A 115,343-nucleotide genomic window follows, 5' to 3' on the forward strand; every position below is an offset into this window, starting at 1 on the left:
ACAACGATAAGGAACGCAACGAAAAAAGCTATCGGGCCGGAACCCCGACGTTTGACGCGCTTCTTGGCGCTGTCGGTTTTTTCTTTGTTTCTTGTGGTTCCCATAAGACACGAAAATACCCGTCACATTCGACTTACACAAGCGAATGTGACGGGTAGAAGCTCACAGTGCAACAGCACTGCGATGACTTTAGTTGAAGTTACTTGATGTACTTCTTGCAGGCCTTGAAAGCGGAATAGCCGGCATACTCAGCAGCGGAGCCAAGCTCTTCCTCGATCTCGAGCAGACGGTTGTACTTCGCGATGCGCTCGCCACGGGCAGGAGCACCGGTCTTAATCTGACGGGTGTTCTTGGCGACGGCGAGGTCGGCGATGGTGGTGTCCGAGGTCTCACCGGAACGGTGGGAGACCATGGAGGTGAAGCCGTTGGCCGTGGCGAGCTCGATGGCGTCGAGCGTCTCGGTGACGGTGCCGATCTGATTGAGCTTAACCAGCAGGCTGTTGGCGGCCTTGAGATCGATGCCCTTCTGCAGACGCTTCGGGTTGGTCACCAGCAGATCGTCGCCGACGAACTGGAGCTTGTCGCCCATTTCGGCGGTGATCTTCTGCCATGCAGGCCAATCCTCTTCGGCGAACGGATCCTCGATGGAGACCAGCGGATACTTGGAGACGAGCTCCTTGTAGTAATCTAGCATGTAGTCGGCATCGCGATCGGCGCCGTCGAAGTGATACTTGTTGGTTTCCTTGTTGTAGAATTCGGAGGAAGCCACGTCAAGGCACAGGCCGATCTGGCGGCCAGGCTCATAGCCGGCGGCCTCAATGGCCTTCACGACGTACTTGAGGGAATCCTCGTTGGTCTTCATCTTCGGGGCGAAGCCGCCTTCGTCGCCGAGACCCGTGTCGTGGCCATCCTTCTTGAGGATGCCCTTGAGGGTGTGATAGACCTCGACGCCGGCACGCAGCGCATCGCTGTAGGTGTCGAAGCCGTACGGGGAAATCATGTATTCCTGAATGTCGGTGGCGAAATCAGCATGCGCACCGCCGTTCATGATGTTCATGTTCGGAACTGGCAGAATGTGGCCGTTGGTGCCGCCGATGTAGCGGTAGAGCGGCAGTTCCGCGGATTCCGCGGCGGCATAGAGGGCCGCGAGGGAAACGCCGAGGATGGCGTTGGCGCCGAGCTTGCCCTTGTTGGGGGTGCCGTCGAGCTCGATCATGGTCTCATCGAGGGCGCGCTGGTCGGTGGCATCCATGCCGATGACCTTGGGCGCGATGGTCTCGTTGACGGCCTTGACCGCGTCGAGAACACCCTTGCCGTTGTAACGGGACTTATCGCCATCGCGACGCTCCCAAGCTTCGGCTTCGCCGGTCGAAGCGCCGGAAGGAACCAAGCCGATACCTTCGGCGCCATCAACGGTGTCGAGGACTACCTTCACGGTCGGGTTTCCACGGGAATCGAGAATCTCGCTGGCATATACGCTTTCAATTGCTGCCACAATTACTCCTTAAAGATGGACTTACATTACCACTTCTAAGGTTAATGCTTTTGATGGACGTAGACCAGTGAAGATAGAGACATAATTGTGAACGTTCACATGTCAGAATAGAAAAAATGTTCTCCTACCCGCTCGATAAGAGACGTGTGAATACCAAAGTTCCGATTGCTTGCAAACCCATCCCTCGCAATTCGATAGAGGTCATCCATCTACCATTGCCGCTATTGCCCTCAAACTGCATCCGCACCGAATATAATGGTCCTTAAATTATTAGGGAATGGAGTTTTATGTTCGAATCGCACTACCTTGACACTCCATATGGGGACTTCCATTATTGCATTTGCAATACCCACGAAGCACAAAGAACCATGGTCGCCTTTACCTGCATGGGAATCAACAGTGCGGAATACGACTTCTACGGTCTGGCCAATGCAATTTCGCCCACAACACGTCTGATATTGGTCGATCTGCTGGGGTCCGGGAAAAGCGGACAACCCAAAAACGCGGAACGAAACCTGGAAAACATACGAGCCGAAATAGCCGGTTTCCTTAATGGCCTGCATCTTGATAGATACTATCTGTGCACCCACAGTTTCACTGCCATCTATCTGCTCAAGTGCCTGTCCGTCCCCTCGATCAGATCCTCCGTCACGGGGTTTATCGCCATCGATCCGTCGATTCCCGCCATGATGTGCTCCCATACCGATGATTTCACAAGCAATCTTGAAGAGGCTGAGGCCAACAGGAAAAGACACGCATCGGGTATGGCCATAGCAATGCCCGATGCGGATATCAACCCTTTGCTACCCGATACGGCAAGAAAAGACTGCTTTGAGTTGTACTGCAACCTTTCAGGCAATCCTTCGGAAATTTCGGAATTGCATGAGGCAACGGCGACAGCGGAAAAGACCCAAAACCTGAAATTGGATGACGATATCCCTTCTTTGTCCTTTCTTTCGACACTGAATCTGCCTCATTTTCTTGAATTCGGGAACCCTTATTTCAACTCGAACCAGAAATCGGCGGAAGTTGTACTGCAAGGCCATCATTTTCTACATTGGCTGCATCCCGATATGATGGGCAGAATCATCAATGGCTTCATTGATGAAACAGCTGCTGTCGAGTCTGAAGAATCCGATAACTAGAAAACGTCATCGGATTCTTCAGAAATCAGTGGTTTGCCGGTTTAGGGCCACCGGTCCACGCAAGGTCTTCGAGCAACTGGTCGGTCCAGCCCATCACTTCGGGGCTGGTCATCGGTTTGCCGCCAAGAGAACCACCGAACGGCGCGGGAATCAGGAGTGTATGCGTCACCGGACGATATTGAGCGCCGCGATAGATGCGCGAGATGCGCATTTGCAGAGATTCAGGCGGATCAATCTTGGCGATGCGCACACGGCTGCCCTGCGTGACGATCTCCGAGATGCCAAGCGCACGGGCTTTGCTACGAAGGCGGGCGACGTCAAAGAGCGTGTCGAATTCCTCAGGGAGCGGGCCATAGCGGTCCGTAAGTTCCTCGCGCAAGTCGGTAAGGTCCTGCTCGGTTCGTGCGCTGGCCAGCTTGCGGTAGGCCTCAAGGCGCAGCTTGTCGGAATCGATGTAATCGACCGGGATGGAAGCCTCGATGGGCAGATCGATGGTGACGGAAACGGATTCCTTGCGCTCCGGTTCCTTGTATTTTTCCACGGCATCGGAGACCATACGCACGTAGAGGTCGAAGCCGACGCCTTCGATGTGGCCGCTCTGTTCGCCACCGAGAAGATTGCCGGTGCCGCGCAGCTCAAGGTCCTTCATGGCCACGTCGAAGCCGGAACCCAGCGCCGTGTTCTGCGCGATGGTGGCGAGCCGGTCGTGCGACTGCTGGGTCATGGGCTTGGACGGATCGTAGAGGAAGTAGGCGTATGCACGTTCGCGGCCACGGCCGACGCGGCCTCGCAGCTGGTGAAGCTGGCTCAAGCCAAAGCGGTCGGCATGGTCGACGATCAGTGTGTTCGCGTTGGTGATATCGAGGCCGGTTTCAATGATGGTGGTACACACGAGCACGTCGATGTCACGGTGCCAGAAGTCCTGGATGATGTTGTCGAGCTGCTTCTCCCCCATCTTGCCATGGGCGATGCCTATTTTTGCCTCGGGCACCAATTCATGGATTTTCGCAGCTGTCTTGTCGATGTCGTTGACGCGGTTGTGCACGTAGAAGACCTGTCCGCCGCGCAAAAGCTCGCGCCGTATCGCGGCGGTGACCTGCGCATCCTCGTAGGCACCGACATAGGTGAGTACCGGCAGACGGTCTTCGGGAGGCGTGGCAAGCGTCGACATCTCGCGGATGCCGGTGACCGCCATCTCAAGCGTTCTGGGGATAGGCGTCGCCGAAAGGGAAAGCACATCGATATTGGTGCGCAGCGCCTTCAGCGTCTCCTTGTGTTCGACGCCGAAACGCTGTTCCTCGTCAATAATCAGCAAGCCCAAATCCCTGAACTTGATTTTCGGATTCAAGAGCTTGTGGGTACCGATGACGACATCGACCTTGCCGGATTCCAGACCCTTAAGCGTTTCGTCGATCTCCTTTTTGCTCTGGAATCGGCTCATCGCCGCCACTGTGACCGGGAAATTTTCATACCTCTCGGTGAACGTCTCATAATGCTGTTGCACCAGAAGCGTGGTCGGTGCCAAAATGGCGACCTGTTTGCCATCCTGCACGGCCTTGAAAGCGGCACGCACGGCGATCTCGGTCTTACCGAAACCAACATCGCCGCAGATCAGGCGATCCATCGGCACGGGCTTTTCCATGTCGGCCTTGACCTCGTCGATGGTGGTGAGTTGGTCGGCCGTTTCCTGGTACGGGAAAGAATCCTCCAGCTCCTTCTGCCAAGGGGTGTCGGGGCTGAAGGCGAAACCTTTGGCCTGCTGGCGGGCGGAATAGAGCTTGACCAGGTCGTCGGCGATCTCGTGGACGTGTTTGCGGGCCTTGGCCTTGGTCTGGGCCCAGTCGGAGCCACCGAGCTTGTTGAGCTTGGGTTTGTCGGCACCGATGTATTTGGAGACCTGATCGAGCTGATCGGTGGGAATGAAAAGCTTGTCCGGCGGCGCGTTGCGCTTGGACGGGGCGTATTCGATGACCAGATATTCACGGGTGGCACGATTGGCGCCGACACCGGTGGTGCGCTGACGCATCTCTACGAACTTGCCGATGCCGTGCTGCTCGTGGACAATGTAATCGCCGGCCTTGAGTTCCATCAGGTCGATGGCCTTGTGGCGTCGACGGGACGTCTTCTGCTGAGCGACGGCACTGGTCTTGCCTGTCAGATCACGTTCGGTGAGCAAGGCGAATTTGGCGGACGAATCGATGAAGCCGTCCATGGCCTGCGAGCGCACGGTGTCGAATCTGGTTACACCGGTCTGGCCCAACGCACGCTTGAGCCTTGACAACGTACCGTTGGCCGCAGCCGTGATGGTCACTTCGAAACCGTCGTCAATCAGACCTTCGACGCCAGTGGTTGCGCGTTTTTCGTCGCCGCGATACTCCTCGGGAACCTTCGCGTCAAGCTGGACATGACCGGCCAAAGCCTTGTCCACACCAAAACTAGTAAGCCTCCACACGTCGTGGTTGGAAAATTCCAGCGAACGGATGGTCTCATCGAAGTCAAGGAAACTCGCCTGATCAAAGCTGATTGGTGCACCGGCCCCGTGACCGCTGGCGGCCACATGCCAGCTCGCGGCGAGGAATTCGTTGGCGGTTTTGGCCAGATCGGCTGCGGCGCGACGCAGCTTTTCGGGGTCGGAAAGCATGATGACCGCGTCACGGGGCAGCATCGTGGCCACCGGCTGCATGTCGTCGATCAGTGCGGGAATCAGCGATTCCATGCCTTCCACGGGAATGGAGTCGGCGATGGATTGCAACATGTCGTCGGCGTTGGGAATCCTGCCGATCAAGGATTTTGCACGTGCCCGCACCTTGTCGGTCAGCTGAAGCTCGCGGCATGGCGTAGCCCAAACGGTCTCGATGCCGTCGCCGTACGTGCGCTGGTCGGAGGCATGGAACTCCTTGATGGTGTCGATTTCATCGCCGAAGAATTCGATACGCACCGGGTGCGGAAGCGTCGGCGGAAAGACGTCGACAATGCCGCCACGCACCGCGAACTCGCCACGGTTGACGACCAGATCGACGCGTGTATAGGCGTTCTCGACCAGACGTATGGAAACCTCATCCAGCGGAATCTCACTGCCAGTCTTGAACACCAACGGTTCCACGTCACCCAGGCCAGCCACCACAGGCTGAATGAGCGAGCGCACCGGCATCACGAGAATGCGAATGGGACCAAACATCTCGCTGTGGACTTGTGGATGGCAAAGCCTTCGGAAGACGGCCATACGGCTGGCCACGGTATCGGCACGCGGCGAAAGGCGCTCGTGTGGAAGCGTTTCCCAAGCCTCAAGCTGACTCACCTCATTGGGGTCTCCCCCGTACCAAGAACGTATGGAATTGACGGTTTCCTCGGCCTCGCGGCTTGAAGACACCACCATCACCACGGAAGAATATTGTGCTCTTGCAGCCGCAAGTGCAGATCGAATACCTTCAGGCGCACCGACGGTCAATGCCTGATCGGCGTCACCTTCCGGGGCTTCGATCTGATCGGCAAGCAGGTCACGGAATGCCCCGTCATCATCAAGTCTGGGTAGAAAACCCGCGAGCGAACCGGACGTATCCCATGCAGCGCGGTCATCGGCACTATTTGCAGCCTGACTCTGCTGCTTTACCGGTGGAACATTTGTATGGGCATCGGAACCCTCGGTAGACGAAGCCGGTTTTACTGATTTTGCCGATTCTGACGTATTACCACGTCGTTGCGAACTTTTGGCATTACCTTTTGTTGTTTTCAAATCTGACGTATTGACTTCGCTCTTAACTGATGGCTTTGTTCCACCAAGACGGTCTTTACCCCTGCTACGGCCATGACCCTTCGCTTCAGCGGCCATTGAAGCGCTCCTGAGCCTCGCTCATGCCTTCGAACATGATGGTTTCCACCGCGTCGGCACCGTCGGCGAGAAATTCAGGAAGTTCCTTGCGCTGCTGGGCCGAGAAACCGCCAAGTACCCAATTGACCGTGTTCTCATGGGCATGCGGACCACGGGCGGCATGACCGGTGCCCATGCGCACGCGCGAATATTTGTTTGTTCCCAGCGACTTGTCGATCGAACGGATACCGTTGTGCCCGCCTGCCGAGCCACCGGTCTTGACCTTGATGCGTCCGAAATCAAGGTCCATATCGTCATGAATGGCAATGACACGGCTGGGGTCGATGTCGTAATACTCTGAGATCGACGAGACGGCATCGCCGGAATCGTTCATATACGTCAAGGGTTTGGCCAAGAAGAACTTCATGCTTTTGCCACTAAGGTTCATCACGCCTTTACCCAGCTCAGCCAGCCCCTTGTGATCGCTCAGAGACACCGACCAGCGTTCCGCCAATACATCGGCTACCATGAACCCCATGTTGTGGCGGGTACCTTCGTATTTCTTGCCTGGATTTCCCAGCCCAGCAATCAGCCAGAATTGTGATGCCATAAATTCTCTTCCCAACATACTTCATTCATTCGGCAAGCTGCCGTCTGCATTCGCTTCATACCGTAGTCAATCTGCATTCAGGCATGACAAAACATGTCGAAACACGGCTATCCGGTACATTATGATACCGGAATCAACAGACTCGCGACTTGCGCCTTGCGTAAAAGCGCCAACTTAGCTTCAAATGTTAATTCTGATTCACAAATCCAAGTACCAATAAGACATATCCAAATAACCATGACCGTTCCAACAGGCTTGCGGAAGGAAGCCGTAACGGGTGAAACCAAAATGGTGCATCAGGGCGATGGAACCGGAGTTGCTGGCGAAAATCAGGCCGATGGCCTTGCGATTGCCAAGTTCCCTGGCTTTGGCAAGCAACCACGAGACAATCTGGGTACCGTAACCCTGATGCTGGGCGGAAGTGGCGACATAATAGCTCAGCTCCACCACCCCGTCGTAACCGATTCGTGGATGGAAACGCGACAATGAACCAAAGCCGACCACGTTGCCGGTTTCGTCTTCCATGACCACCACAGGAAAATCATGGCGAGGCTTATGCTCGGCCACCCACTCGTGCCTCTGCTCAAGGGTGCGAGGGGTGAGGTCAGCCGTCGAGCCACCCGCGATGACGGCCTCGTTGTATATATCGGTGATTGCTTGCAAATCTTCATCGGAAGCCGATCGAATCATTGTTGCCCCTGTTCAACACGTTAAGAAAACTATCTACATATAGTAACGGCGTTATATGAACACAAAACTAAATGCTATTGTTCATATAACGCCATTATCGTTGTCTACCGACTTATTGGTGTTGGTCTTCCAACTGCAGCGCGCGGTTCAGCTGGTCGTTGAGCTGCTGCTGAGCTTGGCCATAGGCCGTCCAGTCGCCCTTCTTCATGGCGGCATCAGAGTCCTTCATGGCCTGACCCGCCTTGTTCAAGGCGTCTTTGAGCTCAGGATTGTTGGAAGTCGCCCCGGACGTGCCGGTGGTCCCGTTCTTGTCATTGGCCTTGCCGGAATTGTCGCCTTGGGCAGCGGTACCGCCGGACGAATTGTCGCTGGCTGCAGCACTATTCTTGTTTTCGGCGTCGCCTGCGGACGCACCGGAATCACCGCCAAAGACCTGATCGAGCGCCTCGTCCAACGTATCGGCAAAGCCGACCTGATCGCCAAAGGCGACAAGGACCTTCTTCAGCAGCGGGAAGCTGGTAGCACCGCTCGATTTGACATAAACCGGCTCGACGTAGACCAAGCCACCGCCCAAGGGCAAGGTGAGCAGGTTGCCACGTACCACCTTCGTGGATCCGGATTCCAGAAGGTTCAGTTCCTTGGAAACGTCGGCGTTCGAGTTGAAGTTGTTCTGTGCCTGACCGGGACCCGGCACGTTGGCATCCTTGGGCAGCTCCTGCAATCGCAAGGTGCCGTAGTTCGGCCCGATCTTGCCCTTTGTGTTCCCCGCGTCGGAATCGACGGAAAGAAAACCGGTCAGGATCTCACGGGTCGAGTTCGGGTCGCCTGCGGGGATGAAGGTCGACGTCAGCGAGAAAAGCGGACGTTGGGATCCGCCGGTCTTCAACGTCAGGTAGTACGGAGGCTGGAGCACGTCATGGTTTTGGGCGTCCTTGGACTCAGTCGGGTCGACCGGTGTCTGCCAGAAATCCTCGCCTGAGAAGAACTGGCCTGGGCTGGTGACGTGGTACTTGGTCAAAAGCTGACGTTGCACCTTGAAGAGGCTTTCCGGGTAACGCAAATGGCTCATCAGCTGGCCCGAGATGTCGGAAATCGGATGATACTGCCCCGGGAAGATCTTCTGCCAGGCTTTGATGACCGGATCCTTCGTGTCCCAGGTGTAGAGATTCACCGACCCGTCATAGGCATCGACCGTGGCCTTGACTGAATTACGAATGTAGTTGGCCGGCTGGGAGTTCAAGCCTTGAATGGTGTTCGAGGAAACCGTGGTGGAATCCTGCGTGGCCACGCCCAGATCGGTGGTCTGCGAATACGGATAGGCGTTGGAGGTAGTGTAACCGTCAACGATCCACTTCACTCTGCCATCGATGACAGCAGGATAGACGCGGCCATCGAGCGTCAGATACGGGGCGACTTTGGCGACCCGGTCACGCGGGCTGCGATCGTAAAGAATCTGAGAATCGGGGGTGACACGGTCGGAGAAGAAAATCTGATCGCTGCCGAAACGGATTGCGTACAGCAAGCGGGTCAGCATATTGCCAACCTTCGGACCGCCGTTGCCTTCAAAGGTGTTGGAAGCGCCGGTGGAACCCTTCGGGTAATCGAACTCCCATGATGAGGTGCCCTTGGGCGCGCCCACAATGGAATATTCCGGCGAGTTCGGCGAGAAGTAAATACGAGGCTCATAGTGCTGGGTATCGGTGAGCTTGCCCTGGGTGGGAATGCCGGATTCAAAGAATTCCGGGTTGCCATCACTGGTCACCTTGTTGCCGTAAGCCGCCACCACGCCATAACCATGGGTATACACCGTGTGGTCATTGACCCAGTTGCGATTGTCGTTGCCGTCGAGGTTAAGCTCGCGTGCGGCGATGACCGTGTCCTGGCTCTTGCCGTCAATATCATACTTATCGACAGCCAGCGAATCGGCAAATGTGTAATACTGCTTGGACTGCTGCAGCTGCTTGAATGTGGGAGATGTGATCAGCGGATCAAGCAGACGAATCTGCGCAGTGGTTTCCGGATCGCTGGCAAGCGCACCGGACTGGCCATGAGTTGTGGCGTTGTAGCCGCCCACCTTGACCTTGTCAAGGCCGTAAGCCTGCTGGGTCGCCTTGATATTGCGGGCGATATAGGCCGATTCCATTTCCTGCTCATTGGGGCTGACCTTGAAGCGCTGCAACAGCATCGGCCAAAGCATGCCAAGCACAATGGCCACCACCACTACAGCGGCGACGGCGATCATGGGCACACGCCACGCCTTCACAGCCGCGACCACGCGCACATCCGGCGAGGCAGGCCCGTCAAAGGAATGGGAACGCATAAGCCAGATGCCGAGCAACAAGCCGAGAATCGCGGTCAGCGCGGCAAGAATGAAGGTTACCGGCACATTGGCGTGGACGGTGGTGTAATCGGCACCGGTGAAACGGTCACCGGTCTGGGTCAACGTGTTAAAGACACCGATGACCTGGCGAACCGACCAAGCAAGCATATTGAGAATGAACCAGACGCTGATCTGGCGACGCGCGTACTTGGTCATTGTCATGATGCCATGGCCATCGACCGGCATGGTGATGCGGATGCCCCCCATGGCGAAGTGCGTGACGATCGAGAAGAGCAGACCGAAGAAGAGGAGCATCCTCAGCGCGGAAAGCATGAGGTTGACACCGGGAAGGATGAAGACATAGAAGCCGTTGTCGATGCCGAATTGGGGATCGGTGACGCCGAACGGCTGAGCATGGAACATCAAGAGGACTTCGGACCAGTTTGAATTGAACTGTGCGCCGAAGATCAGGCCGACGATCAGCGAGACCACCACGGCGACGCGTCGAGCCGATTTGGAACTGACGGACTTGCCGACCTCGACAACGTCACCCTTGATGCGAATCTTGGAACCGTCGGCGGAATCCGGACGTTTGCGAATGGCCATGGTAGCAGCGAAGTAGCTGACCAGCGCCATCAAAACCGCGAATGCAACCCACAGGCCGATCTTGGTCCACAACTGTGTCCAAACCACCGATTGGAAACCGAGCTGGCCGTACCACATCAAATCGGTGACAAAATGGTCAAGACCAAACAACAGGGCCAACACGACCGCTACAACTGCAACCACACCAATGAAGACCTTCGTCCCCTTTGAGGAACCTTGTGGCTTCTTGCTCGGCCGACGGGTCAGACGCGGATTGCCGTTACGCGGCGGCCAGAAGTTGTTGCCTGAGAAACCAGAGGTGCCATGACCTGCATTGGAGTCATCATCGCCATCCGTGTGGATATGAAGGACTCTCGGATCATCGTCATCGTCTTGCTGACGGTATCGGTTAGCGCCGTTTCGCGGATCCGGGAATCCGCCAAAAAAGTCAAAAAAGGACATACCTCAATCGTAGCGAAAGGTGTCGCCCGTCACCTTTCGGCGATAAAGCACATTGAATCGAACCAGCAATCCAAATCAATTTATATATATACATATGTCTCTATTCTGACTGGAAAACACCATATAATCAGCGGTTTTTCGATGATTTATTATCACATGCCTTAAGGCTAAACCCTACGGAAACGTTCAGCCGTCCCTTGATATATAGTGAGCGTCGTCAAAGCACATCATGCCGATGACCAATCATGTTAAGAAGTATTGAGGAGCAAACATGTTGCAAAAAGCAACCCGTGACATCGCGCCACAAGCAGACGATGGAACGCAGCAGACACCGCGACAGGCGAAACCGATGAGGCTTTCGGGCAAACACCGGCTGATTACCGCGTTTACTTTCTTCTCCATGTTTTTTGGGGCCGGAAACCTCATCTTTCCGCCGCTGATGGGCGCGCAGGCGCAAACCGCGGCACTGCCGGCCACCATCGGGTTCATCGTCTCGGCCGTGGGTCTGCCGATCCTGGGCGTGCTGGCCGTGGCTTCGGCCGGCGGTTTCGAACATCTCGCCTCACGCGTCTCACCCAAGTTCGCGGCGGTTCTGGCATTCGTCATCATCATGGCCATCGGCCCCTGCTTCGCGATTCCACGCACGGCAACGACCTCATATGAAATGGCGATCGCCCCGTTTGCCGGGGAGAACAACCGATTGGCGCTGCTGCTGTACTCCATCGTCTTCTTCACATTGTCGTTCATCCTGAGCCAGCACCCGGAAAAGCTTTCGAAATCGCTGGGACGATTCATGGGACCGTTGTTGCTTGTGCTGATCGTCGTCATGTTCGTGGCCTGCATCTTCATCAGCCACGCCCCGCTCGGCAAGCCATTCGGCGAGTATGCGCACGGTTCGCTGATTTACGGATTCATCAATGGCTACCAAACCATGGACCTTCTAGCCGCCCTATATTTCGGTATCGTCATCTCCGCCAACATCTCTGAGTTCGGCGTCACCGATACCAAGGCCAACCGCCGCGAAACCGGCATCGCCGGTACCGGCGCCGGCATACTGCTTATCCTCATCTACGCCGCGCTTTCCTTCATCGGCGCGGTGAGCGGTTCCATCAAATCCGCCAATGGCAAGGACGATACCGGAGCCACCGTGCTGACCAACCTCACCACCTCGGCTTTTGGTTCCATCGGAACCGCCTTCGTCGGCCTGATCTTCGTACTTGCCTGCTTCAACGTGTGCACCGGCCTCATCTCGACCTGCGCTACGTATTTTGAAGACACTTTCCCCACCGTTTTCGGCCATACGGTAAAATACCGCGTCTGGAGCGTCGTCTTCGCCGTCTTCAGCTTCATCGTTTCCAACGCCGGTCTGAGCGCCATCATCACCGTCTCGCTGCCGGTGCTGGGAGCCCTCTACCCCATCGCCATCGTGCTGGTGCTGCTGAACCTCGTTCAAAAGCCGTTCTCGTCGAAGTTTCCGCGAGTCTATTTCTGGACCGTTCTGCTGGTAGCCTTCTTCGCCATCTTCGACTGCATCGTCAAACTGCTCGCCGTGTTCGGGCTTTCGGTTACCGTACTGAGCAACGCCTTGGCAGCCCTGCCGCTTTATGGCGCCCAGCTTACCTGGCTCATCCCCGCTGCGGCCGGTCTGGTCATCGGCGTCATCGATAGCCTGATTCGTCGCCGGAACTGAACGCATAATCAATCAGAAAAGTTATGGGCGTGTAATCCATTAACGGTCGCACGCCCACAATCATGCAAGATCCCTTTGCTGCGGCAAAAGTGCAAAAACTCAGGAATTCATCGCTTCAACCATTGCTCCACAGCATCTGCGGCGGCTGCCTCGACCTGTTCGGGCAAGGCATCGATGGAAACGTCGACCCCACCTTCGTCGGACTGCAAAGGCTCAAGATCTGCGAACTGGCTGGGAAGCAAGGAAACCGGCATGTAGTGCCCCTTGCGCTGCTTCATTCTTGAGCCGATCAGGTCTTCGCTACCTACAAGATGGATGAAAAGAACGTCGAGATCCTTACGCAGCACGTCACGATATACACGTTTCAATGCCGAGCAGGAAACGACGGTGGACACACCTTTGGCATCCTTGTCGCGCATCCATTCGTTGATGGTCTTAAGCCAGGGCCAGCGATCCTCGTCGTTGAGCGGGATGCCGTGGCTCATCTTGTCGACATTGGCCTGGGGATGAAAATCATCGCCTTCTGCCATCTCAAAACCGAATTTTTTGGCAAGGGCCTGCGCCACTGTGGTTTTCCCGCATCCCGAAACGCCCATGACGATGATATGTGTGCTCATGGCCAATCCTCCTGTTTGTCCTGCCGCCAACTGTAGAAACGGGCGGCCGACGAGTCAATGAGATGTCACTATTTGCCATGATGCCAACACCCTATCGAACCGTTTCGCTCTTGTTTCAGGAAGGTCGGTTACCTATCGGATTTTTCAATACCACAATCCACAAGCCGCCTTCGAAGCCGGTATTCAATTGTCTAGATCAGTAATTCAGATACAGGAAAGGGTCCAGCCGAAAATCGACCGGACCCTTTTCGTATAGTGCCGAGAGCAGTAAAAATCAGCCCTTGACAGCACCGGAGGTGACACCCTCGACCACATAACGCTGCAGGAAGAGGTAGAGCACCAGGATCGGCAGCATCGCAAGCAGCAAAGCCGCCATGACCAGGCCGATATCGGTGGAATACGTGCCGTAGAAGATCTGCGTAGCGATAGGAATCGTGTAGAGCTCCCTGCGCCCGAGCACCAGGGACGGCAGCAGGTAGTCGTTCCAGAACGCCATGGCCTCGATGATGGTCACCGTGGCTGTGGTGGGCTTCAAGAGCGGGAAGACGACCGTCCAGAAGGTGCGCCACTTGCTGCATCCATCAAGCTCCGAGGCTTCCTCAAGCTCAAGCGGAATGTTGGTCTTGATCGCGCCGTGGAACATGAACGTCGCCAACGACACGGAGAAGCCGGTGTGCATCAGGATCAGCGTGATACGGCTGTTGAGCACATGCAGGATGCCACCGTAGACGGAAACCAACGGGACCATGACCACCTGGAAGGGGATGACCATGGAGGCGACCATCAGCGTGAAGAAGATGGCGCTGGCCTTCCATTTCGGGTTGCGCACGAGCACATAAGCGGCCATCGCGGAGAACAGCACCGTGAGGATAGTGGCGCATACCGTGACCATCAGCGAATTGCCGAAGACGGTCCAGAAGTCCATGGCATCCATCGCATTGGGGAAGTTATCCAGCGTGAAGCCATGCTTGCCGACCAGCGAAAGCGGGTTGCTGGTAATGTCGGCCTTGGTCTTGAAGACGTTGATGATCACCAGGATGAACGGGGCCAGGAAGGCGAGCAAAAGCAGGATCAGCAGCACCCAGACAAGGGCGTGACCTACCCTCTGAAGCGGAGTAATACGTTTGGCGGATTCAGTCATCAGGCTTCCACCTCACCTTTCTTGCCGAAGTAGACCTGCAACAGGCCGATCACGGCGCACACGATGAACAGCACCAGCGCCTCGGCCTGACCCGTGCCATAGTCCTTGTAGACGAACGCCTGGTTGTAGACATGCATGGCGGCCATGACCGATGAGTTGAACGGCTCGCCGTTGGTCAGCGAAAGGTTGACGTCATAGACCATGAAGCAGCGGGTCGTGCTCAGGAAGATGCACTGCACGAACGAGGAACGCATCAGCGGGATGACCACATGGAACGTGGCCTGCGTGGTGGAGCAGCCGTCGATGAGCGCCGCCTCCTTGAGCGAATTGTCGACGCCCATGAAACCGGCCACGTAGATCAGCATCATATAGCCCGCATACTGCCACACCGACACCAGAATCAGACAGAACATGGCCCCGTTCGGCGTGGAAAGCAACGACGGTATGTCGTGATGGGTCAGGAATGTGCCGATGGCGACGAAGGCGCGGTTGAAGACGAACTTCCAGACGTAGCCCAGAACGATGCCGCCGATGAGATTGGGGATGAAGAACGCGGCGCGGAAGAAATTCTGGCCTTTGATGCCGCTGGTGACGAGGTACGCCAGCAGGAATGCGACGATATTGACCAAGATCACCGAGATGATCGAGTAGACGAACGTGCGCCCGAGCGACTGCCAGTAGGCGGTATCGGCGAACGCCTTCTTGTAGTTGGCAAGACCGACGAACGGCTTCGTCGCCGAAACGCCGTCCCAACTGGTGAATGTCAGGTAGAGGCCATAGACGAACGGGACGGCGACCACGGCGGTGAACAGAATCGCCGCCGGCCCTGCAAACATCGTGAACTGGCCCAACTTGTAGGAAAACTTGTTATGTTTCATTGTTGGCAAGACCTTTCATCTTCAAGGGCGATGACGCCCGGCCGCAAGGATTTCAGTATCCAGGCGACCGGACGCCATGCTTTTGAAGAGACGTTACTTGGCGACCGGTTGGGTGATCTTCGCACCCTTCCAATAGGTCTGAACGTCGTTGGCGAAGGTCTGGCGGTCTTCCTGGCCGGCGAGGTACTTCTGGAACTTGGCACCCACCACGGAGAGGTGGTCGTCAGGAAGGAAGCTGTAGTTGGGGATGAGCTTGCTGTCGGCCGCGTACTTCTGGACGGACTGGCCGAGAGGATCCTTGACCGGAAGCTTGTTGTTGCTGAACGGGGAGACGAGCGAGCAGTCGTTGACGATGAAGGACTGGCCCTCCTTGGAGCTGACGAGCCAGTTGAGGAAGTCCTTGGCCGCCTTGCGCTGGGCGTCGGAGGTGTTCTTCGAGGAGTCGATGAAGATGAACTTCGAGCCGCCGCCGACAAGCTTCTGGTTGCTGCCGTCCGTGGTGTCCTGGGGCACCGGCATCTCGCCGATGTTCTTGGTGTAGTCATAGGCGTTCATGACCGACCAATCCCAGTTGCCGCCGAACATGAAGGCGATCTTGCCTTCGGCGAGCTTCTGCTCGGTCACCTCGCGCTCGGCGGAGATGGCCGAGTTCTTGGCGTAGTTGTTATCCTTCAGGACATCGAACGTGTTCATCAGCGAGGTGAACTTGGCGTCCTTGTCGAGGTCGACCTTGCCATCGTGCAGATCGTTGATGAACTGGGCGGGGTCTTTCTGCTCTTCATAGACCTGGGCCATATAGTGGGCCGCGAGCGACCAGTCTTCCTTGATGACACCGGTGGGCTGTGCCATACCGCCGGCCTTGAGCTGATTGATGAGCGCCTTGAAGGAATCCAGGGTCTGATAGTCTGCGGGGTTGAAGGTCTTTCCGGTGATCTTCTTGATGGCGTCGCCGTTGTAGATCAGTCCGCGGGCTTCCACGGAAACCGGGAAGCCATAGGTCTTGCCGCCCATGGTGAGGGCGTACTTGGTGTCCTTGGTCCAGGCCTGGTCGCTCAGGTCGATGGCATGCTGCTTGCCGAGCGTGTAGACGTCCTTGTCGTCCACCATGGAGAGGGTGTACGGATCGTTGGAAGCATATTTCGTGGCCAGGTGCGAGGAGACGGTATCGGTCGAGCTGTAGACCTCAAGGTCGACGCCCTTCTCCTTCGAATACTGCTTGGCCATCTTCTCCATTTGCTTTTCAATCTCGGACTTCGAGTTGAACAGCGTGATCTTCACTCCGCTTTTGCTGGCCGAACCGCTTGACGAGCCGCAGGCGCCCAGCATGCTCAGCGACAATACCGAGGCGAGCGCTACAGCACCGACCCGCTTCCATGTATGTTTTGTTGTTCCGTTACGCATGATTACCTTCCTTGTTCCTTCCGCGGCGAACTGCACAACTTGGCAGCCCAGCCGCTACGAGGCCGATGATCCGTCAGCACTGAAGGCGCTAACATCGAACCGGTTTAGTACGAGACAAACAATGTCTCTAACCGGTTCGATAATAACGCGCTGTTTTCTACTTGTCAATTTGGAGTAAGTTTATGGTCATTTATAATAAAAACGTATAATTAACGGAGTTATAATTATTCAATTGATATAAAATTACTTTATTTTAAGATCATTATGTCGAATCAACTATGCAATCAATAAAGAATCATATAATTGTCTATCCGACCATGAACGCCGCATTGACTGTTCGATGAATAAAAAAAGATGGAGCATTTCCGGCTTGAGTCGGAAATGCTCCATCTTTCACAATTTTTCCGATTTTCAACAGCAAGGCCACCAGTTTACGATGAACCGGCAATCAATGGCAGCAAGACTTATATCTCAGACATCTAATTTTTTGAAAATCGGGTTATAGAGCCACGCGCAACAATACTGCGGCAAGGAAAAACCGAGCAACACGAACAGCGGGAACGCATAGACGACATAGCGCAACAGCACCAGCGCAAAGGCGACGAGAATAACCAGCATGGCGATCGTCCTTGGGAAAAACGCGACCGCACACCTGACGGCATTCGCAAGCTGGATTTTTGTGGGGTTGTCATAACGGGAAAGAAGAATGAAAAAATACTGCCCTATCACCGCAGCGACCACCGCAACAAGCGCCACAAGCGTTTCAATGGCGTATCTGAGGCTTGATGAAAGCCCCAAGGCGTACCTTATATCGAACACCACGATCAGCGCGACCAATAGCAACACAAGCCACACCGGCGTGGCCTGCTTCCAGTTGCGTTTGAAGGAATCGAGGAATTGGCGCCACACATAGGTTTCTTCACCTCGAACCATGTGCCAAAGCACCGAATGCATCGCCGTGAAAGCAGCGCCTGCCGTGACCACTGGCAGGCAAAAAATCAATGTGATCAGGTTGAGCACGATCAGGTCGCCCAAAATGCCCATGAAACGAAAGAACAGATTGTCCTGATTGAAAAGATTCGACACGATGTTCCTTTCGGTTCGAGGTCTGGACTTCGCCCATGACAATCCACGTGCAAAGCCCAAACCCCACTCAGACCATTATCGGTAAAGGCATTTTCAGCCCAGATCACACACTCGCAACGGGAGGATTGGACAGCAGATCCTCGGTAGCGTGCTCCCCTGCCGCGTCTCTCCAGACGAGCTTGACGACGGACTTGTCGCTGTCGGCCTGCGGGGCGCGACCCGGCGCAAAATCGAGCGTAGCCTCGCTGCCCTCGCCCTTCCACTGAAGCGAGATCAGTTTGCCGTTCTTGCCCGACTTCTCGTCGTTACGGACTTCGTAGGAGAATTTGCCATTGAACGCATCCAGCGTGTTGCGCAGGCGGCAGAGCGCATTGAGTGCCTTGACCACCGGACGCTGAAGATTTTCGTCGATTTCCTTGGTCGAGTAATAATGACGGTTGATGTCACGGCCGTTGTTGGTGCGGTGCAACAACTCCATATCGTTCTTTCCAGCCAATGCCCCGACGTAATAGACCTGCGGCACGCCTGGCAGGAAGAACTGGACGGCGCGGGCGGCCAGATAATGTTGGTCGTTGCAGCCGAGAGCCGCGTAATACGTGGAGTTGATCTGGTAAAGATCAAGGTTGCTCGCCGCCGCCCCGGTGGCGGCCTTGGCCTCGCCATGGGTGTTGCGGTCGATGGTCTCGACCAGCGCATCCACGGCCTCGTCGCTTACCAGACCCTTGAGGCTATGGTCGAGCTGGTCGCTGCCGATGTCGATGACGCCGATGCCGTCGTGCGTGTCGAGCACAGTGACCGCGTTGTTGGGCCGGATCTGCGTCCAATGCGCCAGCGATTCGACGTCGCCGGTGGAAAGTGCGTGCAGCAGCAGCGGCGGCAAGGCGAAATCGTAGACACGATCGACCTTGGAAGCGATTTCAACCTGCTTCTTGTAATAGGAATGGACCTCAATCAGCGTCTCCAATCCACGGGAGGCTGCTTCGGCCTTGATGCGGCCGATAAGGTCGAAGGTCTTCGGCGTCATGAAGCAGCTAGTATCGGCCTGCTTGGCGCCGTATCCGACGGCATCGAGACGGATGAACTTGACATGGCTTTGCGCAAGCCGGTCGAGGATCGAGGTGAGATAGCCCCAGCCCTCAGGCGAATCCGTGTTGATGTCGACCTGCTGGGGGGTGAACGTCGTCCAGACCAGACGTGTCTTGCCGCCCCAATCGTAGTGGGTGAACGGCAGACCTGGCCGAGGGCGATAAATGCCGGCGAGCTCTTCTTCGGTGGCCCCATCCGGGAACACCGAAGACATCGTCAGGAACATCCCGTAATAGGGGCTCTTTTCGCCGCGTGCCATGACATCCTGGAACTGCTTGGATTTCCACGACATGTGGTTGACGATGGTGTCGACCATGATGTCATGAGTGCGACTCAAGTCGGTGATGTCATTCCAGGTGCCAAGCCTGGGATCGACCTGCGTATGATCGATGGGGTCGAAACCGGCATCCGCTCCGTCGAAGGGAGTGAAGAACGGGAGAATATGAACGCCCGTATAGACGCCGTCAAACCGTGTGCGCAGTACCTCGGTCATCGAGGCAAGCGTACCTTCACCGAGCCTGTCGGCATATGTGATGAGCTGGACCGTGTTGTCCATGGAACCTCCCTGCTGTTTCCGTGTTGCCGTGTTCATTGCCGGCATTGTTGTCGCCTGAACGCTTCGACTTCGAGCGTTCTGTGGCGTCGGGGACATCGCACCTGCGGTGTGGCTGCCCCTTCGAGCCCAACGGCATACCGAACAATTACTAAAACCGGTTCGATACTATCACACGTTTATACGACAGGCTTGTCGAAACCGGAATTTATCTGAAAAAATGAAAACGATAGCATCTCGTTGTCCGTCTCTCTGTGGCACAAACAGCAATCAAGACCGCTCAATTACCGGGAGAGAGAAAGACTAACGGCGTTGAATTAAAACTAGCGTCCACTTGCTTTACGGCATTTTCAACCAATTAGCCGCCAATCATCCGGTTCTATCGCGTCGTTTCGGCCACACGCAAGGTGATGGGAACAACATCGCCGACATCATGCGGATACATACGCAGTTTATCCGCCGTCGTCGCATCTTGAACCGTTTTACGAAGCGTCGAGGCCGCAGCGGACCGCTTCTCGCTCTGCTTGGTTTTCTTGCTGTCCTCATCCTCGACACTTGCGTCAAGTGCGATCGAATCGAGCAGCCGCTTCACCAGCAGGTTCGCGATGCCATCGAAGTTTTGGCAAACAGCGGTCATCCTCATGCCAGCCACATTGGCCAGGTACGTCCCGTCATAGGCGATGATCTGCAGGTCGTGCGGCACGTCGATGCCGCGTCTGATGGCCTCCTGCACACATTCCGCCGCTTCAAGATCAGAGCCGACAATGGCATCGACGTCATCGAACCGGTCAAAGACCGACCGCGCCGCCTGCAACGAACTTTGCATATCCGCGACATCTCCGGCTTCCACATAATCAAACCTGACGTTATGCTTGCCAAGCTCCTCTTCAAGTCGCAGATAATAGCGAATGGTAGGGAATGTGGTGTCGGCATCGCCGCTGTCAAGACGAAAGGCGGTTGAATTCTTCGTCTTCTTGTCGCTCCCGCTTTCATCGCTTTGCCGATACCGAGCCAAATCATGGAACTGCGTCTGCGGGCCACCGATCATGACGACATGACGGGCTTTGGTCTTAAGAAGGATTTTGGCGATCTGAGCGCCACCTTCCTCATGGTCGGAGAACACAGCCGGTACACCGGGCCCCAGGTAACGGTCGAAAGCGACAACCGGCCGTTCGATGGAACTCCAATAATCAAGGTCGTGCACGGTGTGGGCGGCCATGATGATGCCGTCCATGATGTGCCGGCGCAGCATGTCAACATATTCGGCTTCACCGGTGTCCGCATCGACCGCAGAGCAGAGAAGCACCTGGTAGCCGCGCTCGGCCAGCTCGTGCTGTACCGAAGCCGTGAGACGGGCAAAGAAGGGATGGCGTATGGTGGGCACGATCATGCCAATCATGTGGGTGCTGTCGTTGTGAAAATTACGCGCAAGCTCATTGGGCACATAATCCAACGCCTTCATCGCCGCCTCGACTTTGGTGCGCATCTTTTTGGATACGTAACCGGTGTGGTTGACGACCAACGAGACCGTACTCAGCGAGACTTTCGCCTTCTTCGCGACATCGCGCATTCCGACCATTGTTCAGCTTCCATCCTTCCGCCATACTATGGCGATAATGTATCCTTGCATTTGTTTGCGGAGCCCCGAATCGTACTGGGGTTCCCACTGTCCTTGCAATCGTATTCAGACGTAATTGCGATCAATGCGGATATCCGAAACGGTGAGATTCTCCTCGTACACCAGGTTGCGAAGAATCACTGCGGCCAACTCGCCGGCATCCATGAAGGAATGCTGCTTGTCGACCGACACGTAATCGTGACTTTCCTTGTAAAAATCAGTGTCGATACCGCCGGGATAAACGCCGACGACTTTGACGCTGGAGCCTTTGTACGCCGCTTTGAGGCTTTCTGTGTACCCCTTCTCCCCCCATTTCGCGGCACAATAGACGGATTCATTGGCATTGCCACGCGTTGCGGCGGTGCTCATGACATTGGCGATCTTGAGATGTTCTTCGCCGTCGGCCTTCAGCGCCGCGACGCAGCACAGCACCATGCCTTTAAGCCCTTTAAGACACTTGTCGACATCGGCCCCGACATAGGCGGTCGGGACTTTGAAGGAAGGTTGGCCGGCATTATTGATCAAAAGATCAATATGACCGGTGGCACCAATTGACGAGAAAGCCTGGTCGATAAAAGTTTCGTCGGTGATGTCGCCCACGTAGCCCTTGTAGGAACCAGCATCAAAACGGTTGTCGAGCTCAGCCATCCGCTTGTCGTCAAAATCGATGGTATTGACCATCCATCCCTGTTCAATCAGTCCGCGGACCAACTCAAAACCAAGTCCTGCCGCCCCGCCGGTGACCACTGCGATTTTCTTGCCCATACTCGGAGTCCCTTCGCCTGTGACAAGTTACTTATACGAAGTGTATGGGTTGGTTACGACTCCATCAAACTGTTCGATATTACAACTCTGATTTTCAAACACGAATTGCGCACTTTCCCGGACCTATAAAATAAAATACATTTCGATAATCGATGTTGCCTGACGAAAAGAAAAACCGGGTGACGAATTGTCATCACCCGGCACACATCGCCAATATCGTTTTATGGCGATTTTGGCTCAAATCAAACGCTCAGTCGTCTTCATCCTTGGGGATGGCACCGGTGGCGTGGCCGATGGCACGCAGACCATGGTACATCACGAGCACCGCGACGGTGCCGATGGCGATGCCGTTGAACTTGACACCGGAGATGGCGAAGCCGAAATCAGCGATGCCGATGATCATCGTCACGGCGGCGGTCATGTTGTTCAGGGGCTTGCCGAAATCGACGTGGTTGTCGACCCAGATGCGCACGCCGACCATGCCGATCATGCCGTAAAGCAGGGTGGTCACGCCGCCGAGCACGCCGGCGGGAATCGTGTTGATGATGGCTCCGAACTTCGGGCACAGGCTCAAGATCAGCGCGAAGGCGGCGGCGCACCAGTAGGCGGCGGTTGAGTAGACGCGGGTGGCAGCCATCACGCCGATGTTCTCGCCGTAGGTGGTGGTGCCGGAGCCGCCGCCGAAGCCGGCGATGGTGGTCCCCAGGCCGTCGGCGAAGAGGGCGGTGCCGATGTGGTCGTCATAGTTGCGGCCGGTCATCTGCGCGACGGACTTGACATGACCGACGTTCTCGGCAATCAGGACCATGACCACCGGGATGAACATGGGCAGCACGGAGAAGTCGACCTGCGGCAGATGGAAATGCGGGAAGCCGATCCATGCGGCCCTGCCCACGGCGGCGAAATCGACCTGACCGCGGAAGCAGGCGTAGGCGTAGCCGACCAGCACACCGAGCAGAATGTTGAGGCGGCCGAGCAGGCCTTTGAAGAGGACCGCGATCAACAGAACGGCGACCAGCGTAACCGCAGCGGTATCGGGGGCCTTCTGGAAGTTGTTCCACACCGATGGGGCGAGGTTGAAACCGATGATGGCGACGATGGCACCGTTGACCACCGGCGGCATGATGATGTCAATCCATTTCGCGCCGGCGAAGTGGACGAGGATGCCGATGAGTGCCAGCAGCATGCCGGTGACCATGATGCCGAAGCTGGCCACCGCTATGCCCTTATGCGCAGTGGTGACCGCGACGATCGGGGCTATAAAACCAAATGAGCTACCCAAATAACTGGGGAGCTCATTTTTATTGATCAACAGGAACAACGCCGTCGACATCGCCGTGAAGAACAATGTCGTGGACGGATCGAAGCCCGTCAGAATCGGAACGAGGAACGTCGCGCCGAACATCGCGATCACGTGCTGAGCACCAATGCCCGCCGTACGGCCCCACGTCATGCGTTCGTCGGGGTCGACCACCTCTCCGGGGTTCAACGTCTTGCCGTCACCATGCAGTTTCCAGGTGAACATGTTGCTCATCCTTGACTCTCCTTTTGGGCATACTTTGGCCACTACTAGAAAATAGGGGATTCACCGCGCGGCCTTGCTTTTACTTTGCTTTCGTCGTGCGCCTTGGGACATTTTAGCGGCCCCTTTGACATTGGCGTGTCGGACATCGTATATCCCAGCCCCAAACACGTCAGTAAAATTAACATCACAGATGCGGGGTGACGGACTGGACCACGTCTACCAGGTCACCGTTGGAGAGCAGGGGGCGCTGGAACTCGCGCCACGGGTCGACCTTCACCGTCCAACGGCCGGTGTCTTTGTCGTAGACGGGACGGGCGGTCTGCTCGTAGCGGATGCGCTCGTCGGTACGGCCGGTGTTGGGGTCGCGGCGCGAATAGTGCAGGCAGGTGCAGTTGGTGATCTTCCAGTTGTCGCTGTCGGCGCGGCGCAGGAATTCCTCGTCGGAAAGGTCCTCAAGCGTCAGCATCAGCGAAAGCATGAAATCGCCGTGGGTGACCGCGATGACGGATTGAGCTTCGGCGCGACGGTTCAGTGACGTCAGCAGGTTATGGGCGCGGTTCTCGGCAACGTCGGCAATGGATTCTCCGGCCGGCGGACGCCAGTAGAGCGGGTCGGTTTTCTTGAACATCCAGTTGCGCTCGTAGTTGTTCTTGAACATGTCCTGGGTCACCGTGCTAATCTCACCCCACGAACGTTCACGCAAGACGCGGGTCTCCTCCCATTTGGCCTTGGGCAGCGCCATGGTCGCCGCAGTCTCACGCGTGCGTACGTAGGGCGAAACCAAATAGCGATCAAACAGCTGCTGCTGCTCGACCAACCAGCGGCCGATGCAATAGGCCTGCTTGCGCCCTGTCGCTGTCAGTCTCCACGAGCGATCGGGAACCGTGACGTTATCCTGTGTAAAAAGCGAATTGTCGCCGTGCTCCCCCGCCTTGACGATGACGTTCGCCTCCGACTCCCCATGTCGGATCACATACAAATCCAATGGCATACCCATAAACGCTTACCTCTGCTTTCTCACACACTCTTCATCAACAAATACTGTTATCAATCATAAACCCATAGTAAATGGCCACACGAAAACATAGGCCATTGCCGATCATTTACACCGCAGAAAAAACTACGATACTTTTCAAAATGTACGATTCAACCCCAAACGTGAGTTACACTACTTATGAAGCCTTGATAAAAGGCCATAAACAACGCCGCTAATCTCACGTTCATCTATCCGCTGAAGATACCTTTTAAAGCCTCGTACAGCAACAACGAAGTCGTTAAAGTTGAGAGAACACAACTTAGTACTAAAAATCCAAGAGAGAAAAGGTCGTCTACATGTCCACTAGAAAAACCCTCAAAACCGCCATCGCAGGCTTGGCACTGATTCTCAGTGCGTCCATGGCTTTGGCCGGTTGCGGCGGATCGACCGGTGGCGCAAAACAGACCGGGGCCTCATCCGAATCAGGCCAGCCGGTCGTGGTCAACAACGTCGAACCCGCAGTAGGCCTCGTCCCCTCCAATACCGATGACACCGCCGGTTGGAAAGTCGTCACCCAACTGTTCGAGGGCCTGGTGACTTTCGGCAAGGACGGAAAAGCGGTCAACGCCGGAGCGCAATCGATCACGCCCAACGACGACGCCTCCCAATACACCATCACTTTGAAGCCGGGACTCACCTTCTCCACCGGCGAGCGTATCACCGCCGAAACCTATGCCAAATCTTGGTCATTCGCTGCGAACGCCGCCAACGGCATGATGGGCGCCTCCATCTTCTCCACCATCGCCGGCTACGATGCGCTGCAGAACGAAAAAGGCGACCCCAAGGCCCAGCTTTCCGGCCTTCACGCCGTCGATGACAATACGCTCAAGGTTGATATCAATGGACACGATTCCTCATTCGGCTACAAAGTCGGCGATGTAGCGTTCCTGCCGATGCCTTCTAACGCATACGCCGACATCAAGGCTTTCGGAGAACATCCAATCGGCAACGGCCCTTACAAACTCGCGTCCTGGACCCATGACCGCGAGATACGACTTGTGCCAAATAAGTCATACAACGGACCGCGGAAACCAGCCAACAAGGGCCTTATCTTCAAGCTTTATACAAACGTCGATTCGGCATATTCGGATCTGGAAGGCGGCAATCTCGATGTACTCGACGCCATTCCCAACTCCGCGCTGACCACGTTTAGAAACGACAAGGACATCACCCCCTACGTCAAGCCTGGCCCGGCCTTCAAATCATTTACCATTCCTCAGAACCTCAAGCATTTCACCGGCGAGGAAGGCCGTCTGCGCCGCGAGGCGATTTCGCTTTCCATCGATCGCAAAGACATCACGACCAAGGTGCTGCATGGCACCGCCACGGTAGCCACGGACTTCACCGCACCGACTATCGCCGGCCACAGTGCCAAACTCGCCGGAGGCGACGCCATCGGCTACAACCAGAAAGAAGCACAGGAACTTTGGAAGAAGGCCGATACCATCGCCCCCTTTGATGGACAGTTCCGCCTGGCTTACAGCGCCGACAGCGGCTTCAAGCCATGGGTAGAGGCCATCATCAATTCCATCAAGAACACGCTGGAAATCGATGCAGCTCCTTATGCACTACCCACCCAGAAGGAATTCAGCGGTGCCGTGCACAACAGGACCATCAACGCCGCCTTCGTGCAAGGGCTTCAGTCGGATTATCCCCACCCGGAAGGCTACCTCGTGCAAGCCTACGATTCTTCGGCAGCCGACGGCAAGGGGCTCAACAACGGCGATTACAAGAGCAAGGAATTTGATGGCCTGATTGACAAAGCCGCGGCGCAACCTGAATTGTCGGACTCGATTACGACCTATCAGCAGGCCGAAGAGACGCTGCTGCACGATCTGCCGGTGATACCACTCTGGTATGCAAACGTCGCCGCCGGCAGTTCGAAAAACGTCGAACACGTCGATTTCAACTATATGGGACTTCCTGAATACGAGAAAATTACCAAGTGATACATATTAATTTAAGAATAAATAAAGAATGTTTGGGTCTGTAAATAAATTCATATCGGCCCAAACGTCAAAATGCCGCCGTGCCAAGCAGAACTTCGAGAAAAACTATTCTTTCTATCCTGCCGGCACGACGGCATCGGCATTCCGCCGGACGCTGGTTTCAAACGGATATCAATCCGTATATCCCCACTGTCCGCAATCGGTCAATCAGCCTTCAATGGCGATCTGATGCTTCGGTTCGACCTTCGGCAGCGGCTGCGGCTTTGCAATTTCAAGGCTGAGCGTGCCATCCTTGTAGCTGGCATGCACGTCAGGTTCCTTGACATCGTCGCCGACGTAGAAGCTACGCGAGCAGGTGCCGGCGTAACGTTCGCGACGAAGCCACTTGCCCTCATCGTTCTTCTCGTCATGATGCTCATCGCGCTTGGCGGAGACGGTCAGATAGCCGTCATGCAGTTCAAGGGAGATATCGTCCTTCTTGAAGCCAGGCATATCGATGGAGACATCATAGCCCTTGTCGGTCTCACGAACATCGGTCTTCATCATGTTGGCCGAAGAAATCGGATTGCCCATGCGGCTGCTCGAATCTCCCCAACCGGCGAAGAACGGATCGTCGAACATATCAGAGAACGCATCATGCATCAAAGCCGGAAACATAGCCATAATCAATACTCCTAAGTATCTGAGGCAAGCCGTGACGCCCACGGCCGGAAGCCGAACCGGCCGAGTGACGAGACGCTCCGGAACCTTACGACTCCAAGTCTTTATCTTGTCACTATGTCCAACCGTTATTCCCGCTTTGGCTTCCCAAATTTAACCTGCAGTGAACAAAACTTGAGTCTACCTGACTCAAGTTTTGAAAATTGGCTTGATTGCTACGAATAGTCAAAGATTAAAAAGGGGTTCGTGAACAAGAATCTGGGATAACAGCCAAAATGCGTATCCAAAATTAGCCTTGAGACATTGAGAAAATAGCGGAAAAGGGAATTCGAATCTCTGCGCCCTAATCTTAAACAGCTTTTATTCCATATAGCAGAACACTTTTAAGCCTACTTTGGACACACAATGAGACCTATAACCCAAGAATCTGAACGAATTCACTGTTTATACCCGCATATCCGAATCCACAATGGCAAGTAAACAGAAACAGATCAATCGACCTTGACAACAATCGATTCGCTCCCCGCTTCGTTCCGCTAAAGCATCAAACCTATGAACACCTACTCGCTTTTGTACGGGTAATCGCGGCGACGCTTGGCCTGGAATTCACGGACACGCCTGATCTTGTTCTGCCGATTGAACTCGATGACCGAAACGCCATCGAAATCGTAGGCTTCTCCGTCGTTTTCCTTGGCCGCGAACGTCCAGAACACGGTAATCGAAGGCTGCCCTTCACGACCACGGGCGTGAGTGAAATTGGCTATCTTCCACATCGAGACGATCTGATGCCCCATCAAATCCTCAATCCAGTGATGAATCTGGTTGCGGTTTTCATAGATATGCCCGTTGCATTCCTCATATTCACAATCAGGGGCGAAAATCGCGTCGAACTTGTCGAAATCACGCATCACCCACATGTGGAAATAGTCGGAAATGGCACGCTCACGTTTGCGTGCTCTCGGTATCGATAACGTCACTGTCGCCATATTTATTATCATACGCCATGCAAACCGCACCACACGGCACAAATATCGATTTTCCTATGACATTCATGACACAAAATACACACGCGCCTGAAGCCGTTCTCAATAGCTTTGACCATTTTGCTGCCGCTCCTATAGACAAGCCGCAAAATATCGTATTACGAAAGACGCTCTTCGAGATACTCTTTCAGAACCACTGCCTGATTGTGCTCTGGATCCTTGGCTCCATAAAGCAACGTGACCCTTGACTGCTCGCGGCAGACGGCGACCAACTTGCCGACCGTTTCCGCATTGGCATCCAGTTCCATGCGATACTTCTCGGCAAACTCCTCGAACTTGGCCGGATCATGGCCAAACCACTTGCGCAATTCGGTGGTCGGTCCAATCTCCTTGAGCCACAGATCGAGCTTCGCTTTTACCTTCGAAATGCCACGCGGCCAAAGCCTGTCGACCAGCACGCGATACCCATCCGAATCCTCGGCCGCCTCATATACCCGTTTCAACGCAATCGTCATCATTCCCGCTCCTTTGGTTTTATATGCCCAGACTAGCGCAGGCAGGAACGGAATAACAGATATCAGTTCATCAGGAAATCGAGGATGTTCATACCCGCGTCAGTCTCGGCACGATAGAGCTCCGTATAGCCACATTGCGTGCAGCTGACAGTGATGAACTTCTTGTTCTGCACGTTGAACAGTTTGGCGACATCACCGCCCGTCGCCTGGAATTGGTCGGAAATATAATGCTGACAACCGCACTTCTCGCATACGTACTGTTTCTGTTCCATCGTCGGGCCTTTCTTTATATTTGTATATCCCTCAATAATCTATCTAACCATATGCGTTGGCATAAAAATCGCCACCTCCGAAACCCGTGCTTTCGGAAGCGGCGATATGTCACAATGAGATTTCGACTTGGCCTCAGACCAGAATCTCGTCAATCGGTTTGTCGCCATCGTAGAAGTCGATGGTCTTGCGCTTGGCGATATCTGCCGAAAGCACGCGGGCAATGACTGCTGCGACGTTGCCGCGCGAGGTCGCGCGCTGTTCGTCAGTTGCTGGCTTGCCGTCGATTATCGTATGGTCATCGGTCAAGACAATCTTGTCGGTTTCCGGCTCAAGCGTAAGCAGACCGGGACCGAGAATCGTATACTCGAGCGAAGAATCACGCAAGTGGGCGTCTGCATCGTGTTTGGACTGCGCATACGTGATGAACGAGTCGGGCCAGCCCATCTCCTGCGGGTCACGGTCAGACGTATCATACGAAACCATAACAAAGCGTCGAACACCAGCCCTTTCGGCCGCATCCATCGCGTTGACCGCAGCCTGGTAGTCGACGGCGTGGGTACGAACGTCATCCCCACCACCGGCGCCCGCCGAAAAGACCACCGCAACGGCGCCTTCGAAGAGCCCCGCGAAGTTGTCGACATTGGCATGCTCCATATCGAAGACCACCGGATTCGCGCCGGCCTTGCGCACATCATCCGATTGTGCCGGATTGCGGATGACCGCGTCCACTACAAATCCGGCCTCTTTCAGCTTCGGTTCGGCAAGCAACGCCACCTTGCCATGCCCACCGAGAACAACCACTCGTCTTTGATCAACCATATCGATTCCTTTCAAAAGGTTTAGATACCCATCATTGTTGATGAACCCCAATCACCATTACTATGCCATAAAAACCGATCTATGCGGACAAAGCAAATAATCGAACGTACCATTGCAAGATTTAGAGCTCAGCCAACTGTTGCTGTGCGTGCCGGAATCTTGATTCCATAAACGAAACGGAATGATTATCGATATGACGCAACCTAGCTCTTGCAATGGCCTGCTTGATAACAGAACCCAGCGTTCCCGCGTAATCCCGCGCTTCCTGCCGCGAAATGGCCTGGCAAAAACCGTTACTTTGCGTTTTCTCTCAAGGAATTCGAATAATGATTATCTCACTCGCTTGGGCAGAAGTTGACCGGCACGAACCATGCCCAGATCATGCGAATACGGGTCGGCCGCCTTGACCATGTAATCGGCCAGTTGAAGTATGCGGGCGACAGTAATCAGCGCGTCAGAGCGCACCGGCCTCCCGTGCTCGAGATTGGTCACCGTAGTCTCGCTGATCCCCGCGCGCTTGGCCACGTCGTTGACTCGCAGTCCCAGCAGCTTGCGCTGTGCCGCAAAGTGCTCCCCGATAATCCGCAAGTCTCGTTTGGTAGTCGTCGGCGTATATTTCATTTCTTACCTAACGCTTTAATCATTAGCATTCTACTGATTAAGTAGATTATACTATGACATACTAGTGCTTATAGATAAAGTCATAGCACAAAATACAACACTAATTTTCAAACCATTGGTTTAAGTGTCATTACAAAAACATTGTCGACAGTTTTAGTTAAGAATTGTAAATTATTTTGTCGTAGGCCTCCAATCTCAGCACTTTCTTTAATGAAACGTTCCGGAGATATATTCATCTGCGTTGCAAAGCAGCTAACTTCCGTATCATATAGTTGACTCGGTTTTGTTACCTTAAAAGTCATCTCTATTTGATTTTCTGAAAGCTGATATCTGAAATTTGGATCTTCCTGAGTTGGTGTTGGAGCACATTTCCAAAAAATTTTAGCAACTTTAGAAGTAACGGATGTAGAAGTTGCCCCAGCTGGAACATACCATTGAGCTGAAGACCCATAGCCACCCTCAAGATTCCTTTGTTTCACCATAAGATCGAGCCAACCGGTTGAACCATCAGAAGCTTGGGTACCAGTATCCATAATTTTGGATTGAATATTATAATTACCTTCAGAATTTACACGCCAGCCATGCTCTATTGTGCCGGCCTTTGTCAACTCAGCAGTTCCTAACCCAAGTTTTGAAGCAAAGCAGCCAACAATCTGGTCAGACCAAGCAGAGGGATAACTCACCCTCAACCATAATTCAGACTGATCATCAGATAAATCATAATAAAAATTATCATCATTTGGCTGAGACTGTGGAGAGCATTCCCAAAAAACACGTGCTATATCAGTCTTCTGACTCAATTGTGAGTCTTTGGGAGCATAAAATCGATTGTTGAATGAACCAAAACCCCCACCATCTTTCGTTGTCTCTGGATTGTTTAGCTTTTCCCCATTATCAGGAGTAGTCGTTTTTTTACCAGTATTTTTCTTCACACCATTAGTATTAGAAGATTGTTTTTCCGCAGAACTGTTGGAAGACCCTCCTACTATCGAAGAAGTAAGCCCTGTATAAATCCCTACAATCATCAGTACTGCCGAAAGAAGTAATCCCAAAACGGAAATGATTTTGATACGATTTTTATCCATTTTTTATCTCACTCCTTTCCATAATCATTAATATGCACAAGAAGCACTTGATTTTCTTCATCCAAACGTGTTGCATCATTCTGAAGTTGAGAAATTTTAGTTTCAATCATTCCCAACGCCAACTTTGCTGCCTCATAATCTGATTCTGCTTGATCCGCAAGACTTGTTAATTGATTCAGATATTTCAGCTCCTGTTGTTCTTCATCAAAACGCTTCTGACAAATATCTTGATATTCTTTTGCATCCTCAGGTGTGGTTGCGAGACCAGTCAACAAAGCTCGTAACATATTTTGAACAGCAAAATGGCTTTTATATCCGGTCGGAAGTTCAGATTCCAATTGATTAAATTCTTCCGAAAAATCGCTTAAACTTTCCTGCGATTGTTTATATGACTGAGCAAGCTTGGGCACCGCACGCTGAGCCTCTTTATACCGAGTATCCTGAATTACTGCACTTAGGAAAAGAAAGAATCCCAAAGCTCCGCCAACGGCAGCGATGTTCCATTGACTTGTGAAGATACACGCCAGCAGAGTAAACGCAAGAACGATAAAAGCAACAACAATTTCAACCTTCGAACTCGTTGAAAATGAATTACTCCTAGCAACGGCAAAGTCCTGACGCTGCTTCTTTTTGTCTGTCTCTTCAAGAGTCTCAAAATCCTGGTTAAGGGTAGAAAGCTTTCCAATCAATTGAGAACGGCTGAGATCATTCACTTCCATCATTGAACCTCCCTTAAAACGTCATCAGGATTTTCGTTGTGCCGGCTAACGATATTTCTTAAGTCGTTGTTTCTGTCCTTAATCGGCTTATACCGACCACGCCATTCTTCGAGCGCACGAGTTGCCTCAACAATTTTTACAGTTCTAAGAATTTCAGTTTTTCGCTCATAATCTGCTCGACGTTCTTGCTGTTCAGCTTGTCGCTGCTGGAGGTCCTGAATGATTTGTGTATGCTTTTCAATCTCATATTCTTCAGCGATATCAGCAATTGAATCGTTGCTATTCTTTAAATGCTCGATGAAATAGCTCAATTCATTTGCATGACGATACTCATTCGGGATCAATCTCAACTCTTCGCCATATTCCTCTCGCATCTGGCCCAAGCCTTCAGTGAGTTCTTCGGATTTCTTTTCCATTCCCGGAATTTCGTTGAGTAGAGTTTCGCTTGTCTGTTTCTTTTTTAACGCAATAGGTATCAAGATAAGACCAGTACAGATTGGGATCAAACAAATCCACAGGTATCGTTGAGGAAGAACCCCGAGGATGCCAACACCCGTCACTATCAAGAAAATGGCAAAAGTTAGCGAGCGATAATAAGAATCTCGTTTGCCCTCGTAATCTTTACGAGCCTTGTCAGTCATTGAATCCGCAGCATTTTTCACCTTGTCAAAAACGGTGACTACGGGAATCATGCTCGTCAAAAACTGAATCAACTCGTCATGAGAGTATCGATCAATAGTCTCAACTTTTCGTAACGCAGCTGCCAAGGGAATCTCCTATTCTAAAAATTCGAAAATCAGTCTGTAGTCTGCTCCATATCATCAAGCTCATGACCATCATTGTCAGAAAGAGCCTGCTTGCTTTTCAGATATTCAAACATGTCATTTTCGAAACTAAGCATTTTTCAACAGCATTGCGAAGTTTCTTGGCATTATCTTCCTCATCCTTTCCCAACTCATTAACTCTCAATTTGTCGGTTTCATCGATGCCGGTATCAATCGTGTATATTCTGCGCAAGTCCAATTCTTTGTTACTTGTCTTTTCTATTCCTCCTCGTTCAGAGCAATAGTGTTGCAGCATATCCATCTTGTTAAGAATCCGTGTTGGTTGGCCGGCACGGTGTATTTCAAAAACAATACTGGGCTTTTGAAGTCCACCCGGCCCTGGATAAACCCAATAGTTATAACTCGCATATGGCTCCGTCCACGCACCCGAATGTGTCTTATTCTCCAGGTACTCATTCATTCTCGAAGTAGTAAAGAACAGATAATCACTAGTTGAATCTTCCGGCTCACAATCGTTAATATCAATATCATCCTTCTGTTTAAATTCATTCAAAACCTTTAGATACATTTGTCTTAATTCAGTGTTTATCCCATCATTATCCGGCACAGCCCGATCATGGACAAGATCAAAAACAGCAGGATATTTCCTATAGAGATTTAAAGCCAAGTCATCAAGTTCGTCGTTTTTCACAAGATTCTCCTTCTCCAAAAAGTCAATGTAATCATCAATGAGTTCTTTTGCTCGACCTCGTGCCAAGGTCTCGATGGATTTCAAAACCGTGACTATGGATGTATACGAAAGCGTCAACCAACTATCAGGTTCATCACTTTGATCTTCAGGAACCCGCTCACCTTTGGGAGTAAGGAAGATATATATTTTATGTGCGTATCCTGCATAGGTGTTTTCAACATATTCTCGATAGCGAAACAGCTGATTATCATGCAGCCACGCATCAACCTTGTTCTCGATGCATATCACCATACGATTATCAAGTGTTTTCACCAAAATATCTATGTGCGCTTCTCGTTCACGAACCACCTCAATCTCAGTAAGATCATCGGCAGCTAACGATGCAAAATCATTCGCAAGCTCATCTGAATGGTGATTTTGAATGTTTTCTCGATACAACTGGGCAAGAAGACGACGTATAAACAGGTCCCCCAGTCCATGTGGAGATGCCGGATCCATCAGCCAAGCCAAAAACGCCGAATGCTTAATCTCCTGACGCCCCATGTCAATAACATCAAAAACATTCACACGGCTTAATCTTTGGCTAAGTTTGTTAAATTGCGGATCCGAAAGCAACTTCATTGCCTGCACCATGACAGAATCCTCTTCAGCCATCAGCGTTCGCTCCTTTGCTCTGGTTTTGAAATGGTTACGATGAACTTTCTTGTTCTTAAAGTCGTAACCAATCAAACACTTTAATTATTATCCCGCTTTACTCAGTTATCTGTATTGGCATTAAACCTCTAATACAGATTTTACATTTTAGAAAACCAAAAACTCTGCTCTAGCCTACGAATCAATCCCCGTTCTTTAAATACCTCATTGCAGCAGGGAAGAGCCTCGATTCTCGGATTTTATGTTTATACAATTAATTCTTCTTTCCTTTATCTTTCATAAAAGTTATCTTATATAAAAGATAATAAGATTATAGATGTACAAACTATTTCTTTTAACTTGCATTTGCCAATTATTCGCGATTGAGAATCTTGATATTTTTCTTCACTTCATCAGGAGCAAGAATATCGTACTCATCAAAATATGCAATCGGATTTTTGGAATTGTTGCGCTTAAGAGTCTTACCTAACCATGCATCATATTTATGTTCTACCGGTTCACCAATGAAACCCATGCGCAAATCCTCGCGCTTAATCAGGCCACGAATCTTGGCCACACAAACGACGACGTTTTCAGGATTGAGAATGACCGCCAAATCGCAGCGTACAGCGCGACCTGGCTCAAGCTTCCACCAGCTGTTGCCAGCATGCCACACTTCTTTGGGTGACATACCCTCCTGCCAGCCTACGAATTCGCGGTAGCCACCTTCGGGCAACTCTTCATGACGAACTGGCCTGCGAGGACCAAGTTTCATAGTAACAATCTCGCTCAAAGAAACCTACCTTGTTGAATCAAAACTTTTATACTAGTTTCCACGATAGTAAGCAAGCTGCACAGATTTAGAGACAAAACTTAATCAAGCAGAAACCAACTCTCCGTGAGAATCATATTCGTAGGAGTGATCGTATAAGTAGGCTGGAGAAATATCGATACTACCGTTTTGCCACATCGGAATGCCATGTATGACCTTGACGTTCTCAAAGACGGCTTCATCACGTAATGGTTCAAAAGCTGGGACTTTGTCAAATAGTTCGGTAAAATCACACAAACGAGTTTCACCAGTGGAAAAGGTGACCAGCATAATATGGTCATCGGTCACACGTACCGACTCGGCCTTCAACTCCTTTGTAGGAGCATCCGCATACACGATGCCATTTACTTCAAACATTTGGCGTCTCCTTATGAGAGCGGCTTAATCCGGTCAAACGAATGCCCGGCTACTGCTTTGTTCCACGCTTCATACAGCTCATCTTCATGCAATACTAGCCAAGCTGCCACTAGCTTATACTGCTTTGCAGGAAGAGAACCAGCCAAAAGCTGTCCATCGAGGCCAATAGACGCTTCAAAATCACCGTAATAGACATGAACATGCGGACGATGATGCTCTTTCTCGTCCTGATACATCATTCGTATCACGATCCCGAAAAATCTACTTACCTCCGGCATTTTGTCACCCGCCTCGTCTTGCTTTCAGGTTCTATTGTATAAGAAAACTGTAAGCCTTAAACATTTAAACTAGTTTTATAATTGCGAATCCTCGTCACTGCGCTGTACAAGACCAGCATCGAAGAATTGCACCAGTGACGTTGCAAGACCAACCGCAACTGTTGCTTCCTCAACGGTGACCGGCTGAGATTCGACACCGCCATGCCTGTCATGTTGACCGCGCCATAATAAACCAATCATATCGAGCAGCGTTTGTGAAGAAGTAGAACGTTGATCTTCCTTCAGCATGGGCAATCGCCAATTTTTTTGATCACTCATCTGGTTCAAAACCGTCCCAAGAGTGGCCTTTGAGTTTTGAGGGGAAACCACAGGAATTGCAGCATCTTCCACAGATTTAATTGCATGGGAATAAGCCTCACCAGGCTTTGGATCTATTCCATAAAGACATTCCCAAGCTTTGGACAATTCGATACCAGCATTACCCGAATGGGTCATCACCGCATTTGCGACCTCTTGAACTCCCTTTGGCACTCGTCGTATAAGACCAGGACGGCCAGCTCTTGCATGTTCCGATACAAGCCAAGCGGACTTACTCCGTTCTAGAATCTTATCCAACTTGCCTGCGTCTACATTATCAAAAAACGCAAGAATATAATCAGCAAGAATTAATGGATTCGAAACACGTTCAAGTTCAAACATCGCCTGATCCAATTGGTCAGTTCCATCACTTTCATAGTGAATTTCTTTGTTTAAATCAGGAAAACGAATTTGCAAAATTTGGCACATTTGCTCTGTCTCGGCTACCCTCAATCCATAAATCGGGTGTCGGCCCCCATACAAATCTTCTCTATACGTAGCAAGACAAGTTATGCTTTCTCTTACCCAAGCCCAAAATGGTGCGCTCATCCAATCTGGTACACCATCATGCAGCGCATCATATTCGGCTATTTCTTCTTCGGAGTCCACACCCAAAGGTCTCCAAACCTCTTCATCCATCAATGTAACCTCCTGTCTAAAGCATTACGATAATTATCTTTAAGATACAACAAGGTGGTTCATTACTCGAATACAATGAACCACCTTGAAAATATAACTAAGTTTTTCAGCTCACACGTTGAACTTGAAGTCTACGATGTCGCCGTCCTGCATCACGTAGTCGCGGCCTTCCTGGCGGAGCTTGCCTTCCTCCTTGATCTCGTTCATGCTGCCGTTGGCGGCGACGAAATCGTCGTAGGAGACGATGTCGGCCTTGATGAAGCCACGCTCGAAATCGCTGTGGATCACGCCGGCGGCCTGCGGGGCGGTCCAGCCCTGATGGATCTGCCAGGCGCGCACCTCCTTGACACCAGCGGTGAGGAAGGTCTGCAAACCGAGCACGTCGAAGCCAACGCGTGCCAACTGGTCGAGGCCGGATTCCTTCAGCCCGGCATCGGTCAACATCTCGCGGGCGTCGGCCTCGTCGAGGTCGGTCAGGTCGGACTCGAACTGGGCGTTCAAGAAAATCGACTGCGCTGGAGCAACGGAATCGGCAAGTTGCTTCTGATAATCCTTGTCGGAAAGCTCGTTGTCGTCGACGTTGAAGACGTAGATGAACGGCTTGGCGGTCATCAGGTGCAGGTCGTAGATGTCGGCCTTGTCGATCTTGCCGGCGGATGCGGCGTGGTCGATGGTCTCTCCCTCGCTCAGGATCGACTGCGCCTTCTTGACCGCGTCCATGTATTCCTGCGTGACCTTCTTGCCGCGCAGCTCCTTCTCGAGCTTGGGCAGCGCATTCTCGATGGTCTGCAGATCGGCGAGCATCAGCTCGGTGTTGATGGTGTCGATGTCGTCGGACGGGTCAACCTTGCCGTTGACGTGGACGATGTCATCATCCTTGAAGGCGCGCACGACCTCACAGATCGCGTCGGCCTCGCGGATGTTGGCCAGGAACTTGTTGCCCAAACCTTCACCCTCGGAAGCACCCTTGACGATGCCGGCGATGTCGACGAACGTGACGGTAGCCGGCACGATCTTCTCGGTGCCCACCAGCTTGGCGAGGACGGGAAGCCGCTTGTCGGGCAACGGCACGATGCCGGTGTTGGGCTCGATGGTGGCGAACGGGTAGTTTTCCGCAAGCACGTTGTTGCGGGTCAGGGCATTGAACATGGTGGACTTGCCGACGTTGGGCAGACCGACGATTCCGATAGTTAAAGACATACCTCAAGTCTACCGGCGAACCGGACGAAGAAACTCAATCCTGCAGCGGTACGAACGCCTCGAAAATGAAATAATCGAAATCGGAACGGCATTGGGCGAGTTCCTCGGCGCTGCGCGGGGTCCAAGCCACGGGGGTAGCGCCAAGCGCACGCGCCGCCCGGACTTGCGCCGAACGCCCACCATGCCAGTCATAAGCCACGAAATCAGGGCGCGAAACCCAGTTGAATCCGAATTTTCCGGCGATCCAAGTCAGCAAACCGTCAACAGACTTGGCCGAGAAAGGTGCTGACGCCGAAAGCTGCCCGCGGAAAACCTCGGGACGGCAGTGCCGATACCAGCGCATGGCCATAGGGTTGAACGATTCCACCACATACGGGCCATCGTAGGCACGCAGCAGCGCGTCGCCGCTTTCCATCAGCAATCGTTGGCGAGCGCCCCACGTGGTGCCTTCGAACTTGTATTCGACGATAATCGGTACACGTCCGGCGACGACTTTGAGCACGTCGGAAAACAGGGGGACATGCTGGTATTGGCTTTGCTGCGGCAACGGCATGATTTTCTCGGCCTGAACCTCGGCAGGCGTGAGGATTTCTGCCTTGGCATCACCATAAACGCTGGGGTTGGGGAACAGCGGAATATGGCGCAGTTGGTCATACGTGAGATCCGCTATACGTTGGTCGCAGCCGGCCACGCGAAGCAAATCCGGGTCGTGGACCACCACAACCTTGTCGTCGGCGGTGAGCTGGAGGTCGAGTTCGATGCCATAGCCGGCCTCGCAAGCGGCAGCGAAAGCAGCAAGCGAATTTTCAGGAGCAATGGACCGGTCGTCATTCCCCGAACCCAAACCGTAGCCCGCCCGACGTGCCATACGACGAGCAAGCCGGATATAATCACCGTCGGTTTGGCCGTACTGCTTGGTCAACCCCGATCCGGCATCGTGAAGACCACGATGGGCATACCAGACGTTTGGCATTCCGGGAACGTTGTTCGTCTCCCTGTCTTTTTGCGAACGCGGGGCCAACACCCACGCCGCCGCCCCGGCAAACGCCGCACCGCCCACCAACGCCCGAGACAGCCAGGAAGCAACCCCTTTCTTGGACGCTTTCGACTTGGTAACCTGCCGATTTGTGGCATGCTTTGACATTATCGTTCTCCTGCCGTTACTTCAACCATACGTCTCGTTTTATCGTATATGATGCGCGTGAAATAGATGATGGAAGCTGACCTGCCGAAAAAGAACAAGGCTAGTTTACCGGATTGTTCAACATTTCATACCTGACATGATTCAAGGTTTCAACAGCAGTTTGGAAAATCCAAATCTTCTGCAATCTGTATTTTTGAAAGCCATGTTTGTACCCGCGCCTTTACCGACGATCACGGTGATGGATATGGATATGCGGTATTCTTCCTTTGACGATAACCGTCAACGCATCGGTCAGGGTATGAATGAAGTGTCCTTCTTCACGTTCGGCGGCGACGATAGCACGCGCGGCCGGCCCCATGATCGGGTTGTCAAGATGCGGGACGAGACGGAAATCGACCAGATGGAGCCCCGTCATATCATGCAGCGAAGGGGCCGCGCTACGCTCGTCCATTTCGCTGATATAGCCGATGTCAGGCCCGGCGACAACGGCACCCGCGGAGACCCCTACATAGGTTTTGCCTTTGGCCACTTGCTGGACAATGATGTCGGCGGCCCCGGAGCGCCGCAGCTCATGAAGCAGGAAAAAGCTGTTGCCGCCACCCACCCAAATGATGTCACAGGTGGACAGAATATATCGAATCTCCTTGTAACTCGCACGGGCCACTTCAAGCAGGTGCACGCGGAATCCGGAGGCACGCAGCATCCATCGGACCAAGGGCCGAAGGTAACGGGACATCTCCTTGTTATCCGCCGTAGGTATATAGGCGATGCGCGGATGGGAATGACGGGCATGACGTCTGGGAACCATAGTGAGCAGTGAACGGAGGGCGGGGATAGCACTTGATGCCAAAAGTACCCTACCCATATTGGTTCACCTTCGATCCTTGCTCGTTTTCCGCTTCACCTTTCGACGCGATAATCCGCCGATTGTTTCATCATAACGCCAAAAGCAAGCGATACTCCGTGAGATTAACTATACAAATATCAATAGTCTTTCCTATCGATGTCCTCCTCATATCACGAAACCGAATCGCCGGGAACACTTTGCCATTCAGCCGTTTTGAATGGCGTCGACCCCGGAAATCACCGCACCACGGAACCCTTGCTTTTCCAGCTCGGTAACGCCTTTGATGGTGGTGCCGCCCGGCGAGCAGACCGCGTCCTTCATCGCACCAGGATTGGTGCCGGTGGCCATGTAGAGCGCGCCGACACCCTCGGTCATCTTGGCGGCAAGACGATAGGCGGTTTCACGCTTGAGACCATACTTCACACCGGCATCGGCAAGCGCCTCGATATACATGGCGGTGAACGCGGGCGCACAGCCGGCCACGGACGAACCGATGTCCATCAACGGGGTGTCGACACGCTCAATCAGCGCAATCGGCGAGAACAACGCCTCGAAAGTCTCGCGCTGGGCATCGGTCAAGGTGTTGGCGTTTTCGGTGACGAGGATGCCCTGACCGACCTCGATGGGAGTGTTGGGGATGACGCACTGCACATGCGCGCCATCGCCCAGAAGCTCCTGAAAATAATCGAGGTCGCGGCCGGCGGCGATGGAAACGATGAATTTGCCATCGGTTTTCAGCTCGTCCAGCACATCGGCGAGCGCAGTTTCGATCTGGTTGGGCTTAACCGCTATGACCACCACATCCGCGGCGGCGACCGTTTCCACAGCACTGTGCGCGGCTTTGGCGCCAATGACTGCCGTGGCTTGTTCGGCCTTATCGAAATGGCCGGAATTCGCCACGATATGTGCGCCGTCAACGACTCCCCCGTTGACCAGGCCTTTGGCGATACCCTGCGCCATATTGCCGAAACCGATGAATCCGACCGTCACGTCCTGTGCCATGAAAGCTCCTTGCCGAAAAGAATGATTGGAACCGATACTTCCCTAATCCTAAACCATCAGCAAAAGCGACGCACTGCCGAAAAACCGATAACACGGGCAAAAACAGGGATTGCGGCATACAATAATGGGAAATCCCACTATCCGTCTGCCGCAATCCCTGTCAACAACAACCCATATATATGCCATGTCTTCTAGAACAGACTCTCCAGATCGCCGCGGTCAAGGGCCTCGCGATACAGATGATCGAAAACCTTGCCACCATGATGGATGCCGTCATGCTGGTATTCGTTGGTAACCCAGGCGTGCGAGTTGCCCACGCGAGAAAGCGTGTCGAGCTGCATGCCGGAGTCGACGTACATGTCGTCGAAATAAACCGCCGCCTGAAGCGGGACGTCGTTGCGCTTGAGCTGGTTGGTGTCATAGATCTTGCCGAAATGGGTCTCGCCCATCAGCTCCTCAACCGCCGGCTTGAACGGCCTCAAGGCACGTTCCTGCTCGAACATCCATGGGAACATCGCCTCGCCGGTGAACAACAGCGGGCGATGGCCGACATCGAATTCCGGATGCTCGTCGCGAACCTGCTGGGCAGCCCAGCCGATAGGTTCGTCGAGTTCACCGTCGGCATAGATGAACTCCTGCAGCGGCCAATACAGTGGATTGGACGACGTGGCTTCCATCACGGACTCAAGGAACTGGTCGGAAAGCGGGGAACGCTTGTTTTCAGATCCGTCACCGGCACTAAAGGCGATATCCATCAGCCAGTGCAGGCGCTCCGGGCTGGGCTGCATGCCGAAATCGCTTCCCAAGGTCTGCAGGCGTTCAACGGTCAACGGGTCGCCGTTGGGCAGGGTGATGGCGGACTTGCCTTTATGCGCGGCAAGTTTGTCGGCAACGGCGGCCACCCGTTCGACATCCTGCGGATAGCGCTGATAATACAGACGTGTTTTCTGTGCCATTCGCGGGAACGTATGCTCATAGACTTCACGCGCATTGGCTGGGACATGCGGAATCCCACCCATCGTGAAGCTGGCGTTCACGCCTTCCGAATACGAGGAAAGATAGACGAGGGTGAGGAACCCGCCGTAGCTCTGGCCAAGGGTCACCCATTTCTTGCCGCCGAATTCGGTGCGACGCAGATGTTCGAAATCGCGCACAATGGAACCCGCCAGAAAAGCCCTGAGATAGTCGGCCTGCGCCCGCGCTCCTTCGATGCGACGCATCGCATTGGAATCAACGCAGGAGGAACGGCCGGTACCACGCTGGTCGGGCAGAATGACACGGAAATGCTTGATAGCCTCAGCGATCCATCCATCGCTTGATGGGTTCAACGGACGAGGACCGGCACCACCGGGCCCGCCCTGCAGGAAAATCAGCAGCGGCAGATCATCGTGGACATGCTCCGGAGCCGTGACCACGCGGTAAAACAGGCTCAACGACTCCCCCGCGAATCCCTTGCCGGGGTCGTTGCCGCGCCAATCAAGCGGCACTTTGATGGAACGGTCCTCAACCGCGAGTCCCGGTACATAATATTTGGTCAGCAATGTCATGTTGCCCTCTTCTCCACATCGAAACACCTATGAAATCACTGTATAACACACCTATGGCATACGAAGGGCAAACTACTGAAATTTGTCTGGAAATTTTTTTATATCAATAATTTGTATTGCAGATACGAAACAGGCAAGAGACACCTGAGGGTGACAGCAAGACAAGCGCAGCAAATGCGGAGTCCTGCTGCCCGCTGCCAGAGCACATTCCCATCTCCCCAATCATTCCTGAGCACGATACCGGAGACAACCGCCCTGCGATAGGCTTGAGCCATGAGCAAGATACGGCGGTTCGGCAAGTGGCTGGCACGGAACCCGGTGGCCGGTGACTCCCTATTGGCACTGGCGGCGCTCTTCTTCGCCTGCATCAGCACGACCACCGATGAAGGCGGGCTGTGGGTCGGCTACAGCGAAAGCTGGCAGATTCTGTGGTCGTGCGGGCTAATTATCCCTGTAATTTTCCGTCGAAGCCATACGCAAGGTGCGGCGCTCGTTTTCGCTTCTCTTGCCGTTTTGCAGCTTCTCACCGGACCAAGCTACGTATTCGGCGACCTGCTTGCGTTGGTGATGCTGTATTCAGTTATTGTTTACGGCGATCCCGCACGCAGCAAGGTCTTCATCACTCTGGCGTTTGTTATCGGCATCGCTGCAGCGCCAATCATCACCTGGGGCTCGGAGGTCGGGCCGCTATACAATTCTGGGAACGCGGGCGACTCGGCAAGTCAGGTCTACTATTCTTGCCATACCGTTTATACTTCTGGACTGAGCGGATCCTGCAGCAAAAACCTCGCCGGAACCGCATTTTTCCTGCTCGCCTGCATCGTCACCGCGCTTGCCGCCACATGTTTTATGGGTTATCGCTCACGCACGAGGCTGGCCACCGCGTCCTTGCTGCGTGAACGCAACGAGGCGCTGGCCGCGCGCGAGCAGGAGGATCTTGACATCGCCCGCACCGCCGAGCGCGCCCGCATCGCCCGCGACATGCACGACGTAGTGGCCCACACGCTTTCCACCATCATTGTCCAGTCGGACGGCGGCAGGTATGCAGGCGCGAAAGACCCCGCAAAAGCGCGGGAAATCATGGAGACCATCAGACACGAATCGCAGCGTGCACAGCACGATATGGATGGTCTGCTGAGCACGTTCGGTGGGAACTCACACGCCGGTTATGGCGATATCCCAGCGCTTGTTGCACAGGCCGACACAACCGCCTGCGCCGCCGACGGAAACGTAATACGCACTATCGGCAACGACACCAAACCGCAGCCAGAACGCTTAAGCGACAAAGCCCAATCCGCGCTGTACCACGCCGTACAGGAGGCACTGACCAACGCTCGCAAATACGCCGGCACTGGCGTTATCGTTGAAGTCTCGGAAGCCTGGAACGACAACGGTCTGCATTTGACCGTGCGAGATAACGGCAACGGGACCTCCGCCTCACTTGACGGCCACCGTCCCGGCTACGGGATCACCGGTATGCGCGAACGCATCGAGGCTGTGGGTGGAACGGTTGTCGCCGGACCTCGCGTGGGCGGCGGTTTCGAGGTCGACGTCACTTTGCCGTTTGATACAACCGCGAAAATATCGCACGATACAGCGGTATCAGCACAGGCAATATCTTCCCCTCACACAGAAGCTTCATTGCAGACTGCTGACGGATCAATCGATGACCAAACGACAAATCGGGAGCTTGGCGATCGGGAAACCGTCAACGAGTATACAAACCATAGCAAAGGCAGCAATAACGAAGCAGGCAATCGTCAAGTCGACAATCATGAACCCATAACAACGGAATCGAACGATCAACAATACATAAATACGTTATCGGTCAATCACAAAATCGATAATGACAAACCTGTCAACACCCAATCAGCCAATCGCGGGCCCAACAACGAGGAACCGGCCAAACAGAGCGCCGATACTCGCAAATCCTTCAATGCCACAGCAAACAATCACCCAACCGACAATAACGAATCCGATAATCACTATGCTAGCCTCGCTAATTCATCTTCCGACGGCAGCGAGCGCAACAAACCAAATGGCATAGAGACACATCACCATCCCCTTTTTGCAAAGCTCTTGGCAAATACGAACAGCTCCACAACAAAACCGGCAACCAGACAGGCATCGGCCGATCTCAATTGGGCGGAACGGGTATCCCGCTTCTTTGCACAGCATTACATATTGGCCGATGCCATCATCGCGCTGGTTTTAATGGGCCTGATTTTCCCTTGGACTGTGCTGACGTTCCGCTACAACGACGGCACCCACATCATGGTGTTCGGCTCTTCGGCGCGTGCCTCGAGCGCCACACTGAAGCTCGCGGACTTCGTTGTCAGTCTCATCGTATTTATCGCCCTGGTGCTTCGCCGACGTTTCCCGCAGTCCGCCGCGGCTGTCATGGTCGTTGCGGCGACTTTCTCACTCTGCTTTCTGGAAGAAATACCTTCGGCCGTGCTATACGCTCCGCTCTCGTTGTATTCCGTATGCCTTTATGGCAAAAATCACTCACGCCGGTGGGCAAGCATCGCCGCAATCGTGGATTCCATACTGTTCGGCCTCCGTTTCGCCGGATCGTTTGTCGGCTATCCGACGCTGGTGGATTGGGTGTTGAACCGGCAACACTATTCGGGGGTTTACGCGACACGAGGCAGCTACCCGCACGAAATCATCGGACTGATATTCCTCGCATTGGCCATATGCGCCGTAGCCATCGGAGCCGCGCTGTGGGTTCGCGCCAACGGCACGAACGCCATGGTGCTCGAGGCACGGCACGAGGCTTTGGAAGCGGAAAGTGTCAAGAAACAGGTTCAGGCGGCCAACAGCGAACGAGAACGGATCGGTGCGCAGATACGCGGCGAAGTGAGCGAGACGCTGGCCGGCGTTATCTCCAAAGCCGACGCGGGGCTTGCCATGCTGGATGCCGATGCAGCCTCTGACGTAACCACTTCCCCACAAGCCATTACCGATGCCTTCCGTGCCATAGGCGAACAAGGTCGCGAAGCGCTGGCTCATATGCGCGAACTGCTACGCGTCCTGCGCGAAACCGGCGGCAGCGATGACAATCCAGCCACGTCCCAGCTACTGTTGCATCCTGTTGTCGGAATGGAGAACAGAGAAAAATGAATTGGGTTTTCTGCGTTTACTCGTAATAGTGAAATAAAATCATCGAAATCATAAATTATTTTTGATAATGTTTCATACACTCACTGACTATAGAATCCCATGGGTTTGCCGCCGCGTCTTGCTAACCTTGAGGTATGAGTGAAACACAGCCTATCCGAGTCCTTATCGCCGATGATCAGGAGCTGGTGAGGGCGGGTTTCGCCATGGTCATCGATTCGCAGGACGATATGGAAGTGGTCGGCCAAGCCTCCAACGGCGACGAAGCGGTGTCGCTGAGCCTCGATCTGAAGCCAGATGTGGTACTGATGGACGTGCGCATGCCCGGCACCGACGGCATCGAGGCGACGAAGCTCATCATCGACGCGGAACGCGAGACGGGGAACGAAGCTACAAAAACCCATGTCATTATTCTGACGACATTTGATCTGGACGAGTACGTGATGAGCGCCATCGACGCCGGTGCCTCCGGATTCTTGTTGAAAGACACCGAACCGGAAACGTTGCTCTCCTCAATTCGCACGGTCTATCAAGGCAACGCCATCATCGCGCCGAGCGCCACCAAGCGGCTTATTGAGAAAATGGTCGACGGCGAGCTAGGTGCGACGCGGGCCACAGCAAAGAGTTCCGGCGGTGTTATCAATGCAGGGAATGCCCGAAATGCCGGCAATTTTAATACTGCCGAGAATGCTCAAAACAACGAAAATCTCAACAATGACAGCTTCCACCACAATGGAAGTATTAGTAATGCAAATAATGCTGATTATTCCAACACGATAACTGGCAGCAATACCGCCAGCAGTGCCGACAACGATAATTCCAACGTTCAAGTTCCACAGCAAACCGCCGATAACGCACCACTTCCCTACCACGACCCGGCGGTCGATACACTGACCGATCGCGAGCGCGAGGTGCTGGTCGAAATCGCGCACGGCCTGTCCAATCAGGAAATTGCGGACAAGTTGTGCATCAGCCTGCCGACGGTCAAAACCCACGTCGCCCACATCCTGCAGAAGACCTACTCGCGCGACCGCGTGCAGGCCGTCGTCTTCGCCTACGACAACAAACTGGTATAAATTTCAGAAAAATATAAAAAATCCGTTCACTTTCGTACTGACAAGCGAACGGATTTTTTATTGGCTGACGACGCTACGGCCTCACTACGCCTCGGCGAGGGCGGCGACGGGCGGGGTCTTCACCGCACGACGGGCCGGGAAGATGCTCGAGACCAGAGCGGCGAGCGCAGCAATCAAAAGCACCGCACCGTTGAACTTCCAGTCGAAGAGGTAGGCCGTCTTGCCGTAGAGACTGAAGACCATGTAGGAGCCGAGCCAGCCGAACGCGGTGCCGAGGATGACGCCGACCACGCCGGAGACCAGCGAGATGAGCAGCGCCTCACAGGCCAAGGAACGCTTGAGCTGGCCGCGCGTCATGCCGATGGCGCGCAAGGTGGCCGATTCGCGGGTGCGTTCGATCACCGACAGACTCAGCGTGTTGGCTACGCCGATCAGTGCGATGAGCACGGCGACGGCGAGCAGTGCGATGAGCACCTTCATGATGGTGTCGATCTGCGTGTCCCAGGTGACACGATCAGCGATCGGGCCGGAGACGTTGATGCCGTCGGTGGAGCCCAAGGCGCTTCGCACGGCGTCGAATGTGTCACTGACGCTCGCTGCATTCGTATCGAACTTGGTCAGGAGCATGTGGCCGTCGGTTTTGACGTTGCTATTGGCAAGCGTCGACTGGTCGACGAAGACGACCATGGAATACATGCCGGTGAGCTTGCGGTAATCGACCTGCGTGACCTTCATTGCGGGCAGGCTGATATGGTTCTTGGAACCATCCTTGCCGACATTGATGAAATCGACGGTGTTGTTCGCGAAACTCAGCTTTTCGCCGGTTTGGGCGTTGTTGAGGGGAGCAAGCACCGTTCCAGAGGCGATAGTGCCGGAAGAGAGATCCGTGCGCATTACCTTCTGCAAGGCCTGCTTGTCGTTGACGCCGACCAAAAGAGCGCTGAGATTCTTGCCTTTGACATTCGCCGTAGCGGTGGGCAGGAAGAGGGTATCCGAAATACCCTTGACCTTGGCGACCTTATCGGCGGTGTGCTTGGTCAGGCCGTTGCCTTCGGCAACCATGTCGACGCTGTAATGCGAATCGAGGGTGGAATCCATGGTCTGTTTGCCGCAGGCCGCGCCGGTGGCGATGGTGGAGACCAAGGTGACACCAATTAGCAGGGCGACGCCGGTGGCGGCCACGCGACGCGGGTTCTTCTGGATGTTCGCGTTGGCGATGTTGGCGGACGGGCCGATATGGGCGACCAATGCACCAATGCCGCGCATCAGCACCGGCAGCCAGAACGTGGCGGTGATGGCCAGGCCGATGAAGAGCAAGGCGCAGCCGCCCATGGCGGAGAACAGCGCATATTCGTAAGTGGTATCACTGCCGTTGCTTGGTGATGGAGTGTTGATGATGGAAGGCATACGGCTCGCGCCGAGTGCGCAGCAGACCACACCGAGCACAATCATCAAAGTGCCCAGCACACCACGCACCCTGCCGGCCTTGCGCGTATCGGTGACCTCGATCGGACGCAGAGCCTCAAGCGGGGTGACGGCCGTCGCGGAACGCGCGGAGCCGATGGAGGCAAGCACCGTCATGACGATGCCGAAAGCCAGCGGCACTACGATGACCGGCCAAGTGACGATAATGCGCATCGCCTGACCGTTGATACTTCCGGCCTTCGTGACACCCAGCAGCGCCATGAGCCCGATGGCCGCGAGAATGCCAAGAACAGAAGCGATAAGGCCCAGTACGCCAGCCTCGAAAAGCACGGAACGGTAGAGCTGGCCTTTCTTGGCCCCGATGGTGCGCAGCAGGGCAAGCGTACGACGGCGCTGGGCAATCATGACCTGGAAGGTGTTGGCGATGACCAAGGCCGCGACGAACATGGCAAGGATGCCGAAGACCATGAGGAAGATCTTCACCGGCGAGCTGCCGTTGGCGCTCAGGGACTTCATCTCCTCGTCGCCGATATGCTGGCGGGTGTCGACGCTCATCTTCTTGCCGAGGATCTGCTTGACCTGGGGTATGGCCGTTGCGGCCTTGGCCGGGTCGACATTGAAAACGAGCCCGTTGGACGGTACGTCATTGAAGGAACCCACATTGTATAGCGTCGCCAGCACTTGCGGCGAGACCAAGGTGACGCCGCCATAGACGGTATAGCTGCCGTTTTGGTCGCGGGTCAGACCCACCAACGTCGCGTCGGCGGTAGGAACATTGCCGGAACCACCCTCGGAAAGGGTGAGTTTGAACGTATCGCCGATCTTCATATGCATCTTGTCGGCCATCTTCTCAGGAATCGCGGCCTCATCGGCCTTGAGCGGGCTATGCCCCTTGACCACCTCGACCGGCTGGAGCCTGTCGCTGGCGGAGCCCAGACCGTACATGGTTGTGGACGAGCTGTCGCCCTTCTTAACATGGCCGTCGCCGTAGACCACGGGCTGTGTGGCGGTGACGCCATCGACCTTTTCAATTTCGTCGGCCTTGAAGGTGCCGACCGTCGGCGGGGCGTCGTCGCTGTAGGTGCTGCTGTCGCCACCGTTCGAGCCTTTCAGCACCGCGACATAGTCGGCCTGCATAAATCGCGAGGTCAGCTGCGTGCGCAACGAGTCGTCCATCGAGTTGCCGAACAGGAAGGTCGCGGCGATGAACGCGGTGCCGATGAGGATGGCGATGCCGGCGGGAATGAGCATCTTCCCGCTCTTTTTCATAAGTTTGAGTGTTACCGAGAGCATTTTGGTTCCTTTTGCTTTTCGTCTGCAAGTTCGTTTTCCGGGTGATTGATGGAGGTCGCTCGCTGTGTTTCGCTTCGGCTTTTGAATGTCAGCTGGATTGTTTGCAGCTACAACTGCTACTATTTGACGATTTTCATCATTGCGTCAATATGAATCCAGCTGCCAAGCACAAACGAAACCACTACGATTCCATCAATTCACTGCGCGACTTGTGCGTGCCTGGGCTTGTCGTTCATCAGCTGGTCCATCGTGGGTGCCGCGCTCTGGCGGGCGGCGCGTTCGCTCTCCTCCATCAACAGGTCACTCATGTGCTCGGCGGTGGGGTGCTCAACATCGGCCACAATACGGCCGTCGGCGAAGACGATGGCGCGGTCGGCGTAGGAGGCGGCCACCGCGTCGTGGGTGACCATGACCACGGTCTGGCCGAACTCGCGCACGGAACGCTTGAGGAAGCTCAGCACCTCGGCGCTGGAGACGGAATCAAGGTTGCCGGTCGGTTCGTCGGCGAAGACCACCTGCGGCTTGGAAATCAGCGCACGGGCGATGGCGACGCGCTGCTGCTGGCCGCCGGAAAGCTCGTTAGGGCGGTGTTTGAGGCGCTGGGTGAGGCCGAGGGTTTCGACCAGTGTGTTGAACCATTTCCTGTCGACCTTGGAGCCGGCGAGGGTCAGGGGCATCAGGATGTTCTGCTCGGCGGTGAACATCGGCAGGAGGTTGAAGCTTTGGAAGATGAAGCCGATCTCGTTGCGGCGCAGCATCGTCAGCTGGTTGTCGTTCATCTTGGTGATATCCTGCCCGCCGAGGATGACCTTGCCGCTCGTGACGGAATCGAGGCCGGCGAGCGTGTGCATCATCGTCGACTTGCCGGAACCGGACGGGCCCATGATAGCGGTGAACTTGCCTTTTTCGAAGCCGACGTTGACGTTGCGCAACGCGTGCACGACGTTCTCGCCCGTACCGTAGTCCTTGACCAGGTCGATGGCCTCGACGGCGAATTGCTTGGGCTGCTGCGGCTGTTGGGTCTGGACGGGAGTCTGCTGTACCGGCTGTTGGGTTTGTTGCGGCTGCGCCGACGGGAACAACGGTGATTGCGCTGGTGTCTGCTGGAATTGCTGCGGCTGTGCCGGCTGCGTGGGCTGCTGGTAGACCGGAGGATAGGATTCCGCCGGTTGCTGCGAGTACTGCCTAGACTCGGATCCCGTCGTCTGCTGCGGGCGCTGCTGAGGTTGAGATGCCGATGGCATCTGCTGTGGACGCTGCTGAGGTTGCGGCGGAATGAAGGAAGGTGCCGGAACGTCGGCATTCGGCGTGGTTCCGGTGTTGGCAGCATTCGCATCTGTGCCGTCGCCACCGCCCAGGTCCGGGTTGATGATGCTGCGGAAATCGTTGCCGGCACTGTTGCCGTAGATGTTGTTAGGGTTCATGTGGACTCCTTTGTTTTGAGGTCACTGCTTGTCTGTTACCTCAAATTCTAAAAGAATCCGCCGGTCTTCCCCATCGTGCGCAGGAATGAATTATTACCCCCGTTACACAAGACCAAGAAATTCATACCTCATCCTTGAGGATGATTCCTGTCCGACCTACCCACAACCCACATTAATGCTGGGAAACCGCACATAACTGATAACCAGAGTCCGTTTACCAGCACCCAAGTGTGAAAAACACGTAAGATGCAGGAAAACCGCATATAACAAATCCCCAGATGCCGTTTACCAGCACCAAAGCACAACCATTCATGCTGGAAAACTGCATATAACTAACTTTTAAAGTCCGTCTACCAGCAGCAAAATGGCGTCAAACCGACAAAAAGCCCGTCTACCGACCCAACATCAAAAATGCAGGCGGCAAACGGGTTTGGTTAGCACGTGCGCGAATTACTTGGCGAGTCCGGAGGCGCGCAGGGCCTCGAAGCCGCCCTTCAGATCGTCGAGGATGTCGTCGATGTACTCGGTGCCGATCGACAGACGGATGGTGCCCTGATGGATGCCCTGGCTTTCCAGCTCCTCGCGGGTCTCCTGCGCGTGGGTGGTGGAGGCCGGGTGCACGACCAGGCTCTTCACGTCCGCGACGTTGGCGAGCAGGCTGAACAGGTGCAGGTTGTTGATGAACACGCGCGCCGCGTCCTTGCCGCCCTTGATGTCGAAGGTGAAGATCGAGCCGGCGCCGTTCGGGAAGTACTTCTCGTAACGCTCATGGTCGGGACGGCCGGGGATCGAGGGGTGTGAGACGGATTCGACCTCGGGCACAGTCCGGAGGTATTCGACCACCTTGAGGGCGTTCTGCACATGGCGTTCGACGCGCAGCGACAACGTTTCAGTACCCTGCAGCAGGAGCCACGCGGCGAACGGGCTGATGCAGGCGCCGGTGTCGCGCAGGAAGATGGCGCGAGCGCGGGTGACGAAGGCCGTCTCGCCCAGCGCCTCATAGAAGTTCATACCGTGATAGGAAGGATCCGGCTCGGTGAGTGTCGGGAACTTGCCCGGCACCGCGGCCCAATTGAAGTGGCCTCCTTCGACGATGACGCCGCCCAACGTCGTGCCGTGGCCGCCGATGAACTTGGTGGCCGATTCCACGACGATGTCCGCGCCGTTCTCCAGCGGACGGAAAAGATACGGGGTGGCGAAGGTGTTGTCGACGAAAACCGGCAGGTTATGCTTGTGCGCGATCTTGGAGATGGCCTCGAAATCGGGCAGGTCGGCGTTCGGATTGCCGAAGGTCTCGAAGTAGACGAGCTTCGTGTTCTCCTGGATGGCATCCTCGAAATTCTGCGGGTCGGCCGGGTCGACGAACGTGGTGGTGATGCCGTCGCGCGGCAGGGTGTGGCGCATCAGGTTGAAGGTGCCGCCGTAGATGTGCGAGGAAGAGACGATGTGGTCGCCGGTCTGCGTGATGTTGCGCAGCGCGGCCTCGACCGCCGCCGCACCGCTGGCCAAGGCGAGTGCCGCAGTGCCGCCTTCGAGCGCGGCCATGCGACGTTCGAACACATCCTCGGTGGAGTTGGTCAGGCGGCCGTAGATATTGCCCGGATCTTGCAGGGCAAAACGCGCCTCGGCGTGATCGAAGTCGTGGAAGACGTAGCTGGTGGTGGCGTAGATCGGCACGGTGCGCGCGTCGGTGGCGGGGTCGGCCTTCTCCTGGCCCACGTGCAGCTGGAGGGTCTCGAAATGGTACTTCTTCGGTGTGGTCTCATCGGTCATGTCCGGCTCCTTTATATACGAATATCCAATGTGGTATTTCCCAAGTTCGAGCGTAAACCGGCGGAACGTGCGCGGCAAGCGCGACGCTATCCCGGTAATCTATAACGGCTTGAAAATCTTTGGAATTCAGCCGTTCTATTAGTCACGCATTGATCAAAATCGACTATTCACAATCTTTGGCAATTATTGCCGTGACTTGTTCGGCTTGCGTTTCAGATGGAATCGGTACCCAATTCTCATTTTTCGGGGGTCTTGGCGCGCCAAGTCCCCCATTTTGGACAGAATTGATGGCAAATCCTCTAATTTTGGGCAACTTGGCGCGCCAAGAGGCCCGTTTTCGACAGAATTGATGATCAATCTCCCGATTTCGGGCAACTTGGCGCACCAAGCCCCCCCCTGATTCAGGCAAATTCGGCCATGCCCCTTTCACCACAAACAGCGTATAGCGAATAACTCAAGCAGAGATTTGCGAATTATTTCTCACAAACCCAAGCCACCGCGTCACCTTGCGGACGAAACGGGGCGTGTTTGTCGCCACGAGGTCTACAGTCGTTACCAGCGACGCACCGAGCATTCCCGCCCGGCGACGGACGCCGATATTATTCATAGACTTTCTGAAAGGTCATGAAATGCAAGAAGATACGACGCTCTATGAGCGCGACCCCAAATATATCCCTCGCGTCGCGGCAGTGCACGACATGTGCGGCTACGGCAAATGTTCGCTGACCGCTGCGATTCCGATTCTTTCGGCGTGCGGCTGCGACGTGTGCCCGGTGCCGACGGCCCTGTTTTCGGCGCACACCAAGTTCCCGGTCTATACCTTCCACGACACCACGGATATGCTTTCCGGCTATCTCGACGCGTGGCAGAAGGTCGACGTCCAGCTTGACGGCATCTATTCCGGCTTCCTCGGCTCGGCCGAGCAGGTGGACATCATCAAGCGCATGTACCGCGAATACCCGAAAGCGCTGCGGCTGGTCGACCCCGTGATGGGCGACGGCGGGCAGATGTACCCGACGTATTCCAAGGAAATGTGCGACGCGGTCAAGACGCTCGTGGACGGCGCGGACGTCTTGATGCCAAACCTCACCGAGGCCAGCATTTTGACCGGACGCGATTATCCGGGACAGAACCTCGACGAAGACCAGGCGACCGATTGGGTCGGCGCGCTGCTCGACATGGGCGCGAAGAACGTCGTATTGAAGGGCATCGACCGCGGCGACGGCAAGCTGCGCAACTTCGTGGGCAGCGCGAGCGCCGGGGCTTCCGCACGCGTCGAGCTCGCGCACGACAAGCTCCCCTACATGATCCACGGCACCGGTGACGCCTTCGCTTCAGCGCTGTGCGGCGCGGTGATGGCCGGCAAGACGCTCGGCGAATCGGCGCAGGTGGCCGGCGAATTCGTGCGTCACGCCATGGAATCCACGCGCAACCAGCCCGATTTCGAAGAGCGCGGCGTGAGCTTCGAACTCAACCTCGGCGAGTTGACCGGACTCGTCGGTTGAATGTTTCATTTTCGGCATTAATTATTGGCCGGCCCGCTGCGTTTTCGTTCTGATTTCAAAACTCGCAGCTTGACGGCTTGAAATCGATATCGTCCCTATATTTCGGCAATTTCTTGTTATTCCGCCGAGATATGGGGACGATTTTTATCTCGCTTTAATCTGGCGGAATGCTAGGCGCACAAAACGGACATATTGCATTCCCCGATCTCGCCATTTGCGATATCACGACGAACTGCCGAAACGACTTCATTATCAAGTCTTAAATATCGTTCCAATTTTCGCAGCACCTTTCAACGATGACGGTTCAATCGTCAACTCGATTGTCAACGGCTGACGATTTCAAGGTGTGGATGGATTTGTGGGTGTTCTTGCTTCCACTCACAGAGTTCTCCACCACGAACGCAGCCACTGGCAAAGTTTTCCACCGTTCAAGTCACGACTTGTACACATAGCTATGAAACCATCCACAACGTTAATCACAATTGCATTACAATTATGCCGAATTATCCAGAGAAACGCCGAGAAAAACGAAAAGGCCCATCATTCGACCACAGCACCCGTTTTTTACACGGTAAAAGCACGAACCATGCAACACTCAACTACATGGACACACAAATTTCAGCAGCACAAAGGCGTCGATCCACCACATGCTTCGGAAGCGACACCGATCTTGAAGATACCGACCTTGCCGACACCGCCTCGGTTGGTCTGTTGGCCGAGCTTGAAGAACAACTGATCATGCCCGATCTTTCAGCAAAGCAGCTCGGAAAGATAGGCGAGCAGTACGCAGCGGCATGGCTAGCTCAGCTCGGCTGGCGTGTCTTAGCCAGAAATTGGAGCACCCGTTTCGGCGAGCTCGACATCATCATGATGACCTCTGAACATATCGTCGTGTTCGTCGAAGTGAAAACACGTCGAACTGCACGTTATGGTTCCCCGCAGGAGGCCATCACCCCACACAAACAGGCCAATCTCCACCACGCCGCGGCGCTTTGGCTGGCCGGTCCCGGCAAATCGATACGACGAACCGGCATACGCTTCGACGCCATGTCCATTTTGCTGGAAGGCAACCGGCCGAGAGTCCAACACATACCGGGGGCATTCTGATGGCCATCGGGACGGCGATGTCAGTAGGACTGGTGGGGCTGAAAGCCAACGCCATTCAGATGCAGGCCTTCATCTCACCGGGACTGCCGTATTTCTCCATCATCGGACTGCCAGACACTTCACTGAGCGAGGCACGCGAACGGGTGAAGTCCGCCTGCCAAGCCAGCGGCTTCAGCTGGCCCGAAACACGGGTGACGGTCAACCTCTCCCCGGCCTCCTTGCCCAAACGCGGCTCCTCACATGATTTGGCCATTGCCGTTTCTGTGCTGAGTGCGGCGGGAGTCATCCCCCACAACTGTCTGGCCGACACCATCGTGCTCGGCGAGCTCAACCTCGACGGATCGGTACTGCCGGTCACCGGCGTGCTTCCAATCGCACTCTACGCCCGCGAGCACGGTATCGACCAGATTATCGTGCCACAATGCAATATCAAGGAAGCCCAACTGGTGGAAGGGCTCAGCGTCATCGGAATCCGCCATTTGGGAGAGCTCATCGAGCTGATGGGCGGCAAAGCGAAATACATAATCGACGAAAACCGTAATTCTTCTGAACAATCAGGCAACGACGATGAGGCGAGCCTCGCACCGTCCGTCGGCGATATGGCCGAAGTCATCGGCCAGGAACGTACAAAATGGGCGCTTGAAGTGGCGGCTGCAGGTGGCCATCACCTGCTGATGACCGGACCTCCCGGTTCCGGAAAGACCATGCTCGCTTCACGTATGCCCGGCATCATGTGCCCGTTGAACGAACAGGAACAGCTTGAAGTGGCTTCGATACGCTCGCTGTGCGGCACGCTACAAAGCTATGGCATCAGCGACATTCCACCATTCGAGTCCCCGCACCACACTGCTTCAACGGCTTCGCTCGTCGGCGGCGGTTCGGGCATCGCTGCCCCAGGGGCCATCACCCGCGCCCACCGCGGCGTGCTTTTCATGGACGAGGCACCGGAATTCTCACCACGCGCGCTGCAGACCTTACGTGAACCGTTGGAGTCGGGATATGTTGCGCTTTCACGCTCCAAAGGAACCACCTACTACCCTGCCAATTTCCAGCTCATCATGGCCGCCAACCCCTGTCCATGCGGCTACGGGTATGGCGACGGCTCACGCTGCACCTGTAAGGAAAAGGACCGAATCCGCTATTTCTCAAGACTTTCCGGACCTATCCTCGACCGCATTGACATTCAAGTTGAAGTGCCGCCAGTGGAGCATCTGATGACGGAAAACTCGCGCCCACAGACCACCAGCGAACAGATGAGACACAAGGTCAGCAATGCCCGGCACACCGCCCAGCAGCGTTTCGCCGCCTATCACTGGACATGCAACGCACAGGCCTCAGGCACCTGGCTGCGCGCGAACACCTCGAAGACCGCACTCACCCTTATCGACGAAGCGCTGGAGAACGAGCGATTGAGCCTGCGCGGAGCCGACCGGGCGCTGCGCCTGGCGTGGACGCTGGCTGATCTGGGCGGCAAGATGTCACCCGGTCACGTCGAAATGATGCAAGGCATTGCCTTGCGGACAAGGGAGTCGTGATGAGCACCGACAAGACGAAAAAACTTCTGCCGGACCCCTCAACAGTCTCGGCATCAAAAGACACAATCGAAGCACCCCCTCAAATGATGCGGGAACCAGAGACAACGACAACATCATCTTCAATATCGATAGGAACGATGCCTGAACCGCCATTCACTGCAGAAGCCAGTCCTCAAAAATCGTCTATGACTGATATCGATGACGATACGCTGGCCCGGGCGATCCTCACTTTCTGCATCGACAGCGCCGATGCGCTGCTGTTCGCCACCATCAAAGGAGCCGGAGATGCCGTGACCGCACTGCGGCTTATCGCGGATGAAAAAGGTGGTGCCGCCAACCGTAACAGGCTTGATAAGACGTTCGCCATAGGCACCGCCAAATGGGGAAGAAAAGTCAATGCGCGAGGCATGGGTTCCTTCCATCACGGACTGGAACGTTGGCGAGAACGTCTGCATCAACTGCCGTCAAACGACGTTCATGAGCTCAAAGAATGGTTCACCGTAGACGGGACGCAATGGATCATCGGGCCAGCCAGCCCTTATTGGCCTGTCCAACTTGACGATCTGTCCATCAGAAAAGACTGGGCCTCCCCCTTGTGTCTATGGGGCATCGGCGACCCTGCAGTCTTGACCAGTTGCGCGCATCCGCTGGCCATCGTCGGCTCGCGTGGAGCCGACGACTACGGGCGGTATGCAGCCAAAACCATCGCCAAAAAGGCTGCGGAACAAGGGCATCTGGTGGTCTCCGGAGGTGCGTTCGGCATCGACGCCGCAGCCCATTGGGGAGCCCTGGATGCCATGAGCGGCATCGGCGAAAACGAAAGCGGGCGAACGGTGGCGATCTTTGCCGGAGGTCTCAACCACATCGGCCCCGAACGCAACCAACCCCTGTTCGAACGCATCAAAGCCAGTGACGGAGCCCTTATCAGCGAACTGTGTCCGAACACTATCCCCGAAGCACGACGATTCCTGCTGCGAAACCGCATCATCGCAGCTTTGGCATCCACGGTTGTCGTCGCCCAGGCACGCAGTCGATCAGGCGCTCTCAATACAGCCAATTGGGCGGCGGAGCTCGGCCGCGAAGTCTACGCCGTCCCTGGCAACATCAACATGCCCAGCAATACCGGATGCAATTGGCTCATCCGCGATCAGCGAGCGACCATCCTGACCACAGTCAACGCCATCGACGAAATATGCCACGAGGGACATGCTCCAAAAATAATGCGTTTTGAGCAGAGGACGCTGACACCCAACGCCGATGCAACTGCGGAAAACCAAACATCAATGCCGATATCCGATGCCCCCTTACGTTCCAAGGAGACCAGCCACGATTATGCCAATCAACCACGGCAGCATTCCGATAACCCCACTGTCAACCGAACAAATAGCGTCCTGCGAGTCCCTTTGCCAGACGCGACCAAGACTTCGCAACCTTGCCAAGGCAACGTCACGATGGCAGAATGCACATCCCTACACCCCAAGCCACAACCGGCAGCGCACGAGGCCAAGCCCTCCGACACACAAAAGGAGGTGCTGACAGCCATTCGTCGTTGCAGAAGGCAGGGTGGAACAGCCACTCATGAAACCATTCTTGCGATGCTCAACATGCCAAATCCTAAACTCAAAAATCAATCGAAAACGCCGAACCCCGCCAATACGACAATGCAGCAACAACCATGGGATATCGGCAGACTGGAAAGCGAACTCGGAGAAATGGAACTGTTGGGCATGGTGCGTCTGGAAGCGGGCATGGTGCGTATCACTATCTCGAATAACAGGAAAGTGAACGATCAACAAGCGATCACTTGACCATGTTTGTCCAGATAAGGAATCCGCTAGATACACCTCATCTGCATAAATGCAAGCAGGAATTCAGTCAGTTATCCGCAATCCTAATGGAATGAGAAGGCCCAAGCACTAAGCAGATCGATCGCACAAACCGAAAGGAAAACGTATGGAATCGAACCACTATAATCGAAATGGTCTCAGTTTTGCCACTGGCAACGCTTCAAATCAACGACCCATCCTTTTTCGCCGGCGTTCTCATGTTTGGGGGCAGGAGGCACAAATGAAACACCTTCATCCTCAAGCAACGCCCGTTGCCGATCCGGTCCTCCGAACGCAAATCCGGGAGCCAATGACCCGTCGCGAAAAACCACGCGATGACATGGAATCACGCCGGGTTCAGGATTGGAATGAAGTGCATAGCCCACAAACCTCGCGTTGTGCGGCTTGCCCGCGAGCGCCGCCACCTGGCCATATGTGGCCACCTTGCCTTCAGGTATTTCCTTGACGACATCGTAGACACGTGCATTGAATGTTCCGCTCATACCCTCATAGTAAGAGTGCCTCGCCCATATGGGAAGAGCCAACCTACCCCGCTTCTGCAATGCTCTTGCTGGCCTTGTGCCATAATCGGGGGTATGAGTCCAGAACAAGTTGAAGACATCTACGATGTGGTGATCATCGGCGCGGGGGCGGCCGGATTGTCGGCAGCATTGGGAATCCTCAGGTCCAATGAGGTCAAGACGATGAATGCACGGGGACGAAGTCCGAAGCTGCTGGTCATCTCGAAATTACAGGCGCTGCGTTCACACACCGGTTCAGCTGAAGGCGGCATCGCGGCGAGCCTGGGCAACATCGAGCACGACGATTGGCGTTGGCATTATTACGACACCGTCAAAGGCGGCGATTGGCTGGTCGACCAGGACGCGGCAAAGATATTGGCCGAATACGCCCCGCAGACCGTCGTCAACCTCGAACGCAGTGGCGTGGCATTCTCACGTACCGAAAATGGACATATCGCCCAGCGCAAGTTCGGTGGGCATACGAAAGACTACGGAAAGGCGCCCATACGTCGTGCGGCCTATGCCGCCGATCGTATCGGCCATCAGATCCTCTATGCGCTGTGGCAACAATGCATCGGCGCAGGAGTGGAGTTCGCCGAAGAATGGTATGTCACCGACCTGGTGCTTGACGAGGCTAACAACAGGGCTTGCGGCGTGGTCGCGTTTGACACGCACACCGGAAAGACGCATGCCATCGCCTCCCGCAACGTCGTTGTGGCGACAGGCGGCGCTGGGCGGCTTTTCCACACGACCTCGAACTCATGGGATCTGACTGGAGACGGAATGGCATTGGCACTGAAGGCTGGCCTGCAGCTTGAGGATTCGGAATTCGTGCAGTTCCACCCTACGGGTCTGGCGCATACCGGTATCCTGCTTTCTGAAGCCTCACGTGGCGAAGGCGGTATCCTGCGCAACGCCGACGGCGAGGCCTTTATGGCCCGCTATGCCCCCGAACACAAGGACTTGGCGGCACGTGACGTGGTCAGCCGGTGCATCATGGCTGAAGTCGATGCGGGACGCGGCGTAGCCGACCCAAAGGATCCGGATGGTCCCAAGGATTGCGTGTGGCTGGATATGACCGGCATCGACAAGACACATATGCAGGAGGTGCTTCCCCAAGTACTCGAAACCATTCATGATTACGCAGGGTTGGACCCCAGCAAGGACTGGGTGCCTGTCAAGCCCACCGCGCATTACACTATGGGCGGTATTCCCATCACCACCAGCGGCGAGGTCTACCGCTGGCAGGACGGCAAGCGCCATATTGTCAACGGCCTGTATGCAGCCGGCGAATGCTCCTGCGTCAGCGTTCACGGCGCGAACCGCTTGGGGGGCAACAGTCTGCTCGACGCGTGCCTTTTCGGCACACGCTGCGGCGAATCCATCGCCAGAAACATTGCCGATGAAACCGATGAAGCCGCTGACGCTGAAGAACGGTCTTTGGATATGCAGAGCCAAAGCGCAACCCGTAGCACAGCGGACCAACGCCAACAGTCGATCAAAGACCTGCTGATTTCATCCAATAGCGATCATGCCACAGCCGAAAATGAAAGAAACAGCACTATCACAACATCAACAGCCCAATCAGCTGAAACCAAAGATGGCTCGCTTTCCGTTGCGGATTCACAGACCGCCACATTTACGGTCAAAGAATCAGATAAGGACAACCCGTACCAACTGTTGGCTGACCTTGGAACGACGATGGAGCACGCCGTAGCGGTTCGTTGCGACGCAGACAGCATTGCAAAAGCGCAACGAACAATCACCGACAAGCTGCTTCCTCAGGCACATGCCTTGCATTCCCATTCAGACAGCCCAGCTTTCAATCAGGAGTTAACGGCCATTTTCGAGGTCGACAACCTTATTGAACTGGCACAAGCCATGCTCAACGCCTCGGCTGCACGGCATGAATCCCGCGGCGCATTTTCCCGCACCGATTTTCCGAAACGCGACGATGAACATTTCCTGACCCATTCGATGGCCGATGACAACGGCAACGTGACGTGGCAACCGGTCCACATCGTCGACATTCCGCCGAAATCACGTGCATACTGATTTATCGGGCAAACCGAAACCCATCGGCGAATGGACATCCAACAGGCCACGGTTCGTGGCAGACTGGCAGACGAAAAACACAACGAAGGCAGTGACAATGAGTGAAGATGCGATGCAGGGCATGAATGTGACCATACGAATCCAACGGTTCGCCCCGGCACAGGAGCGTGAGCGCCCCCGCCGCCATTCTTCAAGCCCGTTCGGCAGCAAGGCGCGAGGCGGCAGTCCGTTCGGTTCTTCGCCTTCGTCACGTCGAGTACGCGGCAAACACTGGACGCAAGACTACACCATTGGCACCCGCCCCGGGCAGACCTTGCTCGACTGCCTGCTGAACATCAAACGTGATATCGACCCCACACTTGCATTCCGCTATTCCTGTGGTCACGGCATCTGCGGTTCAGACGCGGTATCCATCAACGGCACACCCACGCTGCTGTGCACTGCCAAAGTCGAGGACTACGCCAAGGCCGAATCGAATCCAGGCAGCGACGCCAATGCAATAGCCGACGCGGGATTCCGCTCCACCACATCCACGGGCAGCAAAAACACTGCCGGCACTGGCGTTTCAAATCCAGACACCAACGCACCATTTGACGGCAATACATATTCACATCCCGATCTCAACGCGGGCGGTAACCAAAGTTCCACCGATGTCAACAAGTCAAGCTCCCTCGCAACGAACCAAGACGTTCAATCAAGCCTCGATATCATCGAAATCGCCCCGCTTCCGGGCTTTCAAGTCCAACGCGATCTCATTGTCGATATCGATCAGATGATGAATCAGATCAAAAGGCTCGAACCCTATCTCAAGGCGGACGGCAAGCTGGCCACCACCAAAGACGGCAAAATCGACATGTTCGAATATCTGCAACGCCCTGAAGCGCTCAAACGATACGAGCTCTTGAGCAACTGCATCTCGTGCGGGGTATGCGAAGGCAGCTGCCCGGTCTACGCCGGCGGAGAGGCATTCATCGGCCCAGCAGCGCTTATTGCGGCTTCCCGGTTCATCAACGACTCACGAGACAATGCTACCGGCGAACGGCTCGATGCCATCGCCACCGTCGACGGCATCACCGCCTGCCAGTCCGTGCGTGCCTGCAGCCGCAAGTGCCCGCGCGGCATCGATGTGGGCGAGGAAATGTGGCAGCTCACCGAACGGGTCAAAAACCGGCAAAACTAGTTCTCTTCATTGGCTTCACTACACCACCTGTGTTTATTATTCAAAGAGACAACCGGTAATACTGGGATGCCTGTGAAGACCAGCATATCGGAAAGTTAACTGTCGCCGCAAAAAAGTACAACACAGGTGGCATCACGAGATTCCGCAATCAGACCTAGCCAAACTTGCTGAAACATACATGTCTCAAGACACCATTTTTCAAAATATTTGCACGACAAAATCGTTGATCGGCCGCCCATCCCCGCCTTTCATTGGGTTTTGGCGATTGCTCGCCGTATCATGAAGACCAGTAATCGGTTGTCGCTATACACGACAAACACTAGAACTGCAGGGTGAAGATGAACAAGACGACATACACGAATATGGCCAAGGTCTGGCAATTCGCCGAAGAATACGCATTGGGGCTCGAAAACGACACTGTGCGCAAAGCCCGCGCCGATGCCGAGGCGGCCGGCCTTCCGCAAGGTTCCGCAGCCCAGGCCAATCTGCTGCGTTTCATCACCCAGACATTGAATGCGACCTCGATCATCAGCGTCGGCACCGGCTCGATCGTCGAAACGTTGCAACTGGTAGATGGTCTGGGCGGTGCGGGCCAGCTGACGGCTGTGGATTCCTCAGCTCGAGGCATCACCATGATCCGTAACCTGTTTTCGGGTTTTTCGGATTCGGCTGACAACCGCACCACGCTGCGCGCCGTCAACACTTCCCCGACTGTGTTCTTACCGCGCCTCAACGCTGGAACCTATGATCTGATCGTCGTTTCCGGCATCGTCTCAAACTACGAGCCTTCCTTCGTTGAAGCAGCGAATCTTCTGAAAGTCGGCGGGCGCATCATTTTCACTGATATGTCAGGCCTCGCCTATCCCAATGACAACAAGCCGGATGTGATGCGCACGTTGCTGACCAATGTAGAGGATGACGAACACTTCGAACAAGCTCTGACCCCGACTGGAACCGGCATGCTTATCGCCGTCAAGCGCTGAATATGAACACTTTTAAAGTCCCGATCTTGACCTATTAGATTCCAAGTTGTCTGAGCCTCAAAAAGAGCAAAGAAGGATGCCTCCGTCCAAAGCCGGATACGCATCCTTCTTTTTGTTTACCATTGGCATTTTGTCATATCGCTATTTTGTCACTCGACTATTTCGTCATTCCGCCGATTGCCAGCCGTACCGCCTCCTCAGGATCATCGGTGAACTGCACCTTTTTCAGATCGTCTTTCGAAATGAGCCCACGGTCGAGCATCGGCCCCTGAACCCAGTCGAACAGTCCCTTCCAGTATTGCGTATCGAAAAGCACCACCGGCTTTGGCGAGGTCTTGCCGGTCTGCACCAACGTCAGGATCTCGAACATCTCGTCAAGCGTGCCAAACCCACCGGGGCAAACGATAAGTGCCGAAGAATACTTGACGAACATCATCTTACGCACGAAGAAGTAGCGGAAATTCATGCCGAGGTTCACCCACTGGTTGAGCCCTTCCTCGTGCGGTAACTCAATGCCCAGACCCACGGAAACTCCACCTGCTTCGGCCGCACCACGGTTCGCGGCTTCCATGATGCCAGGGCCACCACCGGTGATGACGTTAATACCGTTCTGTGCAGCCATCTGGCCCATGCGCATGGCCTGGTGGTATTCCGGCTCGTCCCTTTTCACACGGGCCGAACCGAAAATGCACAACGCCCGTCCAAGGTCGGCAAGTGCATCGAAGCCTTCCACAAATTCAGATTGGATACGCAGCACCCGCCACGGGTCGCCATGCCGCCAATCCTTGCTGTTATGCGTTTTGGCCATATGAGAATCAGCGAAAACGTTATGGGCCGCTTCCTTTGCACCACCGGTATCGAAAGCATCAGCATCATCCGTACCGTCGGAAGCGGCAAGCAGCGCCTGATCCGGGGTCTGCTTCGGAATCATCGACCCGCGCATAAGTACCGATCCGCTGCGATGCGTCTCTCCCAATGGCGAGTGTTCGTCGGTTCCCTTGTCCATTTCACATCCTTTTCGTTATTCGCCGGCCATCTTTCATGCAACCAGACGCGACCAATATTCACACCGGTCATGCTGTAATGCAACAGAACCGGTACCTGATGTATAGCATTCTGCCACACACCGGCAACCAAGGCATCCGTTTCTCTTTCACGAAAGATAACAAAACCACGGAACCGACGATGGCGGCAGAGATGCGAATACAAACACCAACACTTCTTCCGGCGAATTTCTTCAATGACCAATAACCATCGGAACTTCCAGACGTATGGAATCGAGATCAACATCAAAATCGCACGATGATACTTCTGCCAGCCTGCATGAGTTGTTGTAGATTGCCAATGCCAACCGATGCCTGGCGCGGATGGTCCAATCCGTGGCCAGCAAATCGAAACCGATCTCATAGAACTGCCCCACCGGCGTCGGTTCAAAAGACTCGAACGAATCCTTGTGCGCGGTCGCGATCCAGCCACGTGTCACCATGTTCTCCATCTCGCGCGATTTTCGCGGCACACAGACCGGATAGACGGACTTGTCGTCGGCGGACTGGCTGCCCACTGCCTCCCGTTTTTCCTCAAGCGGCACCAGCGCACTCAGATCTCTGCTGACCTGCACGTAATTGCCTTCGCCGTATTCTATCAGCGAGGCGCAGAGATTCGTGTCCCCTGCCGTCGATTTGATGCGCAGGCTGATGTACGGGGTGCCGGAAACGTGGCAATCGTACGGCAGAGGTTCCGAAACGTATAGCAGGCGCTTGTCATTAGGCTTGTCGGATTGAGAGAACGGCACCAGCTCGGGGATTCGCCCGCCCTTGATCGTGGCGATATGAAGGGGCTTTGGCGTATCGGAGATATCGTTCTGCGCGTCTGCAGATACGTTCGCAAAGCTGTTCGTGGACGTTTTCGCCCCTGTAGCATCTTCCGCCACAAGACCAAACACAGTACCGAACTCTGTCTTGGCACCGCCCGCATTGTTGGCTTGCCCCTCAGCAGATGTATCCGTTCCGACATCTGCCACAACATCGGCATCCGCATCATTCAGCACGTTGAGTGTCCCGAGACGCGCGTCTCCGACTCCACTGCGAACCCCGAACTTGCGAATCCGCGTCCCCGGCACCGGCCAACTCGCGTAATTCTGCCAGTTGCCGTTGTCGTCCTCCACACAGACTTGAGGCTCATCCATAATGCCGTTGTCGATGCCTTTGAGCCAGTAGTCGAACCAACGTTCCAGCGTCTTGAGCCAGACAACATTACGCACGTCGAACGGGTCATCGTGGCCATACTGGTGCAGCCACATCTTGCGCGGGACATCCGCCTGCCCCAGCGCCTTCCAGTAGCCGCTGACCTGGTTCATCATCACATTGAGGTCGTGGGTGCCGTGCACCAGGAACACGCTGGCCTTGAAATCCTTGACATGGCTTCGGTAGTCGCGTTCCCGCCAGAATTCGTTGTAGGAGCGGTGCAGCTTGTCCGCACCGTCATGCAACCGCTGCCATCCTCCGTGCGAATTGAACCGCTGCAACCGTCCTTCGGCCGCGGTCTGCAAGGTGACGGCGAAATTGTCCGGCTCGAACCAGCCGCCGTCCGCATCGTCGCCGTCGAGCAACGCACCTTGGGGATGATACCAGTCGTATTGGCTGGAAATGGCGGAGATCGGCACGATGGTTCTAAGCCCTTCCACCCCGGTGGCGGCCATGCCGTTGGCCACCGACCCGTCGTAGGATTTGCCGATCGCCCCGACCAGGCCGGAAGCCCAATCCGCTTTCATCTCGCTTTGCGGCGAGCGCACATCACGTGTCGAATAGCCCTTGAGCCTGCCGTTGACCCAGTCGACCACGGCGTTGGCGCTGGCCACGTCCTGCGGCCCGCCGATATCACAGAAACCTGCGGAACGCGAGGTGCCGGCGGTGCTTAAGAGCACGACGGCATAGCCACGCGGCACGAAATAGTTGTCATACAGGAACGGGAACCGTACCAACGGGCTGTTCCATGGGTCTTCAGGATGGGCATATACGATTTTCTCGCCATGCCGATCATAAAGTTCGTAATACGGACTTGCGTCCATGATGACCGGTATCTTCGCGGTGCCATCCAGTTCGCGCGGCCGGATGATATCGGCTCGGATCAGATCATTGCGGCCATCCTTGTCCTCATCGCCCGGCAACTCGATGTAGACGAACTCACGAATGGCATCCTCAAACGAAAACCGTGCCTCACTCATATCTCTTGTCCTTCGCTCGTCGCGACTTCTTCGTATTTAAAGAATACAGGACGCCCTTCCGATTAGTCATACTCTATTAATATGACTAATAGATAATTATTTCGTTGGCACCTGTAAACGACCGACACTTCGAATTTCGACACTGCGAAGGATAAAATCACGCTTCGATTCGCCTGCTGACGCTCAAACCTTTTCACAGGACCCCATAAACAACCCACAATTACGAATTCAGCACTTTAATAAGTGCCGGGATCGAAGGAATCGCGCCTCGTCGGCCGAATCATCTCGCCAATAACCGGTCCAGATCTTTGACGACTTGCGCATTGCCGCCGGCTTCGCGCATATCTCGGCTCATCACCTTGACACGTTCGGCAATTCCCCTGTCGGCCATGGCTTTCGTCGCAGCTTCATCGACGGATTGCGCCGAAATCGACCGCTTATCGAGACGAACGCCCAAACCCAGCTCTTCGAGCCTTGCAGCAACCGTCGGCTGGTCGTCCGCCATCGGCATCGCAACCAGCGGAACGCCGTAATACAGAGCCTCATTGACGCTGTTCATCCCGCCGTGAGTCAGGAACACCGAGGCCTTACGAAGCACAGAAAGCTGATCCACCGATTCGTAGATATGGATATTGGACGGAATCTCGCCCAACTTGCCACGATTGAAATTATGGCCGACGGAAAGGATGACCGTGACATCCTTGCCTCCGAATGCGCCGACAACGGCACGATAGAACGGCAGGAACGTATTGAAAATGGTGCCAAGCGAAGCGTAAATAATCGGCTTTCCATCGCTTTTCTCCAGTACCGATGCCAAATCGGCGCTCGGCTTCTGGTCTTCTCTGCCGTCCAACGAAGGGCCAATGAATTTATATTGTTCCGACGGGAAGGAATCGCCGTCGATCTGGAAGGAACGTGACGTGTACGTATAGGTTAACGTCGGCGGGTTGTCGACCATTTCGCTGATGAAATCCTCGGTCTTCATCAGTCCCCTGCGCCGAGTACTTGCCGACATGAGGCGCAGGAACTTCTTGCTGCGCAACACCGATGTCAAATGGAATCCCTTGCTGGCACCGGCGAGTCGGTTGAGAATGTCGCGATTGTAGCAGAACGTCGAATACAGACGGATTGACGGAAGCCCCAGTTTATCCGCCAACGCCTTGCCGGCAACCAGCAGACCCTCATAGAGAAATGCGTCGAAATGCGATTCGCGGCCTACCCGCAATACCGTATTGTCGGCCTTTTCAGGTGCCTGAATCGTACGTTCGAACTTGCCGGGATTGGCAGAATAATCGTCATAAGGCACAAACGTCGCCCCTGACGCTTGAACCTGCCGCTTCCATCGTGGATCACAGATATAGGTGACTTCCCAGCCGTCGGCGACCAACGCCCGGACCGTTGCCAGCGTCGGGTTGATATGCCCCTGATACGGCATGCACACCATCAAGAGCTTGCCGCGGACAGGCTGTTTGGACTCCACCACTTCCCCATCTTCCTCGACAGGATTTCCCGATGCGTTCATGCGTGATCTTTCTATCTCTAATTGACCTATTCATTGTTAACAATAACTTCTTCATCGTAGCATTACCGAGTTGGGCAATCGTCATGATTCCCGATTACGAAAGCATATCTTTTCTTGCCCATACGCTTGTCAACCCCAGTTACGAACGCCGTCAATATCAACAGAATCAACCTTTCGGGCATTGCAGAACATCAATGCAATTGAAAAATCAAGGCTTCTCGATATGAGATTTGAGATTCTGCCAATTTTTATTCATTGCAGTTCATCCATGCCGGATTTGTACCAGAGAACGGCTATGTTGACGCGTTCTCGTGCATCGAGCTTGGCGAGGATACGGCTGACTGTCTTTTTGACGGAATCCGGCTGGATACTCAAGCGTTCCGCGATTTCGGCATTTGACAAACCCTCACTTACCAACGAGGCGACCTCGAGCTCGCGCTTACCCAACGTCATGAATCGGGCGCGCAGTTCGGCTTGTTCGGCTTTGACATTGGCTTTGGGAATCCCACGTTTGATCACCTCGCCGGTGATGCGCGGCGTCAGAATCGCGTCGCCTTCGTAGACCGAATGGATTGCGCGGCACAGATCGGCCGTATGCACATCCTTCAGTAGAAAACCGGAAGCGCCCGCGCCCAACGCCCCGAACGCGTAATCGTCCTGATCGTAGGTGGTCAGCATCAGAATCTTGATATTCGGACAACGCTGTTTGATGGCTGCAGTCGCGTCGATACCGTCCATAACCGGCATCCGCACATCCATAAGTATTACATCAGGCAATGGCTCATTGGCCGCACTCAACGAAGCGAGCATATCGAGTGCCGTCTGCCCGTTTTCCACTTGTCCGACCACCTGGAGCTCGCGGTCTTTGGCGACCATCAGCGCGAACCCCATTCTGGCCGGACGCTGGTCGTCGACGATCATGACGCGAATCATCTCTGCTCACCACCTTGCGACTGCTTACTGGCGAAACCCATCAACGAAGGAATGTAGGCCTTCACCGTCCAGCCATCGGCATCCGGACCAGCGGCAAACGTGCCGCCTACCCTTTTGACGCTTTTCTTAAGTCTTGCCAATCCCGTTCCGTCACTATATTCGCCGGACTTTGGCCTGTTTTTGCCGCTTTGGCGAGATTCCACCTCACCGATATTTTCATCGTTGAATTGCGCAGGCACATGCTTGTCGCTCTGATCGAATTCTACAGAGCCATCTCCGTCACCAAGTTCAGAATGAACTGTTTCCGCTTTGCCATCTTGCTTGACGGATGCGACGGAATCCTTTCCAGCCTCGATATCAGAACGTGACTTGTCAGTTGATTTCCCGTTGTCACGCACAGCAATGGCAATGCCGCCTTGCCCGTCGTGATCCCAAGAAACAACGATTCTATCGACTTCCTGCCCATGCCGAATCGCATTGGTAATACACTCACGAGTGATACTGAAACTCAAGTCTGCCTGCTGCGGATTTTGCGGCCGACGTCCGGTTTCCGTCAAAGCCGTGGTGATACCGATTTGTCGGGAATGGTCGAGAACGGGATTGATATCGTCCCAGCCATGAAGTCTGCTCAAAGAAAATGTCGTATAAACACCATTTTTGGGGTTAGGGCTGCAGTCCTGTCTGTCGCTGTTATCTTGAACGATATTCCCGTTTCGCTTACCATCATCAGATTTTTCGATAGTTTTACCTATCGGGGAATCCCCAAACTGGCCATTCCCAGCGATTCCAACATTCTGTTCGACATCCTGCCGATTTCCCGCAAACACATCTTTATCGCTATCACCACGATTATCCGGCTGTAACGCCTTTACAGCAGTTCTCGTATCCGCAAGTCCCTGCCGAGCCAAATCGTTGATCATGCCGATGGCATCGTTCATCTCAGGCTTGTCGCTGACGCCATCCAAGCCTTCGGAAAGGGCGATGATGGCGGTCAGATCGTGGCCGACACTGTCGTGAAGTTCCGCTGCTATACGCGACTGCCTCATGGCCCTATCACGCTCCAAAGCCAATTTTTCGCCACGTTCCTGCGCGTCTTGCAACGCGTGCTCGGATTGCCTGCGTTCTCGAAAGTTCCGCACTATCAGTCCGGTTGCGACGAACACGACATAAAGCAAAATGAATGGATACAAAAAGTTGGTCAATCCGGCATCTTGGTGCCATATGGTCGCCAAAACTACGCCGCCCAACCCAAGTAGGCCGGCAGCAACGAGCCCGCATATCCGCAACGGTAGGCTTTCGATTCCCGCCGCCGCAAAATACAAGGCAATCGCCCACGGCAATGACAGATAGCTGAACGCCGAACCATACAAAGCCGAAACCGACAGGAACAAAGCGGTTTCCAGCAGCAATATCCACACCGGCCAATGGCGGCAGAACCATATCCCGATCACCGCCGCGACGACGATAAGAACGAATGACGACATCGCCCATGCGCTGACTGCCATCGCCGATCGCAATGTCGGATTCGCAATACCGGGCGCCAGAAGCAGGCGGGTCACAATCACAGCCTCGTACAGGGCGCAGAGCACTGCAAGGGCGTGAGCACCATTCATCTGGCCCCAAGCCCGTCGCATTTGACCCGTCAATTTCGTCGCGCTCATATCATCCCTCCCCATCGACTGCCGTTTCATTCCGTCTGTTTTGTTCATTCCGACCGTTCTATCAGTGCCGCCGATTCCATTATGGCGGATTTGGCGTATAACTTCGAGGTTCATCACACAGCTTTACGGGTCAGCTTGCGGAAAATCAGCCCGCCTACGATGACCCAGAACGCGGCCATCAGTGTTGCCGCCATTATGGAGCTGCTCGACACGATATTACCGAGATCGCGTGCGGCCGAAGCACCGGTAATTAACGAGAAAGGATAAATCAGCGTCAACGACGGAACAATAAGCGAAAGCACACATCCGAACAAAGTGAGTACCAACACTACGCTCATGGTGCCGGCAAATGATTCGAATTTCGTCGAAATCGCCTGGGTCAAGGTCATAATCGCCCAGACCGCCAACATCATCGGAACGCCACGAAGCAGGAACGGGCCTACGTCACGCAAGTCGAAACCGAGAATCACCTTGCCGACTATAAGGAATTCGGCCTCGAAAACCGCGACAGTCAGTAACGAGGCCAACAAGCCATGCAGCATCTTGCCAGCAATCGCCGTCGATGCCGTGCCACTGGCGTTGAGACGCTGCCAGTTGCGGCCGACGTGCTCGTTGGATTCAATCTGTGAGGCGAACGCCGCGACCAGAATCGGCATGAACACCATGCTTGGCAACAGGATGGCCTGCCCCCAAACCGCCGCCCACGTCACGCCTTGGGCTTCAAAATCCTTGCGATAGTCGACATATTGGCTGAACCCGTTGAACATGCCGATGAGGTCGAAGAGCACTGTCGCGATCCAGTACCACAAGTTGCCCGCCTTGCGTATTTCCCAGCGGAACGCCGCCATTACGGAAGGTTTGGGTAGACGCTTTGCCGCTTTTCTGTTGCCATCAGTGAATCTCGGAGAGACCACATTAGGCGTATTCTGAGCGTTGCTCATCGGCCCGTTCATTGCCACTTGCCTGTTCATCATCGTATTCCCGTTCATTGCCACTTGCCTGTTCATCATCGTATTCCCGTTCATTGTCGTCTGCCGTTGCGCCGTTGCTGACCTGTTTGCCATCGACAGATTGTCGGAAACGGCCTGTCTATTCGCTTTCAAGGTTCCATTCATAATCGCTCGATTATCCGGTATTGTGTTGTCGCCTGTCACGACGAGCCATCTGCCATTCCGTTTGCATTCATCGTCTTGACTCCTTTATCTTGATCATTAACATCGAAACAATCGTCCAAATCACACAAGCGACAAGACTGGCCACCACGCAAATCCACGGGTTGCCGACCATCGTCACGCTGGCGTATCCGTTAGACAGAGCCTTGCTTACAAAGGGATCAGCGGCAGAACTGATACCGGCGGGAAACAGCCAGCCGAGTTGCGGTTTGCCCATCGGAATCAGTCCAGAACCGACCAGACCGGCAATCACGGCGATGCCAAGCCCCACGGCCTGTTTACCGACGACCATGGAAATCAGCAATTGGACAGCCGTGACCGCCAGCGACGCAAGCAATGCAACCAACGACGGCACCGCCAACAATGTCACAAAACTTCCGACAAAGCTGAAACCCTTCGCTCTCGCTGCCAGTGGGATCCACACCAAGGGAATAATGAAGCACATCGCAAGCGCCAGCCCCGCAACGATAAACTTGGCGAGGAACCTCATTGCTTCCGATTGGCCTAACGACAGCCATTTGAGGTCCATCCGCCCACCCGTTTCCATCACCGACAGGCGACTGGTCAGCAGCGCGGCCAGAATTGGCGCCAACAGACTGATGGAAGTGTACGGATCATTGGCCGCAAGCGCAATGGTTTGAGTCAGCTGATTGCCGCCGGCCCGCTTCATGAATGCCGCGCCCGACCACGCGGAAACCAGAAGCGCCATGCCTGCCGCCATCCACCAGAACGATGACCCTTTGAGCTTGCGCAGTTCCATACGAATCGCCGTGAACAGGCCAGCTTCCCTGCGGATTGCGTTACCAGTTCCGCTTCTTCGTGGATTCCGGATCGGCATATTGTGATACCGATTGTCGAAAGGACTGCAACTCATTGCCTTCTCGTTCATCGCGCACCTCCTAGCATCCGTACGTTGCTTGCCGAATGCGACAGAAAAATCAGAATAGGTTGATTGCAATACCAATTGTTGCGAGTATTGAAATTCATCGCGCACCTCCCAGAACCGGCATCCCGGAATTGTCCAAAGATGACCGGGGTCCAACAACATCATGCTTCGTCACAGTCTGCACATTGCCGCTATACGCCGGCGCATTCCCATATTCCGCCGCCATCGTCCCTTGGCCCATGCGATCAATGCGATCGCTCTGGCTACTTTGCGATTGCTGACCCTGCGGACTTTCCACCAATTCAAGGAACGCCTCCTCAAGGCTTTTGCGCTCGGAAGCGACGCGGTAGACCGCAATGTTTCTATCAACCATTTGCGAGACCAAACCGGCAATCCGCCCATCTGCACATTCCGGAATCTGCAACTCGCTTGTTTGCGGGATGAACCGATAGGCCATGCCGTTTTGGCTGAGCAAGTCCGCGGCACTTTTCGGGTCAGAGACGCGGATGTCGATATGACCCTGTTCGCGCAGATTGTCCAAGGAACCTTGATACAGCAGACGACCGGAAGCGATGATGCCGACCACCGGCGCCATCTTCTCGATTTCGGAGAGGATATGGCTGCTGATGATGACGGTGACCCCTTCACAGGCCGCCAGATTCATGATCATCTCGCGAACCTCGACCACCGCCTCAGCGTCCAAACCGTTCGTGGGCTCGTCAAGCAGCAACAGCTCCGGCCTCGAAATCAGCGCCATGGCGATACCCAAGCGCTGCTTCATGCCCAGCGAATAGTCCTTCGCCTTCTTGTCCTCGTGGCCTTTCAGACCGACCTGAGCCAAAATTTGCGTCGCCGCGGAAGTCGGCAAACCAAGATAGTCCGCCACCATGCGGCAGTTGTCCAAACCGGACAAGCCAGGATAGAAACTCGGCCCTTCGATCATCGAGCCGACGCGGCCGGGCTGGATGCGGTGGTTGGCACCACGTTTGCCGTCAACCTGTTGCCCCAGCATCCACATCTGCCCGGAGGTCGGCGAGGTGAGCCCCAACAGCAGCTTCATCGTAGTGGATTTACCGGCACCATTGGGCCCGAGCAGGCCGTATATGCCTCCCGTCGGTACTTTGAGATTCAGCCCATCCACCGCTCTGAAATCCCCGTATGCCTTCATGAGGTTCTGGGTAGCCACGGCCAGTTTCAGCTGCGTTCCGGATTGCCCGTGATTCTTGTAACCATCGACGTTCATCGTTCCGCCTTTCCAGGTAAGTACTTCGTGCACTTCCCATACAAGACGAGACAGTTCGCTGCGACAACGCAAAACGGAAAACTGTACCCCCAAGTGGACATAAGATCAGTGAGGAAAGTACCTTTTAGACTGTAACTCACCGCTTTTCGCACTGGCTCCTGGTTTCACTGCGGCGAAAAGCACCATTTAAGGCACAATTTAGTGCTTTTCCCACTGAGTCATTATTCCGATGAGATGAGAAGCATTGCGGGGTTATAGGCAAAAATTGAGTATAACCAGAAACATCCGGTGCCCGATAAACCGTCGCAGTACCGTCTGCTGAGCGCAGGAGTGAGTTCGAAACGCATTATAAGAGCTGGACACATGGCACAAGAATTGAAAAATCCGCAGAACCATGCGATTCTGCGGATCAATGTGCGCACGGCAGGATTCGAACCTGTAACCTGCTGATCCGTAGTCAGCTGCTCTAATCCATTGGGCTACGTGCGCAGTGTCAAAAACCTTGTTTTTGACAACTCATCTAATATAACGTTTCATCTCGATTCTCGCAAGCATAGGCGTGTCGCGCAAGCCCATGCATCAGCAGTCGCTTAACGCAATACATCCACTTATCCGAATGCATGTATCTTGCTACGGCGCGACGAACGGCCGTCCGAAGCCGACGAAACCACCATCTTCGGCACGCCTGCACCGTTGACGGCAGAAGCGTCGACGATGACCTGCTCCACATCGTTCATCTCCGGCAGCTGGAACATGGTTTCCTCAAGCGTCTTTTCGATGATAGACCGCAATCCGCGAGCGCCGGTGCCTTCTTTGATAGCCTTGGCAGCGATGGCAGCTATGGCCTCATCAGTGAACGAAAGCCTGACCCCGTCGACGGCGAACAGCTTGCGGTATTGCTTGACCAGCGCATTAGCAGGTCGCACGAGGATATCGCGCAGATCCTGCTCGGTAAGCTCGTCAAGTACGCTGACCACAGGCAACCGACCAATAAACTCCGGCAGCAAGCCAAAATCGCTCAGATCGTCGGCATCGACCTGACGCAACAGGTCGGCCTTGCTCTCGTCATGCTCGTGCAAGGTCGCGGTGAACCCGCTTTCCTGCGCGCCAATCCGCTTGCGCACGATGGCATCGAGACCGACGAACGCGCCGCCGCAAATAAAGAGGATGTCACGCGTATCCATTTTCACCGTGTTCTGGTCACGATGCTTGCGTGTGCCCTCACCTTCCAGCGGCACCGAGGCGATGGTGCCTTCAAGGATCTTCAACAGTGCCTGCTGCACGCCTTCCCCGCTCACATCGCGGGTCAACGATGCGCTCTCTCCGCTTTTGCGTGCGATCTTGTCGATTTCGTCGATATAGACGATGCCATGCTGGGCGCGACTTACGTCGCTGTCGGCGGCCTGCAGGAGCCGTTGCAGCACACTTTCCACGTCGTCACCAATATAACCTGCCTCCGTCAACGTGGTGGCATCAACGATGACGAACGGCACATTCATCACACGGGCGAGCGTCTGGGCCAGGTAGGTCTTGCCGACGCCGGTAGGACCGAGCAACAGGATATTGGATTTGCCAACCTGCACGCCCGACAGCGAATCGGCACTGGGTCTGCCGGAACGTTTGGCATCGCCTGCCTTGGCGCTCCCGACGATACCGGACTTGCCCGTCACGCCGGAAGCGGCCGCGGCTTTGCCCATACCGGCGCCGGTTGCACGCCCGCCTTCACCCATATCCATGTTGACGCGCTTGTAATGGTTGTAGACAGCCACGGAAAGGGTGCGTTTGGCCTGCGGCTGGCCGACGACGTACTGGTCAAGATAAGCATATATCTCCGAGGGTTTTGGCAGGTTCAGCGCGTTGATCTTGACATCTTTGTCGTTGTCGTCCTTGATGAGTTCGACACATTGGGCGATGCATTCGTCGCAAATCGCCGCACCCTGGCCGGTGACCAGCTTGCGCACCTGACGCTCGCTTTTGCCGCAGAATCCGCAGTGCGGGACGGAGTCGTTGTAATCCACCACGTCGCCCATGCCCTCTCCTTACCACATCGTGCGTTTAAGACCAACCCTGTTTTGGTCGTTTGTTCACCGCTCTCTTCCGCTGGCGGCACCCGCTTACGACGATACCCCTCACGCGCGAACGCAAGGGGTACCGAATCGTTTTTGTTATGAATCTACACGGCGAATCGCAGCGCAATCGCTACCACTACTTGCGGTTGGCAAGCACTTCGTCGACCATGCCGTAGTCCTTGGCCTCCTGAGCGGTCAGGAAGGTGTCGACTTCGATGTCCTTGCGGACACGTTCGACCGACTGGCCGGTGTGCTTGGCGAGGGTTTCCTCGAGCCATTCGCGCATGCGCAGCATTTCCTTGGCCTGAATCTCGATCTCGGTGGCCTTGCCGAAGCCCTGGTCAATGGCCGGCTGGTGGATGAGCACGCGGGCGTTCGGGAGCATGAGGCGCTTGCCCTTGGTACCAGCGGCAAGGATGACGGCGGCGGCCGAAGCGGCCTGGCCGAGACAAACGGTCTGCACATCGGGCTTGATGTATTGCATCGTGTCGTAGATGGCCGTCATCGCGGTCATCGAGCCGCCGGGCGAGTTGATATACATCATCACGTCACGGTTCGGATCCTGGCTTTCCAGAACCAATAGCTGGGCCATGATGTCGTCGGCGGAGGTGTCGTCCACCTGCACGCCCATGAAGATGATGCGGTCTTCGAACAGACGGCTATACGCGTCCTGCGTCTTCATGCCGTACGGCGTCTTTTCGCTGAACTGGGGCATCACGTAACGGTTCCGGGGCGCAAAACCAGCCACACCACGCGGACCTGCGAGACGCTCGGCACGAGCTACAAACTTCGCTTCTTCACTTGCCATGTTCACTCCCCGTCCTTCTTGGTGCTCATCGTGCCCGGTGTGGTCACGATCTTATCGAAGAAACCGTATTCCAGCGCCTGCTGCGCGGTGAACCAATGGTCGTACTCGTTGTCGCGGTAAATCTCCTCGAGGGTGTGACCGGTCTGTTCCGCGGTGAGCTTCGAGAGGGTCTGCTTCATATCCATGATCAGCTCGGCGTTGATGCGCACGTCGGTGGCGGTGCCGCCGATGCCGCCGGAAGGCTGGTGCATCAGGATGCGGGCGTGGGACGTGGCGAAACGCTTGCCCTTGGTACCGCTGGAAAGCAGGAACTGACCCATGGAGGCCGCCATGCCGACCGCGACAGTGGCCACGTCAGGCTCGATCAACTGCATGGTGTCGTAAATGGCCATGCCAGCGGTAATCGAGCCACCAGGTGAGTTGATGTAAAGCCAGATGTCCTTCTTCGGGTCTTCGGCCGCAAGCATCAGCATCTGGGCGCAGATGACGTTGGCGTTCTGATCCTTGACCTCGTCGCCAAGCCAGATGATGCGTTCCTTAAGAAGCCTATTGAAAATCGGATCCGTGATGGTGGGGGCGGAATCCTCCCCTTCGTCCATCGACGGCGTAGATGTCAGCAATCCTGCCACCATATCTCCTTGATATTCACGTTTTATTACCGTTATGAATAGTACCGCGACTTATACGACAGCCTTTTGTTTTTTGCGCTGAGAACGAGAAACAAAGCCGAGGAAACCTTGCGAAACCAACGCGGACACGGCCACGCCGACACCGACCGGCACGAAGAAGGCCATCGGTGCCCTCGTCAGCTCCATCACCAGGCACATCGCCATCAACGGAGCCTGTTGCGAAGCGGCGAGCAATGCCGAAGCACCCACCAGCGCGCATGCGGTGACGGTGTCTGCGGGACTGATGATCATCCACACAAAACCAAGCAGTGCGCCCAGCGTCGCACCTATGGAAATGCCGGGTTGGAGCACGCCGCCCGAAGCACCGGAACGAATGGTGGCGAGCGTCAGCACGGCCTTGGCGACCAACAGCGCCAGAAGAATCGGCACAAGCGTATTCCCCTGACCGGCAGTGGCGGCAAAAGCGTATTGCGCCACAGAACGGCCATTGCCCATGACCTGCGGCAGCCATATCGCCACGATGCCGGTCGCCAGCGCGGCCAACGGCATCATCCACAGAATGCCCGTGCCCTTGGGCTTGTTGCCTTCGGCCCATTGCGAACCTTTACGGAACAGCGCACCCGCGATACCGCAGATGATGCCGGCAAGGAAGGCGAACAGCGTCAGGCTCAATGTCGGGATCACGGACTTTCCCATGGCGGCCATGCCATAGAAGGTCCCGCGGCCGCGGATCATCGAGGCGACATAGGCGGACACCGCCGAGGTGCCGAGCGCCATCGCGACGGTTTCGATTCCGACATCGGCAAGCAGGATCTCCACGGCGAAAAAGGCACCGGCAAGCGGCGCGTCGTAGACACCGGCAAGACCTGCGGCGGCAGCCACCGCAACGATGATCTTGCTGTCTTTTTCATCGCTCAGATGGATAAGCTGCGAAAAACGCTGGCCCAGCATCGCGCCGAACTCACGCGGAGCCACCTCGCGGCCGATGGACGAGCCGGAACCCACGATGAAAATCTGCAGCAGAACATGGACGGTCGTTTGCCAGACCGGCATCCGCTCCCCTGCGACGGCTTTCTTCACCGACGGCACCTTGGTGGTCTTTGTACGCAGCAGCCACCAGATGATCGCCGCAAACACCGATCCGCCGACGACCGAAGCGACCCTCCGCCACGCCACGACCTGATAGGGGCTGGGATCCTTCGGATTCTCGATATAGCCCAGCATCAGCCGTTCGACGCCGCTCAGCATCAGGCCCAGCAGACCGGAGCTCACGCCGACGACCCCGCCTAGCAGGAATATGACGGCGGCAATCATGCCCAACCGTTTCAATCCGCTATCGTTCTCTTGTTCCACCACCACTTCCGACTTTCTGCAACAAATCACATAGTATTTCTACTAAACATAACCATACTATTCAGGATCGGTCCGATTCGCACAAAAGAACTCTTCAGATTTCGGCGAAGCATGAACTCTGCAGGATTTCCCTACTCAATTCTTCATCCTAATCGGTTCTTGGCGCGCCAAGAGGGCCGAAAAAATCAGATTCGACTCTCTCATCCCTCCATTTTGAGGCTCCTGACACGCCAAGTACCACAAAAATCGATACATTTGCAACAATTCTTCAAAAAATAGGTCTCTTGGTGCGCCAAGAAGTCGAAAAAATCAAAAAAAGAGCGACATTCCCATGAAAAGGACGCACTTGGCGCACCAAGAGACACGCTGAATCAACATTGATGGATGCTTGACAAGTTTTACAACCATATATCAAACAAAAGGGAGCCAAGGCGAACCCTGTACTCCCTTTTAGCAATTTTGATCAGAGATTAATGATTACTTCGAAATCACTCGGCCTCATCCTTGTCGGAAAGCTCGTCGGCAACGGCGGCAGCGGCGGACGCAGCCTCTACGCTTTCGTTCTCTTCGGCATCTTCAACGGCCTCATCCTCACCCAGGAACGGGGTCAGATCGAGATCCTTGCCGTCGCAGGTGAACTTGACGGCGCGCATGCCGGCAAGCAGACCCTTGGAACGGCCGACTTCCTGAACGGCGGAGCCAAGCTGGCCGTTCTGGACGATGGCGTTGATGAAGGCACTCGGATCCATGCCATACTGCTGAGCGATGGAAGCGAGGAAGTTGGTGACATCGGCTTGGGAGACCTTGACGTCGAGCTGCTCGGCCAAGGTATCGAGCACGATCTGGTCCTGAAGCTCCTTGTCGGTGGCCTCTTCGGCTTCCTTCTTCTGTTCGTCGGTGGCCTTGTCGGGATCGGCGGTGACCTGCTTCAGGTGATCCTCAATCATTCCCTTGCGGACACCTTGGGGCAGTGGAATCTCCACGTCCTTCTTCAGGGCGTCAAGGAACGCATCGCGTGCCTCATTGGCCTGACGGCCTTCGCTGTCGCGCTCGCACTGCTTTCGGATATCAGCCTTGAGCTCGTCCAACGTGTCGAACTCGGAGGCTTCCTGAGCGAAGTCGTCATCGAGCTTCGGCAGCTCCTCAGCCTTGACAGAATTGACCTTGACCTTGATCTGGGCCTTCTCACCTTCGTGGTCGCCGCTTTCCAGCGTGCCTTCGAACGTGGTCTCCTCGCCTGCGGACAGGCCATCGAGCGCTTCGTCGATGCCGTCAAGCAGTTTGCCACTGCCGAGCTCGTAGCTCACGCCTTCCTGGGAATCGACAGACTCGCCGTCAATCTGAGCATCGAGATCGATGTTGGCAAAGTCGCCCTTCTTGGCAGGACGATCGACGCCCACGAGGGTGCCGAAACGCTGGCGAAGGTTGTCAAGACGCTTGTCGACGTCCGCGTCGCTGACCTCGGTCTTCGGGACTTCAAGAGTCATGCCGTCAAGCTTCGGCAGCTCGATTTCCGGACGGCGCTCAACGGTGGCGATGAACTTCACCTTGGTGTCGTCCTTTTCGCTGGTCGGCAGCTCCTTGACATCCAGCTCGGGCTGGGCCATCGGGCGAATTTTCTTCTCCTCGAGAGCCTTGGAGTAAAGCTCCGGGACGGCGCTGTTGACGGCCTCACCGGCGACGGCACCGAAGCCGACGCGCTGGTCGATGATCTTTCCGGGGACATGGCCCTTACGGAAGCCCGGGACGTTGATCTGCTTGGCGATTTCCTTGCGGGCCTCAACAAGATACGGGTCGAACTCTTCCGGGTCGACGGTGACGGTGAGCTTCACCTTGGTGGGCTCGAGATTCCTCACGCTGATTTTCACGCTAGTACTCCTGACGATTATTCCAACTACTTCTGCACTTAGGCAACCCTCATATGATAGCGCGACTTACGGACTCGGATATCAGCGCAATCTGCCATTTCCGGGCCCCTTGCTCACGCAGAAATTCCTGAATGTCAAGCTTGTCGGCATCATCGCGCCAACAAAGGTTGCGAATGATCTGCGGTTTGATGACCACGTCGGGCGGGGTCCTTGTGTCCTGAGCAATCTGGGCGATGACGGCACGGACTTTTTTAAGACGCGCAAAGCGGTCAGGATGGTGAACGGACCAATATTTCATGGAACGTGGGGCGTTGACCTGAACCTCCTGCGGTGGGCTCGGCGGCTCCGGCCAATCCTTCGGCCTGAGTTTGAGGGCTTCCTGAATGGTATCTTTCCACACGCTCGGCTTGATGGAACGTTGGATAGGGGCGTAACGCTCGAACATCTTGTCCTGTTCGTTGCCCATGTGAATACGCACCCGCTCGTTCAGGCTGCGGATGGCGCGGAATTGCCGGGCGTTGTGCGGTTTTTTCTGGGAGGCCTCGATGATGGCGACGTCGCTTAAGAGCAAAGTCGGAGCGATATCGTGTTCGCGGGCAAGCTCGTCGCGCTTCTCCCAAAGGGCTTTGGCGACAGCCTGACCCCGCCTATCATGGCCAAGTACGGTGAAATGGGAAATGCGCATCCACGGCACTGGATGTCCAAGTTGCGGACCTGTCCCTTCTTGAAGCGCATGGCTGAATTCCTCATTGGCCCATTCCATTTTGCCGGCTTTTTTCAAGTCAACACGCATTTTCTGCTCGAGTTCGATAAGAAGTTCGACGTCAAGAGCCGCATAATTGCGCCAATCACGCGGCAAAGGACGGTACGACCAGTCGGCTGCGGAATGCTCCTTGGCCAATGTAATACCAAGATAGTGTTCAGTGACCGCGGCGAGGCCGAAACGCTTGAGGCCCAAGAGTCTTGCGGCGATTTCGGTATCGAAAAGATTGCGGACTTTCATACCCAAATCGGTAAAACCAGGCAGATCCTGCAACGAATCGTGAATGATCCACATGGCATCGCCGACTGCACGATTGAATTCGTTCCAGTCCACGCCTGCCTTGTTAAGGGCTATCGGATCGAAAAGGACAATGCCTGAACCGGTGCGTTTGAACTGCACGAGCCAATCCTCGTGGCCATAACGGTAGCCGGAAGCACGTTCGGCATCGGCGGCAAGAGAGCCATTCCCCGCAGCCAGCCTGTCACATGCCTCACGGAATCCGTTGAGCGTATCGGTGACCTCAGGGACGCCCTCTCGCGGCTCCTCCTGCAATCGTGGCTCGCTGCTCAACCAAGCTCCTACTCCGCCCACCATAAGTTTCGTCGCTCTGCGTTTCGCCAAGGCGCCGTAGACTCTTGATACGGTGAACACTGCTATACACTAAATCCGGCGTCCACCATATCGCGAGCCTTGGGCAGCGCTTCCTGCGTACCGATCAAAACTCAATCATTCCAGCCGCCGACCGGCAACCGCCTACTTAAAGTCGCTTGACCACGCTGAATCGCTCACAGACGACTTCCGTGTCGTCACTGACTTGGAAGTCGCAATCACCCAATTCTTCCAGAAATTCATTACTTTGCCAAAACTGTTCATGCGCCTTGCGCCAGCCCGCAACATCGTCGTATTCTTCGCCTTCGCCACGGGCATGCTCATCGGCGATGTCGCTTATTTTGCAAACCGTCACTCCCATCAGCCGGGTCACGCACACCGGTTTATCTTCGGAATCAATTACCACGGCCAGCTTTCCTACCTGCGGCAACGGCTCGTGGTCGTGCTGATATTCGGCAAGCAATGAGGTTGTCCTTGTTTTGCGACCATCAAGAATCGCCTCGACCAAACGGTCCCGCATAGGGCCAGGAAAGCCATACTCATCACGTTCGAGGGTTGTTAGATCGATAGCATCGTCTTTCATGTCCGCGCTATCGTCTGATTTATGATGACTGGTCATTACTTCTCATTTCTTTGCCTTGTTAGTCTTGGCGGGCCTGGTATCCGCTATTAATCCTTAATAGACGGGCTCGTTTTCGATTCGTTTATTTCCGTTTTTACTGCGAACGTACCACGTCCATGAAACGGGGACCGTAGAGATGCAGCTTGTTCTCTCCCACACCGTTGACCGCAAGGAACTGGGCATCGGTGACCGGCTTGATGCGGGCCATATCGCGCAGGGTCTTATCGGAGAAAACGATGTAGGGCGGCTTGCCGATTTCCTGGGCGATGGTACGCCGCAGCTCGCGGAACTTCTGGAACAATGCTTCATCTTCATCTGTGGGTTCGTAATTACCGTAAGCGCCATTATTCATTCTAGCCGCATTGCCATTTGAAGCGTCAGCATCATATGAGCCGAAAGCGGCACCGGACGAAGCAACCGGCTTCTTTCGCAGGATACGTTTGATTTCATAGTGGAAATCAGGTTTGACCGTATCCGCCGCACGCGCACCGAAGCGAACAATCGGCAATCTTCCTTCCGAAACGAAGAGATAGCCGTCGGTCGCCATCTGGTTGATGACATCGCGGATTCGCGCATCCGGCACATCGTGAAGCGCACCATAGCTCGGCATACGGTCGAGGTGACGATTAATGAGATCCTGAGCTTTCGAGCCTCGCAGCACCGAAACAATCTTGCCCATGCCAAAACTCTGGTTGATGTCATGCACACAGCGGCTGACGGCACGTGCCACATCGGAGACGTCAATGGTTTCGAAGGTGCTTTCACAATTGGCACAATTACCGCATTTGAACGCCCCGTCATCAGCGTTACCGTCGTCTTTTCCATCCTGTTTCCGGTCACTTTCTGAAGCATCGCCATCATTGGCAGCTACACCCGAATCAGACCGGTTGATATTAGAATCAGGCCTTTTTTCGCTCTCATTCCGGGCGCCAACCGTAGCATCAACGCTGGTGGGATCGGCGAAATACCGCATGATATAGCGGTGCAGGCATTCGGTGGTGCGGCAGTAACCAATCATCGCGTTCAACAAACGCCGATGGCTCTGACGAACAATCTCCTGCTCCTCGGGGCTCATGCGGTCGTTGTCAGAATCCATGTCCAGAAGTCTGCGGCGGGTGACGATATCCGATTCGTTCCAGAGCAGCGTGCAACGCCCAGGTTCTCCGTCTCGTCCTGCTCGTCCGGCTTCCTGATAGTAGGCTTCGATGCTTTCCGGCATATTGTGATGGATGACGTAACGCACGTTCGACTTGTCGATACCCATCCCGAAGGCATTGGTGGCCACGACCACCGGCACCCGATCGGTGACGAAATCGCGTTGCGCTTTGTCGCGCGCCTCGGCAGACATGCCGCCGTGATAGGCAGCTGTGCCAATACCATGGCGGTTAAGTTCGTCGGCGAGCGCCTCGGTCTCCTTGCGAGTGGCGCAGTAAACAATGCCGGATTCGTCGGGATGCTTGGCTGCATACTCCGTAATCCATGTGTTTTTGCGTTTCGTCGGCATGTTGATGATGTCGAAATACAGGTTTGGCCGGTCAAAGCCGGTAACGGTGATTTTAGGTGACTTAAGCCGCAGCAAACGGACGATATCACGACGTACTTTTTCGGTCGCGGTCGCGGTGAACGCGGCGACGGTCGGCCGTACCGGCAAGCTGTCAATGAACTCACCGATACCCAGATACGACGAACGAAAATCCTGCCCCCATTGCGAGACGCAATGTGCCTCGTCAACGGTAATCAACGAAATCTTGACCTGCGAGGCAAAGCTGCGGAATCGTTCGGTTTCCAAGCGTTCGGGGGCGATGTAGAGCATTTTCACATCGCCGCGCCGGGCTTGGGCGAAGACCATGGATTGCTCGTCGCTTTCCTGTGTGGTGTTGATGAACGCTGCTTTGATACCCGCATCGTTCAGGGCATCGACCTGATCGCGCATCAGCGAAATCAATGGGGAGATGACGATGGTCAGACCCGGCAGCATGGTGGCCGGCACCTGATAGCAGATGGATTTCCCGGCACCGGTCGGCATCACGCCCAGCACGTCATGACCAGCGAGAATGGCATTGACCAGATTCTCCTGACCTTCTCGGAACGAATCGTAACCAAAATACTGCTTCAGTGCCGCAAGCGCACCACTGGACGGCCATGACGTCAGAGGTTCCGTTTTGGTTGGAGACTCTGCAGATTCAGATTCCGCTTGGCTTGGCGAGAAGGACGATTCCGACATCAGTCACCCAGTCCGTTCTTCAGTTCGATGCCAGTTTCGTTCATCTGCTTACGAGCGCTCACACCCTGATCCTCACTGACCGGTTCGGTCATGTCTTCAAAGACGGTGACGGAATATCCCAGCTTTTTAGCGTCAAGCGCGGTTTCCTTGACGCAGTGCGATTCGGCCAGACCGACCACATCGACATGGTTGACACCGGCATCTTTCAAGCCTTGAGCCAAGGTTTTGCCGTCTTTCTGCATCTGGGCGAATTCCTCGCGGGTCTGCACACAATCGGTGTTGTCTTCGATGCCTTCGAAGCCGGAATACGCCGAGGCGTACTGGCCCTTCTTGAAATGATGGTTGAGTCCGAGAGCCGCAATCTGCGGCATCAGTTCGGCATTCGGCGTGCCCGCCACACCGTGCTTCGGCCATGAGTCAACGAAATCGGGATGGTCGGAGAAATGCGAACCCGGTTCGATATGCCAGTCCTGAGTGGTGGCGATATAGGCGTACTCATCGCCCTGCGCTTTTACATACTCGGCGATGCGATCGGCCACAGCCGTGCCGCCTTCGACCCCAAGTTCCCCACCTTCGCAGAACGTGGGCTGCACGTCCACGATAATCAATGCCTTGTCTGCCATATCGACTCCTGCCACTACTCGAATCCGACCAATCCTCGAATCCTAAAATAACACTACAAAGAATGCCCCACTTGCCTGACCAAGCGCGAATCACTCAACTCAAATCCCAGATTGGTCCCCATCAACCTGCTTCAACGCGTCTTCGACGCTGACGCACAGATCCGGAAAATGCTTGATCAAATCCTGATCACCGGTCACCACCATGTCGGCATTGGCTTGGCGCGACGCGGCAATGATGAGATCATCCTCATAATCGTTATGAATAGGCCGCAAGGCCACTGCATTTCGGCATACTTGATCATCCACGGCAATAACCGTCATAATGCGCAATAAGGTCTGTATACAATTCCAACCGAACTGTGAAACCAGCACGGTAATAGTCGCCCATACCAGAACAGATTCATCATTGCGGAATTTCCTTTTCATGGCAATTTTCGCAAGATAATCAACATCTTTGAGTGACAAAGAAACGCACATCATCGTTGTGTTCATCCCTGCAAATGCATTAAACAACGATTCGGCTTTTTTATGACCTTCTCTTGTTTCCAAAAGGTAATCCAGAAGAACATTAGTGTCACAAACTAATTTCAGATTCTGCGCCATTATTTCCGCTCCTTTTGTTCATGAAGATATTCATCGTACTGTTCGTCATACATCAAATCTCGAATTTCCTTATAGCTCATGCCCTCAAAGGGATCTTTGCCGTCATCGGGCAAACCTGCCTCTTTCAATGTTCGAGACCACAAAGTCGCACCATCCTCTATCGCTTTGAGTCTGCGTTGTTTTTCGGCTTCCTTATCAGCTTTTTCAGCTTTGGTCTGCAAATCCGGAGTATCGCCATAATCCTTGATAAAATCCCATAACTCACGAACGACGGAACTAGGTGTCTTCCCTTTGCTTTCGAGTATCTTGTCGACGTCATCTTTTACATCAGCATCGATACGGACATTCATCTGCACCATCGACATGGTTTCTCCTTCAACGATTATTCATCAATTCAAGAGTGCTATACGTTATAGCATATAATATAACGCTATATTCGTCAAATAAAGAGCAAACAATAAAAAAATTCTGATTTTTTTAGTTAATGTGATATATTTGCAACATAGTGATAAATACATCACCTACTTTGTACTTATCGCCAAGAAACAGCCGTTGAAAGGAATCAAAGATGCCAGCCTTCTCACATCGTTTCAACCCTCGCAACTGGTCGTTGAACCGGATAAGAGAGGTGCAGTTCTTCTGCATGCTTATCGCCACGCTCGTCTCGCTTCCCGGCGCGTTTCTTCCAGTCACTTGGCTATGGCTGCATCTTCTGAGTCTAGTTGCTTTCACTATTTTGGCAGGAATCGATACCGCCCTCAATAAATTCATCTCACCGGGACCAAACGGAATTTTTTCCATGGGTTCGAATGGCAATTTGGACAATCCTTCGGAAACGGGGTTACGCGACGAAAGCGCTCTGACTCATGAGAATCAAGCCAATACCACAGCCATTTTTATCCTGTTTTGCGTGCTTATCTGCGTTGCCATGATCAACCAATATTGTCTGGATAATCAACTGCGCTTCACCCTCTATCTTCTGTTGTTCATCGCCTCGTTAATGCCGACATTGCAACTGGGCTGTTACCTTTACCTTGAACATCGTGATATGACTCGTTCGGAAACGGCTGTCGATGTCGAGGCTTAACACCACCCTCAAGCAGGTCCGGCAGAACGCCGGCATGACGCAATCAGAACTTGCCGCACAGGTCGGTGTGCGACGTGAGACCATTATCCGGCTGGAGGCAGGGGCTTACAATCCCTCGCTCAAGTTGGCACTGGACATTGCGCACACCTTCGATACCACTGTCGAAAAGCTGTTCTCTTTCGATGGCTGAACACAGCAATACATATATTTGCGATACACAACACGGCAAATCTACAATATTTTCCAAACCTTGATAGCCGCATTCCCATAGGCCAGAGGCACAATTATCCTTGGGATTATGGAGTATATCGAAACGCAATCCGAACGCACCGAGCTGCCGCTGGTGGTCATCCCCACAATGTTCGAGTCCATGTACCAGCCTATCGCCATGAGCATGCGGATACTGCACAACGTCGCCCGTGTGCGAATATACAAAGATTTCAACATCGAGCCAGACACCATCGTTGAACGTTGCAAAAACGCCGATATCGTTGTCGTCATCGGTTTCCATGTCAACGGCAAGCTGCTTGAGGAGCTCAGCAGTCACGTGCGTTGCTTTGTATTCGGCGGCACCGGCGTCGCCAATTTCATCGATCTCAACCGCACGCGTAAACTGGGAATACGCGTGTGCAACACCGTCCATTATGGCGACGAAACCGTCGCGGAATATACGTTTGCACTGATTTTCGAACTTGCTCGTGGCGTCGGTGCCATGGATCGCAGCATTCGGGAAGGCAACTGGAGCGGGCTGGAAGGCACGTCGCTGAAAGACAAGACCATCGGACTTGTCGGCTTCGGCGGCATCGGCCAGACCGTCGCCCGCATCGCCGACGGATTCGGCATGCACACACTGGTCTGGAACTCGCATGTCAATGCTGCCACCGCACGTTCGCTACGGGCGACACTCGTTGACAGTATCGGCGAGCTTATGGCCCATTCGGATATCGTAAGTCTGCATCTGCCTTTGAATGAAGAGACGCAAGGAATCATCACATCCACCGATCTAGACCAGCTCAAACCTGGCAGCTACTTCATCAACACGGCACGCGCCGAACTCATCAAGCCAGGCGCGCTGGTCAATAGGCTCGAACAAGGTGACATCAAGGCAGCCATCGACGTCTACGACACCGAACCACTGCCAGCCGATGATCCGCTGCGTTCGGTTCCCGATACGATCCTTACCCCGCATGTCGCATGGCGCGCCGATGACGCCTATCGCGATCTTTCGCGCCAAATTGCGCGTTCGATCCATGCCTTCTGCAACGGCGAACGTTTCAACGTGGTGGAGTAGACGGACCACATCAGCGTCACCGAGAGCGGCTTCGACCAACTTTTACGCTCGATTTCCGCTTCCTAAGCGCAGGTGACCATAGTCGACGCGACCAAAAGCACGTTTTTCCATGCTTTTCGTCGCACCAAACCACTCAATGCGACCAAAAGCACGAATCGGCTTGCTTTTTGTCGCACCAATTCACTCGTCACGACGAAAAGCACACCGTAACATGCTTTTCGTCGCAGTTGTTGGTCACGACAGTCCGCGGAACCTATAATGACGCGGCGGCAACCAAATCACGGGTATAGTCGGCTTTCGGACGGTTCAGTACATCATCGGTGCTGCCGCCTTCCACCACTTTGCCGTCGTGAAGGACAACGATACGGTCGGCGATGTGCTGGACGACACCCAAATCGTGCGAAATCATGATGATGGCCGTTTCCGGACGCGATTTACGGATGGCGGCAAACGCCTCAAGTATCTGCAGGCGGGCCGCCACATCGATGGCACTCATCGGCTCATCGGCAACGATGAGTTCGGGATCGGTGATCAAGGCGCGGGCGATGGCAACGCGTTGCGCCTGTCCGCCGGAAAGATCAACAGGATAGCGATTCAGAAATTCATCAGGGTCAAGGCCAACCAGGGACAAGGATTCACGCACCTTGCAATCAGCATCCGAGTTCTCGGTTTTCGAATGGTTGCGTTGGATCTTCAACGGTTCCGCGACCGACTTGGCCACCGTCCAACGAGGGTCAAGTGAGGAGAACGGACTTTGAAAGACGAGACTCGATTTTTGCCGCAAGGCCTCATAACCGGCCGATTTTCTGCCGTCGACAGGTTCACCCTCGAACGTCACCGTCCCCGAAGTCGGTTTGTCAAGCCCCAACACAATCCGCGTCAGCGTGGACTTGCCCGACCCGGATCCGCCAATAAGCGCAAGACACTCCCCCGAACGCACTTCGACACTTACATCGTCGAGCGCAGTCTGGCGGTCTTTGCCATGGCCGAATATCTTGCCAACATGTTGGCCCCACAATAATACAGAGTCATGGTCATCGACCTTGAATGGATTTCCCTCAACCATTCGAATCCTCGTTTTCATATTGTCGCTCACACTAGCCCATGGTTACCAAAAGATAGTGCACGAATATCCATGGTTTCTTTTGGTAGCCATGGGTTAGCGCGAGCCTTCCCCGGCAAGCGTCAACTCGCGCGCCGCACCCACCAACTTTTCCGTCTGTTCGTTTTGCGGATTATCCAATAAATCAGCAGTGTTTCCCGATTCGATAATCCGGCCGTCATCAAGCACATAGCAGCGCGTCGTTGCACGGGCGAGCACCGAGAAATCATGCGTAATAAAGAGCATCGACGCGCCGGATTTGTCGACCAATGAAACCAGCAGATCAACGATCTGGCGCTGGGTGATGGAGTCGAGCGCCGTTGTGGGTTCGTCGGCAATGATCAGGCGAGGCGAGGTAATCAACGCCGTAGCGATACCGACACGTTGCTGCTGCCCGCCAGAAAGTTCGCTCGGATATTTTTTCGCCGTGGCTTCGTCAAGCCCGACCTTTTCGAGCATCGCGACAACGCGCGTCTGACGGTCAGTTTTATTCAGGTTATAGTGAAGTTTCAGTGGCAGTTCGACCTGTTTGCCAACGGTCAGAACCGGATTTAATGATGACGCCGGGTTCTGGAACACCGTGCCCACATAACGCCCTCGCAGACTTGCGAGGACGGTTTCGTCCGCTCCGATAACCTGGGTATCACCAAGCAATACGGAGCCAGACACCTGCGCATTCGTCGGCAATAGACCAAGCAAGGCCTTGGAAATCATGGATTTTCCCGAACCGGATGAGCCGATGAGACCAACCCGTTCTCCATCGTCGATACGTAAATCGACACCATGCACAATCGGCTTTCCGCCTACGGAAACACCAAGTTGTTTGACATCAACGCTCATGACCATCTCCACCCCTTGAGGACCTTAAGAAAAACAAATACTGCCATTAAGGTCCAAAAAATATACGGCCAGATTCCTGCCTTGTAAAACAATCCTGTTATACAACGAGCATGAATATTGCCACCTCTTGATCTAAATGACGTAGCCAGGATTTCGCCGTATAAACCAGCCAAGGCATATCCGGCTGAGCGATCTTTGCCACAGTTCCCTTCACCGAAACCCACCAAAACCGGAGAAGCCGGCGAAAGCGATGCAGAAACCAGCATCTCACGACCTCCGCAATTCGGGATTGGTCACCGGGTCGACGGCATCGCGCAGCACATCGCCGAAGATGTTCAGCGCCACCACCACGATGGTGACGATCAGACCCGGCCAAAGCACGGTCAGCGGGTAGACGTTGATGAACTTGACCGACGTGGCCAGCGAATGGCCCCAGCTCGGCACGCCGCTCGGCACGCCGACGCCGAGGTAGGTCAGGCCGGACTCAGCGAGTACCGCGGTGCCTGCGGAGAGCGAGAGCTGGACCATAATGGTCGGCATCGCATTGGGCAGGATATGGTGCAACATCACTGAAAATCCGGAAGCGCCATAGGAAAGCGCGGAAGCAACATAGTCGGAATTGGCCGCGAGCAGCGCCTGTGGCCGTGCTATACGCGCCAGATTGAGACCATAGCCGATGCCACAAGCAATGATGATGACCGCGACGGAAGCCCCCATCGGAACCGCCAGAATCAAGGCAATAAGCACGGTCGGAATGGAAATCAGCGCGTCCACCGCCACCACCGAAACATTCGACAATGCCGAATCGCGCGAGACCATCGCGCTCATCAGCAATATGCCCAACGCTCCAGCGAAAACCACGGCCAAAATCGCAATGAAAAGATTCGTACGCGCCCCGGCCATCAGCCAGCTGAACACATCCGCTCCGGTTCCGTCGGTGCCGAGCCAATGCGCGGCGGACGGCTTGGTCCAGACGTGATAGCCATCGGTTTTCCACAGCGATTGCGGTGTCCAAACGAGCGATGCCAGCGAAACCAAGCCCCACAGCGCCAAAACGATGAGCGCGAATTTTCCTTCGCCACGCCTCCATATAGAACGCAATACAATCGCAAATTTGTTCTTCGTCATTGCGCACCTCCTTGTACAGCGTGCTTCAGTCGGGGGTCAAGGAAGCGGTGCAGCAGGTCAACAAGGAAGCCGACGAACAGGAAGAACGCAGCCAGCATGAACAGCTCGCTTTGCACCGCGATAAGGTCACGATTGCCGAGGTCGGTGACCAGACCCGCGCCGATGCCGGGCAACGCGAAGAGATTTTCGATGACCATGACGCCGGTGATCATGCCGGCGAACATCAGTCCGACCACGCTCACCAGCTGCGGTGTCGCCAATCTCAACCCAACTTTGAGTGCGGCCTGACGGCGTGTATAGCCGCAGGCCATTGCCTGATCCATATAGCCGCTGTTCATCACGTCACCCAGCGCCGAACGCGTATAGCGCATCAGGCTCGCGCCGTCGATGATGCCGACCGTCAGCGCCGGCAACACCAGCGAGGCCAGCGCCGGACCGAAACTGGACCAGCCAGCCTCGGGAAACCCTTGCGAGGGCAGGATTCCCAACAATCCGGTACCGCGCCCGAAGAGGAGAATCAGCAACAGCCCTCCCCACAGCGCGGGGATGGCACCGCCGACAATGGCGACGAAATGAAACGCGGAACGCACCGCCGGACGTGTGGCCAGAGTGGCAACAACGCCAAGGGTCAGGCCGATGGCGAGCGCCACGACAAGCCCCAGCACAATCAGCGGGAAGGTGACGGAAGCACGCATGGCGACGGTCTCGCTGATCGAACGGCCGGTCAGAAGCGACGTGCCGAAATCGCCATGCAACAAGCCGCCCATCCAGCTGAAATACTGCACAACCAGCGGCCGGTCAAGCCCCATCTGCGAGCGCAACTGGGCCACCCGTTCCGGCGGCGCGTTGAGCCCTGCCATCACGCTGGCCACGTCGCCCGGCAGAATGCGCAGCGCCGCGAAAATCACCACCGAAATGGCGAGCAGCGCCACCACAAACAGCAGGAAACGTCGAATGACGAATCGCATATGTCACCTTACCTATCAACCTATTGCCGAACATGCGAGCAAAATCAGGATTCCGCACGCTTTTCTTGATTTTCATCGCATCTTCATCTCGCGCCTTGGGCCGCATGTCCTATATCTACCCAGCCCGCTACTTGGCCGGCGTCATATATCTCACGTTGTAGAGCGGCAGTAGCGTCTGGTTCAAGTTGAGCGAGAAGCCCGATACGCCATTCTTCATCGCCGTGGTGATGCGGTAGTTGAAGAGCCAGTCGGCCGGCGCATCCTCGCTCACCAAGCGCGCGGCCTTAGCCAGCAACGCGTCACGCTCGGAATCGCTGGAGGCGGCCATCGCCTGATTGTAGTAGTCCTTGACTTTCTGATTGCTGTAGTTGTAGTAGTACGTGTCCTGAGTCCACTGCGAGAAGTCGTGGCTTTCGTTGTGGTCGACCAGCGATAGGTCGTAGTCCTTGTTCTTGAGCACGTCCTGCAGCCAAGTGGAGAACTCGACCACGTTGACCTTCAAATCGATGCCGATGGGTTTGAGCTGGCTGCGCAACTGGTCGCCAAGCTCAGTGCCGTAGGTGTTGGCATAGGTCAGCCGCAATTGAAGCGGATGGTCGGGGGTATAGCCGGCCTCCTTCATCAGCGTTTTGGCCTTGTCGACGTTGTGCGGGTAAAGACCGGTCAGATCCTCGTATCCTGGGTCGAGCGAGGGAATCGGCCCGCCCAGCGGTTTGTCGGCCCCGCCGCGCGAGGCGATAAGCTGCTTGTGGTCAATGGCATAGCGAATGGCCTGACGCACACGCACGTCCGAGGTCTTGGCACCCTTGGAATTCATGGCGAGCACGTACTTGTCGGTGTCGTCACCGGCCGCGACGCGATAATGAGCACTGTCTTTTACAAAAGGTTCCGCGAGGTTCTCGGTCACCGGCGCAAGAACCTGAACATCGCCGGATTTCAGCGCATTGACGGCCGCATTGTCATCGCCGAAAAAGCGCAGAACGATGGTCGGGGTGACGGCCTTGTGCGCACCCCAGTATTTCGGATTGGCCTTCAACGTGATGGAATCGTTCGGTACGAATTTGACGACGGTATACGGCCCCGATCCCATCGCTTGCGTCTTCATGTCATAGTGGGCGTTCTTGTCGAACACGAGTCCTGGTCGGCAAGCCAGCTCCCACAGAAGATTGGCATAAGGCGCGGTCAAATCGAGTTTCACCGTATCGGCATCCGTGGCCGTCACCGACTTGAAGTTCATGAGCGATTCGGAATCGTGATAATGTTTGGACACCAGTTCGTTGATGGACCACGCCACGTCATTGGCATCGAGTGTGTCGCCGTTGGAGAAGTTCATGCCGCGGTTGAGATGGAACGTATAGCTCGTGCCGTCGGCGCTCTTCTCCCAGCTTTTGGCCAGCCCCGGCACGACCTTGTTATTGGAATCGCGGGTGACAAGCCCTTCGTAGACGTTGCCGACGAGTACCTGGTCGAGCGATGAGCCGGACTGGTTGCGGATATCGAGGTTCGTGGGGGCAAGTTTGAGCCCGATGGTCACGGAATCAGCTTTATGCCACCTGGGCACGCCATCACTGACCTTTTGATTGCCGCGAATCACCACGAAAGCGACGATAAGCGCCACCACGACGACTACCGCGACAATCACCCAGACCCAGCCCTTTTTCTTGTTTTTTCCAGCCTTGCTGCCATTGCTACCGGAACCGTGGCCAGCGTTGCCGCCTTTGACGTGCGCGTTGAGCGTCTCATCGGTGCTGCCCGCATTGTTTACGCCAGCTTTGTTATCGGAGCTATTACTAGCGCCCTCGTTTGCGACGGCATTTCCCGAATTCGAAGGCTCGTCGGCAATATTCGTCTGAGTGCCGCTTGCATTCATGGAGGTACCGGTAACGTTGTCGTCTCCGACTCTTTCCGAATCATCAGCGATATTGGTATTCCCAGCGTTTTGCGAACTACCGACAGCATTCGCCGAACTTCTGTCAGCGTTTGCCGCCGTTCCGCTTTCGTTGGTGCCTGTTACGTTGTTATCGGTTGCGTCGTTTTCGCTGTACGCACCTGAGTTGGTAGGCATACTTTCCTCTTTGATAGATATTATTAACTTCGCTAGCCGCCCTTACGGGTCGTCTGCGGTTTCCATCATACGAATACCGATAGATTTACGCCTCCGGCAGCGTATGATGGAAACGCAACACCGGCGACAAAGCGTTCGTTGCATTGTGCCAATGAAACGAAGGGAAGGCGGGCGAAATGTTACTCGCGATTGATATCGGCAACACGAACATCGAAATCGGCGTGGTGGACGACAGCTCTCCCGCCGCCACCATCACCGACACCTGGCGCATCACCACCAAGACCTTCCGTACCAGCGACGAATATGGCCTGCTTCTGCTTCAGTTCCTTGAATCGGGTGGCTACACTCCCGATGACGTCGAGGACGTCATCATCGCTTCGGTGGTGCCGCAGATCATGCATTCCTTCCGTTCCAGCATCGTCAAATTCCTTGATATCGATCCGATCATCGTCGGCCCGGGCGTCAAATCCGGGCTTTCCATCCGCCTGGATGACCCGAAATCATTGGGCGCGGATTGCTTGGCGGACTGCGTCGGCGCGTTCGAAATATACGGTGGCCCTGTTTTGGTCGCGGATTTCGGTACGGCGACCACGTTCAATTACGTCGATGTCAACAAGGCCATCACCGCCGGCCTGATCAGCCCCGGATTGCAGACCTCGATTAGTTCGTTGGTTTCCGGCACCGCCCAACTTCCAGAAGTGGAAATCACCAGACCGGATTCCATACTGGCCAAAGGCACCAAAACGGCCATGCAGGCGGGGTTATATTACAACTTCCTTGGTGGCATCGAACACACCGTCGAGCAGTTCCATCGTGAGATAGATGAGGATTTCAAAGTAATCGCCACGGGTGGCCTCGGCTCGATTTTCAAGGATGACACCGACGCCATCGACGTTTACGACCCTGATCTGATCTTCAAGGGCATGTCGGCCATCTATCGACTCAACGCCTGAACGGCACGCTAACCGCTAACCGGCATCATTGCATCATAAAGCCCTGATTCGTGCCGTACTCCTTGATGTCCTTCTGCCATAGCGTAATTCCGTACATCAGGCTGATCTTGGGACCAGGGTCCTCCGGAAGCTTCAGCGGGCTTCCGTCGGTGTTCACCTGTCCGACGTTGATCTGATTCTGGACTTTCTGCAAGGCACGATCGGCATTCGTCCACTTGTAGGACTGCCCCACCGTCGCACGGAAATCTCCTCGTGCGTAGACCTCGAACGGCAAATACTGATAACCCAACGACACGTTCTCGGCAGCACGCGAAAGCACGCGGTTGAACTGCTGACCCCCGAAATACGGAACATCAATGCCGCGCGAATCCTGAATCGTGGTTTTGGTAAGGAACTGATGGCTATTCAACGTCGCCTTGTCGGCGGGGAACGCACCGCCATCCACACGTTTGGATATGCCGGACTGGTCCAGGCAGACATAGCGGATGAAACGCATCGCAGCTTCGGGCTTGCGTGTCAGATGCAGCACGGCGAGCGCCGATCCCCCGTTCTCTGCATTGGTCTGCGAGCCATCGGCCGTCGGCATCGGGGCGACACGCCAAAGTCCCGCGCTTCCGGGCACATCGGAAAGCAGCAACGAAGGCATCCATGCCCCCGAAAACACCGAAGCGACCGACCCTTGGGCAAGCGCGTCTTTCCATCCATCGGACCAGGTGTTGAGCTGGGTGTCGATAAGCCCTTCGTCGATCATTTTCTGCCAGAATGCCGTAAAAGACTGCGTCCCCTGGTCATCGGAAAGGTTGACGGTCACGGTTTTGCCGTCGCCGCTGGTATGGAACGGACGGCCGCCATTGAGCCAGATCATCGCATTGTAGAAGCTCGCGTCCCCGGCGTCCGCCGCGATGTAGACGCCTATGGCCTTGAGCTTTTTGGCGGCTTCGTAATAATCGTTCCACGTGTGTATCTGCGAGGCGTCCACCCCGGCCTGACGGAAGACATCATCATTATAGAAAAAGGCCATGGGTCCGGAATCCATCGGCACCCCGTAGACCCGGCCGTTCATGTGCACGCTCGACCACGTACCCGGCGTGTAGTTGTCGCCGTACCCTTGCGTCTGGTCGGTGATGTCACGCAACTGGCCGCTTACGGCGTACTGCGGCAGGGCGAAATACTCGAGCTGCACCACGTCAGGCATATTATAGCCGTCCTGGATGGCGGAATTGAGATTGTCGTAACCGCTGGTGGCTTTGATATCCACACGGATATCGGGATTGGCGCGCTCGAAATCGCGGGCTTCGGCCTTCATGCTCGGTTCCCACGACCAGACCGTGACCACGGTGCGGTTGTCCTGCTGGCCGCAGGCGGCCGTTGTGGCGAGCAATATGAACATGGAAGTCAACGCCGCAAGCAGCTTCAGGCGCCAACGTGCTTTCATGCCATCACTCCCCGGTCGTTCCATCTTGTCAACATCGAGATTACACCATGGCCGAAAACGTTGAAAACGACGGGCCAAGCACCCGAGCCTCTTTTCGGCTACCTTTGTTTCCGTTGGATTTCGTCGGTCTTTTCCGACTTTCGACGATGCGCGACCTGCTTGGAACCGTACCAATTCAGCCGAGCGGAACCCGTGAAATGAATGTACGCGGTTCATGGCTGACCGGATCGACAAAACGCACCGAACGCGCCACCAGTTGCAGCGGATTCGAAAAATCCGCATAATCAGGTTGCGTGATGTTCGGATACAAATCATCGCCTTTGATTGGCAGGCCCAATGAATTCATGTGAACCCGCAACTGATGCGTTTTCCCGGTTTGGGGACGGAGCAGGTAACGACGATAACCCTGAGTGACGATCCCTCCTTCGGTATCGCCCAGCTCGATGACCGTTTCGGCGTTGACAAGACCCGGAATTTCGTAGGCCTGCAGCCGGCCGCGGTCTTTGACGATATGCGAGCGCCGTTTCAACGGGAAAACTGCGGGAGGACTAAGCTTGCTGAGCGTTCCGGTTTTGGGGACGGCTATAGGCCTGCAGGGTGCAAGACATTCGTAGACTTTCTCTACCCGATGCTCCTGAAACAGCATCTGGTAGTCCCGACGCCTTTCCGGATTGCGCACAAACAGCACCACACCGGCAGTCAGGCGGTCGAGCCGGTGCGCCGGCGTGATCTGCGGCTCCTTAAAGTGCTTGCGCAACCTGACCAACGCCGTCTGCCGGTACCACATTCCCCGCGGCGTAGTGGCCAGGAAATGCGGCTTGTCCACCACGATGATGTTGTCGTCCTCGTAAAGAACCGTCAACGCAAACGGCACTTCCGGTTCATCGAAAACAAAGCGATGTCCTGATTGCAAAATGTATTACTCAACCGTCACAGACTTGGCGAGGTTGCGCGGCTTGTCGACGTCATAGCCTTTGAGCTTGGCCACATCCAGCGCAAAGAGCTGCAACGGCACCACATCGACCAGCGGGCTTAAAAGCGTCGGACATTCGGGCCGCCAGAAGACGATATCCGCATACTTCTCCGCGTCCGGATCGCCGACTTCCGCCACGGCGATGGTGAAGGCACCACGCGCCTTGACCTCTTCGATAGCGGAGATGACTTTGTTGTGCAAGACGTTTCTGCCACGCGAGGACGGAACGATGACCACGACCGGCTCGCCTTCCTCGACCAGCGCGATAGGCCCGTGCTTGAGCTCGCCGGCGGCGAATCCCTCGGTGAAGGTGTAGGCGATCTCCTTGAGTTTCAGCGCGCCCTCCATGGCCACCGGGTAGCCGACATGACGTCCGAGGAAGAGGAACGACTTGGCATTGAGCAGTTTCTTTGCCGCGTCGTTGACGGCTCCCGCTTCGTTGTCGAGCACCCACTGGATCTTGCCCGGCATGGCCTTGAGCTGGTCCAAGATCTGGTGAATCTCGTCACGATACAGCGTGCCTTTGATCTGCGCGAAATAAAGGCCAAGGAGGTAGGCGGCCACGATCTGCGAGACGAAGGCCTTGGTGGAGGCCACGGCTATTTCCGGGCCGGCATGTGTATAGAGCACGGCGTCGGATTCGCGCGGAATCGTGGAACCCTGGGTATTGCAGATGGCGAGCACGCGCGACCCTTGTTCGCGGGCATGGCGCAATGCCATCAGCGTGTCCATGGTCTCGCCGGACTGCGAGATGGCGACCACCAGCGTGCGCGGGGTCAGAATCGGGTCGCGATAGCGGAATTCGTGCGCGAGCTCGACCTCGACGGGAATGCGCACCCAGTGCTCGATGGCGTATTTGGCCACCATCCCTGCGTAACTAGCGGTACCACAAGCCACAACGATGATCTTGTCGATCTGCTTGAACGTCTCTGGATCGATATGCAGCTCGTCGAGCTTGATGTCCCCGTCTTCGTCGAAGCGACCCAGCAACGTATTACGAACTGCCGCAGGGTCCTCGTGGATTTCCTTGTCCATAAAGGAGTCCCAGCCACCCTTTTCGGAAGCGCTGGCGTCCCAGTCGACGGTAAACCGCTTGGAATCGGTGACGGGGTTGCCATCGAAATCGGTGACCGTCACCGTGTCGCCGGAAATGCAGACCGCCTGGTCCTGATCGAGTTCCATCGCCTCTTTGGTATAGGCGACGAACGCCGCGACATCGGAACCAAGGAAGTTCTCGCCGTCGCCAAGGCCGACAACCAATGGCGAATCATGTCGGGCGCCGACCACGATATCGGGCTGGCGAATGTCCACCGCCAGAATGGTGAATGCGCCGGAAAGCATCCGTGCCATACGTCGCAGCGCCTCGAAAAGATCAGGCTTTCCGGTCTCTTCGACGATGATGTTGGCGATTTTGCCCAGTAGTTTCGCAGCGACCTCGGTATCGGTGGCGGAAGCGAAGGTATACCCCTCGCTCTGCAGATCCATCCGCAGTTTCTCGGCATTTTCGATGATGCCGTTATGAATGATGGCGATCTTGCCGTCCTGGCTGGTATGCGGGTGCGCGTTGACGTCGCTGGGCTCACCGTTCGTGGCCCAACGGGTATGGCCGATGCCTACGGTCGCGTCCGGCATGGGGCTGCGTTTGATGTCTTCGGCAAGATTGGCCAGCCGACCTGATTTCTTGCGTACGGCAACGGTTTGCATTCCGGGAGCCGCCAAAGCCACGCCGGCCGAATCATATCCACGATATTCAAGGCGTTCGAGCCCTTGCATACACACTTCCAGCGGTTTCCCGCAAGCTGTCTTGTTTCCTGCAAATCCAACGATTCCACACATAGCTTTCCACTCTACGTGATGCTCGTGAAATGAAACACCCTCCTTGCGAAAGTTTCACTTGGCTGTGCGCAACCGTTTACAGCACATGACTCAGGAAATCCTTGAAACGGGGCTCTTGGGGGTTGTCTATAATTTCGGGGCCGCCGTGTTCGACCACCACGCCTCCATCCATGAAGACGATCTGGTCGCCCACTTCGCGGGCGAATCCGATCTCGTGGGTCACCACGATCATCGTCATGCCGGCGTCGGCAAGCGAGCGCATCACACCGAGCACTTCCCCTACGAGCTCCGGGTCAAGCGCCGATGTCGGCTCGTCGAAAAGCATGATCTTGGGGTTCATGGCCAGCGCGCGGGCGATGGCGACGCGCTGCTGCTGCCCGCCGGAAAGCTGCATCGGATAATAATCGGCACGATCGGCCATACCCACGCGCTCCAGCTCTTTCATGGCCTGTTCGCGGGCCTGTTTCTTGGGCACCTTGGCGACATGCACCGGCGCCTCCATCACGTTTTCAAGCACGGTGCGGTGCGGGAAGAGGTTGAACCGTTGGAAGACCATTCCAAGCTTTTCTCGCTGTTTGGCGATCTCCTTGTCGCTTAGGGTCTGCAGCTCGTCTTTGCCGCCGTGGTTGACGTGCTTGTAGCCGATGAGTTCACCGTCGACCTCGATGCTGCCGCCGGTCAGGGTTTCAAGCTGGTTGATCAGACGCAGGAACGTGGATTTGCCGGATCCGGAAGGACCCAGAATCACGGTCACCGTGCCCGGCATCACCGTCATGTCAATGCCTTTGAGCACATGGAGGCTGCCGAACGCCTTGTGCACCTGCGCCGCTTTGACCGCAGGGACAGCGCCACGTTCCAGAGCGGATTGCACATCATTGTCGTTTGTCATCATAGCCATCGCCGTATCGTCGTTATTCATATTCCTCGCTTCCCCTATGCGTTCAATCCAAGAAACGCCGTCTCGCCACCGGCAGCGGCAGTCTTTGCGGCAGGTTTGTCGACTTCGCCATCGTCGTCGCCAGCGGACGGTCCGTTGGCCCCTTCGTTGAATCCCTTGCCGAAGTAGCGTTCGAGCCAGGCCTGCGCGACCATGAGGATCGAAGTGATCACCAGATACCAGAAGCATGCCACCATGAGCAGCGGAATCGGCTTGTAGATGCGGTTGGCGATGGCGTTGGTGGCGAACTGGATTTCGAGGCTGAACGGCACCGCGGAGACCAGCGAGGTGGTCTTGAGCATGCTGATGACCTCGTTGCCGGTAGGCGGCACGATGATGCGCATGGCCTGCGGCAGAATCACACGACGCATGATCATCGTTCGCGGCATGCCCAGCGCTTCGGCGGCCTCGCTCTGCCCCGGATCGACGGCTTCAAGTCCCGCACGGACGATTTCGGCCAGATAAGCCGATTCGTTCAGGGCCAGGCCGGTCATCGCTGCAAGGAAACCAGGCTGGATGATCTTGTTGAGCTGAGCGGTGTCCATCTGCCAGAAATTGATGTTGGTGAAGGGAATGCCCAGCGAAATCGTTGGGATCAGCACAGCGAAAAGACCCCAAAACACAAGCTGCGTATACACAGGCGTGCCGCGGAAGAACCAGATCCAGAACCAGCTCACGCCACGCAGCACCGGGTTGACGGACTTGCGCATCACCGCCAGCAGCACGGCCAGCACGATGGCAATGAGCATGGAAGTCACCGTCAGGATGAGCGTCCAGCCGATGCCGTTGAGGACATGCTCATTGAATAGGTATTTCCAGACGGTGGGCCAATCGAACTTCTTATTGGTCACCATCCCATGTGCGAGCATCACCGCCAAAAGCGCAACAATGATGCCGGCGATCAGCGATCCGGGACGATGCACCGGCCTCGCGTGAATCCGATTGGGAATATCAAGCCCATCCGATTGACTTTTGTGTGCCATGCCGCACCTTTCCTCTTACTGACGCTTAAAATCCGTTTTGTGTTTCAACAACCGAAACACTCATAGAACATATTTGTATATTATACGAAGCTACGCATAATTGTGTTGTTATCTCATATTCGGAAACGACTAAGACGAATCAATCCCGCACCAGGGCATTACGATGACGAACAATCACCCGTCCGCACCAATTACAACAACGTAAAGAGCCAACAGCACCTGCAATATCAACAATCACCGCAATACCAAGAAGGTCCGGCCGACACCCGCAGGCATCGGCCGAACCTCCCATCCACAACGCCAACTATTTACTTGACGTCGCTGTAATCGTTGATCTTGGCTTCCTTGATGGCGCCGGACTCGTCACCCCAGGACTTGAGGATCTTCATATACGTACCGTCGTCCATCAGCTTCTGCAGCGCGGCCTGCACGGCCTTCGCGGTCTGCATGTCGCCCTTCTTGACCACCACGGCCTCAGGGGTCATGTTGAAGGCCTTGCCCAGCAGCTCAAGCTGGTCGCCGTTCTGTTTGACGGCATAGCCCGAAACCGGGGAGTCGGCACAGAACGCATCGGCCTTGCCGGTGGCCACGTTGGTCGCCACCACGGTCTGTTCCTTCATCGACTGGATATCAATGGCCTTCTTACCGGAAGCGGTGCACTGCTGGCTCAGGTTCTTCACCGTGGTCTCGTGAACGGTGCCGGTCTGCACGGCCACGCTGTGCCCGCAAAGATTGTCGATCGAAAGCTTCTTGGGGTTGCCTTTCTGCACGGCGAAGGAGGCACCAACGTTGAGGAAGGAAACGAATTCGCCGGCATCCTTACGGGCGGGATCCATGGTGAAGCCGGAAATGCCGACATCATATTTCGAGCCGATGCCCGGCATGATGGAATCGAATTCGGCGGAGGTCGGGTCGAATTTCAAGCCGAAGACGGCCGCAAGCGCCTTGGCCACGTCCATGTCATAGCCAATCGGCGTCTTGCCGTCCTTGTCAAGGAATTCGGCAGGCGCATAATCCGGCGAGACTCCGACGGTGAACTTGCCGTCCTTCGTAACCGAATCCGGCAGCATCGCGGCGATCTTGTCGTCCTTTTTGACCGAGCTGGTGTTGGAGGCACTGCTTTTCGGAGTGGCGCTTTTGTCGCTTTCGTCGGTGGTACCGCACGCCGCAACGCTCGCCAACATCGCCGTGGCACAGACTCCAGCCAGAATGCCCTTTATTGTCTTTGAAATATTGAACGACATATCGAATCCTCTCTGAGGCGGATTCGGACGGTCCGCCTTCTTCTTATAAATGAATAATATACTCATTCATGTATTTTATGCAAAATTACCGTCTCAATAAATGGACATTCCAAACATTTATCTGGATTTCAACGCACCAGCTTGTTCTTGTAACGCATCGCACGTAGAGCCTCACGCTTGTCTTCCGCCTCACGCAGGGACTGGCGTTTGTCGTATTCCTTCTTGCCTTGGGCCAGCGCGATTTCGGCTTTGACACGACCATCCTTGAAATAGAGGCTCAACGGCACGATCGTGTAGCCTTTGGCTTCGGTTTGGCGACTGAGTTTGGCGATCTGCGAGGCATGCAGCAACAGCTTGCGTTTGCGCTTTGGCGCGTGGTTGTTCCATGTGCCGTTGAGATATTCGGGAATATTCGCACCTTCCAGCCACATCTCACCATTGCGGTCGATGGAAACGAACGATTCGGCCAATGACGCGCGACCTTCACGCAACGATTTGACCTCAGTGCCGGTCAAGACCAGACCTGCCTCGTAATGATCTTCGATAGTATAGTTGTGCCGCGCCTTGCGGTTCTGCGCAATCATCTGCGTTCCTTGTTCCTTCGCCATGTCTCTCCCCTTTGTCTTTTATCCCGCGTTCTTGCTCATCAATATGACCTGACCATAGCATAGGCGCGTCACCCCCGACTGGGGGAGCGACGCGCCCAAACGATTCAACGATGCAATGCGGTCCTATTCGGTAACCTCACTGCCACCGATGTTTAATAATGCACGTATTCATAGGCACCAGGATTGCTCACCGGTTCCATGAAGCCCTGATTGGCGCCGAAACCGACACCGCCTTCGGAAATCATGATATAGCCGTTGCCTACGGCCTCCACCACAGCGACATGGCCACATGCCGCATTGGCGTGCCAGGTGCCACGCGTCATGCTGGGAATCGCCTGGCCGGGGCGGAAGACCACGGCCGCGCCGACATGCGGCGTGTTGTTGACCAGATAGCCGAGCCTGCGGCCGGTGTCACCCCAGCTGCCGCCGTTGCCCATGTATGAACCCGCGGGAAGCCCCAGCTGGTGACGACGAAGGTAAGCCCACAAGGTGCACTGGCGGGAAGGATAGGCATTGCCCGAATCCCCCGTCGGATGGCCATAGCAGAAGCCTTGCACCCCCCAGCAATTGCCGGGCACGCTGTAGTTCATGCCGCTGGCACTGACCGGAGCGGAGGGCTGATACACAGGGGCAGGCGGCTGGTATGCCGGAGCCGATGGCCTGGAAACAGACGGTTTGTTGTAAACGTGGCTTCCCTGCTGCCCATTGGCACGCGGATCGTAATTGTTGCTGGTCGCCGCCACCGCCGAAGCCATCTGCGCGTGGATCTGCGCCTGCATGGTCACCAATTCTGCCGCGTTGCGGGCGGATTGCGTGGTCAGCTCGCCTTTTTGCGATTCCAGATCATCGCGTTCGCTCATTCCCTTGTTGAGCAGGTCCTGCAGGCTCGCCTGCTTGGCCTGCGCATCCTGAGCGGCCTGCTGTGCGCTAGCGGCCTGGTTGTCGGCCTCGACCTTCAATTTGGAAATCTGTTGCTCGATGGCTTCAAGACGCTGCTTACGGTTCTGCGAGGAATTCAAGGTATTGGCATCCTCGTCGGCCGCATTGGCCTCGCTGCGCTTGACGGCTGCCTGGGATTGCATCTTGTCGACGAAGTCCTGCGTGGTTGACGACTTGGTCACCACATCCATCACCTGTGTGGCCTGTGAAGCATGGAAGCTATCGCGGGCGACTTGCGCGACACCGGCCTTGGCATCGTCATAGTCCATACCGGTCTGCTTGATCTGGGCTTCCAGATCGTCCTTGTCCTTGATGGCCGCATCCAGACGATCGGACGCCGCCTTGGCCGCATCCTGAGCTTGCGAGGCGTTGTTCTGCGCATCATCGGCGGACTGCTGGGCCGCCGGAAGCTGATTGTTGTTCAGGTCGTCCAGCTCGATGATCTTGGAGGCAAGTGTAGAGCTGACTCCGGCGAGCTGGGCCTTGAGATTGTTGGTTTCCTGCTGCTTTCGTTGATAGTCCTGTGAGGTGACGGCCCGGGCCGGGGCGACGCCAAACGTCAGTCCCGCAGTGACACAGGTCGAGAGCATGGCGATAGCAAATACCGATCCTATCAATGCACGTATCCGTCTAGTAGCTTTAAGCACAACTAAAACCTTTCCTAAAGTTCATGACTCTCGCATTATAGCAAACGTATTTCAATGTGTTCAATGAGGGCTATATTTTCAAGACCAAGCGGCATGCACCATCAGACTTGCAGATAGCGATGCAGGGAAATCGTGGAAACGACCGCCGAAAGCAGCATCGCACCCAAAATAAGGGCGGGCGCGATAAGCCATACCGTCGCCTGGTTGACGAACGGCATCCACTGCACCGTCTTGGCCAGCCAATCGGTGATGAACAGTTTGACGATCGCGCTCAGGGCCACGCAAGACAAAAGCGATCCCAGGAACGAGGCCAACACACCTTCGAGTACGAACGGCAATCGAATCGTCCAGTTCGAGGCGCCGACCAGCCGCATGATCTCGGTCTCGTTTTTCCTGCTCGCCGCACTCATGCGAATGGTGATCGCCGTAAGTAGGACGGCCACGACCACCATCACCGCCGCCAGAACCAACGTGACCACGGTCCCCTTGTTGAGCACCGCGAAAACAGGGTCGAAAATCTGGCGTTGATCGAGCACTTCCTCGACGCCCTGACTGCCGGTCAACGTTTCGGAAACTTCTTGGTACTTGGTCGGATCCTTCAATTTAAGCCGCAATGAATCCTGCATATCCGCGGCGGTCAACGTGCGGCCCTGATAGATGCCGTTGGGGTATTGCTTCAGGAACGTGTTCTTGTAGAAATCCTCACGGCTTTCGTAGGTGATCTTCGAGACCACGTTACCCAAATCGTCATGGATCTTGTCCTGCAGCTGGACAATCTCCTGTTTGGTCGGTGCCTTGCCCGCCGAGCAGTTGGCCACCTGACTGGTGCCGTCCGGGCAGAGCCAGACAACAACTTCCACCTCTTTGTACCAATCGCCTTTGGCCTTGGTGATCTGCGCCTGCATCAGGCCGGAAGCCCCGATGAAAAGGAAGGAGATGAAAGTGACCAGCAACACGGAAAGAATCATCGAGACGTTCTGCCTCAGACTTGTCCATGTTTCAGAAAGGATAAACCGTGCTCTCATTTCCGCTCCTCCGAAATGTCGCCGCTTTGGCGGGTTTGGTTGCCCTGGGTCTTGTTGTCTGCGTTGGATTTGTTGTCAACCGGCTTGGACTTGTGTTGCGCAGGCGGTACCGGCGGTGCAGGAATGGCCGGAATCGATTTCGTTGTCTTCGTGCCATTGGTGACATTCTGCGGTTTTCTGGCGTTTTCGGCGTTCTGCGAAGTTGCGCTCGATGCCGAATTTGTGCTGCGGCCTTTGCCGTGTTTGCCATGCTGTTCAGCTTGAGCAGTGCCGGAAGCCGGGTGCGCATCACCCTCGGACTTGCCGGTCTGTGCCTTTGCTGGTAACGATGAGGCGCCGGGCTTGATATGCTCCTTTTGTTTAGAGGCCGCGTTTGAAGACGTATCGTTTTGTTTCGATTCACCATTGTCGGCATCAGGTTCATTCGCACTGGTCATTTCTTCGTGCGTCAGGCCTTTGCCCCAGGTCATCGTGGTCTCAGCCGACTGGAACGCCTCGCCGTATCGTCCCTTCCGTCCTGAATGCATGGCATTGGCAAGACGGGCGATGCCCTCATTTTCGGCGGTTCCGTTGTTCACCGCACTGGCCACGGCATCCATGGCCTGCTTGGCGACGGTGGAACGGTCGCTGACGGTCTCACCGGCCGACACGTTTGGTAATTCACTGATTGCGTGAGCCTGTGAACTTTGCGGCCGTTTGTATTTATTGGTGGCAGGATCAATGACCTGCTTGGCTTTGGACTCCACTTCGGCGTCCGGGAAGTATCGGGCAGAATCGTAACTGCCCTTGGCCTCGTCACGTACGATCTTGCCTGCGTGCAGCTCGACCACACGCTTGCGCATGGAATTGACGATCTCCTCGTTGTGAGTCGCCATCACGATGGTGGTACCAGTGCGGTTGATGGCGTCCAAGACCTCCATGATGCCCAAGGACGTGGTCGGGTCGAGGTTACCGGTGGGCTCGTCGGCCAGAAGGATCTGCGGATGGTTGACATAGGCGCGGGCGATGGCTACACGTTGGGCCTCACCACCGGAAAGCTCGTGCGGGTAATTCTTTTCCTTGCCCGTAAGCCCCACGGTTTCAAGGACTTTGGGAACCAGCGACTTGATGGTCGAACGCCGAGTGCCGATGACTTCAAGGGCAAAGGCGACATTCTCCCAGACCGTCTTGTTGTTCAGAAGCTTGTAGTCCTGGAAAATGAAGCCGATGGAACGGCGGTACTGCGGAATCTGCCGGGAGGTCAGGCGTCGCAAATCGTTTCCGGCCACGCGGATTTCGCCGTCTGTGGCTTCCTCTTCACGCAACAGCAAGCTCAGCAATGTCGTTTTGCCGGAACCCGACGCACCCACGAGGAAGACGAAATCGCCCCGCTCGATATTCAGATTGATGTCTTTGAGAGCCGGCCGTGTGCCCTTCGGATAGATCTTCGTGACCTTGTCCAACGTGATCAACGCCATAATGCCGTTTCCTTACTATGTTCCGATGCATTCAAATCTAAAGACATCGGCACCGCCGACTGTCCTGATTTCCTTGAAATGACTGAAAGTCTTTACTTTTTATCGTTGTCTTCAGCCTGTTCGGCTTCCAAAGCTGCCTGACGGCGCTGTTCGTGGCGCCAACGGATGCCGGCGTCGATGAACCCGTTGATATCGCCGTCAAAGACGGCCTGCGTCTGGCTGGTCTCGTAGCCGGTGCGCAGGTCCTTGACCATCTGGTAAGGATGCAATACATACGAGCGCATCTGATCGCCCCAACTGGCCTTGATGTCACCGGCCAGTTCCTTTTTCTTCTTGGCTTCCTCTTCGTGACGGAGCACCAGAAGACGGGACTGGAGCACGGCCATGGCGGCGGCGCGGTTCTGTATCTGGCTGCGTTCGTCCTGCATGGTCACCACAATGCCGGTGGGCAAATGGGTGATGCGCACCGCAGAATAGGTGGTGTTGACACCCTGTCCGCCGGGGCCGGACGAGCAGTAGGTGTCCACGCGAATATCGGAATCAGGGATGTCGATATGATCGGTCTCCTCAACCAACGGCACCACCTCGACGGCGGCGAAGCTGGTCTGGCGACGGCCCTGGTTGTCGAACGGCGAGATACGAACCAAACGATGTGTGCCGCCTTCCACGGAAAGGCGGCCGTAGGCATACGGTGCGTCGACCTCAAAAGTAGCCGATTTGATGCCGGCCTCTTCGGCGTAGGACGTGTCCATGACCTTGGCCTTGTAACCGTTGCGCTCGGCCCAGCGCAGGTACATGCGCAGCAGCATCTGCGCGAAATCGGCGGCATCAACACCACCGGCGCCGCTTCGGATGGTCACTACGGCACTGCGCTCGTCGTATTCGCCGTCGAGCAGCGTCTGGATCTCCATCTCGTCGAGATCCTTCTGCAGTGCGTCGACGCCGTTCTGCGCCTCTTTCATCGAATCGGGATCATCTTCCTCCTGACCCAACTCGTAAAGCGTCTCAATATCGTCAAGCCTGCTCGAAAGCGAATCGAGCTTCTTGATCAGTCCCTGCTTGTTGGAAAGCCGACTGGTAACCTTCTGCGCGTTGTCAACATCATCCCAGAGATTCGGCGCCGATGCCTCTTTCTCCAGATCCTTGATCTCGGACTTCAACCTGTCGACATCCAGCGCCTTTTCAATGGTCTCGTATTTCGTACGCGCCTCGCCCAAAGCCTGGGAAAAATCAAATTCTGCCATTGCACTCCACCTTATAATTACTCGCTGAAAACTCTCTGACCGTCCGTTTCACGGCAAAACCGCTACATATCGAACCTGGTTGCGGCGATCCTCACTGCCCACGCATTACGGCGTACATGTCATTGCCTCAATGGAATCCAACACCGCAAAACCCGCCGTTCGATACCACCGGTTTGCCGCCAAAACGTATGCAAGGTCGTCAAAGACCGGCATAGATTGCAGGAATCACCAGCGCGAGCAGCATGGCCGCAGCCACGACGATGCAGATCGCGCGCACGATATTGCGGCGACGGCCCTCGCGGCGCTCGCGTTCGTTCCTGTAATCACTCACAATCTTTCATTGTATCGAGCATGTGGGATTTAAGTTCCGACAACTGACATTGTGGGACGGGATATACAATGCTTCGGCACCCTTACCGGCTGAGCCGTCAAGCAGGAAGTCCAATGGACTTCCCGCAGGCGAAGTGAGCGCGATGTATCGAGTGCGAAAGCAAAATCTCCGATTTTGCGTAGGCCAAGCTTTACGCCTCAGCATCGCATATCCCGTCCCACAACTCAACATAGAAAATAGAGCAATATTCTAGCCATCAAATCATGGGTCATATAAGGACAAATATGCGGGTTTGCGCTAGATTAGAAACATATTTATTTCAACAACGAAGCTAAAAGGAGCGAATATGAGTGACGAACGGACGGCTTGGGGCTGGGGGCTGGCCTCGATCGACGAGGCGGGCAACACGCTGGACGTGTGGTATCCGAAATTGGAAATGGGTTCGGCACCAGTCGAAGCCGACCGTCCCCGCCACGAATTCGACGCCCTAGTACGCACCAAAGTCGACGAACGCGGAGTGCGCCGCATGCCTGTGTTTACTGTTTCTTCGTTGGACTCCCCCATTGCCGACGCGGCCGACGCCTACCTGCGCCTGCATCTGCTGAGCATGTGCATGGTCGAGCCAAACACCATCAATCTGGACGGTATCTTTGCCAAGTTGGCCAACGTCGTTTGGACCAATTACGGACCGTTCGCCGCCGAGAGCTTCGCGCTGCGCAAGATGGACGTGATGAATGCGGTCGCGCGTTCCAGCCGGGACGCAAGCGGCATGCCCTCCCCCCACATCGATGTCAACGTGCTCGGCGTCGACAAGTTCCCGCGCATGGTCGACTACGTGGTACCAGAGGGCGTACGCATCGGCGACGCGGACCGGGTACGTCTCGGAGCGCACCTTGCTCCCGGCACTACGGTGATGCACGCCGGTTTCGTCAACTTCAACGCCGGCACGCTCGGTACCTGCATGATCGAAGGCCGGGTCTCACAGGGTGTCACCGTCGGCAACGGATCGGATGTCGGCGGCGGTTCGTCGATCATGGGCACGCTTTCCGGCGGCGGCAAGCTGCGCAACTCCATCGGCGAGCACAGCTTGCTCGGCGCGAACGCCGGCATCGGCATTTCGCTGGGTGACAACTGTGTGGTGGAAGCGGGGCTCTATGTCACGGCCGGCACCAAGATCACCGTTCACGACAAGGCCAGGATCGCCGCCGGTGAACCGCTGGATGTCGTCAAGGGCTCCGAACTTTCAGGCAAAGACAACATTCTCTTCATTCGCAATTCGGTGAGCGGCGCCATTGAGGCCCGCTACCGCAAGGTCGGTATCGCCCTGAACGAGAAGCTGCATAAGAACTCATAATCCAAACCATAGGTCAATAATCCCGTATACGTTCACGATTCTACGTTGAGAGTGCGCATTTTGCCTTCCTCAACGTTTGTTCGTGGCTTATGCGGGATTTTTCTTTCTGTGCAAGCTTCAATCCAAGTTTCCAGCACTCAATTTCATAATCCGTACTTTCGACGTTTAGCGCCGTGTATTCAATACCGTAAAAACAAAAACCTGAGATTCCGCAATTGCTCATTATCGGTCCAGGCTCCTGGACGATACGTAAAAAGCCGCCACCTTGCTTCTTAATTTCAAATCTATAGCTTTTGGCTACACCGGCACATAAAACGGCGTCGACAAACGCTTAACCTTGCGAGCATTGTCGTCAGCGTTGGTCCATCGGCACGTAATCGCGCTCGACCTCGCCGGTATAGACCTGGCGAGGGCGGCCGATCTTGGTCTGTGGATCGGCCAGCATCTCACGGTACTGCGCGATCCATCCGGGGATACGACCAAGTGCAAACAGCGGGGTGAACATCGGGGCATCAAAACCGATGACCCGGTAAATCAGGCCGGTGTAGAAATCGACATTCGGATAAAGGTGACGCGAGACGAAATAATCGTCGTGTGTGGCGATGTCCTCAAGTTCCGTGGCGATGTCGAAAAGCGCACGTTCGTCGGCAGGCAGGCGGCTATCGACATCCCCGCGCGCCATAAGCCGCTCAAGATAGTGCTTGGCAACCACCGCGCGTGGGTCATAACATTTGTAGACACGATGGCCCAAACCGGAAATGCGCACACCGTTCTTTTTCGCGTTTTCGACGAATCGGCCGACGCTTTCACCAGAATCGCGGATGACCTCGAGCTGCTTCAACACGGCCTCATTGGCACCGCCATGAAGAGGACCAGAAAGCGCGTTGACACCTGCGGCCACCGCCGAATACAGGTTGGCATGAGCGCTGCCGGCGATACGTACCACGGAAGTCGAGCAGTTCTGCTCGTGATCAGCATGGATGATCAGCAAACGGCCCAGGGCATGAACGGACAATTCGTCCGATTCGTACGGCTCGTATGGCACCGCGAAGCACATCCGCAGAAAATCGTCGACATAACCACGGGCGATATCGGGATAGAGCATTGGTTCGTCACGCCGGCGACGATAAATATAGCTGACAATGGTACGGGCCTTGGCCATGATGATGCGCGCCGACTCATCCAACTGGTCGGGATCGTTGATATCGGTGGTGTCAGGGTAGAAGGCCGCGAGCGCATTGATTGCGGAGGCGAGCACACTCATGGGTTGGGCGGCACGCGGGAACGAAGCCATGAAGCTGCGGAAGTCCTCGCCTACCATGGTGCGATGGTTCAGATCGGCGCAGAACCGCCCGTATTCGGCTTTACTCGGGAGCTCACCATGCTGCAGCAACCATGCCACCTCAAGAAAATCGGATTGTTCACACAACTGCTCGATCGGATAGCCGCGGTAGCGCAGAATGGAATTCTGACCGTCGATGAAGGTGATTTTCGACTCGCACTGGGCCGTGGTCAAAAAGCCCGGATCAAGGGTGACGAACCCGTCATTCTGAAGGCTGGAAACGACAATGCCATCGGCACCTTCCGTGGCTTTGACTATAGGCAGATCGAACTTGCTCGTATCCACATTGAGTTTTGCCTCTACCATGACTTCCACCTTCCTTTGCCACCCCGATTGCCGGCGTATTCACCATGTTCCTGCATAGTTGCATAAAACAGACAAAATCGAAAACATTGCCGCAGCCAATCAGGGATTGAACATACCTTATTGCATGAATGTAAACTGGCGCAACCGATGTCCACGTTCCGTACATTTGCAAGGTCTCAGGAAACAGACCGGCAGAACAATAAAAAACGGCATCCGCGCTTCACGTTACGAATGCCGCCTGAACAAAGGAGTGTCTTGTCAAGCCAATGACTACTCACGAACCGTCAGGATCTCCGGCCCGTTGTCGGTGATGGCGATGGTATGCTCGCTGTGGGCCCCGTTGGAGCCATCAGAGCTGCGCAGCGTCCAGCCGTCCTTGGCGTCCTGATAGATCTCGTCGGTGGTCTTCATGAACCACGGCTCGATGGCGATCGTCAGACCCGGACGCAGCTTGTAGCCGTGATGGGCCTTGCCGTCGTTGGGAACGAACGGGTCACCGTGCATGACATGGCCGATGCCGTGGCCGCCGAACTCCATGTTGACGGTATAACCGTGTTCGTGGGCCACATCGCCGACGGCTGCGGACACGTCGCCCAGACGGTTGCCGGATTGCGCCGCGGCGATACCGGCCGCGAGTGCTTCTTCGGTGCACTTGATCAATGCGATATCCTCCGGATTCGGGTCTTTGCCGACCACAAAGCTGACTGCCGAATCACCACACCATCCGTCGACGCTGATGGCCAGATCAAGGCTGATCAAGTCGCCGTCTTTCAGGGCATAATCGTACGGAACGCCGTGCAGAACGGCATCGTTGACCGAAGTGCAAATGTAATGCTTGAACGGGCCAGTACCGAAATCGGGGGCGTAATCCACATAGCAGGACTCAGCGCCCTTGCGGCTTTCGATACGACGACGGACAAGGTCGTCAATCTCGAGCAGATTGGTGCCGACCTTGGTGGTTTCCTGCAACTCCTTGAGGATGCTGCCGACGAAGCGGCCGGCCACCTTCATCGAAGCGATTTCCTTTGGCGTTTTCAATTCAATCATGCCTTCACCCTACTTCGCCAACCCAACAAACCTGCGGCCAAAAAGACAATCAAGCCAACATCGAGCGCAATCACGCTCTTTTATGTAAACGGTGGCCTATGTCCAGCGGAATTCGTTTGTTTTCCGTAATTTTCGGGGTATCAAGCCTGTATCGGTGCCTCCAACCCTATGACGAACTTACATTCCAATAAGATTAGGGGCACAAACGTAAGTTTGTACCCCTAATGCACCAGCAAAGTGAATATTCCCATTTGCTAAAGGCACACGTCCGTGTCCTTGCCTAATACACCGGCAAAATAATTGCCAACGAGGAATATTCTGCTATTCACACCCGATTGCGCGCTGTAACCTGCACGAAAGGAAGTAAACCACCCCGTCAGTTCTTACCGAATCAGTTCTTGCCGAAACGGAAGGCGCGGATGATGGCGAGGATGCCCATGATCACCATGGAGATGCCGGCGAATACGACCAGCACAATCACCGAAGTGAACGGCGAGAAGAGCACGACGATGCCGGCGAGGATGGAGATGATCGCATAGAAGATCGCCCAACCGGACTTCGGCAGACGCCAGGTTTCGACCAATGCCATGATGCCTTCCATGATCCAGCCGATGCCAACGGTAAGGGTGACCAGAATCGTCAGCAAGGCGGTGGAAATCGCAGTGTTCTTGAGCATGATCACACCACCGATCACCAAGAGGAGGCCGACAAGGATGTCAAGCACGCGCCAGCCGCCCGGCAATCCGTTTTCGACGATGGCACCGATAACACGGATGACGCCGGAGACCACGAAGTAGGCGCCAAGGACAACAGCCACGGCCACCAGCGTCTTGCCTGGCCAGACCAGCAGCGCGATACCGAGCAACAGGGCAACAATGCCGACAACACCATAGACGATGCGAATGGTCTTCTTGGCCTGATTGGGCAGCCATTCCTCAGCCAGTTTGAAGGGGTTCATACGCCACCACTCATTGCTGCCGGGTTGTGCTTTCCAACTCTTGCTGCTACCTGCGGTCGGCCCGCCATTGTTGGGCTGCTGACCGTTCTGTGCATATTGGTATTGGCCGCTCTGATTGTTGTTGGCGTAAGGATTGCCGTTGGGATACTGCTGACCGTATTGGTTGGGGTTGGCCGCATAAGGGCCATACCCGTTGGAGGCATACCCGTTGTTGTAAGGGCCCTGATTCGGATTCTGGCCTTGTGCGTTGTTGTACATATAGGGATTGGCATTCGGCCCGCCCTGGGGAGCGCCACCTTGGTTGCCCTGATACTGGCCATACTGCGGATTGCCATTTCCTGGTTGGTTCTGGCCGTTCATGCCATTGGACGCATACGCCCCATATTCCGGCTGTCCGTTTGGTTGCGCACGATTATTGTTGTTGCCTTCATTGACGTTTGGATCATTATCGTTCACATTGGCGTCTGACATGTCGACTCCTTATCATCATTCATTCCACCAGAAAATCCCACAGTGGCGGATCACTTCGACTACCGCTTAATCTAACAGATAAACCATAAAGACTATTCCTGAAAACCAGCTGGGTAACAGACGAACAAGCAGCCTACCCAAATCAATCCCCTCGTTTCCTTTCGGTTTTTCTTCGGCTTTTCTTTCAAACTCAACACCCCGTTCTTGTCAGCGAACACCGATACAGTAAAGCCATGTCTACACCTTTGATTTCAGGCCTTGATACGACCTCATTCTCCAGCACCATCAGTCCCGGCGACGACCTTTTCCGATTCGTCAACGGACCATGGATCGACACCTATGAGCTTCCCGACGACCGGTCACGTTATGGCGCTTTTGACAAGCTAGCCGAAGACGCGGAAGACCAAATCCGCGATATCCTCGAAGACGAGAACTGCCCCGCCCACAAATCGCAAAGCCTGTACCGTGCATTCCTCGATACCGATGCCATCGAAGCGGCCGGCATCAGCCCTATCAAGGATGCGCTCAACCGTATCGACAATGCCAGTGACAAGGCCGAGCTCACCAAGGTCTTGGGAGAGCTGAGCACGGTCGGCGGCCCTGACTTCTTCGATTGCGGCGTTTACGGTGACCCGGGCGACCCCGAACACAACATCCTTCATATCGAGCAGGGTGGCATCGGTTTGCC

General features: G+C 55.2%; 96 protein-coding genes and 1 tRNA gene (2 of these 97 cut by a window edge). 18 read left to right on the forward strand and 79 right to left on the reverse strand.

From position 1 onward, the window contains the following. Both PT275_RS03800 and eno read right to left on the reverse strand, forming a co-directional pair. A protein-coding gene (locus PT275_RS03800) for a septum formation initiator family protein (RefSeq protein ID WP_277152482.1) crosses the window boundary here: on the reverse strand, positions 1–104 show its 5' portion. The gene continues 556 nt to the left of window position 1, outside the view; 104 of the gene's 660 nt are visible here — the first part of the coding sequence; the start codon lies at positions 102–104; the stop codon falls past the left edge of the window. Positions 105–199: 95 nt separating this feature from the next. Next, on the reverse strand, positions 200–1,495 hold the full coding sequence (gene eno / locus PT275_RS03805; RefSeq protein ID WP_277152484.1) for a phosphopyruvate hydratase: 1,296 nt from the start codon (positions 1,493–1,495) through the stop codon (positions 200–202). Between the two features lie 287 nt (positions 1,496–1,782). Between eno and PT275_RS03810 the strand changes: the two genes are divergently transcribed. Beyond that, positions 1,783–2,640, forward strand: coding sequence for an alpha/beta hydrolase (locus PT275_RS03810; protein WP_277152486.1), 858 nt, complete (start codon positions 1,783–1,785; stop codon positions 2,638–2,640). A 25-nt stretch (positions 2,641–2,665) separates the two neighbouring features. Here PT275_RS03810 and mfd read toward each other — a convergent pair whose 3' ends face one another. The 4 genes from mfd to PT275_RS03830 all read right to left on the reverse strand — a co-directional run bounded on the left by mfd (position 2,666) and on the right by PT275_RS03830 (position 11,115). Continuing rightward, the gene (mfd, locus tag PT275_RS03815) at positions 2,666–6,469 is read right to left on the reverse strand and encodes a transcription-repair coupling factor (RefSeq protein ID WP_277152487.1); all 3,804 of its coding nucleotides are present in this window, start codon (positions 6,467–6,469) and stop codon (positions 2,666–2,668) included. Next, a complete protein-coding gene (pth, locus tag PT275_RS03820) occupies positions 6,459–7,058 on the reverse strand; it encodes an aminoacyl-tRNA hydrolase (protein ID WP_277152489.1) in 600 nt (199 codons plus the stop codon). The genes mfd and pth overlap by 11 nt, the downstream gene beginning before the upstream one ends. 198 nt (positions 7,059–7,256) lie before the next feature. Continuing rightward, on the reverse strand, positions 7,257–7,748 hold the full coding sequence (locus PT275_RS03825; protein ID WP_277152491.1) for a GNAT family N-acetyltransferase: 492 nt from the start codon (positions 7,746–7,748) through the stop codon (positions 7,257–7,259). 112 nt (positions 7,749–7,860) lie between these two features. After that, a complete protein-coding gene (locus PT275_RS03830; RefSeq protein ID WP_277152493.1) occupies positions 7,861–11,115 on the reverse strand; it encodes a UPF0182 family protein in 3,255 nt (1,084 codons plus the stop codon). A 349-nt stretch (positions 11,116–11,464) separates the two neighbouring features. On the opposite strand from PT275_RS03830, the gene brnQ reads away from it, so the two are divergent. Beyond that, on the forward strand, positions 11,465–12,805 hold the full coding sequence (gene brnQ, locus PT275_RS03835; protein WP_277153652.1) for a branched-chain amino acid transport system II carrier protein: 1,341 nt from the start codon (positions 11,465–11,467) through the stop codon (positions 12,803–12,805). Positions 12,806–12,912: 107 nt separating this feature from the next. Here brnQ and PT275_RS03840 read toward each other — a convergent pair whose 3' ends face one another. The 10 genes from PT275_RS03840 to PT275_RS03885 all read right to left on the reverse strand — a co-directional run bounded on the left by PT275_RS03840 (position 12,913) and on the right by PT275_RS03885 (position 24,472). Then, positions 12,913–13,422 carry a gluconokinase gene (locus PT275_RS03840; protein ID WP_277152495.1) on the reverse strand — a complete coding sequence of 170 codons (510 nt, stop codon included), beginning with the start codon at positions 13,420–13,422 and terminating at the stop codon, positions 12,913–12,915. A 274-nt stretch (positions 13,423–13,696) separates the two neighbouring features. Further along, a complete protein-coding gene (locus PT275_RS03845; RefSeq protein WP_277152498.1) occupies positions 13,697–14,563 on the reverse strand; it encodes a carbohydrate ABC transporter permease in 867 nt (288 codons plus the stop codon). Beyond that, on the reverse strand, positions 14,563–15,441 hold the full coding sequence (locus tag PT275_RS03850) for a sugar ABC transporter permease (RefSeq protein WP_277152500.1): 879 nt from the start codon (positions 15,439–15,441) through the stop codon (positions 14,563–14,565). Before PT275_RS03850 ends, PT275_RS03845 begins: the two co-directional genes overlap by 1 nt. 93 nt (positions 15,442–15,534) lie before the next feature. Further along, the gene (locus PT275_RS03855) at positions 15,535–16,842 is read right to left on the reverse strand and encodes an ABC transporter substrate-binding protein (protein WP_277152502.1); all 1,308 of its coding nucleotides are present in this window, start codon (positions 16,840–16,842) and stop codon (positions 15,535–15,537) included. A gap of 471 nt (positions 16,843–17,313) precedes the next feature. Beyond that, a complete protein-coding gene (locus PT275_RS03860) occupies positions 17,314–17,928 on the reverse strand; it encodes a YesL family protein (RefSeq protein WP_277152504.1) in 615 nt (204 codons plus the stop codon). A 103-nt stretch (positions 17,929–18,031) separates the two neighbouring features. Further along, a complete protein-coding gene (gene gtfA, locus PT275_RS03865; RefSeq protein ID WP_277153653.1) occupies positions 18,032–19,570 on the reverse strand; it encodes a sucrose phosphorylase in 1,539 nt (512 codons plus the stop codon). Positions 19,571–19,946: 376 nt separating this feature from the next. After that, positions 19,947–21,146, reverse strand: coding sequence for a LacI family DNA-binding transcriptional regulator (locus PT275_RS03870; RefSeq protein ID WP_277152506.1), 1,200 nt, complete (start codon positions 21,144–21,146; stop codon positions 19,947–19,949). Between the two features lie 105 nt (positions 21,147–21,251). Continuing rightward, positions 21,252–21,950 (reverse strand): SDR family NAD(P)-dependent oxidoreductase, encoded by a 699-nt coding sequence (locus PT275_RS03875; protein WP_277152508.1) that lies wholly within the window; start codon positions 21,948–21,950, stop codon positions 21,252–21,254. Positions 21,951–22,200: 250 nt separating this feature from the next. Next, complete coding sequence (locus PT275_RS03880) at positions 22,201–23,484, reverse strand: solute carrier family 23 protein (RefSeq protein ID WP_277152511.1); 1,284 nt, start codon at positions 23,482–23,484, stop codon at positions 22,201–22,203. A gap of 175 nt (positions 23,485–23,659) precedes the next feature. Further along, positions 23,660–24,472 (reverse strand): histidine phosphatase family protein, encoded by an 813-nt coding sequence (locus tag PT275_RS03885; protein ID WP_277152513.1) that lies wholly within the window; start codon positions 24,470–24,472, stop codon positions 23,660–23,662. Between the two features lie 335 nt (positions 24,473–24,807). On the opposite strand from PT275_RS03885, the gene PT275_RS03890 reads away from it, so the two are divergent. Continuing rightward, positions 24,808–26,460 carry an ABC transporter substrate-binding protein gene (locus PT275_RS03890; protein ID WP_277152517.1) on the forward strand — a complete coding sequence of 551 codons (1,653 nt, stop codon included), beginning with the start codon at positions 24,808–24,810 and terminating at the stop codon, positions 26,458–26,460. A 207-nt stretch (positions 26,461–26,667) separates the two neighbouring features. On the opposite strand, the gene PT275_RS03895 is transcribed toward PT275_RS03890, so the two are convergent. The 19 genes from PT275_RS03895 to PT275_RS03985 form a co-directional block, all read right to left on the reverse strand. Continuing rightward, positions 26,668–27,123 carry an Hsp20/alpha crystallin family protein gene (locus tag PT275_RS03895; RefSeq protein ID WP_277152520.1) on the reverse strand — a complete coding sequence of 152 codons (456 nt, stop codon included), beginning with the start codon at positions 27,121–27,123 and terminating at the stop codon, positions 26,668–26,670. A 557-nt stretch (positions 27,124–27,680) separates the two neighbouring features. Then, positions 27,681–28,106 (reverse strand): nuclear transport factor 2 family protein, encoded by a 426-nt coding sequence (locus PT275_RS03900; RefSeq protein WP_277152522.1) that lies wholly within the window; start codon positions 28,104–28,106, stop codon positions 27,681–27,683. 155 nt (positions 28,107–28,261) lie between these two features. Further along, the gene (locus tag PT275_RS03905) at positions 28,262–28,618 is read right to left on the reverse strand and encodes a DUF488 domain-containing protein (RefSeq protein ID WP_277153654.1); all 357 of its coding nucleotides are present in this window, start codon (positions 28,616–28,618) and stop codon (positions 28,262–28,264) included. Positions 28,619–28,680: 62 nt separating this feature from the next. After that, positions 28,681–28,890 (reverse strand): zinc ribbon domain-containing protein, encoded by a 210-nt coding sequence (locus PT275_RS03910; protein WP_277152524.1) that lies wholly within the window; start codon positions 28,888–28,890, stop codon positions 28,681–28,683. A gap of 133 nt (positions 28,891–29,023) precedes the next feature. After that, the gene (locus tag PT275_RS03915; protein ID WP_277152526.1) at positions 29,024–29,710 is read right to left on the reverse strand and encodes an SDR family oxidoreductase; all 687 of its coding nucleotides are present in this window, start codon (positions 29,708–29,710) and stop codon (positions 29,024–29,026) included. A gap of 330 nt (positions 29,711–30,040) precedes the next feature. Then, positions 30,041–30,331: a helix-turn-helix transcriptional regulator gene (locus PT275_RS03920; protein WP_277152528.1), complete on the reverse strand. Its 291-nt coding sequence runs from the start codon at positions 30,329–30,331 to the stop codon at positions 30,041–30,043. Positions 30,332–30,438: 107 nt separating this feature from the next. Next, on the reverse strand, positions 30,439–31,416 hold the full coding sequence (locus PT275_RS03925; protein ID WP_277152530.1) for a hypothetical protein: 978 nt from the start codon (positions 31,414–31,416) through the stop codon (positions 30,439–30,441). A gap of 8 nt (positions 31,417–31,424) precedes the next feature. Further along, positions 31,425–32,138 (reverse strand): hypothetical protein, encoded by a 714-nt coding sequence (locus PT275_RS03930; RefSeq protein ID WP_277152532.1) that lies wholly within the window; start codon positions 32,136–32,138, stop codon positions 31,425–31,427. Next, complete coding sequence (locus PT275_RS03935) at positions 32,135–32,902, reverse strand: hypothetical protein (RefSeq protein WP_277152534.1); 768 nt, start codon at positions 32,900–32,902, stop codon at positions 32,135–32,137. The genes PT275_RS03930 and PT275_RS03935 overlap by 4 nt, the downstream gene beginning before the upstream one ends. Before the next feature lie 97 nt (positions 32,903–32,999). After that, positions 33,000–34,265 carry a PD-(D/E)XK nuclease family protein gene (locus PT275_RS03940; protein WP_277152536.1) on the reverse strand — a complete coding sequence of 422 codons (1,266 nt, stop codon included), beginning with the start codon at positions 34,263–34,265 and terminating at the stop codon, positions 33,000–33,002. 352 nt (positions 34,266–34,617) lie between these two features. Further along, on the reverse strand, positions 34,618–35,037 hold the full coding sequence (locus PT275_RS03945) for a protein-(glutamine-N5) methyltransferase (RefSeq protein WP_277152538.1): 420 nt from the start codon (positions 35,035–35,037) through the stop codon (positions 34,618–34,620). A gap of 84 nt (positions 35,038–35,121) precedes the next feature. Beyond that, positions 35,122–35,433, reverse strand: coding sequence for a DUF2442 domain-containing protein (locus PT275_RS03950; RefSeq protein WP_277152540.1), 312 nt, complete (start codon positions 35,431–35,433; stop codon positions 35,122–35,124). Positions 35,434–35,444: 11 nt separating this feature from the next. Next, a complete protein-coding gene (locus PT275_RS03955; RefSeq protein WP_277152542.1) occupies positions 35,445–35,711 on the reverse strand; it encodes a DUF4160 domain-containing protein in 267 nt (88 codons plus the stop codon). Positions 35,712–35,786: 75 nt separating this feature from the next. Next, on the reverse strand, positions 35,787–36,710 hold the full coding sequence (locus PT275_RS03960; protein ID WP_277152544.1) for a hypothetical protein: 924 nt from the start codon (positions 36,708–36,710) through the stop codon (positions 35,787–35,789). Between the two features lie 108 nt (positions 36,711–36,818). Beyond that, a complete protein-coding gene (gene ychF, locus PT275_RS03965; protein ID WP_277152546.1) occupies positions 36,819–37,907 on the reverse strand; it encodes a redox-regulated ATPase YchF in 1,089 nt (362 codons plus the stop codon). A gap of 34 nt (positions 37,908–37,941) precedes the next feature. Beyond that, positions 37,942–39,051: a glycerophosphodiester phosphodiesterase family protein gene (locus tag PT275_RS03970; RefSeq protein ID WP_277152548.1), complete on the reverse strand. Its 1,110-nt coding sequence runs from the start codon at positions 39,049–39,051 to the stop codon at positions 37,942–37,944. A gap of 220 nt (positions 39,052–39,271) precedes the next feature. After that, on the reverse strand, positions 39,272–39,916 hold the full coding sequence (locus PT275_RS03975) for a Type 1 glutamine amidotransferase-like domain-containing protein (RefSeq protein ID WP_277152550.1): 645 nt from the start codon (positions 39,914–39,916) through the stop codon (positions 39,272–39,274). 186 nt (positions 39,917–40,102) lie between these two features. Then, positions 40,103–40,900 (reverse strand): pyrroline-5-carboxylate reductase, encoded by a 798-nt coding sequence (gene proC / locus PT275_RS03980; protein WP_277152552.1) that lies wholly within the window; start codon positions 40,898–40,900, stop codon positions 40,103–40,105. A gap of 191 nt (positions 40,901–41,091) precedes the next feature. After that, on the reverse strand, positions 41,092–42,447 hold the full coding sequence (locus PT275_RS03985; RefSeq protein WP_277152554.1) for an alpha/beta fold hydrolase: 1,356 nt from the start codon (positions 42,445–42,447) through the stop codon (positions 41,092–41,094). A gap of 273 nt (positions 42,448–42,720) precedes the next feature. Between PT275_RS03985 and PT275_RS03990 the strand changes: the two genes are divergently transcribed. Beyond that, positions 42,721–45,573, forward strand: coding sequence for a histidine kinase (locus tag PT275_RS03990; RefSeq protein ID WP_277152556.1), 2,853 nt, complete (start codon positions 42,721–42,723; stop codon positions 45,571–45,573). A gap of 134 nt (positions 45,574–45,707) precedes the next feature. Beyond that, positions 45,708–46,646 carry a response regulator transcription factor gene (locus PT275_RS03995; RefSeq protein ID WP_277152558.1) on the forward strand — a complete coding sequence of 313 codons (939 nt, stop codon included), beginning with the start codon at positions 45,708–45,710 and terminating at the stop codon, positions 46,644–46,646. 84 nt (positions 46,647–46,730) lie between these two features. Here PT275_RS03995 and PT275_RS04000 read toward each other — a convergent pair whose 3' ends face one another. From PT275_RS04000 to PT275_RS04010, 3 genes are all read right to left on the reverse strand, one after another. Further along, complete coding sequence (locus PT275_RS04000) at positions 46,731–49,364, reverse strand: FtsX-like permease family protein (protein ID WP_277152560.1); 2,634 nt, start codon at positions 49,362–49,364, stop codon at positions 46,731–46,733. Positions 49,365–49,561: 197 nt separating this feature from the next. Beyond that, positions 49,562–50,344, reverse strand: coding sequence for an ABC transporter ATP-binding protein (locus PT275_RS04005; protein WP_277153655.1), 783 nt, complete (start codon positions 50,342–50,344; stop codon positions 49,562–49,564). Between the two features lie 894 nt (positions 50,345–51,238). Continuing rightward, a complete protein-coding gene (locus tag PT275_RS04010; protein WP_277152562.1) occupies positions 51,239–52,561 on the reverse strand; it encodes an O-acetylhomoserine aminocarboxypropyltransferase/cysteine synthase family protein in 1,323 nt (440 codons plus the stop codon). A 629-nt stretch (positions 52,562–53,190) separates the two neighbouring features. Here PT275_RS04010 and PT275_RS04015 point away from each other — a divergent pair. The 4 genes from PT275_RS04015 to PT275_RS04030 all read left to right on the forward strand — a co-directional run bounded on the left by PT275_RS04015 (position 53,191) and on the right by PT275_RS04030 (position 58,516). Beyond that, positions 53,191–54,066 (forward strand): pyridoxamine kinase, encoded by an 876-nt coding sequence (locus PT275_RS04015; RefSeq protein ID WP_277152564.1) that lies wholly within the window; start codon positions 53,191–53,193, stop codon positions 54,064–54,066. Between the two features lie 603 nt (positions 54,067–54,669). After that, positions 54,670–55,173, forward strand: a complete 504-nt coding sequence (locus PT275_RS04020; protein ID WP_277152566.1) for a YraN family protein — start codon at positions 54,670–54,672, stop codon at positions 55,171–55,173. Continuing rightward, positions 55,173–56,708 (forward strand): YifB family Mg chelatase-like AAA ATPase, encoded by a 1,536-nt coding sequence (locus PT275_RS04025; protein ID WP_277152569.1) that lies wholly within the window; start codon positions 55,173–55,175, stop codon positions 56,706–56,708. The genes PT275_RS04020 and PT275_RS04025 overlap by 1 nt, the downstream gene beginning before the upstream one ends. A gap of 185 nt (positions 56,709–56,893) precedes the next feature. Then, positions 56,894–58,516 carry a DNA-processing protein DprA gene (locus tag PT275_RS04030; protein ID WP_277152571.1) on the forward strand — a complete coding sequence of 541 codons (1,623 nt, stop codon included), beginning with the start codon at positions 56,894–56,896 and terminating at the stop codon, positions 58,514–58,516. Positions 58,517–58,692: 176 nt separating this feature from the next. On the opposite strand, the gene PT275_RS04035 is transcribed toward PT275_RS04030, so the two are convergent. Then, entirely contained in the window at positions 58,693–59,037 is a 345-nt protein-coding gene (locus PT275_RS04035; protein ID WP_277152574.1) for an MGMT family protein, read from the reverse strand. 93 nt (positions 59,038–59,130) lie between these two features. Between PT275_RS04035 and PT275_RS04040 the strand changes: the two genes are divergently transcribed. The 3 genes from PT275_RS04040 to PT275_RS04050 all read left to right on the forward strand — a co-directional run bounded on the left by PT275_RS04040 (position 59,131) and on the right by PT275_RS04050 (position 63,273). After that, positions 59,131–61,110 carry an FAD-binding protein gene (locus tag PT275_RS04040; protein WP_277152577.1) on the forward strand — a complete coding sequence of 660 codons (1,980 nt, stop codon included), beginning with the start codon at positions 59,131–59,133 and terminating at the stop codon, positions 61,108–61,110. Between the two features lie 97 nt (positions 61,111–61,207). Continuing rightward, on the forward strand, positions 61,208–62,290 hold the full coding sequence (locus PT275_RS04045) for a 2Fe-2S iron-sulfur cluster-binding protein (RefSeq protein WP_277152579.1): 1,083 nt from the start codon (positions 61,208–61,210) through the stop codon (positions 62,288–62,290). A gap of 338 nt (positions 62,291–62,628) precedes the next feature. Next, a complete protein-coding gene (locus PT275_RS04050; protein ID WP_277152581.1) occupies positions 62,629–63,273 on the forward strand; it encodes a methyltransferase in 645 nt (214 codons plus the stop codon). Positions 63,274–63,430: 157 nt separating this feature from the next. On the opposite strand, the gene PT275_RS04055 is transcribed toward PT275_RS04050, so the two are convergent. The 20 genes from PT275_RS04055 to PT275_RS04150 form a co-directional block, all read right to left on the reverse strand. Further along, positions 63,431–64,279, reverse strand: coding sequence for a TIGR00730 family Rossman fold protein (locus PT275_RS04055; RefSeq protein ID WP_277152583.1), 849 nt, complete (start codon positions 64,277–64,279; stop codon positions 63,431–63,433). Between the two features lie 231 nt (positions 64,280–64,510). Further along, a complete protein-coding gene (locus tag PT275_RS04060; RefSeq protein WP_277152586.1) occupies positions 64,511–66,496 on the reverse strand; it encodes a CocE/NonD family hydrolase in 1,986 nt (661 codons plus the stop codon). A gap of 280 nt (positions 66,497–66,776) precedes the next feature. Next, the gene (locus PT275_RS04065; RefSeq protein WP_277152588.1) at positions 66,777–68,018 is read right to left on the reverse strand and encodes a macrolide family glycosyltransferase; all 1,242 of its coding nucleotides are present in this window, start codon (positions 68,016–68,018) and stop codon (positions 66,777–66,779) included. Between the two features lie 252 nt (positions 68,019–68,270). Next, positions 68,271–68,951 carry a response regulator transcription factor gene (locus PT275_RS04070; RefSeq protein ID WP_277152590.1) on the reverse strand — a complete coding sequence of 227 codons (681 nt, stop codon included), beginning with the start codon at positions 68,949–68,951 and terminating at the stop codon, positions 68,271–68,273. Continuing rightward, complete coding sequence (locus PT275_RS04075) at positions 68,948–70,612, reverse strand: histidine kinase (protein ID WP_277152592.1); 1,665 nt, start codon at positions 70,610–70,612, stop codon at positions 68,948–68,950. Before PT275_RS04075 ends, PT275_RS04070 begins: the two co-directional genes overlap by 4 nt. 113 nt (positions 70,613–70,725) lie before the next feature. Then, a complete protein-coding gene (locus PT275_RS04080) occupies positions 70,726–71,676 on the reverse strand; it encodes an ABC transporter permease (protein WP_277152594.1) in 951 nt (316 codons plus the stop codon). A 118-nt stretch (positions 71,677–71,794) separates the two neighbouring features. After that, positions 71,795–72,673: an ABC transporter permease gene (locus PT275_RS04085; protein WP_277152596.1), complete on the reverse strand. Its 879-nt coding sequence runs from the start codon at positions 72,671–72,673 to the stop codon at positions 71,795–71,797. Positions 72,674–72,767: 94 nt separating this feature from the next. Next, on the reverse strand, positions 72,768–73,913 hold the full coding sequence (locus tag PT275_RS04090; RefSeq protein ID WP_277152598.1) for an ABC transporter ATP-binding protein: 1,146 nt from the start codon (positions 73,911–73,913) through the stop codon (positions 72,768–72,770). A gap of 415 nt (positions 73,914–74,328) precedes the next feature. Beyond that, a tRNA-Arg gene (locus PT275_RS04095) sits at positions 74,329–74,402 on the reverse strand. Positions 74,403–74,521: 119 nt separating this feature from the next. Then, positions 74,522–75,943 carry an ATP-dependent Clp protease ATP-binding subunit ClpX gene (gene clpX, locus PT275_RS04100; RefSeq protein WP_277152600.1) on the reverse strand — a complete coding sequence of 474 codons (1,422 nt, stop codon included), beginning with the start codon at positions 75,941–75,943 and terminating at the stop codon, positions 74,522–74,524. Between the two features lie 175 nt (positions 75,944–76,118). Beyond that, positions 76,119–76,790, reverse strand: coding sequence for an ATP-dependent Clp protease proteolytic subunit (locus PT275_RS04105; RefSeq protein WP_277152602.1), 672 nt, complete (start codon positions 76,788–76,790; stop codon positions 76,119–76,121). A gap of 2 nt (positions 76,791–76,792) precedes the next feature. Continuing rightward, the gene (locus PT275_RS04110) at positions 76,793–77,419 is read right to left on the reverse strand and encodes an ATP-dependent Clp protease proteolytic subunit (protein ID WP_277153656.1); all 627 of its coding nucleotides are present in this window, start codon (positions 77,417–77,419) and stop codon (positions 76,793–76,795) included. 51 nt (positions 77,420–77,470) lie between these two features. Next, entirely contained in the window at positions 77,471–78,733 is a 1,263-nt protein-coding gene (locus PT275_RS04115) for a chloride channel protein (protein WP_277153657.1), read from the reverse strand. A 527-nt stretch (positions 78,734–79,260) separates the two neighbouring features. Further along, positions 79,261–80,640, reverse strand: a complete 1,380-nt coding sequence (gene tig, locus PT275_RS04120; protein ID WP_277152604.1) for a trigger factor — start codon at positions 80,638–80,640, stop codon at positions 79,261–79,263. A gap of 49 nt (positions 80,641–80,689) precedes the next feature. Then, a complete protein-coding gene (locus PT275_RS04125; RefSeq protein WP_277152606.1) occupies positions 80,690–81,973 on the reverse strand; it encodes an HRDC domain-containing protein in 1,284 nt (427 codons plus the stop codon). A gap of 187 nt (positions 81,974–82,160) precedes the next feature. After that, a complete protein-coding gene (locus PT275_RS04130; RefSeq protein ID WP_277152608.1) occupies positions 82,161–82,631 on the reverse strand; it encodes an ASCH domain-containing protein in 471 nt (156 codons plus the stop codon). 97 nt (positions 82,632–82,728) lie between these two features. Then, positions 82,729–84,786 (reverse strand): RecQ family ATP-dependent DNA helicase, encoded by a 2,058-nt coding sequence (locus PT275_RS04135; protein WP_277153658.1) that lies wholly within the window; start codon positions 84,784–84,786, stop codon positions 82,729–82,731. Between the two features lie 71 nt (positions 84,787–84,857). Then, positions 84,858–85,481 (reverse strand): isochorismatase family protein, encoded by a 624-nt coding sequence (locus PT275_RS04140; protein WP_277152610.1) that lies wholly within the window; start codon positions 85,479–85,481, stop codon positions 84,858–84,860. A gap of 99 nt (positions 85,482–85,580) precedes the next feature. Then, a complete protein-coding gene (locus PT275_RS04145) occupies positions 85,581–86,084 on the reverse strand; it encodes a PIN domain-containing protein (RefSeq protein WP_277152612.1) in 504 nt (167 codons plus the stop codon). Beyond that, a complete protein-coding gene (locus tag PT275_RS04150; protein ID WP_277152615.1) occupies positions 86,084–86,443 on the reverse strand; it encodes a damage-inducible protein J in 360 nt (119 codons plus the stop codon). The genes PT275_RS04145 and PT275_RS04150 overlap by 1 nt, the downstream gene beginning before the upstream one ends. Positions 86,444–86,652: 209 nt before the next feature. On the opposite strand from PT275_RS04150, the gene PT275_RS04155 reads away from it, so the two are divergent. The 3 genes from PT275_RS04155 to PT275_RS04165 all read left to right on the forward strand — a co-directional run bounded on the left by PT275_RS04155 (position 86,653) and on the right by PT275_RS04165 (position 88,462). Continuing rightward, complete coding sequence (locus PT275_RS04155; RefSeq protein WP_277152617.1) at positions 86,653–87,171, forward strand: hypothetical protein; 519 nt, start codon at positions 86,653–86,655, stop codon at positions 87,169–87,171. Then, on the forward strand, positions 87,158–87,361 hold the full coding sequence (locus tag PT275_RS04160) for a helix-turn-helix transcriptional regulator (RefSeq protein ID WP_277152619.1): 204 nt from the start codon (positions 87,158–87,160) through the stop codon (positions 87,359–87,361). The genes PT275_RS04155 and PT275_RS04160 overlap by 14 nt, the downstream gene beginning before the upstream one ends. 108 nt (positions 87,362–87,469) lie before the next feature. After that, on the forward strand, positions 87,470–88,462 hold the full coding sequence (locus PT275_RS04165; RefSeq protein WP_277152621.1) for a D-2-hydroxyacid dehydrogenase family protein: 993 nt from the start codon (positions 87,470–87,472) through the stop codon (positions 88,460–88,462). Positions 88,463–88,715: 253 nt separating this feature from the next. Here the strand turns inward: PT275_RS04165 and PT275_RS04170 are convergent, their stop codons facing one another. The 5 genes from PT275_RS04170 to PT275_RS04190 all read right to left on the reverse strand — a co-directional run bounded on the left by PT275_RS04170 (position 88,716) and on the right by PT275_RS04190 (position 94,565). Then, positions 88,716–89,528: a dipeptide/oligopeptide/nickel ABC transporter ATP-binding protein gene (locus tag PT275_RS04170; protein ID WP_277152623.1), complete on the reverse strand. Its 813-nt coding sequence runs from the start codon at positions 89,526–89,528 to the stop codon at positions 88,716–88,718. Positions 89,529–89,621: 93 nt separating this feature from the next. Then, positions 89,622–90,404 carry an ABC transporter ATP-binding protein gene (locus PT275_RS04175; protein WP_277152625.1) on the reverse strand — a complete coding sequence of 261 codons (783 nt, stop codon included), beginning with the start codon at positions 90,402–90,404 and terminating at the stop codon, positions 89,622–89,624. A 267-nt stretch (positions 90,405–90,671) separates the two neighbouring features. Continuing rightward, the gene (locus PT275_RS04180; protein ID WP_277152627.1) at positions 90,672–91,532 is read right to left on the reverse strand and encodes an ABC transporter permease; all 861 of its coding nucleotides are present in this window, start codon (positions 91,530–91,532) and stop codon (positions 90,672–90,674) included. Further along, positions 91,529–92,500 (reverse strand): ABC transporter permease, encoded by a 972-nt coding sequence (locus tag PT275_RS04185; protein ID WP_277152629.1) that lies wholly within the window; start codon positions 92,498–92,500, stop codon positions 91,529–91,531. The genes PT275_RS04180 and PT275_RS04185 overlap by 4 nt, the downstream gene beginning before the upstream one ends. Positions 92,501–92,627: 127 nt before the next feature. Further along, positions 92,628–94,565 (reverse strand): ABC transporter substrate-binding protein, encoded by a 1,938-nt coding sequence (locus tag PT275_RS04190; protein ID WP_277152632.1) that lies wholly within the window; start codon positions 94,563–94,565, stop codon positions 92,628–92,630. 176 nt (positions 94,566–94,741) lie between these two features. Between PT275_RS04190 and PT275_RS04195 the strand changes: the two genes are divergently transcribed. Further along, positions 94,742–95,518: a type III pantothenate kinase gene (locus tag PT275_RS04195; protein ID WP_277152634.1), complete on the forward strand. Its 777-nt coding sequence runs from the start codon at positions 94,742–94,744 to the stop codon at positions 95,516–95,518. Positions 95,519–95,543: 25 nt separating this feature from the next. On the opposite strand, the gene PT275_RS04200 is transcribed toward PT275_RS04195, so the two are convergent. The 12 genes from PT275_RS04200 to PT275_RS04255 all read right to left on the reverse strand — a co-directional run bounded on the left by PT275_RS04200 (position 95,544) and on the right by PT275_RS04255 (position 109,177). Continuing rightward, positions 95,544–96,953, reverse strand: coding sequence for a sugar ABC transporter substrate-binding protein (locus PT275_RS04200; protein ID WP_277152636.1), 1,410 nt, complete (start codon positions 96,951–96,953; stop codon positions 95,544–95,546). Between the two features lie 175 nt (positions 96,954–97,128). After that, entirely contained in the window at positions 97,129–97,866 is a 738-nt protein-coding gene (locus tag PT275_RS04205) for a pseudouridine synthase (protein ID WP_277152639.1), read from the reverse strand. A 6-nt stretch (positions 97,867–97,872) separates the two neighbouring features. Next, entirely contained in the window at positions 97,873–99,762 is a 1,890-nt protein-coding gene (glmS, locus tag PT275_RS04210) for a glutamine--fructose-6-phosphate transaminase (isomerizing) (protein ID WP_277152641.1), read from the reverse strand. A 76-nt stretch (positions 99,763–99,838) separates the two neighbouring features. After that, on the reverse strand, positions 99,839–100,660 hold the full coding sequence (locus tag PT275_RS04215) for an amino acid ABC transporter ATP-binding protein (RefSeq protein WP_277153659.1): 822 nt from the start codon (positions 100,658–100,660) through the stop codon (positions 99,839–99,841). A 35-nt stretch (positions 100,661–100,695) separates the two neighbouring features. Beyond that, on the reverse strand, positions 100,696–101,682 hold the full coding sequence (locus PT275_RS04220; RefSeq protein ID WP_348519505.1) for an amino acid ABC transporter permease: 987 nt from the start codon (positions 101,680–101,682) through the stop codon (positions 100,696–100,698). 308 nt (positions 101,683–101,990) lie between these two features. Further along, positions 101,991–102,926, reverse strand: coding sequence for an ABC transporter substrate-binding protein (locus PT275_RS04225; protein ID WP_277153660.1), 936 nt, complete (start codon positions 102,924–102,926; stop codon positions 101,991–101,993). Positions 102,927–103,054: 128 nt separating this feature from the next. After that, positions 103,055–103,534, reverse strand: a complete 480-nt coding sequence (smpB, locus tag PT275_RS04230) for an SsrA-binding protein SmpB (RefSeq protein ID WP_277152643.1) — start codon at positions 103,532–103,534, stop codon at positions 103,055–103,057. 152 nt (positions 103,535–103,686) lie between these two features. Then, positions 103,687–105,120 (reverse strand): CHAP domain-containing protein, encoded by a 1,434-nt coding sequence (locus tag PT275_RS04235; protein ID WP_348519506.1) that lies wholly within the window; start codon positions 105,118–105,120, stop codon positions 103,687–103,689. Between the two features lie 101 nt (positions 105,121–105,221). After that, a complete protein-coding gene (gene ftsX, locus PT275_RS04240) occupies positions 105,222–106,145 on the reverse strand; it encodes a permease-like cell division protein FtsX (RefSeq protein ID WP_277152645.1) in 924 nt (307 codons plus the stop codon). After that, positions 106,142–107,602 carry a cell division ATP-binding protein FtsE gene (gene ftsE, locus PT275_RS04245; RefSeq protein WP_277152647.1) on the reverse strand — a complete coding sequence of 487 codons (1,461 nt, stop codon included), beginning with the start codon at positions 107,600–107,602 and terminating at the stop codon, positions 106,142–106,144. Before ftsE ends, ftsX begins: the two co-directional genes overlap by 4 nt. Positions 107,603–107,694: 92 nt before the next feature. Continuing rightward, a complete protein-coding gene (gene prfB / locus PT275_RS04250; protein WP_277152649.1) occupies positions 107,695–108,846 on the reverse strand; it encodes a peptide chain release factor 2 in 1,152 nt (383 codons plus the stop codon). Positions 108,847–109,045: 199 nt separating this feature from the next. Next, positions 109,046–109,177 carry a hypothetical protein gene (locus PT275_RS04255; protein ID WP_277152651.1) on the reverse strand — a complete coding sequence of 44 codons (132 nt, stop codon included), beginning with the start codon at positions 109,175–109,177 and terminating at the stop codon, positions 109,046–109,048. A gap of 346 nt (positions 109,178–109,523) precedes the next feature. On the opposite strand from PT275_RS04255, the gene dapD reads away from it, so the two are divergent. Further along, positions 109,524–110,531 (forward strand): 2,3,4,5-tetrahydropyridine-2,6-dicarboxylate N-succinyltransferase, encoded by a 1,008-nt coding sequence (gene dapD, locus PT275_RS04260; RefSeq protein WP_277152653.1) that lies wholly within the window; start codon positions 109,524–109,526, stop codon positions 110,529–110,531. Positions 110,532–110,883: 352 nt separating this feature from the next. Here the strand turns inward: dapD and PT275_RS04265 are convergent, their stop codons facing one another. From PT275_RS04265 to PT275_RS04275, 3 genes are all read right to left on the reverse strand, one after another. Then, positions 110,884–112,179, reverse strand: a complete 1,296-nt coding sequence (locus PT275_RS04265) for a citrate synthase (RefSeq protein ID WP_277152655.1) — start codon at positions 112,177–112,179, stop codon at positions 110,884–110,886. Between the two features lie 270 nt (positions 112,180–112,449). Continuing rightward, on the reverse strand, positions 112,450–113,226 hold the full coding sequence (gene map / locus PT275_RS04270) for a type I methionyl aminopeptidase (protein ID WP_277152657.1): 777 nt from the start codon (positions 113,224–113,226) through the stop codon (positions 112,450–112,452). 391 nt (positions 113,227–113,617) lie between these two features. Continuing rightward, entirely contained in the window at positions 113,618–114,655 is a 1,038-nt protein-coding gene (locus tag PT275_RS04275; RefSeq protein ID WP_277152659.1) for a DUF308 domain-containing protein, read from the reverse strand. A 233-nt stretch (positions 114,656–114,888) separates the two neighbouring features. Between PT275_RS04275 and PT275_RS04280 the strand changes: the two genes are divergently transcribed. Next, on the forward strand, positions 114,889–115,343 hold the 5' end (the start) of the coding sequence (locus PT275_RS04280; protein WP_277152661.1) for a M13-type metalloendopeptidase. Its footprint extends 1,624 nt past the window's final position; only the first 455 of its 2,079 coding nucleotides appear in the window; it begins with the start codon at positions 114,889–114,891; its stop codon lies beyond the right edge, outside the window.

This window comes from Bifidobacterium sp. ESL0745 (assembly GCF_029433335.1).
Lineage (GTDB): Bacteria > Actinomycetota > Actinomycetes > Actinomycetales > Bifidobacteriaceae > Bifidobacterium.

Excerpts from the sequence above, each read along its gene's own strand:
- PT275_RS03810 (WP_277152486.1), top strand. The coding sequence starts at position 1,783 with ATGTTCGAATCGCACTACCTTGACACTCCATATGGGGACTTCCATTAT.
- mfd (WP_277152487.1), bottom strand. The coding sequence starts at position 6,469 with ATGGCCGCTGAAGCGAAGGGTCATGGCCGTAGCAGGGGTAAAGACCGT.
- pth (WP_277152489.1), bottom strand. The coding sequence starts at position 7,058 with ATGGCATCACAATTCTGGCTGATTGCTGGGCTGGGAAATCCAGGCAAG.
- PT275_RS03825 (WP_277152491.1), bottom strand. The coding sequence starts at position 7,748 with ATGATTCGATCGGCTTCCGATGAAGATTTGCAAGCAATCACCGATATA.
- PT275_RS03830 (WP_277152493.1), bottom strand. The coding sequence starts at position 11,115 with ATGTCCTTTTTTGACTTTTTTGGCGGATTCCCGGATCCGCGAAACGGC.
- brnQ (WP_277153652.1), top strand. The coding sequence starts at position 11,465 with ATGAGGCTTTCGGGCAAACACCGGCTGATTACCGCGTTTACTTTCTTC.
- PT275_RS03840 (WP_277152495.1), bottom strand. The coding sequence starts at position 13,422 with ATGAGCACACATATCATCGTCATGGGCGTTTCGGGATGCGGGAAAACC.
- PT275_RS03845 (WP_277152498.1), bottom strand. The coding sequence starts at position 14,563 with ATGACTGAATCCGCCAAACGTATTACTCCGCTTCAGAGGGTAGGTCAC.
- PT275_RS03850 (WP_277152500.1), bottom strand. The coding sequence starts at position 15,441 with ATGAAACATAACAAGTTTTCCTACAAGTTGGGCCAGTTCACGATGTTT.
- PT275_RS03855 (WP_277152502.1), bottom strand. The coding sequence starts at position 16,842 with ATGCGTAACGGAACAACAAAACATACATGGAAGCGGGTCGGTGCTGTA.
- gtfA (WP_277153653.1), bottom strand. The coding sequence starts at position 19,570 with ATGGACAACACGGTCCAGCTCATCACATATGCCGACAGGCTCGGTGAA.
- PT275_RS03870 (WP_277152506.1), bottom strand. The coding sequence starts at position 21,146 with ATGGTCGGAATGCGCGATGTCGCGAAGAAGGCGAAAGTCTCGCTGAGT.
- PT275_RS03875 (WP_277152508.1), bottom strand. The coding sequence starts at position 21,950 with ATGGGCAAGAAAATCGCAGTGGTCACCGGCGGGGCGGCAGGACTTGGT.
- PT275_RS03880 (WP_277152511.1), bottom strand. The coding sequence starts at position 23,484 with ATGAGCAACATGTTCACCTGGAAACTGCATGGTGACGGCAAGACGTTG.
- PT275_RS03885 (WP_277152513.1), bottom strand. The coding sequence starts at position 24,472 with ATGGGTATGCCATTGGATTTGTATGTGATCCGACATGGGGAGTCGGAG.
- PT275_RS03890 (WP_277152517.1), top strand. The coding sequence starts at position 24,808 with ATGTCCACTAGAAAAACCCTCAAAACCGCCATCGCAGGCTTGGCACTG.
- PT275_RS03895 (WP_277152520.1), bottom strand. The coding sequence starts at position 27,123 with ATGGCTATGTTTCCGGCTTTGATGCATGATGCGTTCTCTGATATGTTC.
- PT275_RS03900 (WP_277152522.1), bottom strand. The coding sequence starts at position 28,106 with ATGGCGACAGTGACGTTATCGATACCGAGAGCACGCAAACGTGAGCGT.
- PT275_RS03905 (WP_277153654.1), bottom strand. The coding sequence starts at position 28,618 with ATGACGATTGCGTTGAAACGGGTATATGAGGCGGCCGAGGATTCGGAT.
- PT275_RS03910 (WP_277152524.1), bottom strand. The coding sequence starts at position 28,890 with ATGGAACAGAAACAGTACGTATGCGAGAAGTGCGGTTGTCAGCATTAT.
- PT275_RS03915 (WP_277152526.1), bottom strand. The coding sequence starts at position 29,710 with ATGGTTGATCAAAGACGAGTGGTTGTTCTCGGTGGGCATGGCAAGGTG.
- PT275_RS03920 (WP_277152528.1), bottom strand. The coding sequence starts at position 30,331 with ATGAAATATACGCCGACGACTACCAAACGAGACTTGCGGATTATCGGG.
- PT275_RS03925 (WP_277152530.1), bottom strand. The coding sequence starts at position 31,416 with ATGGATAAAAATCGTATCAAAATCATTTCCGTTTTGGGATTACTTCTT.
- PT275_RS03930 (WP_277152532.1), bottom strand. The coding sequence starts at position 32,138 with ATGATGGAAGTGAATGATCTCAGCCGTTCTCAATTGATTGGAAAGCTT.
- PT275_RS03940 (WP_277152536.1), bottom strand. The coding sequence starts at position 34,265 with ATGGCTGAAGAGGATTCTGTCATGGTGCAGGCAATGAAGTTGCTTTCG.
- PT275_RS03950 (WP_277152540.1), bottom strand. The coding sequence starts at position 35,433 with ATGTTTGAAGTAAATGGCATCGTGTATGCGGATGCTCCTACAAAGGAG.
- PT275_RS03955 (WP_277152542.1), bottom strand. The coding sequence starts at position 35,711 with ATGCCGGAGGTAAGTAGATTTTTCGGGATCGTGATACGAATGATGTAT.
- ychF (WP_277152546.1), bottom strand. The coding sequence starts at position 37,907 with ATGTCTTTAACTATCGGAATCGTCGGTCTGCCCAACGTCGGCAAGTCC.
- PT275_RS03970 (WP_277152548.1), bottom strand. The coding sequence starts at position 39,051 with ATGTCAAAGCATGCCACAAATCGGCAGGTTACCAAGTCGAAAGCGTCC.
- PT275_RS03975 (WP_277152550.1), bottom strand. The coding sequence starts at position 39,916 with ATGGGTAGGGTACTTTTGGCATCAAGTGCTATCCCCGCCCTCCGTTCA.
- proC (WP_277152552.1), bottom strand. The coding sequence starts at position 40,900 with ATGGCACAGGACGTGACGGTCGGATTCATCGGTTTCGGCAATATGGCG.
- PT275_RS03985 (WP_277152554.1), bottom strand. The coding sequence starts at position 42,447 with ATGACATTGCTGACCAAATATTATGTACCGGGACTCGCGGTTGAGGAC.
- PT275_RS03990 (WP_277152556.1), top strand. The coding sequence starts at position 42,721 with ATGAGCAAGATACGGCGGTTCGGCAAGTGGCTGGCACGGAACCCGGTG.
- PT275_RS03995 (WP_277152558.1), top strand. The coding sequence starts at position 45,708 with ATGAGTGAAACACAGCCTATCCGAGTCCTTATCGCCGATGATCAGGAG.
- PT275_RS04000 (WP_277152560.1), bottom strand. The coding sequence starts at position 49,364 with ATGCTCTCGGTAACACTCAAACTTATGAAAAAGAGCGGGAAGATGCTC.
- PT275_RS04010 (WP_277152562.1), bottom strand. The coding sequence starts at position 52,561 with ATGACCGATGAGACCACACCGAAGAAGTACCATTTCGAGACCCTCCAG.
- PT275_RS04015 (WP_277152564.1), top strand. The coding sequence starts at position 53,191 with ATGCAAGAAGATACGACGCTCTATGAGCGCGACCCCAAATATATCCCT.
- PT275_RS04020 (WP_277152566.1), top strand. The coding sequence starts at position 54,670 with ATGGACACACAAATTTCAGCAGCACAAAGGCGTCGATCCACCACATGC.
- PT275_RS04025 (WP_277152569.1), top strand. The coding sequence starts at position 55,173 with ATGGCCATCGGGACGGCGATGTCAGTAGGACTGGTGGGGCTGAAAGCC.
- PT275_RS04030 (WP_277152571.1), top strand. The coding sequence starts at position 56,894 with ATGACTGATATCGATGACGATACGCTGGCCCGGGCGATCCTCACTTTC.
- PT275_RS04035 (WP_277152574.1), bottom strand. The coding sequence starts at position 59,037 with ATGAGCGGAACATTCAATGCACGTGTCTACGATGTCGTCAAGGAAATA.
- PT275_RS04040 (WP_277152577.1), top strand. The coding sequence starts at position 59,131 with ATGAGTCCAGAACAAGTTGAAGACATCTACGATGTGGTGATCATCGGC.
- PT275_RS04045 (WP_277152579.1), top strand. The coding sequence starts at position 61,208 with ATGAGTGAAGATGCGATGCAGGGCATGAATGTGACCATACGAATCCAA.
- PT275_RS04050 (WP_277152581.1), top strand. The coding sequence starts at position 62,629 with ATGAACAAGACGACATACACGAATATGGCCAAGGTCTGGCAATTCGCC.
- PT275_RS04055 (WP_277152583.1), bottom strand. The coding sequence starts at position 64,279 with ATGGACAAGGGAACCGACGAACACTCGCCATTGGGAGAGACGCATCGC.
- PT275_RS04060 (WP_277152586.1), bottom strand. The coding sequence starts at position 66,496 with ATGAGTGAGGCACGGTTTTCGTTTGAGGATGCCATTCGTGAGTTCGTC.
- PT275_RS04065 (WP_277152588.1), bottom strand. The coding sequence starts at position 68,018 with ATGAACGCATCGGGAAATCCTGTCGAGGAAGATGGGGAAGTGGTGGAG.
- PT275_RS04070 (WP_277152590.1), bottom strand. The coding sequence starts at position 68,951 with ATGATTCGCGTCATGATCGTCGACGACCAGCGTCCGGCCAGAATGGGG.
- PT275_RS04075 (WP_277152592.1), bottom strand. The coding sequence starts at position 70,612 with ATGAGCGCGACGAAATTGACGGGTCAAATGCGACGGGCTTGGGGCCAG.
- PT275_RS04080 (WP_277152594.1), bottom strand. The coding sequence starts at position 71,676 with ATGGCAAACAGGTCAGCAACGGCGCAACGGCAGACGACAATGAACGGG.
- PT275_RS04085 (WP_277152596.1), bottom strand. The coding sequence starts at position 72,673 with ATGAACGAGAAGGCAATGAGTTGCAGTCCTTTCGACAATCGGTATCAC.
- PT275_RS04090 (WP_277152598.1), bottom strand. The coding sequence starts at position 73,913 with ATGAACGTCGATGGTTACAAGAATCACGGGCAATCCGGAACGCAGCTG.
- clpX (WP_277152600.1), bottom strand. The coding sequence starts at position 75,943 with ATGGGCGACGTGGTGGATTACAACGACTCCGTCCCGCACTGCGGATTC.
- PT275_RS04105 (WP_277152602.1), bottom strand. The coding sequence starts at position 76,790 with ATGGCAAGTGAAGAAGCGAAGTTTGTAGCTCGTGCCGAGCGTCTCGCA.
- PT275_RS04115 (WP_277153657.1), bottom strand. The coding sequence starts at position 78,733 with ATGATTGCCGCCGTCATATTCCTGCTAGGCGGGGTCGTCGGCGTGAGC.
- PT275_RS04130 (WP_277152608.1), bottom strand. The coding sequence starts at position 82,631 with ATGACCAGTCATCATAAATCAGACGATAGCGCGGACATGAAAGACGAT.
- PT275_RS04140 (WP_277152610.1), bottom strand. The coding sequence starts at position 85,481 with ATGGCAGACAAGGCATTGATTATCGTGGACGTGCAGCCCACGTTCTGC.
- PT275_RS04145 (WP_277152612.1), bottom strand. The coding sequence starts at position 86,084 with ATGGCGCAGAATCTGAAATTAGTTTGTGACACTAATGTTCTTCTGGAT.
- PT275_RS04150 (WP_277152615.1), bottom strand. The coding sequence starts at position 86,443 with ATGGTGCAGATGAATGTCCGTATCGATGCTGATGTAAAAGATGACGTC.
- PT275_RS04155 (WP_277152617.1), top strand. The coding sequence starts at position 86,653 with ATGCCAGCCTTCTCACATCGTTTCAACCCTCGCAACTGGTCGTTGAAC.
- PT275_RS04160 (WP_277152619.1), top strand. The coding sequence starts at position 87,158 with ATGTCGAGGCTTAACACCACCCTCAAGCAGGTCCGGCAGAACGCCGGC.
- PT275_RS04165 (WP_277152621.1), top strand. The coding sequence starts at position 87,470 with ATGGAGTATATCGAAACGCAATCCGAACGCACCGAGCTGCCGCTGGTG.
- PT275_RS04170 (WP_277152623.1), bottom strand. The coding sequence starts at position 89,528 with ATGGTTGAGGGAAATCCATTCAAGGTCGATGACCATGACTCTGTATTA.
- PT275_RS04175 (WP_277152625.1), bottom strand. The coding sequence starts at position 90,404 with ATGAGCGTTGATGTCAAACAACTTGGTGTTTCCGTAGGCGGAAAGCCG.
- PT275_RS04180 (WP_277152627.1), bottom strand. The coding sequence starts at position 91,532 with ATGACGAAGAACAAATTTGCGATTGTATTGCGTTCTATATGGAGGCGT.
- PT275_RS04185 (WP_277152629.1), bottom strand. The coding sequence starts at position 92,500 with ATGCGATTCGTCATTCGACGTTTCCTGCTGTTTGTGGTGGCGCTGCTC.
- PT275_RS04190 (WP_277152632.1), bottom strand. The coding sequence starts at position 94,565 with ATGCCTACCAACTCAGGTGCGTACAGCGAAAACGACGCAACCGATAAC.
- PT275_RS04195 (WP_277152634.1), top strand. The coding sequence starts at position 94,742 with ATGTTACTCGCGATTGATATCGGCAACACGAACATCGAAATCGGCGTG.
- PT275_RS04200 (WP_277152636.1), bottom strand. The coding sequence starts at position 96,953 with ATGAAAGCACGTTGGCGCCTGAAGCTGCTTGCGGCGTTGACTTCCATG.
- glmS (WP_277152641.1), bottom strand. The coding sequence starts at position 99,762 with ATGTGTGGAATCGTTGGATTTGCAGGAAACAAGACAGCTTGCGGGAAA.
- PT275_RS04215 (WP_277153659.1), bottom strand. The coding sequence starts at position 100,660 with ATGGCTATGATGACAAACGACAATGATGTGCAATCCGCTCTGGAACGT.
- PT275_RS04220 (WP_348519505.1), bottom strand. The coding sequence starts at position 101,682 with ATGGCACACAAAAGTCAATCGGATGGGCTTGATATTCCCAATCGGATT.
- PT275_RS04225 (WP_277153660.1), bottom strand. The coding sequence starts at position 102,926 with ATGTCGTTCAATATTTCAAAGACAATAAAGGGCATTCTGGCTGGAGTC.
- smpB (WP_277152643.1), bottom strand. The coding sequence starts at position 103,534 with ATGGCGAAGGAACAAGGAACGCAGATGATTGCGCAGAACCGCAAGGCG.
- ftsX (WP_277152645.1), bottom strand. The coding sequence starts at position 106,145 with ATGAGAGCACGGTTTATCCTTTCTGAAACATGGACAAGTCTGAGGCAG.
- ftsE (WP_277152647.1), bottom strand. The coding sequence starts at position 107,602 with ATGGCGTTGATCACGTTGGACAAGGTCACGAAGATCTATCCGAAGGGC.
- prfB (WP_277152649.1), bottom strand. The coding sequence starts at position 108,846 with ATGGCAGAATTTGATTTTTCCCAGGCTTTGGGCGAGGCGCGTACGAAA.
- dapD (WP_277152653.1), top strand. The coding sequence starts at position 109,524 with ATGAGTGACGAACGGACGGCTTGGGGCTGGGGGCTGGCCTCGATCGAC.
- PT275_RS04265 (WP_277152655.1), bottom strand. The coding sequence starts at position 112,179 with ATGGTAGAGGCAAAACTCAATGTGGATACGAGCAAGTTCGATCTGCCT.
- map (WP_277152657.1), bottom strand. The coding sequence starts at position 113,226 with ATGATTGAATTGAAAACGCCAAAGGAAATCGCTTCGATGAAGGTGGCC.
- PT275_RS04275 (WP_277152659.1), bottom strand. The coding sequence starts at position 114,655 with ATGTCAGACGCCAATGTGAACGATAATGATCCAAACGTCAATGAAGGC.